Origin of the sequence: Mucilaginibacter sp. 3215 (genome assembly GCF_050433785.1) — a bacterium.
GTDB lineage: Bacteria > Bacteroidota > Bacteroidia > Sphingobacteriales > Sphingobacteriaceae > Mucilaginibacter.
On the sequence record NZ_JBNPWO010000016.1, the window covers coordinates 1 to 115343 of the forward strand.

Annotated in this window: 100 protein-coding genes (1 of these 100 running past the window's edge); 29 read left to right on the plus strand and 71 right to left on the minus strand. The window is 43.2% G+C overall.

What is annotated here, in order from left to right; genetic code table 11:
- Positions 1-370: 370 nt before the first annotated feature.
- From ABIC84_RS21280 to ABIC84_RS21335, 12 genes are all read right to left on the minus strand, one after another.
- Positions 371-2641, minus strand: a complete 2271-nt coding sequence (locus tag ABIC84_RS21280; protein WP_429264870.1) for a beta-N-acetylhexosaminidase — start codon at positions 2639-2641, stop codon at positions 371-373.
- A gap of 22 nt (positions 2642-2663) precedes the next feature.
- Positions 2664-3815 carry an acyltransferase family protein gene (locus tag ABIC84_RS21285; RefSeq protein ID WP_429264871.1) on the minus strand — a complete coding sequence of 384 codons (1152 nt, stop codon included), beginning with the start codon at positions 3813-3815 and terminating at the stop codon, positions 2664-2666.
- Positions 3816-3838: 23 nt separating this feature from the next.
- Complete coding sequence (locus ABIC84_RS21290) at positions 3839-6610, minus strand: family 78 glycoside hydrolase catalytic domain (RefSeq protein ID WP_429264872.1); 2772 nt, start codon at positions 6608-6610, stop codon at positions 3839-3841.
- A 177-nt stretch (positions 6611-6787) separates the two neighbouring features.
- Positions 6788-8281 (minus strand): RagB/SusD family nutrient uptake outer membrane protein, encoded by a 1494-nt coding sequence (locus tag ABIC84_RS21295; protein ID WP_429264873.1) that lies wholly within the window; start codon positions 8279-8281, stop codon positions 6788-6790.
- Between the two features lie 53 nt (positions 8282-8334).
- Entirely contained in the window at positions 8335-11685 is a 3351-nt protein-coding gene (locus tag ABIC84_RS21300) for a TonB-dependent receptor (protein ID WP_429264874.1), read from the minus strand.
- A gap of 269 nt (positions 11686-11954) precedes the next feature.
- On the minus strand, positions 11955-13115 hold the full coding sequence (locus ABIC84_RS21305; protein ID WP_429264875.1) for a FecR family protein: 1161 nt from the start codon (positions 13113-13115) through the stop codon (positions 11955-11957).
- Positions 13116-13317: 202 nt separating this feature from the next.
- Positions 13318-14370 (minus strand): NAD(P)-dependent alcohol dehydrogenase, encoded by a 1053-nt coding sequence (locus tag ABIC84_RS21310; RefSeq protein WP_429264876.1) that lies wholly within the window; start codon positions 14368-14370, stop codon positions 13318-13320.
- Between the two features lie 9 nt (positions 14371-14379).
- Positions 14380-14784: a cupin domain-containing protein gene (locus tag ABIC84_RS21315; RefSeq protein ID WP_429264877.1), complete on the minus strand. Its 405-nt coding sequence runs from the start codon at positions 14782-14784 to the stop codon at positions 14380-14382.
- A 19-nt stretch (positions 14785-14803) separates the two neighbouring features.
- Positions 14804-15379, minus strand: coding sequence for an NAD(P)H-binding protein (locus ABIC84_RS21320; RefSeq protein ID WP_429264878.1), 576 nt, complete (start codon positions 15377-15379; stop codon positions 14804-14806).
- Entirely contained in the window at positions 15376-15816 is a 441-nt protein-coding gene (locus ABIC84_RS21325; protein WP_175490057.1) for a nuclear transport factor 2 family protein, read from the minus strand. The genes ABIC84_RS21320 and ABIC84_RS21325 overlap by 4 nt, the downstream gene beginning before the upstream one ends.
- 1 nt (position 15817) lies before the next feature.
- On the minus strand, positions 15818-16663 hold the full coding sequence (locus ABIC84_RS21330) for an SDR family oxidoreductase (protein ID WP_429264879.1): 846 nt from the start codon (positions 16661-16663) through the stop codon (positions 15818-15820).
- A gap of 2 nt (positions 16664-16665) precedes the next feature.
- Positions 16666-17646: an aldo/keto reductase gene (locus ABIC84_RS21335; RefSeq protein ID WP_429264880.1), complete on the minus strand. Its 981-nt coding sequence runs from the start codon at positions 17644-17646 to the stop codon at positions 16666-16668.
- 166 nt (positions 17647-17812) lie between these two features.
- On the opposite strand from ABIC84_RS21335, the gene ABIC84_RS21340 reads away from it, so the two are divergent.
- On the plus strand, positions 17813-18706 hold the full coding sequence (locus ABIC84_RS21340) for a helix-turn-helix domain-containing protein (RefSeq protein ID WP_429264881.1): 894 nt from the start codon (positions 17813-17815) through the stop codon (positions 18704-18706).
- Positions 18707-18919: 213 nt separating this feature from the next.
- Here ABIC84_RS21340 and ABIC84_RS21345 read toward each other — a convergent pair whose 3' ends face one another.
- The 3 genes from ABIC84_RS21345 to ABIC84_RS21355 all read right to left on the minus strand — a co-directional run bounded on the left by ABIC84_RS21345 (position 18920) and on the right by ABIC84_RS21355 (position 21347).
- On the minus strand, positions 18920-19504 hold the full coding sequence (locus tag ABIC84_RS21345) for an RNA polymerase sigma-70 factor (RefSeq protein ID WP_426581297.1): 585 nt from the start codon (positions 19502-19504) through the stop codon (positions 18920-18922).
- Positions 19505-19779: 275 nt separating this feature from the next.
- Positions 19780-20403: an alpha/beta hydrolase gene (locus tag ABIC84_RS21350; protein ID WP_429264882.1), complete on the minus strand. Its 624-nt coding sequence runs from the start codon at positions 20401-20403 to the stop codon at positions 19780-19782.
- An 8-nt stretch (positions 20404-20411) separates the two neighbouring features.
- Positions 20412-21347 carry a ring-cleaving dioxygenase gene (locus tag ABIC84_RS21355; RefSeq protein WP_429264883.1) on the minus strand — a complete coding sequence of 312 codons (936 nt, stop codon included), beginning with the start codon at positions 21345-21347 and terminating at the stop codon, positions 20412-20414.
- Between the two features lie 181 nt (positions 21348-21528).
- Here ABIC84_RS21355 and ABIC84_RS21360 point away from each other — a divergent pair, with 181 nt between their 5' ends.
- The 6 genes from ABIC84_RS21360 (at position 21529) to ABIC84_RS21385 (ending at position 32903) form a co-directional block, all read left to right on the plus strand.
- A complete protein-coding gene (locus tag ABIC84_RS21360) occupies positions 21529-23826 on the plus strand; it encodes a glycoside hydrolase family 20 protein (protein ID WP_429264884.1) in 2298 nt (765 codons plus the stop codon).
- 242 nt (positions 23827-24068) lie between these two features.
- Positions 24069-25496, plus strand: a complete 1428-nt coding sequence (locus ABIC84_RS21365; protein ID WP_429264885.1) for a serine/threonine protein kinase — start codon at positions 24069-24071, stop codon at positions 25494-25496.
- Between the two features lie 18 nt (positions 25497-25514).
- Entirely contained in the window at positions 25515-26480 is a 966-nt protein-coding gene (locus ABIC84_RS21370) for a hypothetical protein (protein ID WP_090531839.1), read from the plus strand.
- 90 nt (positions 26481-26570) lie between these two features.
- Positions 26571-28004 carry a protein phosphatase 2C domain-containing protein gene (locus ABIC84_RS21375; RefSeq protein WP_429264886.1) on the plus strand — a complete coding sequence of 478 codons (1434 nt, stop codon included), beginning with the start codon at positions 26571-26573 and terminating at the stop codon, positions 28002-28004.
- Between the two features lie 3 nt (positions 28005-28007).
- Entirely contained in the window at positions 28008-32084 is a 4077-nt protein-coding gene (locus ABIC84_RS21380) for an FtsW/RodA/SpoVE family cell cycle protein (RefSeq protein WP_429264887.1), read from the plus strand.
- 24 nt (positions 32085-32108) lie between these two features.
- Entirely contained in the window at positions 32109-32903 is a 795-nt protein-coding gene (locus ABIC84_RS21385; RefSeq protein ID WP_112654774.1) for an FHA domain-containing protein, read from the plus strand.
- An 84-nt stretch (positions 32904-32987) separates the two neighbouring features.
- Here the strand turns inward: ABIC84_RS21385 and ABIC84_RS21390 are convergent, their stop codons facing one another.
- On the minus strand, positions 32988-33785 hold the full coding sequence (locus ABIC84_RS21390) for a DUF3050 domain-containing protein (protein WP_429264888.1): 798 nt from the start codon (positions 33783-33785) through the stop codon (positions 32988-32990).
- Positions 33786-34153: 368 nt separating this feature from the next.
- On the opposite strand from ABIC84_RS21390, the gene tnpA reads away from it, so the two are divergent.
- Positions 34154-34549, plus strand: a complete 396-nt coding sequence (tnpA, locus tag ABIC84_RS21395) for an IS200/IS605 family transposase (RefSeq protein ID WP_429264889.1) — start codon at positions 34154-34156, stop codon at positions 34547-34549.
- A 163-nt stretch (positions 34550-34712) separates the two neighbouring features.
- Here tnpA and ABIC84_RS21400 read toward each other — a convergent pair whose 3' ends face one another.
- The 5 genes from ABIC84_RS21400 to ABIC84_RS21420 form a co-directional block, all read right to left on the minus strand.
- Complete coding sequence (locus ABIC84_RS21400; RefSeq protein ID WP_429264890.1) at positions 34713-35444, minus strand: YqjF family protein; 732 nt, start codon at positions 35442-35444, stop codon at positions 34713-34715.
- A gap of 47 nt (positions 35445-35491) precedes the next feature.
- Positions 35492-36295, minus strand: a complete 804-nt coding sequence (locus tag ABIC84_RS21405; protein ID WP_091172486.1) for a M48 family metallopeptidase — start codon at positions 36293-36295, stop codon at positions 35492-35494.
- Between the two features lie 5 nt (positions 36296-36300).
- Positions 36301-36954 carry a glycerol-3-phosphate 1-O-acyltransferase PlsY gene (gene plsY, locus ABIC84_RS21410; RefSeq protein WP_090531854.1) on the minus strand — a complete coding sequence of 218 codons (654 nt, stop codon included), beginning with the start codon at positions 36952-36954 and terminating at the stop codon, positions 36301-36303.
- Positions 36955-37057: 103 nt separating this feature from the next.
- A complete protein-coding gene (gene nadC / locus ABIC84_RS21415) occupies positions 37058-37903 on the minus strand; it encodes a carboxylating nicotinate-nucleotide diphosphorylase (RefSeq protein ID WP_429264891.1) in 846 nt (281 codons plus the stop codon).
- 168 nt (positions 37904-38071) lie between these two features.
- Positions 38072-38467 (minus strand): DUF4783 domain-containing protein, encoded by a 396-nt coding sequence (locus ABIC84_RS21420; protein WP_429264892.1) that lies wholly within the window; start codon positions 38465-38467, stop codon positions 38072-38074.
- Positions 38468-38663: 196 nt separating this feature from the next.
- On the opposite strand from ABIC84_RS21420, the gene gpmI reads away from it, so the two are divergent.
- Entirely contained in the window at positions 38664-40187 is a 1524-nt protein-coding gene (gpmI, locus tag ABIC84_RS21425) for a 2,3-bisphosphoglycerate-independent phosphoglycerate mutase (protein WP_429264893.1), read from the plus strand.
- The gene (locus tag ABIC84_RS21430; RefSeq protein ID WP_426581326.1) at positions 40174-40740 is read left to right on the plus strand and encodes a hypothetical protein; all 567 of its coding nucleotides are present in this window, start codon (positions 40174-40176) and stop codon (positions 40738-40740) included. The genes gpmI and ABIC84_RS21430 overlap by 14 nt, the downstream gene beginning before the upstream one ends.
- Positions 40741-40760: 20 nt before the next feature.
- Here the strand turns inward: ABIC84_RS21430 and ABIC84_RS21435 are convergent, their stop codons facing one another.
- Entirely contained in the window at positions 40761-41411 is a 651-nt protein-coding gene (locus ABIC84_RS21435) for a tetratricopeptide repeat protein (protein WP_090531867.1), read from the minus strand.
- 368 nt (positions 41412-41779) lie between these two features.
- On the opposite strand from ABIC84_RS21435, the gene lon reads away from it, so the two are divergent.
- Positions 41780-44254, plus strand: coding sequence for an endopeptidase La (gene lon / locus ABIC84_RS21440; protein WP_429264894.1), 2475 nt, complete (start codon positions 41780-41782; stop codon positions 44252-44254).
- A 134-nt stretch (positions 44255-44388) separates the two neighbouring features.
- Here the strand turns inward: lon and ABIC84_RS21445 are convergent, their stop codons facing one another.
- The gene (locus ABIC84_RS21445; protein WP_429264895.1) at positions 44389-44820 is read right to left on the minus strand and encodes a DUF1801 domain-containing protein; all 432 of its coding nucleotides are present in this window, start codon (positions 44818-44820) and stop codon (positions 44389-44391) included.
- Between the two features lie 193 nt (positions 44821-45013).
- Between ABIC84_RS21445 and ABIC84_RS21450 the strand changes: the two genes are divergently transcribed.
- A complete protein-coding gene (locus tag ABIC84_RS21450; protein WP_429264896.1) occupies positions 45014-45973 on the plus strand; it encodes a lipid A deacylase LpxR family protein in 960 nt (319 codons plus the stop codon).
- A 127-nt stretch (positions 45974-46100) separates the two neighbouring features.
- Here the strand turns inward: ABIC84_RS21450 and arfB are convergent, their stop codons facing one another.
- Entirely contained in the window at positions 46101-46511 is a 411-nt protein-coding gene (arfB, locus tag ABIC84_RS21455) for an alternative ribosome rescue aminoacyl-tRNA hydrolase ArfB (protein ID WP_429264897.1), read from the minus strand.
- A 71-nt stretch (positions 46512-46582) separates the two neighbouring features.
- Here arfB and cmk point away from each other — a divergent pair, with 71 nt between their 5' ends.
- A complete protein-coding gene (gene cmk, locus ABIC84_RS21460) occupies positions 46583-47260 on the plus strand; it encodes a (d)CMP kinase (RefSeq protein ID WP_176622601.1) in 678 nt (225 codons plus the stop codon).
- Between the two features lie 103 nt (positions 47261-47363).
- Here cmk and ABIC84_RS21465 read toward each other — a convergent pair whose 3' ends face one another.
- Complete coding sequence (locus tag ABIC84_RS21465) at positions 47364-47837, minus strand: deoxycytidylate deaminase (protein WP_429264898.1); 474 nt, start codon at positions 47835-47837, stop codon at positions 47364-47366.
- A gap of 109 nt (positions 47838-47946) precedes the next feature.
- Positions 47947-49581, minus strand: a complete 1635-nt coding sequence (locus ABIC84_RS21470; protein WP_429264899.1) for an MFS transporter — start codon at positions 49579-49581, stop codon at positions 47947-47949.
- A gap of 168 nt (positions 49582-49749) precedes the next feature.
- Here ABIC84_RS21470 and ABIC84_RS21475 point away from each other — a divergent pair, with 168 nt between their 5' ends.
- The gene (locus tag ABIC84_RS21475; RefSeq protein ID WP_090531882.1) at positions 49750-50406 is read left to right on the plus strand and encodes a LysE family translocator; all 657 of its coding nucleotides are present in this window, start codon (positions 49750-49752) and stop codon (positions 50404-50406) included.
- A gap of 237 nt (positions 50407-50643) precedes the next feature.
- Here the strand turns inward: ABIC84_RS21475 and ABIC84_RS21480 are convergent, their stop codons facing one another.
- The 3 genes from ABIC84_RS21480 to ABIC84_RS21490 all read right to left on the minus strand — a co-directional run bounded on the left by ABIC84_RS21480 (position 50644) and on the right by ABIC84_RS21490 (position 55430).
- The gene (locus ABIC84_RS21480; protein WP_426581341.1) at positions 50644-52551 is read right to left on the minus strand and encodes an amidophosphoribosyltransferase; all 1908 of its coding nucleotides are present in this window, start codon (positions 52549-52551) and stop codon (positions 50644-50646) included.
- A gap of 173 nt (positions 52552-52724) precedes the next feature.
- A complete protein-coding gene (locus ABIC84_RS21485; RefSeq protein ID WP_429264900.1) occupies positions 52725-54704 on the minus strand; it encodes an amidohydrolase family protein in 1980 nt (659 codons plus the stop codon).
- A gap of 117 nt (positions 54705-54821) precedes the next feature.
- A complete protein-coding gene (locus tag ABIC84_RS21490; RefSeq protein WP_429264901.1) occupies positions 54822-55430 on the minus strand; it encodes an alpha-ketoglutarate-dependent dioxygenase AlkB family protein in 609 nt (202 codons plus the stop codon).
- Between the two features lie 314 nt (positions 55431-55744).
- Here ABIC84_RS21490 and ABIC84_RS21495 point away from each other — a divergent pair, with 314 nt between their 5' ends.
- Together ABIC84_RS21495 and ABIC84_RS21500 are read left to right on the plus strand one after the other, a co-directional pair.
- The gene (locus tag ABIC84_RS21495) at positions 55745-57754 is read left to right on the plus strand and encodes a KUP/HAK/KT family potassium transporter (RefSeq protein WP_426581345.1); all 2010 of its coding nucleotides are present in this window, start codon (positions 55745-55747) and stop codon (positions 57752-57754) included.
- 294 nt (positions 57755-58048) lie between these two features.
- Positions 58049-58573 carry a dihydrofolate reductase family protein gene (locus ABIC84_RS21500; protein WP_429264902.1) on the plus strand — a complete coding sequence of 175 codons (525 nt, stop codon included), beginning with the start codon at positions 58049-58051 and terminating at the stop codon, positions 58571-58573.
- A gap of 163 nt (positions 58574-58736) precedes the next feature.
- On the opposite strand, the gene ABIC84_RS21505 is transcribed toward ABIC84_RS21500, so the two are convergent.
- From ABIC84_RS21505 to ABIC84_RS21595, 19 genes are all read right to left on the minus strand, one after another.
- On the minus strand, positions 58737-60044 hold the full coding sequence (locus ABIC84_RS21505; protein WP_373614920.1) for an ammonium transporter: 1308 nt from the start codon (positions 60042-60044) through the stop codon (positions 58737-58739).
- A 95-nt stretch (positions 60045-60139) separates the two neighbouring features.
- The gene (locus ABIC84_RS21510; protein WP_429264903.1) at positions 60140-61633 is read right to left on the minus strand and encodes an NADH-quinone oxidoreductase subunit N; all 1494 of its coding nucleotides are present in this window, start codon (positions 61631-61633) and stop codon (positions 60140-60142) included.
- A 7-nt stretch (positions 61634-61640) separates the two neighbouring features.
- Complete coding sequence (locus ABIC84_RS21515) at positions 61641-63623, minus strand: mucoidy inhibitor MuiA family protein (RefSeq protein ID WP_429264904.1); 1983 nt, start codon at positions 63621-63623, stop codon at positions 61641-61643.
- Positions 63624-63630: 7 nt separating this feature from the next.
- A complete protein-coding gene (locus ABIC84_RS21520; RefSeq protein ID WP_426581354.1) occupies positions 63631-65235 on the minus strand; it encodes a complex I subunit 4 family protein in 1605 nt (534 codons plus the stop codon).
- A gap of 5 nt (positions 65236-65240) precedes the next feature.
- Complete coding sequence (gene nuoL / locus ABIC84_RS21525; protein ID WP_429264905.1) at positions 65241-67298, minus strand: NADH-quinone oxidoreductase subunit L; 2058 nt, start codon at positions 67296-67298, stop codon at positions 65241-65243.
- Positions 67299-67302: 4 nt separating this feature from the next.
- A complete protein-coding gene (locus tag ABIC84_RS21530; protein ID WP_429264906.1) occupies positions 67303-67953 on the minus strand; it encodes a hypothetical protein in 651 nt (216 codons plus the stop codon).
- A gap of 2 nt (positions 67954-67955) precedes the next feature.
- Positions 67956-68261: an NADH-quinone oxidoreductase subunit NuoK gene (nuoK, locus tag ABIC84_RS21535; protein WP_091222011.1), complete on the minus strand. Its 306-nt coding sequence runs from the start codon at positions 68259-68261 to the stop codon at positions 67956-67958.
- On the minus strand, positions 68258-68806 hold the full coding sequence (locus tag ABIC84_RS21540) for an NADH-quinone oxidoreductase subunit J family protein (protein ID WP_429264907.1): 549 nt from the start codon (positions 68804-68806) through the stop codon (positions 68258-68260). Before ABIC84_RS21540 ends, nuoK begins: the two co-directional genes overlap by 4 nt.
- Positions 68803-69393, minus strand: coding sequence for a 4Fe-4S binding protein (locus tag ABIC84_RS21545; RefSeq protein ID WP_429264908.1), 591 nt, complete (start codon positions 69391-69393; stop codon positions 68803-68805). Before ABIC84_RS21545 ends, ABIC84_RS21540 begins: the two co-directional genes overlap by 4 nt.
- Before the next feature lie 125 nt (positions 69394-69518).
- The gene (locus tag ABIC84_RS21550) at positions 69519-70589 is read right to left on the minus strand and encodes a complex I subunit 1/NuoH family protein (protein ID WP_429264909.1); all 1071 of its coding nucleotides are present in this window, start codon (positions 70587-70589) and stop codon (positions 69519-69521) included.
- A gap of 324 nt (positions 70590-70913) precedes the next feature.
- On the minus strand, positions 70914-71759 hold the full coding sequence (gene murI, locus ABIC84_RS21555) for a glutamate racemase (protein WP_090531914.1): 846 nt from the start codon (positions 71757-71759) through the stop codon (positions 70914-70916).
- A gap of 66 nt (positions 71760-71825) precedes the next feature.
- The gene (locus ABIC84_RS21560) at positions 71826-72338 is read right to left on the minus strand and encodes an OmpH family outer membrane protein (RefSeq protein WP_090531916.1); all 513 of its coding nucleotides are present in this window, start codon (positions 72336-72338) and stop codon (positions 71826-71828) included.
- Between the two features lie 225 nt (positions 72339-72563).
- A complete protein-coding gene (locus ABIC84_RS21565; protein WP_090531918.1) occupies positions 72564-73076 on the minus strand; it encodes an OmpH family outer membrane protein in 513 nt (170 codons plus the stop codon).
- Between the two features lie 48 nt (positions 73077-73124).
- The gene (locus tag ABIC84_RS21570) at positions 73125-73655 is read right to left on the minus strand and encodes an OmpH family outer membrane protein (protein WP_429264910.1); all 531 of its coding nucleotides are present in this window, start codon (positions 73653-73655) and stop codon (positions 73125-73127) included.
- A gap of 28 nt (positions 73656-73683) precedes the next feature.
- A complete protein-coding gene (gene bamA / locus ABIC84_RS21575; RefSeq protein ID WP_429264911.1) occupies positions 73684-76236 on the minus strand; it encodes an outer membrane protein assembly factor BamA in 2553 nt (850 codons plus the stop codon).
- Between the two features lie 63 nt (positions 76237-76299).
- Entirely contained in the window at positions 76300-77040 is a 741-nt protein-coding gene (locus tag ABIC84_RS21580) for an isoprenyl transferase (RefSeq protein WP_426581372.1), read from the minus strand.
- Positions 77041-77420: 380 nt separating this feature from the next.
- Positions 77421-77942 (minus strand): ExbD/TolR family protein, encoded by a 522-nt coding sequence (locus tag ABIC84_RS21585; protein ID WP_429264912.1) that lies wholly within the window; start codon positions 77940-77942, stop codon positions 77421-77423.
- A gap of 165 nt (positions 77943-78107) precedes the next feature.
- Positions 78108-78893 carry a DUF6089 family protein gene (locus tag ABIC84_RS21590; RefSeq protein WP_429264913.1) on the minus strand — a complete coding sequence of 262 codons (786 nt, stop codon included), beginning with the start codon at positions 78891-78893 and terminating at the stop codon, positions 78108-78110.
- A gap of 9 nt (positions 78894-78902) precedes the next feature.
- Positions 78903-79784 carry an NAD kinase gene (locus ABIC84_RS21595; RefSeq protein ID WP_354486567.1) on the minus strand — a complete coding sequence of 294 codons (882 nt, stop codon included), beginning with the start codon at positions 79782-79784 and terminating at the stop codon, positions 78903-78905.
- A 262-nt stretch (positions 79785-80046) separates the two neighbouring features.
- Between ABIC84_RS21595 and ABIC84_RS21600 the strand changes: the two genes are divergently transcribed.
- Positions 80047-80709 (plus strand): response regulator transcription factor, encoded by a 663-nt coding sequence (locus ABIC84_RS21600; RefSeq protein WP_426581378.1) that lies wholly within the window; start codon positions 80047-80049, stop codon positions 80707-80709.
- Between the two features lie 126 nt (positions 80710-80835).
- Here the strand turns inward: ABIC84_RS21600 and ABIC84_RS21605 are convergent, their stop codons facing one another.
- The 6 genes from ABIC84_RS21605 to ubiE all read right to left on the minus strand — a co-directional run bounded on the left by ABIC84_RS21605 (position 80836) and on the right by ubiE (position 85497).
- The gene (locus ABIC84_RS21605) at positions 80836-81498 is read right to left on the minus strand and encodes a CBS domain-containing protein (RefSeq protein ID WP_176622571.1); all 663 of its coding nucleotides are present in this window, start codon (positions 81496-81498) and stop codon (positions 80836-80838) included.
- Entirely contained in the window at positions 81499-82272 is a 774-nt protein-coding gene (locus tag ABIC84_RS21610; protein WP_091172581.1) for an alpha/beta fold hydrolase, read from the minus strand.
- Between the two features lie 217 nt (positions 82273-82489).
- Positions 82490-82939: a GatB/YqeY domain-containing protein gene (locus ABIC84_RS21615; protein ID WP_429264914.1), complete on the minus strand. Its 450-nt coding sequence runs from the start codon at positions 82937-82939 to the stop codon at positions 82490-82492.
- A gap of 161 nt (positions 82940-83100) precedes the next feature.
- A complete protein-coding gene (locus ABIC84_RS21620) occupies positions 83101-83859 on the minus strand; it encodes an SDR family oxidoreductase (RefSeq protein ID WP_429264915.1) in 759 nt (252 codons plus the stop codon).
- Between the two features lie 175 nt (positions 83860-84034).
- Positions 84035-84769 (minus strand): outer membrane beta-barrel protein, encoded by a 735-nt coding sequence (locus tag ABIC84_RS21625; protein WP_429264916.1) that lies wholly within the window; start codon positions 84767-84769, stop codon positions 84035-84037.
- Positions 84766-85497, minus strand: a complete 732-nt coding sequence (gene ubiE, locus ABIC84_RS21630) for a bifunctional demethylmenaquinone methyltransferase/2-methoxy-6-polyprenyl-1,4-benzoquinol methylase UbiE (RefSeq protein WP_429264917.1) — start codon at positions 85495-85497, stop codon at positions 84766-84768. The genes ABIC84_RS21625 and ubiE overlap by 4 nt, the downstream gene beginning before the upstream one ends.
- A gap of 358 nt (positions 85498-85855) precedes the next feature.
- Between ubiE and ABIC84_RS21635 the strand changes: the two genes are divergently transcribed.
- Both ABIC84_RS21635 and ABIC84_RS21640 read left to right on the plus strand, forming a co-directional pair.
- Positions 85856-87226, plus strand: coding sequence for a Gfo/Idh/MocA family protein (locus tag ABIC84_RS21635; RefSeq protein WP_429264918.1), 1371 nt, complete (start codon positions 85856-85858; stop codon positions 87224-87226).
- Between the two features lie 23 nt (positions 87227-87249).
- Complete coding sequence (locus tag ABIC84_RS21640; protein ID WP_429264919.1) at positions 87250-87987, plus strand: 3-keto-disaccharide hydrolase; 738 nt, start codon at positions 87250-87252, stop codon at positions 87985-87987.
- A gap of 223 nt (positions 87988-88210) precedes the next feature.
- On the opposite strand, the gene ABIC84_RS21645 is transcribed toward ABIC84_RS21640, so the two are convergent.
- Positions 88211-88699, minus strand: coding sequence for a VOC family protein (locus tag ABIC84_RS21645; RefSeq protein WP_429264920.1), 489 nt, complete (start codon positions 88697-88699; stop codon positions 88211-88213).
- Positions 88700-88847: 148 nt separating this feature from the next.
- Here ABIC84_RS21645 and yihA point away from each other — a divergent pair, with 148 nt between their 5' ends.
- From yihA to ABIC84_RS21685, 8 genes are all read left to right on the plus strand, one after another.
- Positions 88848-89492, plus strand: coding sequence for a ribosome biogenesis GTP-binding protein YihA/YsxC (gene yihA / locus ABIC84_RS21650; protein WP_429264921.1), 645 nt, complete (start codon positions 88848-88850; stop codon positions 89490-89492).
- Between the two features lie 130 nt (positions 89493-89622).
- Positions 89623-90048, plus strand: coding sequence for an endonuclease domain-containing protein (locus tag ABIC84_RS21655; protein ID WP_188832880.1), 426 nt, complete (start codon positions 89623-89625; stop codon positions 90046-90048).
- Positions 90045-90899, plus strand: coding sequence for a UbiA-like polyprenyltransferase (locus ABIC84_RS21660; protein ID WP_112654815.1), 855 nt, complete (start codon positions 90045-90047; stop codon positions 90897-90899). Before ABIC84_RS21655 ends, ABIC84_RS21660 begins: the two co-directional genes overlap by 4 nt.
- Positions 90887-91492 carry a Crp/Fnr family transcriptional regulator gene (locus ABIC84_RS21665; RefSeq protein ID WP_426581392.1) on the plus strand — a complete coding sequence of 202 codons (606 nt, stop codon included), beginning with the start codon at positions 90887-90889 and terminating at the stop codon, positions 91490-91492. The genes ABIC84_RS21660 and ABIC84_RS21665 overlap by 13 nt, the downstream gene beginning before the upstream one ends.
- Positions 91493-91650: 158 nt before the next feature.
- On the plus strand, positions 91651-92574 hold the full coding sequence (locus ABIC84_RS21670) for an NAD-dependent epimerase/dehydratase family protein (RefSeq protein ID WP_429264922.1): 924 nt from the start codon (positions 91651-91653) through the stop codon (positions 92572-92574).
- A gap of 80 nt (positions 92575-92654) precedes the next feature.
- The gene (locus tag ABIC84_RS21675; RefSeq protein ID WP_426581396.1) at positions 92655-93113 is read left to right on the plus strand and encodes a hypothetical protein; all 459 of its coding nucleotides are present in this window, start codon (positions 92655-92657) and stop codon (positions 93111-93113) included.
- Complete coding sequence (locus ABIC84_RS21680; protein ID WP_426581398.1) at positions 93095-93415, plus strand: hypothetical protein; 321 nt, start codon at positions 93095-93097, stop codon at positions 93413-93415. The genes ABIC84_RS21675 and ABIC84_RS21680 overlap by 19 nt, the downstream gene beginning before the upstream one ends.
- Positions 93416-93592: 177 nt before the next feature.
- Positions 93593-95296, plus strand: a complete 1704-nt coding sequence (locus tag ABIC84_RS21685) for a M3 family oligoendopeptidase (protein ID WP_426581400.1) — start codon at positions 93593-93595, stop codon at positions 95294-95296.
- Between the two features lie 80 nt (positions 95297-95376).
- Here the strand turns inward: ABIC84_RS21685 and ABIC84_RS21690 are convergent, their stop codons facing one another.
- The 12 genes from ABIC84_RS21690 to ABIC84_RS21745 form a co-directional block, all read right to left on the minus strand.
- A complete protein-coding gene (locus ABIC84_RS21690; protein WP_426581402.1) occupies positions 95377-96381 on the minus strand; it encodes a glycosyltransferase family 4 protein in 1005 nt (334 codons plus the stop codon).
- Entirely contained in the window at positions 96382-98658 is a 2277-nt protein-coding gene (locus ABIC84_RS21695) for a glycosyltransferase (RefSeq protein WP_426581404.1), read from the minus strand.
- Between the two features lie 449 nt (positions 98659-99107).
- Positions 99108-100301, minus strand: coding sequence for an aspartate aminotransferase family protein (locus ABIC84_RS21700; RefSeq protein ID WP_426581406.1), 1194 nt, complete (start codon positions 100299-100301; stop codon positions 99108-99110).
- A 348-nt stretch (positions 100302-100649) separates the two neighbouring features.
- Positions 100650-101156, minus strand: coding sequence for a hypothetical protein (locus ABIC84_RS21705; RefSeq protein ID WP_091172619.1), 507 nt, complete (start codon positions 101154-101156; stop codon positions 100650-100652).
- 17 nt (positions 101157-101173) lie between these two features.
- Entirely contained in the window at positions 101174-102226 is a 1053-nt protein-coding gene (locus tag ABIC84_RS21710) for a hypothetical protein (RefSeq protein WP_429264923.1), read from the minus strand.
- 51 nt (positions 102227-102277) lie between these two features.
- Positions 102278-102832, minus strand: a complete 555-nt coding sequence (locus ABIC84_RS21715; RefSeq protein ID WP_090531966.1) for an RNA polymerase sigma factor — start codon at positions 102830-102832, stop codon at positions 102278-102280.
- A 31-nt stretch (positions 102833-102863) separates the two neighbouring features.
- Entirely contained in the window at positions 102864-103829 is a 966-nt protein-coding gene (locus tag ABIC84_RS21720) for a transketolase family protein (RefSeq protein ID WP_090531969.1), read from the minus strand.
- A gap of 93 nt (positions 103830-103922) precedes the next feature.
- A complete protein-coding gene (locus ABIC84_RS21725) occupies positions 103923-104768 on the minus strand; it encodes a transketolase (RefSeq protein WP_090531971.1) in 846 nt (281 codons plus the stop codon).
- 52 nt (positions 104769-104820) lie between these two features.
- Entirely contained in the window at positions 104821-105282 is a 462-nt protein-coding gene (bcp, locus tag ABIC84_RS21730; protein WP_091221880.1) for a thioredoxin-dependent thiol peroxidase, read from the minus strand.
- A gap of 15 nt (positions 105283-105297) precedes the next feature.
- Entirely contained in the window at positions 105298-107019 is a 1722-nt protein-coding gene (locus ABIC84_RS21735; protein WP_429264924.1) for a M23 family metallopeptidase, read from the minus strand.
- A gap of 2 nt (positions 107020-107021) precedes the next feature.
- Positions 107022-107633 carry a fumarylacetoacetate hydrolase family protein gene (locus ABIC84_RS21740; protein ID WP_176622539.1) on the minus strand — a complete coding sequence of 204 codons (612 nt, stop codon included), beginning with the start codon at positions 107631-107633 and terminating at the stop codon, positions 107022-107024.
- A gap of 246 nt (positions 107634-107879) precedes the next feature.
- Complete coding sequence (locus ABIC84_RS21745; protein ID WP_426581414.1) at positions 107880-108335, minus strand: T9SS type A sorting domain-containing protein; 456 nt, start codon at positions 108333-108335, stop codon at positions 107880-107882.
- Positions 108336-108592: 257 nt separating this feature from the next.
- On the opposite strand from ABIC84_RS21745, the gene ABIC84_RS21750 reads away from it, so the two are divergent.
- Complete coding sequence (locus tag ABIC84_RS21750; protein WP_354486551.1) at positions 108593-110542, plus strand: KUP/HAK/KT family potassium transporter; 1950 nt, start codon at positions 108593-108595, stop codon at positions 110540-110542.
- A 186-nt stretch (positions 110543-110728) separates the two neighbouring features.
- On the opposite strand, the gene ABIC84_RS21755 is transcribed toward ABIC84_RS21750, so the two are convergent.
- The gene (locus ABIC84_RS21755) at positions 110729-111142 is read right to left on the minus strand and encodes a DUF5655 domain-containing protein (protein ID WP_429264925.1); all 414 of its coding nucleotides are present in this window, start codon (positions 111140-111142) and stop codon (positions 110729-110731) included.
- A gap of 5 nt (positions 111143-111147) precedes the next feature.
- A complete protein-coding gene (locus ABIC84_RS21760; RefSeq protein WP_429264926.1) occupies positions 111148-113082 on the minus strand; it encodes an amino acid permease in 1935 nt (644 codons plus the stop codon).
- Between the two features lie 80 nt (positions 113083-113162).
- On the opposite strand from ABIC84_RS21760, the gene ABIC84_RS21765 reads away from it, so the two are divergent.
- On the plus strand, positions 113163-113846 hold the full coding sequence (locus ABIC84_RS21765) for a phosphatase PAP2 family protein (RefSeq protein WP_426581420.1): 684 nt from the start codon (positions 113163-113165) through the stop codon (positions 113844-113846).
- Here ABIC84_RS21765 and ABIC84_RS21770 read toward each other — a convergent pair.
- Together ABIC84_RS21770 and ABIC84_RS21775 are read right to left on the minus strand one after the other, a co-directional pair.
- Positions 113843-114511 (minus strand): hypothetical protein, encoded by a 669-nt coding sequence (locus tag ABIC84_RS21770; protein WP_090531988.1) that lies wholly within the window; start codon positions 114509-114511, stop codon positions 113843-113845. The two genes, ABIC84_RS21765 and ABIC84_RS21770, sit on opposite strands and share 4 nt — an antisense overlap.
- 175 nt (positions 114512-114686) lie before the next feature.
- Positions 114687-115343: the 3' portion of a glycoside hydrolase family 130 protein gene (locus ABIC84_RS21775; RefSeq protein WP_129570995.1), read on the minus strand. The gene runs 807 nt beyond the window's last position; only the last 657 of its 1464 coding nucleotides appear in the window; the start codon falls outside the window, past its right edge — the gene reads right to left on this strand; the stop codon is at positions 114687-114689.

Genomic DNA, 115343 nt, shown 5'->3' on the forward strand with positions numbered 1-115343 from the left:
CTCATTGAACCTAAGAAACGGAAAAAAGCAGCCTTTGAGATTGTTTACGACATATTCAATCCCTTAGGTTAACGGATATGGTGACAACACCAACAACGGCATATTTTCATCATGTTCCCTTAGGGTCTCTCGCAGAGGACCCTAAGGTTCTTTGCGTTCTAAACATCTACCAGGATAAAGAGCATGTCATTGCGAGCGTAGCGCGGCAATCTCGTAGCCATGCATGTCCGCTCTGTATAACTAGGAGATTGCTTCGTCGTTCCTCCTCGCAGTGACATGGCTTTTTAAACCAATAATTTCAACTGATCTGCATCTTCCGTACACCTATGGTGTTGTCACCAACAACGGCATAGAAACCGATTTTATCCCCTCAATGCATCAAATAAAACTTAGGATAAAGCTTTTCCCCTCCGGCTACCTTCAATTCTATCAGGGTTTGGTTCTCATTAGCTTTATCGGCCATGTAATGTCCGCTTAAAGCATAGATGCCTTTTTTTAAATGCAATAAGGCTTTTTGCGGTTCAACGTAAGTATTCATCCCCATTTTAATTACCGGTACTTCATCCAAAAACAAAGCCGGGCTAACCTCAAAACCGGTAGTTAATTCATAATCCGCTTCCTTGTCTATTTTGATAAAACCTTTAATTTTAACCCAATTGATAAAACCTTCGGTTGCAATTTTAACCGGTACAATCAGGCTTGTTTCGCCGGTTTCCGTTGGCTTTTCATTTCCCAGCTTATCTATATCGCGTTCCCTCGTTTTAAAAACCTCGTAAGCCATACCGGGTTTGAGGTTAGCAACTTTTTCATGTGCAGGCTTGATATTCACCCGCCTGATGTTGGCCATTTGGCGAATGTGCTGATCATTCAATGTCCAGGTGGTGAAGGTTCTTAAACCGATGCTGTCTTTTAAGGGTACATTGATATTTACCGGGAAAGGTACAGCCACGCTATTGGCATCCGGCATTTTACCGTTTAACGCGTACCGAACTTTAGCTCCTTGCAGCGGGTAATTTAGCGTTAATTTAAACCTGCTTTTATTAGTGATGATATTATCAACCCCATCAATATCGGGTAAACGGGCATTAAAATTCCATAGCTTAAACAAACCGTACTGGTTTTTCATTTTCCAGCCAAAGCGCTCCAGGTTTTTTTCGTTCTTGGGGCTCCAGGTGAGTTCGGCTACGGCGAGGGCGCGGGGGTAAACCATGTATTGCAGGTGTTGTGCGTTGGGTACCTTTTCGTTCCAGATATTGCCCTGGGCACCTAAAATATATTCAGCTTCGGCATTGGTTAGTTCTTTCGACTGTGGCTCGTAATTATAAACTATTTGCCAGGTAACCGGTGGGTTCCAGCCTATTGGTTCCAGATCCTCATTGGCTTGCGGGGCATCAAAGTACATGTATGGCAGCGGCGTCATTACTACGTGATGATGCATCCTGGCGGCAGCTATGCCCCCGGCTTCACCCTGCCAGCTCATTACTGTCGCTGATTCGGCAAGACCGCCCTCCAAAATCTCATCCCAACCAACCAACTTCTTATTTTTTGACAGCAGGAACTTTTCTATCCGTTTAATAAAATAACTCTGTACTTCTTTTTCGCTTTTCAGGTGCTCACGTTTCATTAGAGCAACTGCTGTAGGGCTTTTGAGCCAATCGGCCATTTCGGCCTCATCACCGCCAATGTGAATGTATTGGTTCGGGAACAGCGCTATCACTTCTGTCAGCACATCTTCCATAAATTTGAAAGTATATTCACCCGGGTCAAGCATCCGCACACGGTGTTTAGCCCCTGTCGAATCCTGGCAGCCCAGTTGCGGGTAAGCAAAAATAGCAGCCTCGCTATGGCCCGGCATTTCAATTTCGGGCAGGATGGTCACAAATCTGTCCTGCGCATATTTAATCACATCCCTAATTTCATCCTTGGTATAAAACCCGTCGCGACCGTCATCTATCAGGTTGTCCAGCTTGCGGAATTCGCCCCGTTTAGCATAGTAGCTGATCCTGGCACCAACTTCGGTAAGGCGCGGATATTTATCAATCTGGATGCGCCAGCCTTCATCGTCGGTTAAGTGCCAATGAAACACATTCAGTTTGTAATGTGCCATTACATCGATGTATTTTTTCACTTCATCAACTGTAAAAAAATGGCGGCTTACATCCAAACTCAGACCACGCCAGCCAAAACGTGGCTGATCGGCTATGGTACAGGCGGCAACTTTTAGGGGCGCTGCTTTATCTGTCGGCAACAACTGAATTAATGATTGTACCCCGTAAAAAACACCAGCCCCGCTACCGCTGATACTTACCGATGCAGGATTCACATTCATGGTGTAGGCACTCTCAGCATTTGACCAAACATTGTTTAACCTGATGGCTGTTTTGGCAGGGATCTTTTCAAAAACTTTCACCATTGTTTGCAGGCCGTAGTTTTGATTAAGGTAATCCTGCAGGTATTTGCCTATTGGTTCTGTCTCTTTATTAACCCCGATCACGGCAGACTTACTTAAAATAAAACTGCCCTTCCCTGCCTTTAAACTTACCGGCTGCGGGATGATATGAAACTGTGCTTTTACCGTTATTGCCAATAAAAGCAGTGAGGTGAACAGTAAAATATATTTAAAAGATAGCGTTTTCTTCATTTCGGTAGATGATGAATAAAGATTATACCTTAATGGTAATATTCCTTTTGTAAAGGATCCAAACCGGGATAAAAATGATCAGCACAGTCAGGATAGCTCCGGCCAGTGAAGCGTTTTCGGGCGAGAGATATGGCACAAATAACTGATTATAAGTGAACGACCATAAATTGGTTTTACCTACCGGGATGGCAGCTATTAAAGCCGGGATAATATCGGCCAAAACATAGGCAGCAATGGCATTACGCCCGAACGCTAAAAATGGCGGCAGCAGGGCTTTATTCCCTTTGATATCGATAAACCAGTATGACAATGCAAGAATATTAATAGCCAGCCCGGCAGTAAGCAACACGAATGAGCTTGTCCACAATTGTTTGTTGATGGGAAAGAATGGATCCCAGATCAAAGCCAGTATGATCAATACGATGCCGGCTCCCATTATTTTAAGCAGATCAGCACTGGTTTTAAGTTTGCCCAGTTTGAGCCAGGTACCGGTAAATACACCTAACAAACAGGTAGCAACAGATGGGATTGTCCCAAGCAAACCTTCCGGGTCCCAGGTTTTGGATGAGCCCCAGAGGTGGTTTTCGGTAAATACCGATCTGTCAATCCAGGCGCCCAAATTGGTTGCCGGTTCAAGGTTAGGTGTACCGAAACCCGGTACAGGTACCAGCGTCATCAATAAATAATAACCAATTAAACAGCCTACAGCAATGATTACCTGTGTACGGATACCGGTTTTAACGTACAGCAAGGCAGTTATACCAAATACAAGCCCGATGCGCTGCAACACACCGGGAAAACGCAGATGCGCGAATTGAAAATCGTTGATCAGTGGTAAACAAACGCCAAGGGCTATGATAATCAGCGTACGGCGCAGGATGGATAACAGCAATTTGTTATGGTTGGCTATATCCGCTTTTTTACTTTCCATGGCATAAACGATAGATACGCCTACCATAAACAGGAAAAAGGGAAACACCAAATCGGTTGGGGTACAGCCGTTCCATTTGGAGTGTTCAAGCGGCCAGTAAATATGGCCCCAATCGCCGGGATCATTTACCAGGATCATGGCAGCTACGGTAAATCCCCTGAAAAAATCAAGCGACAAAAGTCTTGGGCGGCTTGTCTTTGTTGTGCCTGTATTTTCAAGCGCTTCCTGCTGATTGATTACCATAGTTGCTATGTATTACAGTACTATTAGCTATTTTTTTTATGGGTTTTTAAAATGTATTTGAACTGGTAAGTACCCGAGCCCACATCCATCTGCATATCGCCGCCGGCCGGTTTGATGTTAGCGATATCTTTATTGGTGTTAATGTCGATATTACTTTCTGTCACCGGACCATCAACCGCCGGTAGGGTGACCGTGGCAGTAGTATTCGGCGGCACAATTACATCAAGGGTAAAAATACCGTTATCAATACTCCAGGCCGATTTTACCTTTCCGTATAATGTTTCCAGTTCGGCATTGGCATTGGTCAATTTACCGCCGGGATGCGGGAAGATATTTATTTTATGAAAGCCAGGGCTACCCTCATCAGTGTTGATCCCTGCTATAACACGGTACATCCAATCGCCAATGGCGCCGTAAGCATAGTGGTTAAAGGAGTTCATTTCCGGATCTTCAAAAGTACCATTGGGTTTTATGCCATCCCAGCGCTCCCATATGGTAGTTGCCCCGTTTTTTACAGGATAAAGCCATGAAGGGTATGACTCTTTCATCAACAGATCATAGGCAATATCGGTGTGACCGAAACGACTTAACACATGGCAGATATACGGCGTGCCTAAAAAGCCTGTTGTAATGTGTTCATCATAATCTTCAATATTGTTTACCAGTCTTTTTGCCGCAGATTCGCGCAGGTTTTCGGGCAGCAGGTCGAAGTTAAGGGCAAGTACATATGATGTTTGCGTACCCGAGATCATACGTCCGTTAGGTGTAACATATTCTGCCTGAAAAGCCTTTTTGATATCAGCTAACAGCGCGGTATATTTTTTAACATCATCTTCCTTACCCAATATAGTAGCGGCATTAATAACCAGTTGAGTTGAATAAGCATAAAAAGCCTGCGCTATCAGGTTTTTATCGGTAAGGGCGGCGCCATCCTCATAGTCGGTACCGGCGTAAAACAGCCAGTCGCCAAAGTGGTTGCCGGTGTCCCAAAGGCCGTTTCGGGTATGCCGGGTAATATATCCCACCCAGGCGGTCATGCTTGGGTACTGGTTTTCCAATACCTTTTTATCGCCGTAAGCCAGGTAAATATTCCAGGGGACAATAGTTGCCACATCGCTCCATCCTGAGGCTGCCGCCGAAGCGCTATCCAGCATGTTAGGGATCACATAAGGCACCGCTCCGTTTTTATGCTGATCGGCCGAAAGATCTTTTAGCCATTTGGTAAAAAATCCGGCCACATCCATATTGAAGGTAGCGGTGCGGGAAAAGGCCTGGGCATCGCCCGTCCAGCCCATACGCTCATCGCGCTGGGGGCAGTCGGTAGGTACATCAATAAAATTACCCTTTTGCCCCCATTGAATATTATGCTGCAACTGGTTAATGAGCGGATTGGAGGTAGAGAACATACCCGTTTGCGCCATATCCGAGTACATGGCAAAAGCAGCCACATTGGTTGAATCCAACTGGCCATCATATCCTTCAACCTTCAGGTACCTAAACCCCTGGAAGGTAAAATGAGGTTCGAATGTTTCAATACTATCGCCCTTAAAAACATATACGTTCTCCTGCTTGGCTGTACGCAGGTTTTTTGTGTAAAAGTTCCCTTTCTGATCCAAAACCTCGGCATGGAACAGCTTTACCGTATCGCCTGCTTTTGCCTTTAATTTAAACTGCACCCAGCCAACCAGGTTTTGCCCAAAATCAACCACATGCTCGCCCGCAGGAGTGGTAAACACTTTAAGCGGCTTAAACATTTCGTGCTTGCGCACCGGCGGACCAAATGTAGCCACTAAATTTTCTTTAACGGTATCAATGGTGCGTACCGAATCCCAGTTTAAATCTTTGTAAGCAATGGTCGACCAGCCTTTCTTCTCCTTGCGGGCGTCATAAACTTCGCCATCAAAAAATGATGATGAACGGATTGGCCCATAGGCTACCTTCCAGGTTTTATCCGAATTAATGAGTATCCGTTTACCGTTAGTGTACACCACCTCTAACTGAAAAAGCAAACCAAGCTTGGTGCCATACACATTCTTTTTTCGATTATAGGTATAACCACGGTACCAGCCGTCGCCAAGGGTTACGCCAACAGCGTTATCGCCTTTTAACAGATCGGCAGTTACATCATAAACCTGGTACTGCAGGCGTTTGTTGTAACTCGTCCAGCCGGGGGCAAAGTAGTCACTGCTAATTCGTTTACCATTAAATTGCGCCTCATATAAACCGTGGGCAGTAATGTATAAATGCGCCGCACGCACCTTATGATCAAGCTTAAATGTTTTCCTGAACATGGGGCATGGGCCACCGATAGTGTCCGACAGGTAATTATTTTCTATCCATTTGGCACTCCAGTCGGCGGGTTTAAGCAGGCCCATTTTCCATGAGTTAACCATGCTCCATGGGGTAACCTGCTGCCTGTTGTTCCAAACGCGTACCTGCCAGTAAACTTTCTGACGTGAAACGAGCGCGGGGCCGCCATAGTAAACATGCAGCGATTCATTGGAGTTAACTTTTCCCGAGGTCCAGAGCAGGTCTTTACCTTTCAGTAAGGATACGGCGTTACTGCCTACCCTTATTTCATAGGCAATTTGCTGAATGTTGCGGTCCCGGGTTATTAGTTTCCAGCCAAGACGGGGAGCGGCATCGTCGACAGAGATGGGGTTTATTTTGTATTCACAAACCAGGTTATCAACCCGGAACGGCGGAGGAACCGGCGGCACTTTTTGTGCTTGTACAATTATTGGCAGAAAAGAAAAAAACAATATAATAACGCGTGTGCATACCTTTTTACACATACCTTTTTTGGGGTTTTAATAGTTCATGCTATTAAATATACTTTAACAGCAATATTGTTTTGATATGCACCTGAAATTTTTCATTGAGCCGGCCCACAAAAATGGGCGTTCATCGCAATATACACCTATAAACGTAATATAACCTGGTAAAAGTTTCACCCTGGCCGTGTAACATTATTAATGTTCGAGGTTTCCTTCATTTAAAGGATACTGGAACAGCAGGCGGATGTTGCTGTAAGCGGCCGGGTTAATTTGCCATGAACCATTTTTATAGGCCCTTTCACTGGCCGCGTGAGCTTTCATTACCTCTGCCGCTTTACCTGTACGTAAAAGATCAAACCAGCGGTGATTTTCAAAGGCAAGTTCAACCTGGCGTTCATGGGCTATCGCCGCGCGAAACCCTTCCTGGCTGGTAACATTTAAGTCGGCGTTAGCATTACCCATTGATTTAGGTTCAAGACCGGCGCGCTGCCTAACCAGGTTCAGGTATTTGAAAGCATCGCCCCCGGCTGCGAAACCTTGTTCGTTTAAGCATTCGGCCAGCATCAGGTAAACATCTGCATAACGATAAACCGGGAAGTTATTACCGGTAATGCCCTTAACATCCCCGATGCTCTGATACTTCTTGATGAAAGGCAGATCGATGCCGTACTCGTCTGATGTAAAATCAGTCAACGAAGCATCCCTCCTTTTATCACCTTCTTCATAGGCATTTACAAGGTCCTGGGTAGGGATGTTCCAGCCGTTTTGAGCATTGTTACCGATGTAAAAGCCGGTAACATCATTATCATAGTAATCCCATGGGATGAAAGTATCTATAAAATCAGACCCCAGGCCGTTAGGGCCTTCAATATACTGAATTTCAAAAATTGACTCGGGGCCATTTTCCTTAGCAATATCAAAATTATCCGCATAACTAGCGTTAAGGTTATAGGCCCCTGACGATATAACATTGCGTAACAGTGGTATGGCCAAGTCAAATTTCTTTTGGGTCATATAAACTTCGGCCAGCATGGTCTCGGCGGTACCTTTGGTAACCCTGCCTTTATTAGCGGTGGTTTGGTATTTTACAGGTAGTTTAGCTATCGCAGCCTGGGCGTCTGCAATAATCTGCGTATAAACAGCAGCTGCCGGTGACTTTGTAGACAAGTCATAAGCATCCCCTACCGATTTTGGCTCAACAAGCACCAGCGGTACATCACCAAACATACGTACCAGGTTAAAATAATTGAACGCCCGTAAAAATAACGCTTGCCCCCCTATGGTATCGGTAGTGGCGGCATCAAGCTTGGCAGCCGGCAGCCGATTGATGATAACGTTGCAGCGACCTATGCCGGTGAAACAGGAGCTAAAGTACGCCTGCACAATATCATTATTATTCAATTCGCGAAACTCATCCAACTCTTCCTTATTGTTGCCTGAACGGTCGTAAGGATCATATTCATATGAAGTATTATCAGACCGCATTTCGCCCATTGCCCAAAATGACCCGGTATATAAACCCTGAAGAGGGGCATAGGCACCATTAATAGCCTGAACAAACTGGGCTTTTGTTTTAAAAAAGTTGGCGCTGTTTTGAGTATCTGTAGGTTGCAGGTTAAGATAATCCTTTTTACAGCCGTAAAAACCAATAGCTGCGAGGCTAAGAAAAAGGTATATGTTTTTTTTCATGTCTTCTGATTCTTAATGTTGCTCAATTGTGTTTTCAAAAATCGCTGTATCTGCTAAAATGTTACGTTACAACCCAACGTGTAAATTGCCGAAACAGGATAGCCTGTAAAATTCACATTGGGTGATAACGAACGGTTACCCTGTTGCCCCTCAATGCCAACCTCAGGGCTGCCTCCTTTATAACCTGTAATCAGGATGGCATTTTGAGCGCTGAAGTATACCCTGAAGTTTTTGCTGAATTTTGTTTTGAAATTATAACCGAGATCAATATTCTTCACCATTAAATACGAGTTGCTCTCTACCCAATATGAGGGATAAAAATCGCGGGCAAGGCCTGTGTTTGAAGTTGTGGTAGGCAATATGCCGGCTCCCGGCTGCTCCGGTGATCTCCAACGGTTTATAACGCTTTGCTCAACGTTAAAAATACCATCCAAATTGGTTGTAAACTGTTTGTACATATCAAACACATGCCCCCCTACCGAGCCGGCCGAAATAATGTTCAGGTCAAATTGTTTGTAACTGAAGTGGTTGTTGAAACCAAATGTAAATTTAGGCCAGGGGCTGCCAATAGGTACCTGGTCTTTAGCATCAATAACACCGTCATTATTAACATCCTTATACCTGATATTGCCTACATTTTCACCCTCAAAATGCGGGTACTTATCAAGTTCGGCCTGGCTTTGGAATATACCCTCGAAAATATATCCGTAAAACTGCCCAAGCGGCAACCCTACCAGTGTAATACTGGTTGGGTTGTCATTCCGGGGCGCGTCATAGATTTGAGGTGTAGGGCCAAGACTTATAACTTTATTACGATTTAACGATATATTAAAATCTGTATTCCAGTTAAAAGCTTTGCTAACTATGTTTTTGGTGGTTACCGTAAACTCAAAACCGCGGTTACGCACATTGCCAACATTTGATAACGCGTATCCATAGCCCGAGGCTATCGGCACGGGTATATATTGCAGTAACCGTTCGGTAAAGCGGTTATAATACTCGGCAATTAAGTAAACCCGGCCTTTAAATAACGAAAGGTCCATGCCTATATCAAACTGTTTAGTTGTTTCCCAGCCAACTTCAGCATTACCGAGATCGGTAATTGACTTTCCCGGAGCAAGTGCTCCGCCAAAAGTATAATTGGTTTCGTCTACAGCGGCTATATAATCGTAGTTACCTACGCTGTTATTACCTGCGTGACCATAGCTGGCTGTGAATTTCAACTGATCGATCACATTCGTTTTTGGGAAGAATGATTCGTCAGAGATGCGCCAGCCGCCCGATACCGACGGGAAGGTTCCCCACCGGTGCCCCGGTGCAAACCTCGACGATCCGTCGCGGCGTATGGAGGCGCTTAATAAATACTTATCCTTATATGCATAGTTCACCCTACCAATCAATGATAATAGCCTCCATTCCGCGTCCCCGGCATCGGCTGTGATAATGGTGGCGGCCCTTACCGAACGGACTACATCGTCGGGGAAACCGGTACCATAGGTTAAGCGATAGTGGCTGGTTTCCTGCTGTATCGAATAGTCGCCCAAAACAGTTAATGTATGATTGCCCCACGTTTTTTTGTAGGTTACGGAGTTTTCGCTAAGCCAGTTGAAGGAATTAGACGAATTAAATGAGCCTATAGCTTTAACCTGGTTTCCGTCCTTATTGGGAATGCGGAAGCTTCCTAAAAACGACGGGCGGAAGTAATCGCCATTGCTATTCTGATAATCAATACCAAAAGTAGATTTTACATCTAAGCCTTTAATTATTTCCCAGTTAACGTATGTGTTAGCCAACGTACGGAATTGTGAATACTTATTAGTGGTATTAACCAGCTCACTTACCGGGTTGGCGTTAAGTGCCGTGCCTGCGATATTCCCGTTTCCCTCCGAACCTACCACATTGGTATATGAACCGTCGGGCTGTTTTACCGGCGTAAGCGGGCTTTCAAGATAGGCCTGGCTTAATGCAGCCTGGTCAAAATGCCCGTCTGTTTGTTGTAATTTACGCTGGCTGTAAGTTGGAGCGATGCTAAGGCCGGCCGTAACATTTTTAAACAGATCGGCATCCATATTGGCTTTTACCGAATATCTCCTGAATCCGGTGTTAAGCACCGTACCCTGCTGATCAAAATATCCCAATGAAAACAAAGAACGTACTTTATCGGTACCATTTGAAACAGTAACATCATAATTTTGCATAGGCGCGTTACGGGTAACTGCATCATACCAATCAGTACCTTTGCCAAGTGCTTTTGGGTTCCTGAACGCCTCAGGCACCTGATCCATGCTGAATGGCACCCCGTTCACTTTATCCAGGTCCTGTAAAGCTTCTATACGCCATTGCGCGTATTGCTCGGCGGTCATCATTTTCAATTTGCTTTTGGGCAATATGCTTTGGATCCCTGTTGAAGTATTTACCGTGACTGACGACTCGCCTTTTTTCGCCCTCCTGGTAGTGACCAAAATAACACCGTTTGACCCGCGCGAACCGTAAATAGCTGTAGAAGCAGCGTCTTTCAATACACTGATATTTTCAATGTCATCAGGATTAATAGTACTTAAAGGGTTTTGATATTGATCGAACCCCGGAGAAATGGGGAATCCATCAATTACATATAGCGGATCATCACCGGCACCCACTGAACCGGCACCGCGTATATTTACCGATACACCACCACCTGGAGTGCCGGTTACCTGGTTTACGGTTACGCCGGCAAGCTGGCCGGCCAGTTTCAGATCAAGACTCGCAGTTTTGATCTCTTTGATGTTGCCCATTTTTACCGAACCAACAGCGCCCGTTACGTCCTTACGCTCCTGGTTGCCATAACCTACAACAACTACCTCTTTTAATTCCTTGTTATCCTCACTCAAAACAACATTGATAGTTGTTCTTTTATTAACCGGTTCTTCTTTGGTTTGGAAACCTATGAATGTAAATACTAACACCACATTATCTTCGGCATTTAAGGTATACTTGCCGTCCACCCCGGTTATAGCACCAACGTTGGTGCCTTTTACTTTAACATTAACACCCGGTAAGGGCTGATTTTTATCATCTACCACAATACCGCTTATGGTTATGGGTACCTGGGCAGTGCTTACATCGGGCGTTTTCTTTTTATTTACGATGATATTTTTATCGTCAATAACATAGGTTAAAGGCTCATCCTTAAAGCATTGCTGCAACGCTTCCTGTAATGAAGCGTTAGTTAGTGAAAGATTAACCGGTTTGGTTTTTGAAATATCCTTATACCTGTAAAAGAAATAATAGCCGCTTTGCTTTTCAATTGCTTTAAAAGCTTTATCAAGCGCTATCCCCCTCGCATTCAGGGTTATGGATTGTGAAAAACTTTTAGCACTTAGCTGCAGGCAGCCGAGAGTTAGTAATAAGACGGTTAATCTCATCGTCAAAAACAGTTTTGAATGTGTACCAAAGGCACTAAATACTTTACCAGTAAAGTTTAAATGCATAACTTCGTGATGTTTGGGTTAAAAAAATCTGTTATTGAAAACTCAGGAAAGCTTGATCCAATTCATTATGCCGGAAGCGTTGCAGCGCTTCCGGCTTTTCTTTCATTTAGATAAGGAGAGCTTAGGTTGGAATATTTTGAGATTATATCGTCAGTGTTTCTTCATAGTTTGGGTTTAGCAGTTAAAAATCAGCTGCCGGTATTTTAAGGCGTAACAATTATTTTTTTGTTCTCAATCCTAAAACGCACGTGGCTTAATTCAAGGATGTGCAATACCTGCGATAGTTTTACATCCCTGCTGATCTTACCTACAAACTCATCATCAGGTATTTTACCTTCGTATATTACTTCGGTACCATACCACCTCGAAAGCTGCTTCATAATATCTTGTATGTTTGCCCGCTCAAAGTCAAAGAAGCCATTTTTCCAGGCCACCGCCTCGTCGGTATCAATATCAATAATTTTAATGTTTTTATCATTTATAATGCCCTGCTGACCGGGCTTTAATAAATTGCTCGTATTACCCTGTGTTAATTTCACCGATCCTTCAAGAAGGGTGGTTTTAACAGCGACCTCATCATTATAGGCCATAATATTAAAATGCGTACCCAATACAGCTACGTTAATATCTTTAACCTTTACATTGAAAGGCTTCGCTTTATTTTTGGCCACCTCAAAATATCCCTCGCCTGTAAGCTCTACATCACGTTCATTTCCGGTGAAGGCGGTAGGGAATTTTAAAGATGAGGCAGAGTTAAGCCAAACTTTTGAACCATCAGGAAGCACTACCCGGTACTGGCCGCCCCTGGGCGTACTAATGGTGTTATAGGCAACCGGGCCATTTTGTTGTCGGTCTTTATCAGCGGTGTAAACCACCTGCCCATCCTGCGTTTTATTAATGCTGATGTTACCCGATTGATTGAGCAAGCCGATCTTAGCCGAGTCCAGTATCAGTTTGGAGCCATTGGCAAGGGTTAAAACAGCCCTGTTATCGCCAGGCTCAACGTCATGTTTTACAACTGCTTTGTTTTGAGCCACCAGTTTTTGCTGTTCATGTTTAATACACCAATGATAAACAGCAGTACCCGATAGCAGCAATATGATAGCTGCCGCGGCCACATTTCTGAAAAAGTGCAGCTTGATAACCCTGGGCTGCGCGTTAAATGCCGGCTCGGCTATCGCCTGCCTGATATTATTTAACATGCGGTCTTCAAGTTCCTGCTTTACACCAAGCACTATTTCGTCCCATTCGTCGGTATCACCCTGAAAGCTTTCAAAAAAATTCAACAACTGTTCCTTGTCCGCGGCAGTTGCCTGCCCGGCCAGGTATTTATCTATCAGTTGTAAAAATTCTCCCTGTTGCACAAATGTGGTTTTGTTAGGGAGAGTAAAAAAGAGGGGGTATCCCCTACGCCGAAATGAAAAAAATTAAAATATTTGTGAGTTTCCTTTTTTAATGAGACAGTTTTTTCACATTTAGTGAGACAGTTTAACAACCGTTTTGAGGATATTATTCAATGAAAAAGCCACCGGACATCGGTGGCTTTTGGTAATTACGCTTTTTCGATCAATTTTGAAGCGATGCCATATCGATAACAAAGCGATATTTGACGTCACCTTTTTCCAGCCGTTCAAAAGCTTCGTTCACATATTGGATATCAATGATCTCTGATTCCGATACGATATTATGTTTAAAGCAAAAGTCCAGCATTTCCTGGGTTTCAGGAATGCCGCCAATGTTTGAACCGGCAAAGCTTCTGTTGCCTACGATCACACCAAAAGCTTGTACTTCCAGTGGTTCAGGAGGTAAACCAACCAATACAACAGCACCATCATGGCGCAGCAAATTCAGATAGGCGTTTACATCATGCTTTGCAGATACGGTGTCAATAATGAAATGCAACTTGCGTCCAAATTGAGCCATTTGTTCGGCATCTGATGATAACACCGCTTCATCTGCACCTAAACGTTTAGCATCTTCGACTTTGGATGGTGATGTGGTAAACACTGTAACATGCGCACCCATCGCTTTAGCTATTTTAATAGCTAAGTGACCTAAGCCGCCGATACCCAGTATACCAACCTTTTTGCCGGGAGCAGCACCCCAATGTTTTAAAGGGGAGTAAACGGTGATACCTGCGCAAAGCAGCGGTGCAGCTGAAGCAAGGTTTTGGAACTCCGGCATATGCAATACATACCGTTCATTACATACATAGGTTTTAGAAAAACCGCCAAAAGTATGTCCGCCTGATACTTTGTCTTCACTGTTGAAAGAGAAGGTTACGCCTTCTTCGCAGAACTGCTCGATGCCGTCATTGCAATATTCGCAATGCCCGCAACTGTCGACAATACAACCAACTGCTGCCAGTTCACCAACCCTGAAGTTTTTTACATGATCACCTACGGCTGTTACCCGGCCTACAATTTCGTGACCAGGAACGATAGGCCATTGCATTCCGCCAAAATCATTTTTGATCTGGTGAAGGTCGCTGTGGCAGATACCACAGTGCAAGATTTCCATCTCTACGTCGTGTGCTTGTAAAGCGCGGCGCTGAATGTCTATTTCATGCAGTGCTACATCGACTGCTTCTGTTCCATATGCTTTTACTGTTGTGCTCATTGATTGCTGTTAATTGTTTTGATTTGAATATTCGTTATCTGATACTGGCTCCATCCAGTTGACCATTCCTTTTTCCGTATTGATGTTAATGGCGACGTGGATCATCGGGGCATCGGGTGAAGCACCGTGCCAATGTCTGATGCCCGGCAAAACATTGATCGCGCCACCGGCTTCAACATGTTGTACTGGGCCTCCTTCTTCCTGGTAATAGCAAACGCCCTCTTTGACAAGCAGGATCTGGTTTGAGGGATGCGTATGCCAGTTGTTGCGGCAGCCTGCTTCAAAATAGACATCACTTACATTGCAGTTAGTCACCTCATCAGTAGCTACCAGCGTTTTAACATACGCTTTGCCGCTGAAGTATTCTGCAACGGCGGGTTTAAATCCTTGTTCAGTTAAATTCTCTTGGTTCATGGTAAATGTATTTTATTGATTAATTGGGCTTGCTGATACCCAGGTTTTCATTTTTGTGCAGTTCCGGATCTTTAATGATGGTAGCAATAAAAGCAGCAATACTTTTTCTGGAAATAGCGGTGCCGGTTTCCGGTTGCCCCTTCTTTGTTAGCACGTATTCGACCTCGTTGCCATTGGTAAACCAATCCGGTCTAAGAATGGTATAATCCAGTCCGGATGCTTCGATAATGTCCGCAAGTTTACGGTATGGCTTTAATATCGCCCGTAAAGGCGTATTGTAGATGCCAATAGAACTGATCGCGACGATCCGTTTAACCCCGGTTTCCTGCATAGCTTTAACAATGATTCCAGTCATGGTTTCCAGATCGCCCGCAAGGTTCACATAAACAAGATCATGGCCGATAATTGCGTTTTCAACATGGTTATAGTTGGCAGCGTCGCCTTCGATCACTTTGTGTTTGGCAGCTACATTTTGCTGTAATCGCTTTTTGTTTCGCACAAACAACGTCAGTTCCACCTCGGGCTGTTTTTCGAGGTCTTTTATTACGCATGGGGCAAGGCTTCCGCTCGCCCCGATAATGATCACCTTTTTCATTTGCTTTCGGGTATTACGCTGGCATGCAATGCCAGTAGCTTCCAAGCGCTTTTAGTTGTCGATCTGGTAAATACTTCAAGGTAAGCCAAGTGCAGTACAGTTTGCTTACCGCCAACAGTTACATCGAACAAGCCTTTACCAGTTACGGTGCCCGTGTTTTGTTCGATGACTACATCGCTTTCTTCGACGTTAATACTGTTATGCACAAAGTTACCACCCTTCAAACGTGCAAGATATGCTGCCTTAGACTGTATCACGCCCGCTGAACTGAGTACGACCAGCCGTTTATGCAATACGTTTTCAAGCGAGTCAAAATGACTTCCGACTTCCCATTGAAAGATCTGCGATGAAAGTGCTTTTAAAGCAGTTTCACGTTTGGACTGTGCAAATGCCGTAGTGCCGGTGAGCAGCAAAAGCGCTATTGAAATTGCTTTCATATCAGCTGTTTGAATTTGGCGCCAATTCTCCGTAGAAGTAAGAGGCCGTTGCACCACCATCGATCAAAAAGTCGGAACCGGTAATGAAAGCGCCTGCATTCGATAATAACAATTCGGCAACATTGGCAACTTCATCAGCTATACCGGGACGCCCTGCCGGGCTTTTCGCAAACATGTTTTTATAAAAATCACCTCTTGGACCGTTGATCTCATCAAGTGCAAGCGGTGTAATAATGATACCCGGTGAGATCGCATTAACGCGTGCATCCCGTTTGCCCCATTTTACAGCTTCTGCCATTACACGCTTACCATTAGCCCGTTTTGCCATTTGATAAGCATGCAGCGTATCTTTGATGTGTTCCGGTTTAAGCAGTTCCAATTGCAGCAACTCTTCTGTCGGTGTTATTGCCAGCAACCTGTCCTCGTCGGCTGTTAATGCCGGCATCCGGTACCCTGACTGGCTGGAGATCACCACGCCTGTACCGCCGGGTTTGATCACCTTGCCGAACTCTTCCAATAAAAGTGAAGTTCCGTAGAGGTCAACCTTCAGTATCTGTTCAATGGATGCCTGGCTCGGTGAAACACCTGCCGCATTGATGAGCATCGCAATTTCACCTTCCTGCTGAGCAGCTCTGATCAGTTCCTGAACAGATTCTCTTGATGAGATGTCCACTTTAAACGGTACTACGTCAAAACCGGCTTCCGTCAGTGTCTTGGATATCGCCTGCGCATTTTCTATTTTCCAGTCTGCTACGAACATTTTATTACCATAACCCATTCTACGGACGATGGCCATACCTAATTGACCGGCCCCGGTCAATACGATAACATTGTTTGAAGTTTTCATGATTAACGTCCCTGGTTATAAGCTAAATGTTGTGGATAACGTGCGCCGACAACCTCGATATGACCAAGTGCGGTTTGAATGTCCGCGAGATCCTGCTCGCTTAAGACTACCTTAGCAGCTGACATGTTCTCTTCTAATCTGTTGAGCTTGGTGGTGCCAGGTATCGGCACAATGTATGGCTTTTGCGCCAGCAGCCAGGCAATTGCTATCTGTGCATTGGTTACGCCTTTTTGTTTCGCGATCTCTGTTAAGGCATCTACGAGGCCCTGGTTCGCCTGGCGGTTTTCTTCCGAAAAGCGCGGCACCACATTGCGGAAATCCGTTTTATCGAAACTGGTCTTATCGTTAATGGCACCGGTTAAAAATCCCTTGCCGAGCGGGCTGAATGGCACAAAACCAATGTGCAATTCTTCCAATAACGGTAGTATTTCCTTCTCAGGTTCACGCCACCACAAGGAGTATTCACTTTGCAGTGCTGTTACCGGTTGAACGGCGTGTGCTTTACGGATGCTGGCTGCACCGGCTTCCGACATACCAAAGTGCTTTACTTTGCCTTCTGCGATCAGTTCTTTCACGGCACCTGCAACATCTTCCATCGGCACGTTAGGATCAACACGGTGCTGGTACAGCAGGTCGATCCGGTCGGTACGCAGACGCTTTAATGCGGCTTCCGTATGTGCGCGGATGTTTTCAGGGCGGCTGTCCAGGCCGTCACTTGTCTTACCGTTCTTAAAACCGAATTTGGTGGCGATCACTACTTCGTTGCGAAAAGGCTCCAATGCCTCGCCAACCACTTCTTCATTCAGGTAAGGCCCGTAGGCTTCAGCGGTATCAAAAAAGGTTACGCCAATTTCAAACGCGTGACGGATCAATTCGATTGCTTCTGTTTTTTCCGTAGCCGGGCCATATCCATAGCTTAGACCCATGCAGCCTAATCCAAGGGTTGAAACTTCCAGGTCTTTTCCTAATATTCTCTTGTCCATGTCTTAATAATTTTTGTTATTGTAGATGATGGCACAAAGGTCAGGCCTATTTTTTTGTCTTCACTTATACAGATCACGGTATTACCTACCAATTTCTCGGATATGGTGGCAGTAATGATTATTTGGTGGATGGAGTGCTTACATTTGTTTAGGATAAGGAATTGATATGGAAGAGATCATCCGGTTTGAGACCGTAAAGTCTTATAATGACTTCAATAATGAAGAGACGTTGCACCCATTGGTGAGCGTCATAGATTTTTCAAAGGCAACACCGCGCAAGCGCTATAAGATGTATTTCGGGCTATACGTCGTCATCTTAAAAGATGTGGATTGTGGTGACCTGACTTACGGTAGGGCAAATTACGATTACCAGGAGGGCACACTGGTATTTTTCTCTCCAGGACAAGTGGCTGGAGTACAAAAGGAAGAACTCTTCCAGCCAAGCGGCCATGCCTTGGTTTTTCACCCCGACTTTATTAAAGGCACATCTTTGGGAAAACATATACAGGATTATGGTTTTTTTAGTTACAAAGTAAACGAAGCACTTCACCTTTCAGAGCGTGAACGGAAGATTGTCCTGGATAGCTTCAGCAAGATCCGCTATGAATTAGAACATGCCATCGACAAGCACAGCAAAAAATTAGTGGTGAACACCATTGAACTCTTTCTTGATTATTGTGTCCGTTTCTATGACCGGCAATTTATAACCCGTGACGAAGCACACAGAGGTTTACTAGAAAGATTCGAGGCTTTTTTGAATGAATATTTGAGTTCGGATAAATTGCAAACCATCGGCCTGCCAACGGTTGCTTATTGTGCTGATGGACTCAATTTATCTGCAAACTATTTTGGGGAACTGATAAAAAAGGAAACAGGCAAATCTGCACATGAATATATTCAGGAAAAAGTGATTGATCTGGCGAAAGAAAAGATATTCGACCCCAACAAGCCCGTTAGCGAGATCGCCTATGAACTGGGTTTTAAATACCCGCAACATTTCACCCGACTATTCAAGAAACAAACCGGCAGCTCTCCTTTGGAGTACCGAAGCAATAATTAATAATTCGGCGTTCTGCACAGTTGGCTCATTAAAAGAGAGGCATCACAAAGCTTTCACCTAACTAAAAAAAATGAGACATTAAATGATGTAAACGTGAGGCATCATAAGATGTAAATGACAGCCAGAAAAAGAAAACGTTTTTACATTGCTATTTTCCCAATCGTCGATTGGGATATTACCAAATCAAGAAAGATCACCATAAAATAATTAGAATTATTTATCTAAAAAAAACATCAACGCTTCCAGGATAAAAGCCGAGCCTAACGAGCCGCGCAACTGGCGAAGCGCTTTGGTTAAATGATTTTCGACGGTTTTAGTAGAGATGTTTAGCTGCAGGGCTATTTCCTTATGACTAAGGCATTCTTCGCGGCTCAGCTTGTAAACTTCCCGGCATTTTTCGGGCAGGGTATCAATTACCTGGTTTATTTGCAATAGCAGTTCTTTATGCTCAATGGTGTTGTGGGTAGCAGGGGTGTGCAGGCGTTCTATCAGATCATCAAAAATCTCGCTTCTTACGGGCGTACCTGTGCGGATTTGCCTGTAAACCCCATAACGTACCGATGCATACAGATAGGCTTTAAGCGATATAGTAATCTCCACTTCGGCCCGGCAATCCCAAAGCTTAATAAACAGTTCCTGGATAATATCCTCGCATGCCTGCCTGTCTTTTAAGATATTATAAGCCGCTTTAAAAAGCGAAGCCCAGTACCTCCTGTAAATCATGGTAAGCGCCGCTTCATCATCAGCCTTTAATCGGCTAATGAGCTGCATATCGCTCATCACAATTTTGTCGGGCATAGTTTACTAATTAAGTTCGTCCGGGAAACAAAGGCTAAAATTACTTAAATATTAATTTAATATATTTAAAAAGTAAAAATAAGCTTATATGCTAATTATGAATAACTTAACCATCATTTCAAACTACCGGCTATTAATATAAAATAACCCAAAGGTTATCAAAAGCATAGGCATAACTTATTTATTATACAGGTTGATCAATGCTATCCGGCAAAAAAAAGAGAGCCGCCCCTCCGGGCAGCTCTCCACTCTTAAACACTCAACTTTGAAAACAATCAATTCTTCAGTATTTCGTTTGCCAACACAATTTCTTCATGGGAAATAGTATGTTGACGGCCTTTATATATTTTGAGGGTTACACCCGCAATTAATTCTTTTAATATTTCAACACTGTCATTAACCCTGCTAACCGGTACATGCGGGTCGGGGTCGCCGGTAGTAACCAGTACCGGGGTATTGTTAAAATCGCCTTTATAGTTTTCCTTAACCAATTCCTCTCCTATCAATCCGCCGGTGAAAGCGATAACCCCTCCGTACCTGCCGGCATTGCGGCCGGTATATTCAAGCGTTAAACATGCCCCCTGCGAAAAACCAAGAAAATAGATATTTTCCTGTGCTATTCCTTTTTGCCTGAGGTCCTCTACCAGTTCGTCAATTACTTCAAGGGCCGAATCAAGTGTCGGTTGGTTATTTTGCACCGGGGCCATAAAACTGTAGGGATACCAGCTATGTTGATTGGCCTGTGGCGCATAGATAGCGTAACCATCTAATTCAAGATGATCTTTAAGCGAGATCATGCTGCTTGCCGATGCGCCGCGGCCATGCAGCATAATAATGGCTTTTTTGGCCTGTTCGGCGGGAACTCCCGCCGAAACAACCTGTTTTGTGTGCCTGTACATCTGTTTGATTAAACTAATGATGGTAATGTTTTTTCCAACTCGCCGCGCAGGTTTTCATACTGCGCAGGTAATTTTAATCCTGTGCCCAATAATTCGGCTGGTTCATCAACCGCGAAGCCTGGGTTATCGGTTGCTATCTCAAACAAAACACCACCTGGTTCGCGGAAGTATAATGAGTAGAAATAGTTTCTGTCTATTTTGTCGGTGATATGCAAGCCAAGGTTTGCTATCTTTTCACGGTATTCCATCAATACTTTTTCGTTTGGTACGCGGAATGCTACGTGGTGAACAGAACCACCCGCTACATGACCGGCAACTTCTCCCGGAACTTCCACCAAATCAACTATAGCTGCATTTTCGACAGCATCGGTAATAAACCTGTAGCGGTTAACATGCTGTTCCAGTAAGCGATAGCCTAATACACCGGCTAATATTTTGGCAGTAGCCTCAATTTTATTCGATGTAATAGTAATGCTGTGAAAACCTTTGGTAGCATTGGCTGCGGTTACCTCGGCAGTTTCCCATGGTGTGCGAGTATCGGCTTTTTTGGGAACGATAAGCTCAAATTTCAAACCATCAGGATCAAGAAAAGTAAGGTACTGCTCGCCAAATTTTTCGGCCGGTTTGTTGTAGATCACATTGTTATCCTCAAACCTTTTTAACCAGAAATCCAAACTACCTTCAGGTACCGAATAACCAATTTCAGTCACCTGCCTTGCACCCCGGCGACCTGCTGTGATGCCTTCCCATGGGAAGAAAGTAAGGATGGAGCCGGGAGTACCGTTGCCATCGCCATAATATAAGTGATAAGTACCGGGATCATCAAAGTTTACGGTTTTTTTAACTAACCTTAAGCCCAATACACGGGTATAAAAATCATAGTTTTTTTTGGCATTGCCTGCAATTGCAGTGATGTGGTGAATGCCGTTTATAGTGTTTTCCATTGTTTTCCTTGTTTTAAATATTTTAATACTTGCTGTGTTATTATGATTCAAAATTACGGTCAAAATCGCCGGCGGCACTTGATGTAGGATAAGAAAAACGGGGCGGTGTTTTTTTATTATTAAACGATTTCATTATCCGCCTTTCGGCAAAAAAAGTATATTCGGTTTTACATTTACATTGATGATCAACCTGTTTACATTCCGCAAATTTCTCAGTTGTATTCCGTTATGCCTGCTTTTTGCAGCGGTAACCAACGCTCAGGTAAAGGAGGAAGGCATTATCCCTAAGCCGGTTATAATGGTAAAGACAAACGCAAACCAGGTTTTTACTTTTAATCAATCAACAGCAATAGGTACCACACCCAACATCGGCCGGGATAATCTTACATTTTTCAATACCTATTTTAAATCTGTTTCAGGTTTCAGCCTCCGGGCAAATCATAGGTTGAATGCTCCTGTTCAATTAAATATAGATGATAAATATGTTACCCGACCAGAGGGATATAAACTATCGGTTACTGCTAAACAGATAAAAATTAGCGGCCATGATGAAGCCGGTGTGTTTTATGGTTTGCAATCACTTATCCAGTTACTAAAAGTATCCGGCGGAAAAGTAACTGTGCAAAGCTGCACCATTATGGATTACCCCCGTTTTAAATACCGCGGAATGCATTTAGATGTAAGCCGTCATTTTTTCAAGCCCGAAGCTATCAAAAAATGGATAGACCTGCTGGCATTATACAAAATCAACACCTTCCACTGGCACTTAACTGATGACCAGGGCTGGCGCATCGAAATAAAAAAATATCCTTTACTGCAAAGCATTTCGGCTTACCGCGATGAAACCATCATTGGCCACAAAAAGGATAGTCCGCACAGGTTTGATGGTAAACGCTATGGCGGCTATTACACCCAGGATGAGGTTAAAGAAATTGTAGAATATGCCACCCAAAGGCACATTACCGTAATCCCGGAAATTGAAATGCCGGGCCATGCACTGGCGGCGCTGGCTGCTTACCCGCAATTGGGTTGTACCGGCGGCCCGTATAAAACCGCTACCTATTGGGGTATTTTTGATGATGTGTATTGCGCCGGCAATGACGAAACGTTTACCTTTTTACAAAATGTGATGGATGAGGTACTGCCGTTGTTCCCTTCAAAATATATTCACATCGGCGGTGATGAATGCCCTAAAACCAAATGGAAGGCCTGCCCCAAATGCCAGCAGCGCATTAAGGACGAACACCTGAAAGATGAGAAGGAACTGCAAAGTTATTTCATCGGCCGCATGGAGAAATACCTGAACAGTAAAGGCCGGCAGATCATAGGCTGGGACGAGATCCTGGAAGGCGGGCTTACCCCCGGTGCAACCGTAATGAGCTGGACTGGCGAAGAAGGTGGAATAGCCGCCGCCAAACAGCATCATGATGCCATCATGACGCCCGAAAAATATGTATACCTGGATTATTACCAGTCCCTTTACCAGGCCGAGCCATTAGCCGGCGGCGGTTACACGCCATTAAGCAAGGTCTATAATTACGAACCAATAACTAATGAATTAAGCGGCGAGGAAGCAAAATACATCAAAGGCGTACAAGCCAACGCCTGGAGCGAATACATGGCCAGCCCCGCACAGGCCGAGCGGCAATTGTTCCCGCGAATGCTGGCTTTGGCTGAAGTTGCCTGGAGTTCGAAGAAAAATAAAAGCTATCCGGATTTTTTGAAACGACTAAGGTACCAACAGCCTTTACTTGAAAAGCTAAATATAAACGCGGCTGATGTATTTGACGAGATCACCGATTCTGTAATCGAAACAGCTAATCATCAGGTAGCGTTAAATCTCCAAACAACTTTACCCGGCGCTAAAATATTTTATACAACAGATGGTACTGAGCCAGGCTTAAACAACAAAGGTTACACAGGTGCAATTACAATAGCATCATCAGGCATTATTAAAGCAGCTGTTTTTAACAACGGCAAACAGCAGGGCCGGACTTATGAAAAATTGTTTACTATTCATCAGGCCATTGGCAAAACTGTGGCGCTTAAAAACCAGCAGCAGGGAGGGTTTAATCCGGGTAATACCTTTGGTTTGGTAAACGGCATCTTCGGCAGCAAGCTTTATAATGACGGGCAATGGTATCGCTTCAGTGGCGATGATCTGGAAGCGGTAGTTGACCTTAGAAACGAGCAAAGCATATCAAAACTGGGTATCAACATCCTAAAATACCACTGGCAGAAAATGTGGGAGCCAACGCTGCTTACCTTTGAGGTATCAACAGATGGAAGCAATTATACCGAAGTTTACCGCCAGACAGATTTCCCGGATAACGGCATCAACGCTGTAAGGGCAAACATCAAAACACAGCAGGCAAGATATATCAGGGTAAAAGCAACCAACAAGGGCATTATTCCCCCTGGTGAGTATATTCCCGGGGCAAAGGCATGGTTAATGGTGGATGAGATAGTGATACAATAATGAACCTTGATTCGCTTGATTAAAGGATTTCCTGATGACCAGTTGCATAATTTAACCCTTTAATCAAATAAATCAGGGTTCAGATAACTATTTGCATCGCATAATCCTTTAATCAGGCAAATCATGGTTCAGATTTGCCGAACTTTTTTTTATATTTTTATACCAAACACTAATGCCTGCGTTATGTTGAGTAAAAAGTTTTTAATATTTGTCACGAATACTCATTCCCCAAGTATAACTCAATGAGCAAAGTATTTACTATTACCGAAGGTTTGGAAAACATGGGGGCTTTACGAACGGGCGGTCAGGGCTCTGTTTATAAAGGTCGCCGCTATGGGCCTATTATCACAGCGGTAAAGCTCCTGCCCACTCCTATTCACACCGAAAGCACCGACGATAAAAATTTTCGCAATTTCCAAAACGAGGTCGAAAAACTAAAAAAGGTAAACGAAGAGCCTAACCCAAATGTGGTTAAGATCCTTAATTCGGGCATTACCGAAAGTGGTTCGTTCCCGTTTATCGAAATGGAATATATTGATGGCCCCGATCTGGAAGACCTGCTGAAACCACCCCATGAGGCTATCTTCAGCATTAAAGAGATCATCAAACTGGCCGATCAACTGGCAAACGCGTTATCACACTGCCACAAAGTTTCGGTAAAGCATGGCGACATCAAAAGCAACAATGTAAAGTTCAACGTACATACCGGAAACTACGTGCTGCTTGACTTTGGTCTTTCGGCCATGTCTGATGATCAGCGCCGTACCAGTATCCGTCATGCGGGCGCTATCGAATTTATGGCACCCGAGCAAAATGAAGGCTTGATGTATTTCCAAACGGATGTGTACAGCTACGGTATCATCCTGTATGAATTGATTGGCGGGCAGGTGCCTTTCCCGCTAAAAGATAATGGCGAAACAGCACGCAACGCCGTGATGCTGGCCCACATGGAGTCGGAGATACCTGATGTAATGGAGCTGCGCCGCAAAAACCTGCCCGAAAGCTGGTCGGACGAGAAAAAGGAAATGCAGATGCAGGTTCCGGCCTGGTTGTTGCAGATTGTGGCTAAATGCCTGCAAAAAGACATCAATAACCGGTATGCCAACGGCATTGAACTGCAGGAAGCTTTAATGCAGGGCAGTATCGGCGCTATCAGTCCGACGCACCCGGATGAATCGTGGAACACCGAAGTTTTATTGAAGGAAAATGAACGCTTACAAGGGCTGGTGCTATATTACCAGGAAAACGAGAACAAGCAACCGGCACAGGTAGTTAGCAATGAGCCTGCTGATAGCAAAGCCGTGCGCATGTCAAAACCAATTTTTGTTTTGTTCATGATATTGCTTTGCGGTTTCACCGTTTTCTCTGCAGTGGTGATGGATAAGTTTGGCGGGCGTATCTATAATGGGGTTGTTAGCAGGCTGTTTAAGCCTTCAAAAAAGGCAACTGACTCGGCTGCAAGTAATAAAGTTATCCCACCCCAAAAAAAAGACTCTGTACAGCAGCCTAAGGCCAGTGATTACAAAGATGAGAGCAATATTCCACCGGAAGTTGATTCAACCGCCGATTCGATATTGCGTAACATACAACGGGCAAAACAACAAAAGGAAGATACCCAGTTTTATCGCGATAGTGTGAAAAAAGCGGATACCTCTAACTTAAACTTTTAATGATTTAGCAAATACAGAATGGAACCTAAATCAACATTTTGGAAACGGATAGGCCTTCAGGACTGGTTTTTACCAAACGGAAAACCAGTAAACGAGGAGGCTGTAAAAATAAAAGCGCTAACGCCCGATGACGTGTATTTATACATCATCGAAAAATTCAAGGAATCGATCAAGCAGCTTTCTTTTGCCGACAGGATAGTTTTTTACCACGAATTTATCATCAGCTTTAACGAAGAAGATTACCAGGATTTTGTAAATAACCGCTCTGGCCTGTTCGGCATTATCGTTAATGAATCTGTTAAAAAATTCTATGAACTGCTGCGCGAACACCAGGAAGTAGGCAAAAAGGTGGAACCTTCAAGCTCAAAATGGGTATTCAGGCTGGTATCGCACCCGGATTATAAACGCGGCGATAAGGGTTTTATAGGCAAACTGCTGCCCGGCACAAGCGCTAAAAAAGAAGAAAACCTGCGGGTTACTTTCATTCCGCGCCAAACGGGTGTTGCCCAAACGCTGGATATAAGCAATGAGGTTTTAAAAGGCTTTACTTATTACAGCGAAGGTTATTATGAATTGCCTTATGCTAATGACCTGCAGCACAATGAAAAGGACGTAGTTAAGCCCGGAACCAAGGTGCTGGCCCGGCTGGAAACCATTATGCCCGATAAGCAGTTTGTTGGCCGCAAGGTGGAGTACCTGATCAAGGATGATGATATTGTTGTATCTGGCAGTGATGAGGAAAGGGACGAACAGGCCGTGTTTAAAGTACCGTCTGAATGGGTTAACACCCCGCACCTGCGCATCAGGCTAAATAAAGCCGATGGTAAGTTTTACATGGCATCTTTTGGCGAGCGCACCCTGATCAACGAACTGGAAGTAGCCGGAAGCGATGTGAACTCGCCGCAATGGGTTGAGCTGCCATTCAACTCCAGGATCCTGCTCAATGGCATTGTAGGCATTAACATATTTAAACCCGAACCATAATGTCACAGGTATTATCAATAGGGCTGCTGGCAATATGTGTGCTGTTATTGGTAGCTCATTTTATCGACATAAAAAAATCCAGTTAAAACCATGGCAAATAATTTTTTCGGGATAACAGATACCGGTAGGCAAAGGCAAAACAACGAGGACGTTTTTATTGCCGAAAAATCTGGTGATGGTAATTTTATCATTGCCTGTGTGGTTGATGGGGTTGGCGGTTATGCAGGCGGCGAAATAGCTGCCGAAATTGCCCGCGCCACCATCCTGGAGCAATTGCAATATATAGCCGGCGATATTGTGCCGCTATTGGTAAATACGTTTACTATTGCCAACCAGCGGATCTACGACGAAAAAGTACAGAACAAAGATCTGGAAAACATGGCCTGTGTGCTTACCCTGGCCGTGGTTGATGTGATCAACAATAAATTTTATTACGCCCACGTTGGGGATACCCGCCTGTACCTGCTGCGCGATTATTCACTGATCAAGATCTCGAAAGATCACTCTTTTGTGGGCTTCCTGGAAGATTCGGGCCGGCTGACCGAGGAAGCGGCCATGGACCACCCCAAACGCAACGAGATCAACAAAGCGCTTGGTTTTGCCGGGCAAATAGGCCAGGACCCCGATTTTGTGGAGACTGGTAACTCGCCCTTTTTGCCGGGCGATATCCTGCTCATTTGCAGCGACGGCTTAACCGACCTGGTTGATAAAAGCAAAATCACCAATATCCTTACCAGCAGCGATAACCTGCCCGAAAAGGGAAAAAAACTGATTGATGCAGCCAATAACCGTGGTGGAAAAGATAATGTGACCGTTGTACTGGTACATAACGATAAGGAGCGCAAGCAACACAGCGCCACGAAACCAGCGGTGGCTGCTGTAAAAGCTGCCGAACAGCCGGAAGCAATTGCGCCAGCCCCGGTAAAAAGGCAGGAAGAGCCTGATCCTGTGGTGAAAACCAAAGGCAATGGCGGCACAGTAGCTGTACTTACCCTGCTTTGCTTTATTTTTTTGGGTGGATTTATCTGGCAGTTTAAAAAGAATGCCGATCAGGCTGCTATTCCTAAAAAAACAGATACGTTGGTAGCTCAGCATATTAAAAATGCGGTGGAGCTCAAGCTCCAGGATACTATCAATAAATTAAAAGGCCATACGCTGTTACTTTCGGCGGCTGATTTTCAACAGCCTATTGTGCTGAGCGATACGCTGCATATCAATAAGGATAGCCTGTATATTAAAACAAAGGGTGCCGTCGTATTTAAGAAAGATTCTACCTATTCGGGCCCGGCTATCGCGCTGGCTGCTAATTGTAAATATGTAGTGTTGGATAGCGTTGCTTTTGACGGCTTCCGCACAGCCATTATTACACACAACGATGCCCTGGTGCTAAAAAATGTGCAGTTTAATAACTGCTTAACGCCGGTCCAGGCATTGTACATGTTCCCTAATAAAAAATACATCTCGGGCAGGTTGTTTGGCAGCATGTTCAAAACTGATTCTGTTCCAACTAAAGCTACCCACTAATAAATGGCCCAGGAAAATCCCAAAGTACCCGGCAGGAGAATGGAACGGCTGTTCCTGTTGCTTACAGGCATATTGCTGGCCGTTTTATTTTTGAAGCTTTACAGCGTATTGCAACTTAAGTTCACTGATGTTGATAAGCGCCTGAAGGACGGTACCATCGTAAACCTTAACTCGCCCAATACTGCTCAAAACGTAAAGGCACTGCTAAAAAAGGGTTATTATTTCGATGATCCGAAGGATGTTGATTACATTGAATCGGTAATAGCATCGCGTAAAACAACCGGCGACCTGGTTGATAATACCGGCGAGCTTAACAAACGTAAATACTACGTAAATGCCGACGAGGCCTTTGAAAAAGGCGGTGAAACTTTCAAGAAACGCGTACTTACCTCCCGTACGCTTTTAGGTTATACCGGCGATGATTCCATCCGCTTTGAACAGGAATTGAAAAACCCTCCTGCTTTAGGCGCTCAAACCGATCTCAACCTTGGCGAATACAGCATTAAAGGTACAATAGCCCACAAAGGCGAACCAGTACCCGGTGTACTGGTAAAGCTCACCATGATTTTGCCCCGCGACAGCATTTTCAGCGATGAGGAGACCGGGGCTAAAACCTCTTATTCGGAAAATGCCTCATCATACAAAAAGCTGTATGTACTTAACGATCAGAAAAAGAAGGTACTACAGTCATTAACCGCCTTTGCCCGTACCGATGAACAGGGGCGGTTTGTATTTGCCAAATTGCCAACCGGCAAAGCATTTTCGGTATTGCCCATGCAGCCTGGCTTTGAGTTTGGCCGCTCGCAGGGCGTTGACGAACTGGACAAAGACGTAAGTTTTAAATTTAGCCAGGCACCCCATAGCATCAAGCTGCTCTCTACCCGCGACTTTAACATCCTTAAAAAAGAGGGTGCTTTTATCGTGCGCTACCAGGATGAGTTTAATATGTGGTACTGGATCATAGCTGGCAGTTTTTTTGCCGGTTTTATCATTGTACACCTGTTACTCAGCGCCCGGTACCCCGATGCCGATCAGATCATTTTACCCCTGATCATGATGCTTACCGGTATCTCGTTCCTTACGCTTTTAAGCCTGCAGGACCCACTGCGCGATAGGTTCCTAGCTAAAGATACACTTGTTTATTTGGGCATCGGTATAGGGGGGATCTGCATCATTCAGTTATTTAACCTTCGCCGTCTTAACCCCGACTCGGGCTTTTACCGGTTGCTTGTTTTTAAATGGAGCAGGAGCGCCGCCAACGGCTGGCCCTGGGCTATTGTTGCCATGGGCATCCTGTTTTCCACCATCTTGTTTGGTACCGGCCCCGAGGGTAGCGGTGTAAAAGTTAACCTGCTGGGTTTTCAGCCAAGCGAAATTGTAAAATACCTCATTGTTATTTTCCTTGCCGGATTTTTTGCCACCAACGAAAAATTCATCAGTCAATACGCCAGCTGGAGCAAGCGTTGGTCGTTCTTTTCTTTTGCACTTATCGCCACAATAATAACCCTGCTGCTGTTTTTGGTTTTAGGCGATCTGGGGCCGGCCATGGTGATCTGTTTTACATTCATTATCCTGTTCTCTTTTTCACGGGGCGATTTCCTGTATATGGCGGGCTTTGTGGTGCTATTTGTGCTCACTACCTGGTTTTTTGATAATATATGGCTTAGCGCCGGCATCACATTTTTTTCGCTTGGGAGCGTAGTATTTTTCAGGCGGAGGAGGTTGAGTGAATCGGCCATTATGGCGCTCGTGGTAATCACTGCTTTTTTAACCATCGATAAAATCCCGGGGCTCGATAAAATTATCCCCGGTCCGGTGGAACGCCTGGTTGAGCGTAAGGCCATTTGGCAGGACGCCTGGAATAATGAGGTTTACGGCGGCGACCAGGTAGCTAACGGACTTTGGGCCATGGCCAGTGGAGGGGTAAGCGGACAAGGTGTTGGGCAGGGTTTTGCTAAAACTATCCCCGAAGCACATACCGATATGATATTGCCATCCATTGGTGAAGAGTTTGGCTGGGCTGGCATGGCCGCGGTGTTCATCTTGTTTTTGTTGTACCTGCACCGTTCCATCATCATAGGCAGGCAAACGGGGATGCCCCTGCTGTTTTACCTAAGTGCAGGTATCGGGGTATGTACCTTTGTGCAGTTTTTGCTGATTGCGGGCGGCTCTATCGGGGCATTGCCATTATCCGGCGTTTCCCTTCCTTTTGAAAGTTACGGCGGCTCATCATTGGTAATAAATCTGCTGGCTGCGGGCTTCCTGCTGTCGGTTTCATCAGTAAGGGGCACAGCTGTGCAAATGGACTATATCACCAAACAGCAGGATAAAAACCTGGTACCAGCGTTGGCAGCCGCGCTTGCCGGGGTGGTATTATTGGTGGTGAATGTATCGCGCTACACAACAGATAATAAGCAATGGGTTGTAAAACCAGCTTTGGTTGCCGATAAAAGTGGTCTGCGGATGTTTAGTTATAACCCGCGTATCGCTATATTGATGAACAGGTTGCAGGCCGGTACTATATATGACCGTAACGGCCTTATCCTCGCTACCAGCAAACCCGAACTTATCGAAAAACAAAAGAACAAATTAAGCGCTTCGGGCATGCTGCATTATGACCTGGATTCGGCTATGCATAAGCGCCTGGACAGGTTTTATCCTTTTGAAGAACAAACGTTTTTTTGGACGGGCGATCAAAACACCGGGGTATTTAATGGCAGCACCAACGGTTATTTTGCCGAGTATGAGCATGCCGCCGAACTTCGCGGGTTTCATATGCCTATCACCAATTATAATGTGAAGGCATCACGTTACCAGGAAGACCGGTTCCTGCCCCGCGGAATGAAAGAAATGACCGTAGCTAAAAAAGACTACAGCGCTTTGGCCAACCTGCTGGTAAGTGATATCAACGGCCCTGAAGTAGAAGCTTTCAAAAACAAAAACCGCGATGTAAAGCTTACGATGGATGCCGATCTGCAAACCAGTATTCAGCAATCTATCGCTTCCGATACTTCGCTGTATGATAACAGGGTTTCGGTAGTTATCATGGAATCCAACACCGGCGATGTGCTTACATCGGCACAATATCCGCTGCCTCCTGTGCATAACTGGGACCAGCTGACTATGCCACTGGCCGATCAGAATAAACTGGCTACCTGGTTAACCACTACCGATCTGGGTTTTACCTATGCCAGTCAGCCTGGTTCAACGGCTAAAGTTTTAACGGCGATGTCGGCATTTAATAAATTAGGCATCGCTGCATCTGCAATACAATATCATGTAAGCACCCAGGAGCGGATCCGTACCAAGGGCATTGAACCGGATGAAACCGGGATGATCACCATGGAGCGCGCCATCGCCAAATCAAACAACGTGTATTTTATCAAACTGGCCAACCAGGAACACCTGGAAGAGTACATGGCAACGCTGTACCTTAAAACAGGGATGTTTTTGCACGGTGTAGGCGGTTACTATTATAATAAACCGGTATTGAATGCCACCCAGGAAGATAAATGGCGCGCCTTATGGCGTAAAACCGAATTTAATACCAAACCACGGTACGATCCTAACAATATCCATAAAACAAGAGCTAAAGGTATCTCGGGTATGGCCTGGGGGCAGGGCGAGCTGATTGCTACCCCCGCGGCGGTAGCAAGACTGGTATCGGGCGTGGCTAATGACGGTATGTTACTGCCCAACAGGTACGCGCTAAAAATTGCCGATTCAACTGTGGCTGTAAAAAGCGGTATCAAGCTGGCCGAAGATCCGCGTTATGCTGCTTTGTTAAAACAATATATGATTGAGCAAAGTGCGCCTAAAACGCCTATATTAGGCATCAAGGTAGCAGGTAAAACCGGTACGCCGGAACGTATTGTAAGGAACCAGAGCGTTAACGATGGCTGGTATGTTTTCTTTGCACCAAAAGAAAAAGGCAGCGGCTATATGGTGGTTTGTATCCGGATAGAATCAACCCGCGGATCATCAGACGCGGTACACCTGGCCGGCAATCATGTGATCCCTTTCCTGCTGAAAAAAGGTTATATAAAAAGCATGGAAACGGAAACCACTACCGAAGAATAGTGTTTAAGCAGAAAGGAAGAGCAAATGGCATTTAGTTTATTTAAAAGAAGCGGCGAAAAACAACCCTGGGATGTAAAAAGCCTACGTGAGGCTATATTACGTTTCATTAAAGAATCGCTACAAAAGATAGAAGGTGGAGAAGGTGGCCATATCAAAGAGCTGAAGCTTTTTATAGTTGCCGATGCCGAGGATAAGCCTATTTATGAAGGCGCGGTTTATGTACATGATAAAGCGCTTTTCAAAAACGAGGTTCAAAAAATAGCCGATGACTTTGACATCAATTTGCCCCCCGACTGGACGCTGGACGTTGAGTTCACGGAAGAACTCCCGGCGGAAGCAAAAAGGATCCCTGATCTGGACGCCGCCTTTATCATGAATACCCGCAAGCAGGTTGCACACAATGCAGCTTCCTTTACAGCCTATTTACGCATCCTGAGCGGTGAGGCCGAAAAAGAAGAATACCTGATCAAAGCTACTGACCCCAAACTCTACATCGGGAGGGATAAAAAGTCCGTTACCGAAAATGGATCGTTCAGGCTAAATCAATTTGTTTTTCCGGGAGAGAGCAGGGACGAAAGTAATAAATACATCAGCAGGCAGCATGCCCATATTGAATGGGACGGCGAAAGCGAGCGCTTCATGATCTTTGCTGATGAAGGCGGCGTGCCCCCGCGCAATAAAACCAAGATCCATATCGCGGCCGATGGCAAAATGATCAAACTCAATTCCACTCAAATTGGCCACCCCTTAAGCGAAGGCGACCAGGTAATATTGGGAGAATCGGCGGTGTTTTTATATACTACGATAGCAAACCGATAGAGCTAAGAAAAGGACGAGCGTCAGGAAGCGAAAGAAAAGCCCCTAACCATACGCTCTTGAAATGACTTTTCCATCGCTATATGGTTAAAGGGAACTTATTTCCTGTACTTTAATCGCTTCCGAAATCCCATCCCAAAGTGCAAGGCGTGCCCGTAATGCTTCTTTAACAGCAACAGTCGCGTCGGCCCATTTGCTGTCATCATCGCCGCAAAGTTCGGCGGTCATTTGATAGGCCAGTTGGGAATGATGGTCGCCGTCAACTTCTATATGGCGCTCAAGATAGTATAACAATATATCAACCTTACCCGGCAATTGTTGGCTCAGCTCTTTTACTATGCTCACAAACATATCCGGAATCAAATCTTCGCGGCCAAAGGTGAATACCGCAGCTTGCAGATGATCTTTATTTGTATCGATAACATCAAATGTGTGCTGCACAAAATTGCGGGCGGCAACAGGAATATTGGCAATGATCAGCGCTTCATCAATATGCTTACCGAAGTTTAATTCATTAAACAGATTGTTGATCCCGTCGGCCTGGCTGCCGGCTTGTTGCATAGCACGCAGGTAAAGCTCAAAATGGCTTGCACGGTTGCCTTGCTCATCGATATCGCTTTCTTCGCCCGCAACAATTTCATTGATGAGGTAGCGGGTATTGGCATTGTCTTTAGGCATCCAAGGGGTAACAGTGCAGGTAAGCTTTTGCTGCAAAGCTTTTAACAACGACATAAAATCCCACACAGCAAACACATGATGCTCCATAAAAACGGTAAGCTCATCAAGCGATGTAATATTTTTATAAAGCTCGTGACTGATAAGCTGATCGCGTAAAGGCTGGATCTCGTTTTTCAAATGCGCAATGCGGCTGCTGTAAATTGTCATAGATCAAAAATTGTATGGATGCCAAAAATAGCAAACAACATGGCTGCTAATGAAATGATTATTTTTTTTTGACGGGGTGGTGATGGGGGGGGATTATTTAATCATAGTTGCTTTAATAAAGGGTTAAAAGCACAGCTAACTCGAAACGGATCAGATTACTGCTACAAGCGATATCATTAACTTAAATTGAAGAAATTGACAGGCTGCCCCAGAGGGGCAAAAGGTTTGTAGAAAAATAATGTAAATTTGATTAGAGCACCAGAGGTGCTCAACTTAATCAACCTGATCACAACGTATGGCAAGTAATAACACTTATTCTCAGTTATATATTCACATCGTTTTCGCCGTAAAATATCGTATGGCATTAATTGAAGAATACCTGGGCTGAGCGGTTAAGAATGTACATAACTTCGATTATTCAAAACCAAGGGCACAAATTAATAGCTATTAATAACATGCCCGATCATCTACATTTATTTATCGGATTAAATCCTAACCAATCTATTTCCGAAATTGTGCGCATCATAAAAAGCGACTCATCCGAATGGATTAATAAACAAAAATTAGCCAATGGCGGATTTCAGTGGCAGGAAGGATATGGAGCTTTTAGTAATAGCAGGTCACAAATTGATAAAGTGGTAAACTACATAGCAAACCAGCAAGAGCATCATCGAAAAATTACATTTTTAGACGAATACAGGAAAATGCTAAATGATTTCAATATAGAATTTGACGAACAATATATCTTTAAATTGCCTCAATAATTAACTTATTGGCTTTGTTCAGCCCCTCTGGGGCTGTAAAAGGAAGGGCATTTATTTTTTCTACAAACCTTTTGCCCCTCTGGGGCAGATCGTCATGCTTAATAATTCACTTCCATAAGTTTACCATAAAGACTCGAAGCATCACTCCCTTTCACATAACTCTTTACTTCCCCACCACTATCTTCTCCCCCATTCGTACGTTGATATCCGACCCAAGCGCGTAAAAGGCCGAAACCGGCTCTTTTTCTAAAAACGGCTTAAATGCATCACCATAGAGTGCGGCAACATCAGCATCAAAAACATAGTCGCGCACCAAACCCGTTTGCCATGAAATATGCTCAACCTGGTACTCCATTGTTTTTATTTCGCTTAAACCGTTGTATCCCCAGTAGTGTTCTAAAATAAACTCTTCCGGGCTGCCGGGCTTAATATCCACCAGGGTGTCGCTTGCCGTAGCACCAAGCTTATTCCAGCGCCCGTTAAGTTTCCATTCGTATAAAAATCGGGTATGGTGATCTGTTGTCGCGGTTATAGAGCTTCGCATGGGCAAGGCGCGATAATGTTCCTTATAAAGATTGTTGGCAATGAGCGCAATCATGCTTTTAGGCACTATTTCGCTTATAAAAACAGCGCCGCGCTTCCATTCGGTACCATTAAAGTATCGCACGTAAAATCGCAGGTTAACTTCTTCAAAGTTTACATGCCAGGGCCATTTAATACCTAGTACCCGGGTATCCGAAAACATGAAACCAACCATACTTACCAGCGCTTTTCCTTCCCAAAGGTCAAGCACTGTACCTGCCGGCGTGTAAGGTTTTAATATTGCAGCATCAAGCTCGTAATTGAGCATTACGAGGTTTTTCCACTGGGCTTTTAAAAATTCGCTTTTAGCCATAAAAAGAAGAATCCCGCCTTTTTTACGGGCGGGATCCACTAAAATGATTAATATTTTTTATAATATTTCATGGCCTCGGGTATGAGGTTCTGGATATCGGCAATACGCGTAGCATCGGCAGGGTGAGTGCTTAAAAATTCAGGCGGTGCCCCACCTTTGTTTTGGGCTGCCATACGTTGCCAAAAGGCAATGGCATTGTGGGGGTCATAACCGGCCATAGCCATAAAAGTTAAACCTAAACGGTCCGCTTCTGATTCTTGTTTACGGGAATAGGCCAACAATTTCAGCTGGCTTCCAACACCATACAAAGTACTTATGGCGGTTTGTGTAGCCTGCGACTGCTGGCTTGTCGCCGCTCCTACCAGTTGTCCGCCCCCTTGTACCAACATCTCCTGCGAGATCCGTTCGGCCGAGTGGCGGGCAATGGCATGCCCAATTTCATGGCCCATAACTACAGCAAGATAGGCATCGGTATTGGCTACAGGTAATAACCCGCTGTAAACCGCAACTTTACCGCCAGGCATACACCAGGCGTTAACTTCACTGCTCTGGATCAGGTTAAACTCCCAATTAAAGCTATACTGATCGCCATAACCGTTTTCTTTGAGGTATTTTTCAATGGCTACAGCCAGTCTGTTACCAATGGTTTTAACACGTTGCGCATCGGCACCGCTGGCCACCACTTTAGTTTTAGGGTCGGAAAGCAGTTGCTTATAGCTTGCCGCGGCCGACTGGTTCACTTCGGCATCGCCAACAAGACTTAATTGTTTACGGCCGGTTAGCGGCACAGTTGAACAGGAAAAGACAGCCATGATGGCTATCAGGACTAATAAAGGTTTAAACTTTTTCATGGTGATTAGGCAGCTGTTGTTTTCTTCTTAAAAAAATTAACTTTCGATTCTTTGCCTCTTATTAAACGTTCAATGTTTTTTTGGTGGGTTACCAGCACAAGTACGCAAATACACATGCCATAAATTACTATAGATCGTATAGGTGTCGGAAAAACAAATGTAACGCCTATAGGGTAAGTAAAGGCAGCTGCAATTGAGCTAAGCGACACATATTTTGAGATCAGTAACACCGTTATAAAAACCACTATACATAATAAAGCAGCATGAAAATGTATAGCCAAAATCATTCCAAACAAAGTTGCTACGCCCTTGCCGCCCCTGAAACCTGCAAAAATAGGGAACAGGTGGCCCATAACTGCCGCAATGCCTAAGGCCAGTTCATAATTGGTGTATGCGGTTGAATTGATGGCACCTGTAGCAGATGCACCAATGAAATAAGCGAAGTTTGTTGCTGCCCAGCCTTTAAATATATCAAGCAGCATCACGGGTATGCCCGCCTTTTTACCAAGCACACGAAAAGTATTTGTAGCACCTGCATTACCGCTTCCGTACTCGCGTACATCCACATTGTAAAAAGCCATACCAATCCAAACAGCCGTAGGTATTGAGCCGCACAGATAAGCCATTATAAGTGCTGTAACAGAGTAAACGGTTATCATTCTCCTGCAATATTACAAAATTGAAGCGGTAAAAGCGTTTTAATCACAGCGCTTTTACCACTAAACTTTGTTTAACAATGTGTTATTTGATATTTTAATTACCCTATTTTACGGCTTTCAGACTAAGGTCAAGGCTTTTAACCGAATGAGTAAGCGCCCCGACAGAAATATAATCGACCCCGCAATCGGCATATTCACGTATATTATCAATGGTGATACCGCCCGAAGCTTCGGTAATATAACGACCTTGTATTATACCAACAGCCTGCCGCAGGTCATCAAAATTGAAATTATCAAGCAGTATGCGGTTAACCCGGCCGGTTTGTAAAACCTGCTCCAGTTCATCAAGGTTGCGCACCTCAATTTCAATGGCAAGTTTTTTTCCATTGTCGGTTAAATATTGGTTAGCGCTTTCAATAGCTTGCCTTATCCCGCCGGCATAGTCTACATGGTTATCCTTAATCAGGATCATATCATACAAACCAAACCTGTGGTTTACGCCTCCGCCTATGCGCACCGCCCATTTTTCGAGATAACGAAGCCCCGGGGTAGTTTTACGGGTATCTAAAACTTTAGTATTAGTCCCTTTCAGCAAATCAACTATCTGCCTGGTTTTTGTAGCAATTCCCGACATACGCTGCATACAATTTAGTACCAAACGCTCGGCGGTCAAAATACTGCGCGAATTGCCCTCAACCTCAAAAGCTATGTCGTTATATTTAACCGGGGTTCCGTCCTGCAAAAACACGTTAAGTTTAAGGTTTGGATCAACCACATGAAATATTTCGGTGGCCAGCTCAATACCGGCCAGTATTCCTTCATCCTTAACTAAAAGTTTTGCTTTGCCGGTAGCGTCGGCCGGGATGGTTGAAAGCGAGGTATGATCGCCATCGCCCACATCCTCACTTAAAGCATTATTTATAAACTGGTGTATGAGTTCTTTATCCAATTGTGTACTTTTTGAGTGTCAAAAGTAACAACAATTTTTAAATGGAGGGGTTTGATTACGGTAAAGATAATGGTTCATTGTTCATGGTTCATGGCAAATCTCTGACTATGAAAACGGTTCAGCTCCAAACAGGTGCTATGAACCATTAACTATGATCCATGAACTACGTCATTTCACCTTTTCATCCTCAATCTTCAGCTCAACAACGTTAGTACCTTTACCCGCGTCTTTAAGGGTGATGGCAACCCGAAATTCGCCCTTATCTGTATTCAAAATATAAACACCGAAATGATAATTACCCCCCGAATTTATTTTATGTAACAGCTTAATACCTTTAGGCTTATTCCTTGCGAAGAACTTATCCAGTATAACTGTAGCCTGGTTTTGCGAGTAAACATTCTCGTCTTCCATAATGGTGATCTCCACATTATTGGCAAATAGTTTGGAAAGCTCTTTAGTATTACCTGTTTTTAAAAGATTAGCCACGTTATCTATGGCATCTGCCGATGAGGCATATGGAAGCAGCAGCAAAAAAATAAACGACGGCAGGTATATTAATTTCATACAATAATAACGTACTAATGAGTGCTAAAGTTACAAAGAGCGGTTAAGTGTTTACTTGTTTTTTAATAAACTAAAAAGCTGTATTCATTAAAACTGTATAATAAACACTAACAGTATAATTTAAGTTTTATTTCAGGCTGCTAACCTAAATTAAAAAATTATATATAAAGTACCCCGTTGCCTTTATATTTGCATTGTGGAAAACAAAAAGAAACTCGCACTAATAATACTTGATGGCTGGGGTTATGGCCGCAACGATCAATCAAACGCTATACTGGCTGCCAATACTCCTTTTGTTGATGGCCTGCTTAAGCAATATCCAAATTCAAAACTTGAAGCCTCAGGAACAGCAGTAGGCTTACCTGCCGGGCAAATGGGCAATTCGGAAGTTGGTCACATGAACCTTGGTGCAGGCCGCGTGGTTTACCAGGAACTTGGCCGCATTCATAAGGCAGTTGATGACAATGAGCTGCCAACTATCCCCGTATTGAAAGATGCGTTTGAATACGCTAAACAAAACAATAAAGATGTACACTTTATCGGTTTAGTATCTGACGGTGGTGTACACTCGCACATCAGGCATGTGAAAGGCCTTTGCGACACCGCCAAACAGCTGGACGTTAACAATGTATATATCCATGCCTTTTTAGATGGCCGCGATACCGACCCTAAATCGGGTTTGGGATTTGTTACCGAACTTGAAGAGCATATAGCAGGTACCGGCGCTAAAATAGCCTCTGCCATCGGCCGTTACTATGCTATGGACCGTGATAACCGTTGGGAACGTGTTAAACTGGCTTATGACCTGATGGCAAACGGTATTGGCACGCCAACTCAAAACGTTACCGACCTCATCAAACACTCCTATCTTGAAGGTGTTACCGACGAATTTGTAAAACCGATAGTTGCTGTTGATGACGCAGGAAAACCTTTAGCCGTTATTAAAGATGGCGACGTAGTGATCTGCTTTAACTTCCGGACCGACAGGGGCCGCGAGATCAGTATCGCTCTAACTCAAAAGTCGTTCCCCGAATACAACATGCACCCGCTGGCTATCCGTTACATCACCATGACACCATATGATGAAACGTTTAAGAATGTTCAGGTTGTTTTCAATAAGGAAGATCTGACCAAAACCCTGGGCGAGATCCTGCAAAATGCAGGTAAATCACAGATCAGGATTGCCGAAACCGAAAAATACCCTCACGTAACCTTCTTCTTTTCGGGCGGCAGGGAAAAAGAGTTTGCCAACGAAAAAAGGTTATTAGTACCATCGCCAAAGGTTGCTACCTACGATTTACAGCCTGAGATGAGCGCCGCGGGTATCCGTGATACTATTATCCCTGAACTGGAAACCGGCTGGCCTGATTTTGTTTGCCTTAACTTTGCCAATACCGATATGGTTGGCCATACCGGTGTTTTTAGCGCGGTGGTTAAAGCAGCCGAAACTGCCGATAGCTGCACTAAAGCTGTTGTTGAAGCAGGTTTAGCCAATGGCTATTCGTTTATTATCCTGGCCGACCATGGTAATGCCGATTATATGATCAACGAAGACGGATCGCCAAACACAGCACATACCACCAACCTGGTACCATGTATTGTGATTGACAAGGATGTTAAAGAGGTAAAAGACGGAAAACTGGGCGATGTGGCGCCAACCATATTAAGTATATTAGGTGTTGCCATCCCTCCCGAAATGACTGGTAATGTATTGGTGTAATCCAAAAAACATAAGCAAAGCCGCCCTGATGGGCGGCTTTTTATTGTTAATAGCAAATTTATATTCCTGCCGGCCCGATAACAGGCAAAGCGGTGCCAAACTGGTTTACTTTGACCTGAAAGAGTTTTTCAGGGCCGATTCGGCACGGCTTACCAGGCTAAACCCTGCGGTAAACAAAACGGTTACCCACAATGGCGTTACCGAAACCAAAGTAGTACATATTGGCAACTGGAACCAGGAGCTTAATTTGTTTATCCAGTCGGACATTAACCGCCCGGCCTGGAAAAACAGTTATACGGTTAGCACAAGTGATAGCGCTATTGTTTATAAAGCCCGCACACCAGAGCTTAAAACCCGCCGCATCATCATCAAAAAAGCCGGCGATAAAGTGTCGTGGATCCTGATCTATAACCACACCAAAAACCTGCTGTACGAAACCAACGAAAAATTGAGTTATTTTCCTGATTCACTTTACCTGATCCAAAAAACGCAACACGTGAAATTGATGGGCCGGAACGATTACAAGGTGCAGGGAACCTTGCCTAAAAGGTAAAGAGAAAGTTTAACCGGATTTTAGTGCTGCTTCACTAAAGTATTAACCCCTGTAGTAGCCTGGATGAGTTTCTCTTTTGACTGATCGATCAGTGCGGAAATGTCCATGCGGCCCGGGTTATCTGCCAGCACCTTTTCCAGATCGGCAACTGATGCTTTTAACGAGTTTATTCCCCTTGCTTTGTCATAAAAACGAGATGTTGCCTGCAATTTAAACATACCGTAGTCACGGTAAGCTATGCCCCTGTTTTGGTAGTACTTGTTATCCCTGAGATCGCTGTTAATAGAGATGGCCTTTGTAAGATCCACAATAGCGCCCAACAGGTATAATTCCTTATCCGCCGCCGAAGCCTGGCTATCTCTCCCCAGGTAGCTTTTTGCCCTTGCCCTGTAATAATAAGCAGTAGCATCTGCCGGCTTTACGGCAATTACCTTGGTATATGCCAGTATCGATTTTTTGTAGTTATCGCTGTGGTAGTATGAGTAGCCCAGCATCCACATAGCATTTGCATTTGTTGAATCAGTTATGCACGCCTTTTCCAGGTGTGACACCGCCGAACGGAAATCGCCATCCATGAGTGCCTGCTGGCCGAGCCGTACATAAGCGTTTTGTGCTATAGCCGACTCGAGCGAAGACATGATCAGAAGGGGCAGGATAACTGATAACTTCATTAAACGGATTACTGGTAAAACAAAAATGGTATAATATTAACTATTAATACCCTAAATTATTATGCCATATTGTGGTTTTATATAAAATTTTTCACACGTACAAATAATTTATGCACAGCGATACTATGACTTTTTTTCATCTTTACCAATAAAATCTTATTTATTTACAATTCGTTTTACAAATCTGTAACAAACATATACCCAGTACGTTAAATCACCAGATTAATTGTTGTTATTTATTATCGTAACTTGGCACAGCTCTTGAACCATTGTTATGTGCGATTGATAATCGCAATTTAACCTGTAATTGAAGTGGATACTATCTTACAGGCTGACAACATGACGTTTTATTCTACTAAAATATAATAATGAATTTCGATCCGTTTGATTTTAAAAATGCTTTACCGGTTATAAACGAGGATTCAGAATTTTTCCCGCTAATGTCATCGGAAGATGAGGAAGAGATGAATAATGAGGAACTGCCCGATGTAATGCCAATTTTACCCTTGCGCAATACTGTACTTTTCCCGGGTGTTGTAATCCCAATTACAGTTGGCAGGGATAAATCAATAAAGCTAATCCGCGATGCCAATAAAGGCAGCCGCATGATTGGGGTGGTTTCGCAACAGGATGTGGGGATTGAAGACCCTACTTTTAACCAGCTTAACAAAGTTGGCACCATAGCACTCATTATAAAAATGCTGCAAATGCCCGATGGTAACACCACCGTTATCATCCAGGGCAAAAAACGTTTTTATTTAAAAGAAGAAGTACAGAGCGAACCTTATATAAAAGCCACAGTTGAACCCTTCCATGAGATAAAAACCAAGGAAGATAAAGAGTTTAAAGCCATGGTATCATCCATTAAGGATATGGCCATGAATATTATCCAGCTTTCGCCAAATATCCCGAGTGAAGCAGGGATCGCAATCCGCAATATCGAAAGCACATCGTTCCTGATCAACTTCATATCATCAAATATGAACGCTGATATGACCGCTAAGCAACACCTGCTTGAAATTGCCAACCTGCGCGAACGTGCTAACCTTGTGCTTGAGCATTTAACGCTCGACCTGCAAATGCTGGAATTAAAAAACCAGATCCAGACCAAAGTACGTGTTGACCTTGACAAACAGCAAAGGGATTATTTCCTTAACCAGCAGCTAAAAACTATACAGGAAGAGCTGGGCGGCAATACACCCGACCTGGAAATTGAAAGCCTGCGCCAGCGTGGTATCAAAAAGAAATGGGCAAAAGAAGTTAAAGATCATTTTAACAAAGAACTTGAAAAACTGAGCCGTACCAATCCTGCAGCAGCCGATTACTCGGTTCAGATCAATTACCTTGAACTGTTGCTTGATTTACCATGGAACGAGTTTACCAAAGATAACTTCGACCTTAAGCGTGCGCAAAGGATCCTTGATAAAGATCACTTTGGTTTGGATAAGGTAAAACAACGTATTATTGAATACCTGGCTGTGCTTAAGTTGAAGCATGACATGAAAGCGCCTATTCTTTGTTTGGTTGGCCCTCCGGGAGTTGGTAAAACATCGTTAGGTAAATCAATAGCCAAAGCTTTGGGCCGTAAATACGTGCGCATGGCATTGGGCGGAATCCGCGATGAAGCGGAGATCCGGGGCCACCGTAAAACATATATTGGTGCTATGCCGGGCCGCATTATCCAGTCGATAAAAAAGGCGGGCGCATCAAACCCGGTATTTATTTTGGATGAAATAGATAAAGTAGGCAACGATTTCAGGGGCGATCCTTCATCTGCCCTGCTTGAAGTACTTGACCCTGAGCAAAACGGCACTTTCTCTGATCATTATGTTGAAATGGACTACGACCTTTCAAACGTGATGTTTATTGCTACCGCCAACTCGCTGAGCACGATCCAGCCTGCCTTGTTAGACAGGATGGAGATCATTGAAGTGAACGGCTATACCATTGAAGAAAAAATTGAGATAGCCAAGCAACACCTTGTACCTAAACAACGCGAAGCACATGGCTTAAAAATAAAAGATGTAAGCCTTAAAGTAGATGTTATCGAAAAGGTGATAGTTGATTACACCCGCGAATCGGGGGTACGTTCACTGGAGAAAAAGATAGGTTCTGTTGTGCGCGGCGTGGCTAAGAACATAGCCATGGAAGAGCCTTACAACAGTGTTGTAAGTAAAAAAGATATCGAAAAGATACTGGGCGCACCCATTTTTGATAAAGACCTTTATGAAGGCAATGACGTAGCAGGCGTTGTAACAGGCCTGGCCTGGACTTCTGTAGGCGGCGACATCCTGTTTATTGAAGCCAGTTTAAGCCCCGGAAAAGGCCGCTTAACACTTACAGGCAGCCTTGGCGATGTAATGAAAGAATCGGTAACTATTGCCCTCGCTTACCTGCGCGCCCACGCTGCCGATTTTGACATCAACCCTAAACTGTTTGATCAGTGGGATGTGCATGTACACGTACCGGCAGGCGCTACCCCTAAAGATGGCCCGTCGGCGGGTGTTACCATGCTTACAGCACTGGTTTCGGCATTTACGCAGCGTAAAGTAAAGCCTAATTTGGCCATGACGGGCGAAATCACCCTCCGCGGTCGGGTTTTGCCTGTGGGTGGTATTAAAGAAAAGATCCTGGCCGCAAAACGTGCCAACATAAAAGAGATCATCCTGTGCAAATCAAACCAAAAAGATATTCTGGAAATTAAGGAAGATTACATCAAAGACCTTAACTTTCATTACGTTACCGATATGAGGGACGTGATAACCCTGGCCCTGCTTAATGAAAAGGTTAAAAATCCAATAAATCTTACCGTTAAAGAAGACGAAAAAACAGCCATTAATTAAAGCGGGGCTATTTCCCGGCATAAAACAAAAAAGTTTTACAGTTACACGCTGTAAAACTTTTTTGTTTAAGAAGTTCTTCATGACAAGGTATCAAAACATAATGCCCAACTTAAAATAGTGTTCGCGGCTTGAAGTTAATTTTCATTTGTAATCTCAACCCCATCCCTTATTGCCGCTTCAAGTATATCAATGTTTATATCTTTTAAATTATTGAACTTAATACAATACCCTGTCACGCTCGCTTTGCCTATCTCTTTTCCATATGTTTGGGGTAAATATTTTTTATCCTTAATACCCAGGATATAGATAGAAATCCCCGTAGTGTTGGCACTCATACCAACCTGAAAAAACTCCCTGGTTGTTCCGTTAGCGTATTTTATGGTATAAGATCCATATCCCACATTAGGGTTACTAACAACCCGGCCTTCGGCGTTTCTGCCATCCTCAAACCATAGCTTACATCCCGGTAATATTTGAAGTATGCGCCTATGCAATGTTTGCATATCACTACGTTTTGGTTCAGGTTGGCTGGTGATATACTCTTCGGTTTGTTGCTGTACATTCATATAAAATATGGGATTATGGGTTGTTTGCCTTGCCTTTTTAAATTTCGTTTTATTTTTAGTAATACCCTAATTCATTTCTTTCTCGTCAACCAAATTTCAAACTGCAACATTCCCTAAATTTATAACTGCTTTATTTGCATCGGGTTTTTTATATATTAGCGCACATATATACTATTATACTATATAAACCCCAATGCTTAATAAACTATTGTTAACACTGGTATGCCTGCTAAGCGCTACCTGTTTATTTGCACAAACCCGCGGCCATGAATTTGGTATTCAAACTGACAATGATTCATTCCTTGGTCAGGGATCTGACAGGTATTACACCAATGGTATTTTCTTTTATTACCGAAAAGCGCTTACAGTTAAACCAACCGAAAACGATCTTCAAAACAAAGTTTTAGGATTCGAGTTAGGGCAAAAAATGTTCAACCCCCAATCGGGCTATGTTCGCGGTCCCTTTGATATTGACAGGCCGTTTGCAGCATATACTTATATAGGTTCAACACTTAACTTACTGTACAAAAACGAAAGTAACCTGAAGCTTGGCGCCCAGATTGGCCTGGTAGGCCCGGCTGCGGGCGGCGAACCTGTGCAGAAGCTTATTCACAATACTTTCGGTTTTTACAAACTCAACGGCTGGCAATACCAGATCAAAAATGATGTGGAGCTCAATCTTTCGGCCGAGTACAATAAGCTGCTGGCCCGTGCCTCATGGATTGACCTGAGCTTTAGCTCATATGCCAACCTGGGTAACGGTTTTACCGGCGCTGGTGCAGGAGGCATGGTACGCCTGGGAAATTTCAACCAGCTGTTCAATTCCGTCAGTACCCAAAGTACGGTATCAACCGGCGGCGAGGAAAAATTACTGCACAAGCACGAGATCTTTTTTTACTACAAGCCTTTAGCCAATTTGGTTGGTTATGATGCAACCATCCAGGGCAGCCTGTTCCGCAAACATGACGACCCAAACAGCCTGGAAGTTGTTTCAGAAAAGAAACCGTTTATATTTAGCCAGCAGGTAGGTGTAGCTTTTACAACCAGCCGTTTCGCGTTTGATATAGCAGCTATATTCCACACTAAAGACACCAAAGAGATGATCCGCTCGCATCAATGGGGATCAATTACCGGGTTTTACAGGTTTAAGTAATGTTGTATTTGAGAATGTGTTGATTTGAAAATTTGAAGATTGTCCTGCCATTTTTTACAGGATCGGCAGCTCAATGTAAGCTTGTATGTGCGCTTTTCATTTTCAAATTGACACATTCTCAAATTAACTATTCCCCGAAATCATTTTTCCTATTCTCCTTCTTTACCGATTGCATTTTCTTACTGTCCAATCTTGCAGCTTTGGCGGCTTTACTTACTTTGGTGGGTTTGCGCACTTTGGGCTTTTGAAGGGCTTTTGTTAGCAGCGATGTTAACCTTTCAATTGCTTTTTCTTTATTGAGATACTGGCTTCGCTCTTCGTCGCATATTATCTGCACGTAACCATCTTTGTTAAGCCTGTTCTGCAGTTTTTCGGTTAGCAGCAGTTTTTCCTCATCATTAAACAAAGCGGACGAACCTATTGAAAATAACAGTTCAACCTTGCTCGAAACCTTATTTACGTTTTGCCCGCCCTTCCCTCCGCTTCTTGATGTTTTGTAACTCGTTTCCTTTTGAAGATCTGCTTTAGTAAAATTCATCTTCAAAAATAAGCCTTATTGAGTTACCGCTATCAGGCCATTTGCTAATAATTTGCTATTTTAGCAGCTCTATGAACAACAATATCGTAGTAGCCATTGATGGTTATTCTTCGTGCGGGAAAAGCACCCTGGCAAAAGCTTTAGCAAAAGAGCTTCATTTTATCTATGTTGATAGCGGCGCTATGTACCGTGCCGTAACCTTATACTTTTTAAGGCACAACATTGATCTTGAAAATCATGCCCAGATAGCGGACGCGTTGCATAATATCCATCTTAATTTTCATACGCAAAACCATAAAACCTTTATTACCTTAAATGAAGAGGACGTGTCTGAAGAGATCCGCCAGATGCACGTAGCTGATAAAGTAAGCTCGGTAGCTGCTATAAAAGAAGTGCGCGCAGCCATGGTAAGGCAACAGCAGCGTTTAGGCCGCTCCAAAAATATTATTATGGATGGCCGCGATATTGGTACAGTAGTATTCCCGGATGCCCAGGTGAAACTGTTCATGACTGCCGATCCAAAGATCCGTGCTGAACGCCGTTACAAAGAGTTATTACCAACCAACCCTAACATTACTTTAGAAGAAGTTTTTGATAACCTGGCACACCGCGACTACCAGGATACCACCCGCGAGGAAAGCCCCCTTACCCGCGCCGAAGATGCCATTATATTAGACAACACCGACCTGAGCCAGGACGAACAGCTTATGTTTGCCATAAGCCATATTGAGCCGTTTATTGCGGAGTAATGAACCATGATTTTTAGGATTTAAGGATTTCTTGATATTTAAAGCCTATCAAGAAATCCCTTAATCAAGTGAATCAGGATTCAGATATGTATCAGGAAATCCTTTAATCAAGTGAATCATGGTTCTGCTTAAACTTCTCCGCTTTCACCCCAAACCTGTTTAAAAAATCTACCCCCTCGTCGCTTGCTAAGCCTTTATACTCGGCATATGATTTATCATAATAAACCTGGGTGATCCCGGCCGAATAGATGAGCCTTGCGCAAGGCAAACATGGCGACAGCGTGGTATATAACGTAGCGCCTTCAAGTCGCGCCCCATTTTTTACCGCATAAAGTATCGCGTTTTCTTCGGCATGCAGGGCAAGTGAACAGCTGCCTTTTGAATCACGTGCACAACCTGTTTCGGGCCATTCCACATCACAATTATGTGTTCCAGCCGGCGGACCGTTATAGCCTATGGAAATAATCCGCGTATCACGCGTTAAAACCGCCCCCACATGCGCCTTAACACAATGCGACCGCTCGGCCAACTCAGTAGCCAGGTTCATGAAAATCTGATCGAAGCTGGGTTTTGCCATCGGTGATCGGAGGTTAGAGATTTGAGATTAGTTAAAATTATTATAAAAAGAAAGAGGTTGAAAATTAAAGGCCTAACCTCTAATCTCCAACCTCTAATCTCTAAAAAGATTAATGTCCGCCTTTAACTTCAACGTGGTCAAGGTCGATACCCTGATGACGGAGTTCGCGGCTAACTTTCCATGCAAAATAAGCAAGGTATGCGAAACCTATTACAGGTACGATGTACGAGAAGTGAATACCGCTCATACCCGGAACAACATTACCGGCACCATCGGCAATTTTACCTTGCAGCGGCGGGATGATAGAGCCCCCTAAGATCATCATGATCAAAAATGCCGAGCCCTGGCTGGTGTATTTACCCAAACCGGTAATAGCTAACGAGAAGATTGACGGCCACATGATTGAGCAACATAATCCACCGCTGATAAACGAGAAGGTAGCTACCTTGCCTGTAGTAAATAAACCTGCAAGCATAAACGCTACGCCCAGTAAACCAAGTACAGATAAGGTACGGGTTGGCTTTTGCTGACCGATGAAGAAAGCAACGATCAGGATGGCCACGCAAATTGCATAAGCGTACAGGTGGCTTACATTAGCACCCGAAAAAACATTTACCAGCAGCACTATGCCAAATGCGAGGAAAGGGATTAAAATATATAAAACGTATTTAACCGATTTTGAAAGATTAAACGCATCAATAGATCCCGCAAAACGCCCGATCATTAAGCTACCCCAGTATAATGAGATATATGGAGCAATGTCCGACTCAGCAAAAGAACCAAATTCCGGGGTCTTTAATAATGAACCCATATTACTTTGAATAGTAACCTCAGTACCTACGTAAGTAAATATAGCAAGCATACCCAATATTAACTGCGGGTATTGCATGGCGCCCCAGCCTTCTTTACTCTTTTTAGCGGCGAAAATGGTACCTATCAGTGTAAATACAATTATAGCTAACGAAGCATATACAAAATATTGGCTCGGTATGCCTATAGCCTTGCTGATAGGATCGGCTGCAAGTATCAAACAAAACGCTACAAACATCACCAGCAATGGTGTATTTGCTTTTGAGCTTGATTCGATCTTTTCATCGCTGGTAACCTTTGGCAGGTTCGAAAACCAAAAGAACAAAGCAACAGCAATGAACAAGCCAGCTAACAGGTAATAGAGATTATTGATTGATGATATTTTAACATCAGCAGCGGCAGTTTTTGCGGTTGCCGAACCAAATAATACCACACTTACTACTACCGGGCCTAATAAAGCGCCTATGTTGTTGATACTGCCTGCAAAGTTTAAACGATTTGAACCGGTTTCAGGGGGGCCTAATGCAACAACAAATGGGTTTGCAGCTGTTTGCTGTAACGAAAAACCAACAGCTATAATAAAGAATACAGCCAAAATGAAACCAAACGCGCCCGAAGCTACAGCAGGGATCATAGCCAATGCACCAACGGCCGAAACAACGAGGCCTAAAATGATACCATTTTTGTAACCTAACTTGTTCATAATATCAACTTTACTGGCTTGTGATGCAAAGTAAAGTATCAACGAACCGATGAAATATCCACCGTAAAATGTAAAGTCGATAAGTTGTGATTCGAACTGGGTAAGGTGAAAGTGCTCTTTACAGAAAGGTATGAAAATACCGTTGGAGGCGGCTAAAAAGCCCCAAAAGAAAAACACGGTAATCAGCGTATACAGGGCTGTACCGTAGTTCTTAGCATTGTTTTGTTCCATTTTAAAATAGGTTGTACAGATTTGATTTTTGAATTTCTAAACATAATTCAATTTTGGTAAAACTCTCTGGTCTTTTTTTAAATAAATTAAATCACAATTTTAACTTTCGTTGTTTATGAGATAAAATTGCATATTCGCAATGTTCAAAAAAGAACAAAGCTTAACTTAATGATAAAAGCCATTGTTTCGGGTATCGGGTTTGGATTAGTACTTACATTTATTACCGGCCCGGTTTTTTTTGCGCTCATTAAAACCAGTATCGAAAAAGGGTTTCATGCCGGTGTTTCGCTTGCCCTTGGCGTGGTTTGCAGCGATGTGGTTTTTGTAGGAGCAATCCTGTTTGGTTCGCAATATATCGATGTATCTGACCATACCAAAGTTATAGCAGGCGTTGTAGGCAGCGCTATATTATTCGCGCTCGGCCTATATTACATGTTCAAAAAAAGCGAGATCAATTATGAAAACAAAGTACCATCGGGCGCCGACCGCTTTGGTTATGTACTTAAAGGCTTCCTGATGTGCATATTTAATCCTACCCTCCTCTTCCACTGGACGGTAGTGATCGGCGCGGCCAGTACCACATTCCTGGTGGGCACCCCGCACAGATCCTTTCATATAGCCGTTATGTTCCTTACCATACTCATCATCCAGTTTGGTATGGATACCCTCAAAGCTTTTTATGCTAATAAACTCCGGGCACGTATTTCGGTTAAATTTATCCACCGTTTAAATGAGGTTGCTGGGATTGCGCTCATTATCGCCTCATTAGTGTTGATTGATAAACTGGTTACACATTTTGTATTTGCAGCGCCGGCGGGATCGTAGCCAAGCAATCTTTTCTACTGTAATTTCCTTTTTCCATATCGTCATTGCGAGGTACGAAGCAATCGCGAACTGCACAGAGACTCTTGTATAGCTGCTCTACTAATAGGGGATTGCTTCGTACCTCGCAATGACGCGTTTTAAATTCATTGGGCAAATGGCTAATTTTTTTAAAACAAAAAAGGCGATGAAAAACTCATCGCCTCGTATATCATTCCCCCTTTAGGGGGTTAGGGGGCATTACATATAAGCTCTTTGGTTTTTACCTTCCATCCAGTTAACAAAGGCGCGGTTAACAACCTTGTTACCACCCGGGGTTGGGTAATCACCACTGAAATACCAATCACCAAGGTTATCAGGGCAGGCAATATGCAGGTTATCTAAGGTTTGATAAATTACCTGTACCTCACAATTCACATTTTTAGGTGTGATGATCTGCGCAATACGGTCAGAGATCTGCTGATCGGTAAACATGGCATAAATCTCTTTCACATAATTTTCAACTTCTTCCTTCGGCAGTTTCTGGCTGTCTTTACATTTTTGATAAACATCCAGGATCACATCTTCCCTGCCCATCTCTTTTAACAAACTGATTGCTGCTTCAAATGCCACAAATTCACCCATACGTGACATGTCGATCCCATAACAATCGGGGTACCGGATCTGCGGAGCAGATGAAACCACAACAACTTTTTTAGGGCCAAGCCTGTCAAGAATCTTCAGGATACTTTGTTTCAGCGTAGTACCGCGAACAATGGAATCGTCCAATACAACTAACGTGTCGGTACCTTTTTTGATCAGTCCGTAAGTAGTATCGTATACGTGGGCCACCATTTCGCTGCGATCCGCGTCCTGCGTGATGAAAGTACGCAGTTTAACATCCTTAATGGCTATCTTTTCAACCCTTGGGGCTATCTGTAATATTTCGGTAAGCTTTTCTTCGGTAATGTCGCTTCCAAGCTCAAGCAGTTTTTCGTGCTGATATTTCTTTACATACTTATGCATACCTTCAACCATACCATAAAAGGCAACTTCGGCGGTGTTGGGTATGTAAGAGAATACCGTGTTTTTAATGTCATGATTAACAAAATCCAATATCTGAGGACAAAGCAGGCGACCTAATTGCTTACGCTCACGGTAAATGGCCGAGTCGCTGCCGCGCGAAAAGTAGATCCGCTCAAAAGAGCAGGCTTTCTTTTCTTTTGGCTCGCTGAACATATCCTCGGTTATTTTACCATTCTTTTTAACGATCAACGCATGGCCGGGGCGAATTTCCCTGATCTCCTCCATCGGCACGTTAAATGCCGTTTGAATAGCAGGGCGTTCAGATGCCGCAACAACGATCTCATCATTATAATAGTAAAATGCCGGACGGATCCCCACCGGATCACGCATTACAAAAGCATCACCGTGGCCAAGGATCCCGGCAATAGTATAGCCGCCATCCCAGTTCTTGGCCGATTTACGGAGGATCTTGGCAACATCCATATCATTAGCTATCAGCTTACTGATCTCCCTGTTATCATCTAATCCCTCGCGCTTGTACTGATCAAACAAGCCCTGGTTTTCAGTATCGATGAAGTGGCCTATTTTTTCGAGCACAGTAACCGTGTCGGCTTTTTCTTTTGGATGCTGGCCTAACGCATACAGCTGTTGCAGTAATTCATCAACATTGGTCATGTTAAAATTACCGGCAATAACCAGGTTACGGGTCATCCAGTTGTTTTGCCTTAAAAACGGGTGGCAGCTTTCAATGCTGTTTTTGCCATGGGTACCATAACGCAGGTGCCCTAACAAAACCTCGCCGGTAAAGCTAACGTGTTCTTTAAGCCATTCAGCATCGGCCATCTTTTCCGGGGTTTCTTTTTGAATTTCCGCAAATTTCTTTTGGATATATTCAAAAATATCGGCAACGGCATTTGAGGCCATTGAGCGGTGACGGCTGATGTATCTTTTGCCCGGTTCAATATCCAGTTTAATGGTAGCAACACCTGCGCCATCCTGGCCGCGGTTGTGTTGTTTTTCCATTAAGAGATAAAGTTTGTTCAGGCCGTACAGTGCAGTTCCGTACTTTTTCTGATAATAAGATAGTGGCTTTAGTAAGCGGATAAATGCCACACCGCATTCATGTTTAATCTGATCGCTCATGATTCGGAATGAGGCTGCAAAGGTATCATTTTAAAATGAAGTATCGGTAAAATCTATTGTCATAAATTAGTAGTTTATTGATTGCCAGGTTGATTTGGTGAATGGTTGATTCAGTGAGTAGTTATTACACTGATAACCAACCATTAACCTAATCAACCCAATAAACCACACACCTATTTCTTAAACCCAACCATCTGGTGCAGTTTAACCGGGTCATAGATCCGGCCTTCTTTTATTACTACCGATACCTTCCTGATGTCCCTGATATTACGCAACGGATCACCATCGATAATAACAAGGTCGGCTTGCTTTCCCACTTCAACCGAACCTGTTGTTTTATCAAGCCCCATCACCATTGCCGGTGTTATCGTTGCTGTTTTGATAGCCTGCGCCGGGGTAAGACCGGCTTCAACATATAATTCAAGTTCGCGGTCAAGACTATAGCCGGGGAACCCCATATCTGTGCCTGCAACAATAGTAACTCCGGCATCATGCAATACCTTAACGGTTTTCTTCATGCTTTCATACAAAGGTTTCAGCTTAGCGGCCTTTTCCGGTTCTTCGCCCATGTTTTTAAACAATGCCTGGAGTGGCAGCGGCAGGGTATAATAATTAGGCTCCAGTTTGGTTATATCATCCTTAACATTACGGAAGGCGAGTTCAAAAACACCTATCGTAGGATCTATCACCACATGATGGTCTTTTATAAATTTAACGGCTGCAATACTTACAGAATCATCGAAAATAACCGACCTGTCCTTATCCCGCTTCATGATGGCATACACATACTGCACGTGGTTCACCATATTCATCCCCGAATCAACCCCTTGCTGCAGGGTCATGCCCTGCGGGATATGGCCTGTTACGGTTAAACCCAACCGGTGTGCCTCATCACAAATAACTTTAACTATAGCCGGTTTAACCGAACTATAGATCTTGATCTGCTGAAAGCCATTTTCTTTATAACGGTCTACTGCCTTTATAGCATCTTCCTTAGTATCCGCCTGGATAATCCCCAATGCATAAGGCCCTTTGCCGTCAATAATGCCGGCTTTAATGATGTTCGGCCCCACACCTTTTCCGCCATCAATAGCGGCTTTTATAGCGTTGATGTAACCAAATTCGTTACCGCAATCGCGCACGGTAGTTACACCTGCTGCAAGATAGGCCGGCCCCCATTCGGCCTGTTCAAAGTGCGAGTGCATGTCCCACAAGCCGGGCAAAATGACTTTCCCTTTGGCGTCAATAAGCTTAGCCCCTGCCGGTATTTTAACCTCACCAACCTTACCTGTTTGCTTGATAATGCCATTTTCTATCAACACAACAGCATTAGGTATGCTTGTACCTTTATTTACGTCAACCAGGTTTCCGCCGGTAATAGCTATTATCTTATCTGCTTTACCTGTTGGTGCGGCCGCTTCCGCAAATAGCTCCATACCATAAGTAGCCGCCTTACTGATGAGCTGCGGTAACAGTTCTTCGTAAGGTACCCGCATCATTTCCAGTTTGTCACCCTCCGCGTCATTAGTTATCAGGCATATGAGTTTACCTTCATTATCAGTCCAAACCAGTTCGTTACCCCAAACCAGTCCGCTTATGGTGAGCCGGTTAAGCGTGAGCGGTTTACCGTTAAACTTAAGCTGATCAATACCTGCTTTTTTGATCTGTACCGCGCCAAATGGCAGTGTATGGATACTTGCAGGTTGTTTATGTTTATTCCAATATTGAATGAGCACCTGCTGCACAGTGCCCGGCGAATAGCCCGCTACCGGGAAGCTAAGCGGCAGTACTTTTTGTGTATATGATGAATCGTTAACCCTGATAGATGCTTCAGATCCGCGAATGGTCACCTGATCATCAATGGTCGAAAACCTTGAAGTATTGCCTTTTATAGTCAATTCCAGTGGATCGGCTACGGGGTTCACCTTCAACTCGGCAGTAAGCGGCACCGGCGAACCACGGTCAACGAACTTAAAATTGATATTATAATGAACAGCATCTTTATACTTGTGCACATAATAGGTTTCCTTACCAATGTGTTGCTCAAACTTATGCAGAAAAAAGGTACCGCTATCGGTTGGCAAATCGGTTTGCGCGTTGGCGTTTGTTATTAAGACCGAAAAGGCGGCAAATAATAATAAAGATATTTTCATAAGGTCAGTAATGTTAATGTAAGATAGCGGTTTGTTTGGGATGTTACAAAACAGTTTTTTGTGCAGGGACGCATAATTGCGCCTTCTGACCAACCACATCATCAAAGCAAAAAATCTTCACCCAATACTTCTAAACGTTATATTAATCCTTGCCCCCAGCATCCTGCTTGTTTTGGGTACCTGGTGAAGCCAGTGATGCTGCGTTTGCCCCTGCATGATGAGCAGATCGCCGTTGTTAAGTACGACAGATACTTTAGCATTCTTTTGCCGCTTATGCTTAAACTGGAAAACCCGCGAAGCGCCAAATGATACCGAAGCGATGACAGGGTTACCGCCAAGCTCGCTTTCATCATCACTATGCCAGCCCATACTATCGCTGCCGTCACGGTAATAATTAAGCAGCGCTGTATTAAACCGGTGACCGCACTGCTGCTCCGCCGCCTCCTTAATGCTATTAAGCAGCGGGCTAAACTTTACCGGCACATTTACGACACCTGAATATACATATACTTCATCGCGCTCTCCGTACCAGGCCGTAAGCCGGGGGAAGTTCACTTCCCTGCCATAGATTTTCATTTTATCCTGCTTCCATGGGGTTTCCTCAACCAGCCGCGTAAATACATCTTCCTTATAAAAATGGGGATAAAGCAATACCTCTCCATCAAAAGGTAATAAGTTTTTTGGTGCGCCAAACAGGTTCAGCTGGTCATTATTGAATAGGTCCATGTTCAAATATCTGTATTACATACCATAAAACACGATGGGCCACTCTGCTATCAGAATGATAAAACCTATCATTTTGATAGCTTTTCCTCATATTGAGAAAATCTTTCTCATTTTGATAAACTCCTATAACCCAAGCCTGTAAATAAAGCAAAAAACGTTGTGGCATGTTTATTGGCCATGCGGCCTCACAATACAAAATAAATTTACGATGGCATTGTTTATCGCTGCTACAGCAAAATTTACAAAACGGACAATAAGTTCCTTCATTGCAGCTGGTATCATCCCCTCTTTTCCCCTAACAATTTATACACTTCATGAATTCGCACGTTAAGCAACTCACTTTCGCGGGTATGATCGTTACCCTCGGTATTATTTTTGGCGATATCGGTACTTCTCCCCTTTATGTTTTTCAAACCCTGTTGGTTGAAGGCGGTAAGGTAAACCCCGCGCTGGTATTAGGCTCTATCTCCTGTATCTTCTGGACACTCACACTGCAAACCACATTCAAGTATATCGTTATTACGCTGCAGGCTGATAACAAAGGCGAGGGCGGTATTTTTTCATTATATGCACTGGTAAGGCGTTACGGTAAATGGCTGGCAATCCCAGCTATAATTGGCGCAGGTACTTTGCTTGCCGATGGTATCATTACCCCACCCATCTCTGTAACCTCGGCCATTGAGGGCCTAAATTTAGTACCGGCATTTTCAACCGTTATTGTTCCCGGCAATAACCTGATCCTCATTATTGTAATTAGCATCATTTTATTGCTGTTCTTTTTTCAGCAGTTTGGCACCAAGGTGGTCGGTTCCGCATTCGGGCCGGTTATGCTGCTGTGGTTTATTATGCTGGGTGTATTGGGCACTATACAAATAACACATTTCCCCTCTATCTTTAAAGCTCTTAACCCTTATTATGGCGCCCATTTACTGATGGACCACCCTAAAGGTTTCTGGTTGTTAGGCGCGGTATTTTTATGTACCACTGGTGCCGAAGCCCTATACTCCGACCTGGGCCATTGCGGCAGGCGCAATATCCAGGTAAGCTGGATCTTTGTGAAAACAACCCTGATATTAAACTACCTGGGGCAGGGCGCCTGGGTGCTGTCACAAGCACCGGGTAAAAACTTTACCGGCGTTAACCCTTTTTTCGAAATTGTTCCTCATTTCTTTCTGCTGCCCGCGATAGCTTTGGCAACACTGGCAACCATTATTGCCAGCCAGGCTTTGATCAGTGGTTCATTTACACTCATCAGTGAGGCGGTAAGCATGAATTTTTGGCCAAGGATCACCATCAAATACCCGTCAAATATCCGCGGGCAGATCTATATTCCAAGCATTAACTGGATATTGTGTATTGGTTGTATCCTGGTATCGCTCTATTTCCGCACCTCAAGCGCAATGACGGCTGCTTACGGCTTCAGCATCACCATTGCTATGCTTAGCACTACCATTTTAATGTATTACTTTATGCGCTATGTAAAGCACTGGCCTGTATGGCTGGTTACCATTATCCTGTGCTTATTTGTAACCGTCGAATTCTCCTTTTTTGTAGCTAACGCGGTTAAAATACTAAAACGTTTGTTTTTTGTGGGATTTGAAGTTGGTCTGATCTTTACGATGTACACCTGGTTTAAGGCCCGTAAAATCAATAACCGCTTCCTTCATTTTACCGATATCAAGGAGAAACTGCCTTTACTAAACGCGCTGAGCAATGATACTACCATAAACAAATACGCTACGCACCTGATCTATCTTACCAAAGCCAATAATGGCAAACAGATTGAAGAAAAGATCATCTACTCCATCATGAGCCGCCGTCCTAAACGTGCCGACACCTATTGGTTTGTGCACATTGAACGCACCGACGAGCCATACACTATGGAGTACAGTGTTGACCAAATTGAGCCGGGCAAAGTCATCCGCGTAGAATTCCGTTTGGGCTTCAGGATCCAGCCGCGGGTAAACGTATTGTTCCGTAAAGTAGTTGAAGATATGGTTGAACGTGGCGAGATTGATATCTCCAGCAATTATCCATCATTAAAACAACACAATATGGCTGCCGATTTCAGGTTTGTGATCATGGAGAAATTCCTGTCGTACAATAACGTGTTCAACGTATCGGAGAGCTTTATCCTCAACAGCTATTTTGCCATTAAAAAACTGGCCCAGTCAGAAGCTAAAGCTTTTGGACTTGATACCAGTGAAACACGCATTGAAAAGATCCCGCTGGTGGTAAAACCGGTTAATAATATCCACATAAAAAGGGTTGACCCGGTTACGCATAAAGCGGTTGAAGGTATGGGTAAGAAAGTTTTTGCGTAGGGCTAACCATTATGTATTAACGTCCCCCATATAACTACATGTGTTGCCCCTCTTTGCTCCGCAAAGAGGGGCTTTTTTTTTTCCTTTTTGGGTTTATTTGCAACCAGTGCTTATTGCGGCTATCGCCCATCGCGTATAAACGCTAATCCAGGTTAAGCTCTCGTTGCAAACCAACGCGGGACGAATACTTCTAAAATGTCGCAATCATAACGGTATAATGTCGTGATCATGCCTTATTCTACAGCCGCTGCGCCTGTAACTTTGTAATATCAATTTACCCTAAAACGGATCGGCATGAGAAAGTTAAAATTACAAATGAACCTTGCGCTCAACAATAAATGGGACAGCGGAATGTCTGATTTCAGTATCGATAATCTTAAGAATGTGGACTGTATTTTACATGGACGAAAAACAGCTGAAGGTTTTATTCCCTATTGGACAGCAATAGCAAACAACCCTAATGACGCTGAGTATAAGCTTGGAAGGCATTTCGCGGATATTCCAAATGCTGTTTTTTCAAACACCCTCAAAGTAAGCCCATGGGACAATACAACAATTATAAGCGGCGACATAAAGGAGGCGATAGAAACATTGAAAAAGAAAAATGGTAAAGACATCCTTGTTTATGGGGGAGATTCGTTTGTATCATCCTTAATTCAACATGATTTGGTTGATGAGTTTTATTTGCTTGTAAACCCTGCTGAGATTGGTAACGGACAACAAACCTTTAACCCTTTAAAAAATGACTTAGAGTTAAAGTTGATGAATTGTAAACCATTTGCCTGTGGTGCGGCTTTGCTTTATTATACCAGGGCGTAAAAAAAGACTCTCCCCTCCCCGCCCTTCTTAAGAGGAGATCTGAGAGTTTTTTTTCGTCACGCTTAAACCCGCGTTAATATTTTCAATTACCCCTTAAAACAAAAAACCCGGCCTTGCGGCCGGGAATTTCATTAGATTTATTGGATTGGTTGGAAATACGTGATTATAATTTTTCGCCGTGCTGGCTGATATCAAGACCTTGTTCTTCTTCTTCGGCCGATACCCTTAAAGGCGAGATCATGTCGGTGATTTTTAACAATAATAATGACCCAAAGAATGCGAATATCGATACGCACACCAATGCTACCAACTGTACGAGGAACAGGTGTGTCTCGCCAAAAAACAAGCCGTTGCCTGTTGTATTATTAGCATTTACATGCTGACTGGCAAATACGCCGGTTAACAACATCCCCACCATACCGCCAACGCCGTGACAAGGGAATACATCAAGCGTGTCATCAATAGAAGTACGGGTACGCCATTCCACAACCAGGTTACTCACCACAGCCGATATGATACCGATAGCCAGCGAGTGCGGCACCGATACAAAGCCGGCGGCAGGTGTAATAGCCACCAAACCAACAACAGCGCCAATACAGGTACCCATTGCAGATGGCTTGCGGCCAAGCAGCATATCAAAAAAGATCCAGGTAACACCGGCAGCAGCCGAAGCAGTTGTACTGGTAGCCAAAGCGGTAACCGCCAAAGCGTTTGCGCCAAAAGCCGAACCGGCATTGAAACCAAACCAACCAAACCACAACAAGCCCGTACCTATCATTACATAGGTAATCCGCGCAGGAGAATGATTAGCCTCATTACGGCGTTTTAAATATAAAGCCGATGCCAAAGCAGCCCATCCGGCCGACATGTGCACTACTGTGCCTCCTGCAAAGTCAAGCACACCAAATTTGGCTAATATGCCATCCGGGTGCCAGGTGCAATGCGCCAGCGGCGAGAATATGAAAATAGAAAACAGCACCAGGAAAATAATGTACGAGTTAAAACGGATACGTTCGGCAAATGCACCGGTGATAAGCGCCGGGGTAATAATGGCGAATTTTAACTGATACATAGCGAAAAGCAGTAACGGAATGGTTGGCGCGGCTTTCCAGGTGGCGTTACCTAACATGCCTTTCATCATGAAATAAGTTCCGGGGTTACCGATAAGGCCATAAAAGCTATCGCCGAAGGCTAAGCTAAATCCAAAGATGCCCCACATTACCGTAATGATCACCATACAAATGATGCTTTGCAGCATGGTGGAAATCACGTTCTTCTTATTAACCATTCCCCCGTAAAAAAACGCGAGACCGGGTGTCATGATCAAAACCAGCGCCGTCGACATCAGCATCCAGGCTATATCGCCCGTATTAAAATTGGGATGACCGGAATTCTTAAAATCGACCGACGGAAAAACGAAAGTAAGCGAAAGTATAATTAAGATCAGGAAAAAAGGGAAATACCTCTTCATGTATTCAGAAAAAATATGTTTTAAATCAGCACGAAAGGTATGATTTTTTCTAAAAACAAAAGAAACTAATTAACTTTTGTTGAAAAAAACATCAACTACAGATATTTCAGGATAGAATTGGGGAAAATGCCTAATAAAACAAGCAGAAAACTAACAACAGTAGCTAAAACCAGTAAATTATAAGATCTTTCACTGGCAACTTCAGCATTTTCTGTTCTTTTCAGAAATAAATACAAAGGAATTTTAAGGTAATAAAATAACGATACCACCGTGGTTATAGCGCCCGTTATCATCAGCGCCAACAGCCAGCTACTGTGTGTTTGCTCATAGACGCTGTAAGCCGCCGAAAACACAAACAGCTTACCCGTAAATCCCGCCGTCACCGGGATCCCCGTTAAAGAAATGAGGATAATTACAAAACAAACCGAAGCTACAGGGTATTTTAAGCCCAGCCCTTTGTAAGCTTCCACCTCTTCGGCATTCACAATATTGCTGAAGTACGATGCCAGTGCCAGCGCCCCGATATTAGCCAATGCATAAACGGCCAGGTAATAGGTTAATGATGATAGCCCCTGTAAATTAAACGTAACCACCGCCATTAAAGCAAAACCGGTATGGCCAATGCTTGAATAAGCCAGCATCCTTTTTACATTACTTTGCAAAACGGCTGCAAAATTTCCGGCTATCATGGTGATGATACCAATAGCTGATAAAACAATGCTAAAATCAATCCCCTTCCAGTCGGCCGAAAACAGGAACAAAGGCATCACATTTACCAGCAATGCAAAGGCTGCTATTTTAGGTACCGTTGACAGGTATGCGGTAACCGGCGTGGGCGCTCCCTGGTAAACATCGGGTACCCAAAAATGCATCGGCATAAATGATAACTTAAACCCGATGCCAATCAGCACCAGTACTAAAGCAAATGAAGCACTCACCGGGTTTACATTAGGCAACTGGGCTACAATACCCGGCAGATCCAGCGAGCCGCTGAAGCCGTACAGTAACGAGATCCCGTATAGCATAACAGCCGATGATGCCGCGCCGAAAAGCACGTACTTTAAACCAGCTTCGGTACTCAAAGCAGTTTCAGACCGGTAAGCCACCATCAGGTATGACGCTATGGATACCATCTCGATGGCAAGATAAACCGAGAGCAGGTTAATGGCCATAGCCATTAAATGCAGACCTAAGATAGATGCTATGGAAATGGTATACAGGTCTGATAACCCTTTTGGATGCGCCTTCAGCTTGTCATCCCAGGTAAAATTTAACAGGAGAATGAATGAAAGCACATCGATAATGATCTTGAAAAATACCGCCGACCTGCGCAGCAGTAACATACTGCCGAAAATAACATGATCGCCGTCAAGGATTAGGGCTACCTGCTGCAGGTCTTTAAACAACACCAGCAGCAAGCCGGCGCAGGCTACTATTTTACAAAGCTTTACAGATCTGCGCCCAAATATCAGGTCGGTTATCAGCACTACCAAAAACAGCCCGGTTAAATAAATTTCGGGCATAAAATAGGGGATGCTGCCAAAAACATTGGTTAACTGAACTGATATATGGGGAAGCAGATCGTGCATTATATTTTTATTGTACTATTACTGATTGATTTTTGGGGTATTTAACCTGATATTTTAGTTTCACCTTCTTTTCATCGAGCGAATTTAACATGAAATTCCATGAAACCCTACCTGTTGTTGCATCAGGTTTTGCGCCAGATGTTTCCTGCGCCTCTACTTCGATATCTTTATTTTGCGAAACAGGTACCTGGTCTTCAACCAATAAATTAACCGACTGGCTTTTCCTGTTTTTTACGTCGATAAGCCAGTTACGGGTTTCCTTTTGGTTTGAACCTGATGACTGGCGCATGGCCAAACCTTTCTCCAGCGTACGGGTAACAACAATATTTTTATCGGTACCTAACGATAGGTTCAGTGTATCGGTAGTAGCATCGGTATTAATCAGCGACTTGCCAATGTATGTTCCTTCAAAAAACAGGTTGGCCTCGCCCGAAAGAAAACTGTATTTATTCCAGTTGGTAAGCTGCGCGGTAAGGAATACATCGGTACTCAATTTTGGCGCCACGTAATATTGATAAGTAGCATCAATATTATATTGGCTAATTTCAACCGCATACTGTTTGCCATCACTTGGTACCGTATAAGGGTTAGCGATGTTAAACTCAATATTGGTTTGGTTCTCTTCTTTTTTTACTTCGATAGGAACCGTGTTAATTATATTTTTATCTTGTATTCTCGCAACAGCACCGGTCAAATCCTTTTTATGTTCAACTTCACCATAACCAATTACAACAACTTCATTCAATTGGTTTGAAACCGACTTTAGCGACACATTGATCATTGGCGCATTGGCCTGCCTTTCTAATGTTTCATATCCAATAAAACTATAAGTAAGCACAGCATTGGCGTTAGGTATCTGGATGCTGTAATTTCCACCGGCATCACTTACGGCCCCTATTGATGTACCTTTTACCCTGATGCTTACACCAGGGACGGAGCTGTTATCATCCCTGCTCACTATTCTACCCATTACTTTAGTTATTGGAACACCAGTACCTGAATAGTACATACCGAAGTTAAGATAGGTAGGCGTAAGTTCGGGCTTCGCCCCATTTACGCTTGGGTTACCGGTTGATAAGGTAAGCTTAGCGCTTTTCCAGTCCTCACCCGTTTTTTGCGACACGTTGGCTTTGTAAACGATAGTTATTGGACTGTTCACATTTTTAGCACGGATATCGTAGGTAGGGAACCAGCTGGCGTTTCGCACCAGATAACTTAAAGTAAAATTTGCCTGCAAGGCTACTTTTGCCGATACGGTGACCAAAACATTACTGGTTGTTTTAACACCTGCTTTATTAATCTCTGCAATTTGTTTATTATAATCTTCCAGCTCGTCGTTAAACAAATCTATCTGATCATTTACGGCTTGCTGATTCTTTTTGATCTCGTTTAAGCGAGCTGTCTGAAAGTCGAGTGTCTGTTTCAGTCTGATCGGATCCAGCGCAACATTAGTACCGTTGCTCACCGGGTTTTTAGCCAGTGTATTAGCTTCTTCCTGGTAAATAGAGAGCATGTTATTTTGCAAGGCTATTTTGTTTCTTACCAGTTTTACCTTCGCCTCAATAGCCTGTATGTTTTTTTGCCTGATGTCATTATCGGCAAAATCAAGTTCGTGATTAACCGAAAGAATGGTAAAATCGCCGCCTGCATTTACCTGGATACTCTGCACATCAATTCCAGGCGACAAGTTTTCAAACACCAGCGTTGATGTGCCTGGACTGATATTGACTAACGCTGTACGACTTACCTGCGCCCCGTTCAAAAACACGGTTACTTTCTGAACTTTGGAGGCTACCTTCTGGCCTTCATCGGCCCTTGTTGCTGCAGCGATAAAAAGCAATGCTGCTGCGATAGATAATTTTTTAAACATAATTCCTTCGGTTAAATACATACCATCTGTTATTTTGCTTATGCCCGGGTTGCCGGGGGCAGCGTAAATAAAAGATGCAGGTGTATGCACTTTTCCATAAATGAATTTATGTTGAAACACTATTTTTTTATTTAGCCTGTAAAAACTGTATCAATGCCAATACCGAATCATTGATTTTTCCAAACACCAACGACGGCATCAAACCTAAAGCCAATGCTGCAGCGGCAAGTGGTATCAGCGCCAGCTTTTCGCGGATGCTTACATCGGTAAGTGCTATTTTCCAAACCTCGCCACCTTTAAGTGATACTTTTCCGAAGAACATGCGCTGCAGCGTCCACAGGAAATAAGCCGCTCCCAACAGGATCCCTACCGAACCGCAAACAGCCATCCAGTATGGCAGCAAACCGTTAACCGTTGGCGATTTAAATGTACCCGCCAGTGTAAATGCTTCGGCCACAAATGCCGAAAAGCCCGGCAGCCCCAGTGAGGCAAAGAAAGCCACCATAACAAAGGCTGTATATTGAGGCATCTGAGTGCCCAACCCGCGGAAATGATAAATATCCCTGTCGTGCACGCGGTTATAAACCACGCCCACCAAAAAGAACAGCATTGATGATAAAAAGCCATGGCTTACCATCTGCATTACCGCGCCGCTTACACCTTCGGCAGTTTGCGAGGCAATGCCCAGCAGCACAAAACCCATGTGCGATACGGAAGAGTATGCGATCATCCTTTTCAGATCGCGCTGGGCCAGCGCATTGCAGGCGCCATATAATATCGAAACAACCCCAATCAACCCAAGCCAGAAAGCGCCGGAAGAAGCTATCTCCGGGAAAATTCCCAGACAGATGCGGATGATGCCGTAACCGCCTATTTTAAGAAGCACACCGGCAAGAATGATAGATACCGGTGTAGGCGCTTCAACGTGCGCATCGGGCAACCAGGTATGTAAAGGCACAACCGGTACTTTGATGGCAAATGCAATAAACAATACCACAAAACCAACCGTACGCGCAGGCATCCCCAATATAGTTTGATGTGCCGCCACTGAAAATACCGAACCTTGGGTATAATTGGCAGGGTTCATCATCTGGATAATATTGAAAGTATGGCTACCTGTAGCCGGGTCATTTACTGATAGGTATAAACCTACCATCACCAGTAACATAAATACTGAACCAAACAGGGTATACAAGAAAAACTTGATGGCCGCATACTCCCGGCGTACACCGCCCCACATTCCGATCAGGAAATAGAGCGGCAGTAACATGAGCTCATAAAACAGGTAAAACAGGAAGAAATCCAAAGCGCAGAATACACCCATCACGGCCATATCCAACAGTAAAAACAAAAGGAAGAAACCTTTGAGATTGCTCTTGATTTCCCAGGAGGCCAGCGTAGCAACCACCATCACCAGTGCCGACATTACCAATAGGGTTACCGAAATGCCATCTATCCCTACAAAATAATCTATCTGCATTTTGCCCATGCTGCCCAGGTTAAGGGCAATCCATGGCAGTTTCTGTACAAACTGAAACTGGTCTTCATGGTTAATACCTGCCGTTGCCGCACCTGTTTTAAAGTTAAGGTAGATCGCGATGCTGATACCCAGCTGCAAAAGCGTAGCCAGCAGGGTAATATATTTAAAACTCCCCCGAACCGACGATGGCAGCAATACGATCACCAACGCAAACAGTACAGGTATAAATATGAGTAGGGTTAGTAGGTTCATTAAATTCAGATCAGTATTTTTAAAATAAAGAGTACCAACACAATGAGCAGCATACTATACAGGTAATACTGCACCTTGCCGTTTTGAAACTTACGTGCAAAATTGCCAATACTTTGCACTAATGCAGCCATTAAATGCAAAAATCCGTCGACAATATATTTATCGCACCAGGCGGTAAGGTCTGCCACCTTCCTGCTCAGCCTTTCAATTAAATGGATCAGCCCGTCAATGATATTCCTATCAAACCAAAAACAGGTTTTGCCCAGGCCAAGTACTGGTTTTACAATCACTTTCTTATAGATCTTATCCAAATACCACTGGTTATAGGATAAGCGGTAAAAGAAGCCTGTTTGCGGAAACGAAAACGTATTTTGTTTTACGTAGATGGCATAAGCGGCATACATTACAAATACACTCAATATATTTACCCCAATCGGGATAATGGTGTGGTAGATGTTTTCGCGGGCCATAAATTCGGCAGGCTTTAAGCTTTCAAATAGCCAGGCCTTTTCATAAAAGAATGGATTAAGCGAAAATAAGGGGAACAAACTGCAAACCGCCAGTAATATCAAAGGCACACGATACTGCCAGCCACCATCGCTGATGTGTAGTTTAATTTCAGGGTGATGTTTCAACAGACGAAACTCTCCGAAAAACACCTTCACTATCAGCCTTGATACATAGAAAGCGGTAAGCCAGCTGGTAAATAAAGCGCCGGCAGGGATCAGTTTAAGCCATGCACTTCTACCCTCGCTCCATTCAAAAGCCTGGATCAGGATGCCATCTTTTGAAAGATAGCCCGAAGTAAGCGGAATACCTATAAGCGCCAGTGAACCAACAATTGCCACAATAAAAGTTAATGGCAGCTTTTTACGCAAGCCACCCATGTACTGAATATTTTGCGGGTCGATATCCAGGTTATTTTCCTCCCTGATATGCTGCATTTCGTGAATCACAACCCCAGCCACCAAAAACAGTAAACATTTAAAGAAGGCGTGCGTAGCCAAATGGAATAGCGAAGAGCCATAAGCCCCAACCCCCATCGCAAGGATCATATAACCCAATTGCGATATGGTTGAGTAAGCAAGCACCCGTTTTAAATCGTTTTGCGTAAGCGCAATAGTGGCGGCCATGAAAGCGGTAAAGCAACCTATTATAGCAAGAACCGTTAACTCCGTATCGGTAAACAAAGGATAAACCCTGCCCAGCAAAAATACACCGGCAGCCACCATAGTAGCCGCGTGGATCAGTGCCGAAACCGAAGTCGGCCCTTCCATGGCATCAGGTAGCCAGGTATGCAACGGGAATTGTGCCGATTTGGCCGCAACAGCCATAAATACACCAATGCAGGCCACGTATTGCCATACAGCAGGAATCTGCCCTGAGGCAGAGATCCACAAACCATCATGAATAGCCGATTTAAATACCAGGTTATCATTAATGAAAAGCGTAGCAATATCGAACGTATGGAACTGGGCAAATAGGATAATGATAGCACTTAGCAAACCGATATCGCCGATGCGGTTCATGATAAAGGCTTTTTTATTGGCCTGTACGGCTTTATCCTTAGTGAACCAGAAACCGATAAGCAGGTATGATGAAAAACCTACCAACTCCCAGAAAGCATAGAACAGCACCAGGCTATCTACAATCACCAAACCAAGCATACTGAAACAAAAGAAGCTGAGGTAAGTAAAGTATCGACTGTATCTATTGTCGTGCTTCATGTAAGCAATGGAATAGATGTGAACAGGCAAGGCAATCAGCGATACCAGCAGCAACATCAGCGCTGACAGATTATTAAGCAGGATGCCTGCAAAGACTTTGGTGTTGCCAATGGTAAACCATAGTTTTTGGGTGTGCAGCGGTTGTTGGTTCCACACCCTTGCAAACACAATGGCTGATAATACGCAACCCACCAAAATGGCCAGTGTTGAAATCCAGCCCGCCGCTTTACTTTTTACCGGCAGGCAAAAGTTGATCAAAGCAGCAAACAAAGGCAATGCCATAGCTGCAATGGTGTAGCTGATGATGGTATCGGTATATTGTAATGCGGTGTTCAATTATCTATTTTGCTTTTATTTCTACTGAGGGCGGTATAGAATCATGCTCCATTACATAATATAAACTAAACTCATTGTAAGTCGCCTTCTGTGAAAGAATAGTGTATAATTGTTCGATTCGTACAGACGTCATTGATTTATATTCACGCCCATTTATTATGTATATTAACGAACTATCATCATTATGATGTTTTTCAAGATACGATTCATATTCCTTTGAAAGCGCGGCGATTTTCTGTTTATATTGTTTTACAGCATAGTCCCGGGTCGTAACAATTATTAGTTTGAAGCTCGTCGGGGCGTTAATTATTGAGTCAGTTTTTTGTTTTATAAATTCAACACTATGAACATCTTTCAATTTCAAACCCCTGAAATTCCTATCCGATTGCTTTCCGTCAACTACATATTTATAACTACTATCTCGAAAGTGGCTAAACTGCTCATTACGTAACAAAGTATCACTCGGATTTATGAATGTAAGCGATGTGCTATCCAGATCCCCTTTAAGCAATATCCCGCCAAATATCATAGATCGGGAAAGTAAAGTAGTATTGATCTGTTTTCTTAATGTACTTACAAAGGTGTCAGCAGCTTGAGCACATGCAATGACCGGAATTAAAGCGACCAGAAAGAAAATAAACAAAAGTTTTCTCATATTTAATCCCTCAAATTTTTAATCTCATCCGGGTCAATGGTTTTATACCTCCGGTAAACATTCAGGATGATAGCCAATGCCACGGCCGTTGTAGCCGCCGCCAGCACAATGGCAAACAGCGCGAATACCTGGCCGCCGTTATTTAGCTTATCATATTTACCAAAGGCTACCAGGTTTAAAATGGCAGCGTTCAGCATCAGCTCAATACCTATTAATACCTGTATGGAGTTGCGTTTGGATACGATCATGTACATGCCCGTACAAAACAGCAAGGCACCTACCAGTAAAAAATCGGTTAACGTGATCATGCCCTGCCCTCCTTACGTGATAAATGTGCCGCACCTACCAAAGCCATCAGCAATAACACAGAGATGGCCTCAAAAGGCAATAGGTAAGTGGTCATGAGGTTAACGCCTATATTATCAATGGTTGATGATGTTGGCGTTATTTCATTTTGCTGCGTGATAGATTGCTTTACCCAGGGCAGTTTATCTGCATCGGCTTTGAGGATAATGTTTACAATCACCGCTAAAAACAATACAGCCAGTATAACTGCCGGTACCTTAGCCATATTAATGAATTTACCTTTGCGTTGCTCTATCACATTTAGCGTTTCGCGCCCAGAAAGCATAAACGCAAAAAGGATTAATACCAAAATGCCTCCCACATAAATTACCACTTGCGTTACGGCAACAAAGTCGGCAAGGGCAATTACATACAAGCCAGCTAATGCAAACAAGGTCACAAAAAATATAAAAATACTCCTGACCAGGTTTTTACTTAAAGCAGCATATAGCGCCGAGCCAATGGCAATAAAACTCATTCCATAAAACAACACACGGATCAAGGTCATGCCCCGCCCTCCTTTTGTTTCATGGCGGCTAATTTGGCAGCCTGCTTTTCGGCTTGTTGCTTATCAAAAAGTGCACGCTTTTCCCCGGCATCTTCGGGCGTCATATCCGAAAACTGGTAAACCAGATCGCTTAGCTGAAAAACGGTTTTATCATACTGGTTGGTCATGGTGATGCACTCGGTTGGGCACACAATAGTACACAAACCGCAATACATACACTTGGCCATATCAATATCAAACTTGGCAGCATATAAACGCTTGGTTGTACCGTCGGATGTTTGGCCGATAGCTTCCGTAGCCTTGATCGATTCAATATCAATACAATTAACCGGGCAAACCTTGGCGCACAGATCGCACACTATACAATCGTCCATTTCCACATCCAGCTGATACCGGCCTACTTCCGGCACCGGCAGCTGCTGCTTAGGATACTGTATGGTATTTGTACCATGCTCCAGCTGTTTAAAGTAATTACTGGCGCTCACGGTTACAATCTCCCTTTTGCCGTTACCCGCAAAAAGATGACGTATGGTAAGGCTTAAACCTTTCCATGCCGTTGTAAACGCTTTTATTACTTTCTGAACCATGATTTTTAGGATTTTAGGATTACCAGGATATTGCCTTTCTCTCCGTTAAATCCGTTATTTTATATTTTAATAAATTCTATATTTCAACTTTTCCAAATCCGAAATCGAACATCCGAAATCAAAAATCACATTAACCACAACCTCCACACGCCCGATATCAGCATACAAGCGAAAGCCGCCGGGGTCAATACCTTCCAGCAAAGGTTCATGAGCTGGTCAACCCGCAAGCGGGGTAATGTCCACCTGATCCACATCTGAACACCCACCAGGCCCAATGTTTTTATTACCACCCATAATATCCCCCAGGCTACCCCGGTTGTCCAGGTTGCCAGTTTAACGCCGCCTATGTTAGGCAATGGCGTATTCCAGGCACCTAAAAACAATATTACTGCTATCATGGATACCAGGAACATCATCGAGTACTCAGCCAAAAACACGAGCGCAAAGCGGATGCCCGTAAACTCGGTATGAAAACCGGCAACCAATTCAGACTCTGCCTCCGGAATATCAAAAGGCGCACGGTTACTTTCGGCCAGTGAAGCTATAAAATAGATCACAAACGCGATCAATAAATGTGGCGCACGGAATACATTCCAGCTAAACAAACCGCCTATTTGAGATACATCCCAAAAACCAGCGAATTTTATCTTTTCAGTAGCCAGGATGCCCTGCTGAGCTGAGATCACCTGCAAATCCAAGGTTTGTGCTATCATTACCACAGATATAATAGCAAAGCCTGCGGGAATCTCGTAAGAAATGATCTGCGCTGCCGAACGCATAGCTCCCAATATCGAGTATTTATTATTCGATCCCCAACCTGCCATTAGGATCCCCAATGTTTCTATAGAGATAATGGCGAAAATATAGTAAAGACCAATATTTGTTTTTGAAGGGATAAGTCCGGGAGCCCAGGGTAATGCTGCAAAGCCAAGATAAACGGCTATGAATATCACCGCCGGAGCCAGCATAAACAACCATTTGTCTGCTGCTGCCGGGATAATCAGTTCTTTCTGGAGCATCTTTAAAATATCCGCCAGCGTTTGTAGTGTACCATATTTTCCCGTTTCCGTAGGGCCAAGCCTGTCTTGTATAAACGCTGATATTTTACGCTCGGCATATACACCGAATAAAGCGAAAAAGGCCGAAAAACTGAACAACCCGATTGCTGCAATAAAATATGTAAAATAATAGTTCAACAGGAATATTTGCTTAAGGGTGCAAACTTACTAAATGTTGAGTTATTTAGAATGATTAAATTATATATTAAGTTGATAGGGTTTATTGGTGATTGAGTTTAGTGAATGGTTGATTGAGTTGATTAGGTGGTTGTTTAATTTCGTTTTTTAGCGCAAGTCTTGTGTGATGGGATTAGCGTGGATGACTTGTGCCTTCTACGTAACATGCAGGGTTTCGTCGCGACGTCATTGCGAGGTACGAAGCAATCCCCAAAATAGAGAGCCGATATGTAGAGCCTCTGTAAAGTTCGCGATTGCTTCGTACCTCGCAATGACGTGTGGGAATCAACACTTCACCAAATCATTTGCCGATATAAACGTTGATTTTACCGGGGCCGAGAAGAATAGCGAGGCATGATGGTCAAAATCGGCAGTATCATCGGTAGTGGTATAAAACTTATTTTCGCCGTTCCGGCTAAGCTTTTGCTCAATTTCTGGGTGGCGGTTTAAATAACTAACAAGGCTTTTAGCCACGATATCGCCCTGCCCTATAACATTAATGCGTTCGGGCAAATGTGCTTTTATTTTGTCCTGGATAATAGGATAATGTGTACAGGCCAACAAAATGGTATCGATGTTGGGCGATTGTGCCATGATTTGATCCAGGTACAGCTGCACAAAAAAATCCGCGCCGGGTTTATCGTATTCCCCATTTTCAATCAACGGCACCCAAAGCGGACAGGCCTGCTGGTAAACTTTTATGTCGGGGAAAAAATTCTGGATCTCGAGCAGGTATGAGCCAGATTGTACGGTGCCCTTTGTGCCAAGCACCCCAATCTCTTTGGTTTTGGTATAATCGCCAATAACCTCGGCCGTAGGGCGGATGACGCCCAATACCCTTTTCGACGGATCATCTATCTGTTTAAGGTCCTGCTGCTGGATGGTACGTAATGCCTTGGCCGATGCCGTATTACACGCCAGGATCACTAAGGGGCATCCCTGGTCAAACATCCACTGCACACATTCCCAGGTATACTGGTGTATGGTGCTGAATGAGCGGTTACCATAGGGAGCACGGGCATTATCGCCCATATAAATATAATCATAGCCGGGCAGTTGTTCAATGATAGAACGGAACACTGTTAGCCCGCCATAACCCGAATCAAAAATACCAATTGGTTGATTTGACATATACAAACATAAAAAAAGCGCCCCGTAATTACGGGGCGCTTTTGTATAATTTACTTAAAGGTGATTTTATTTTAAACCTAATTTCAATTTCACGGCAGCCATCAGGTCGTCGCCTGCAGGAGATACGATCATGCTAACCTGTGATGAATCCAATACATAAGCGTAACCTTTTTCTTTAGCTACCGCTTGTACAGCCTGGCTAACTTTATCAATAATGGGTTTGCCTAATTCTTGTTTTTTAGCATCAACTTGTTGCTGAGCATTGTTTTGGTAATCGTTCATGCGTTTCTGAATATCCTGCAATTCAGAAGTTTTTGCCGAACGGGCAGCATCTGTCAAAGTTGAACCGTTTTTTTCCAGATCGGCACCCTTGGTTTGTAACTCATTGTTCATAGTAGTTAACTGATCAATGAATGTTTTTTGATAGGCCTGTAATGTTGTAGAAACAGTTTTAGTTTCAGGCATCTGGTCAATAACCTGGCTAAAATTAACATAACCTATTTTTGTTTGCGCTTTAGCGAAACTACCCACGAACAACATACCTGCTGCAACTAAGGCGACTTTAAATAGTTTTTTCATTTTGTTTTGTGTCCTGTGTTTAATAATGGATAATAATTATCTGTTTGTTTTTGTAACGTGTATCAACAAATTACTCATGAACTAACGCCGGGAGAGCTTACAATGAACAGGAACATTTGACGCTACCCCTTACCCCGGCTAAAATAGCAATGTGTAATTTAAATGGCAAACATAAAAAAAGCGTCCCGTTTAATCAGGGCGCTTTTTGTATGTCTTTTGTATTTCTTATTTCAAGCCTAATTTTAATTTCACAGCTGCCATCAGGTCATCAGCATCAGGTGATACCAATAAGGTGATCTGTGATGAATCTAATACATAAGCATAGCCTTTTTCTTTAGCTACAGCCTGTACTGCCTGGGTAGCCTTATCAATAAGCGGTTTACCTAATTCCTGCCTTTTAGCATCAACCTGTTGTTGGGCATTGTTTTGGTAATCATTCATACGTTTTTGAATATCGGTAAGCTCGTTTTCTTTAGCGGTACGTACAGCATCGGTCATGCTTGCCCTTTTTGACTGGTAGTCCTGGCCTTTTGTCTGGTACTCATTATTCATTGTAGTAAGCTGATCAATAAATGTTTTTTGATAAGCCTGTATCGAAGCAGTTACAGTTTTAGTTTCGGGCATCATATCAATCAGCTGATTGAAGTTGATGTGGCCGATCTTAGTCTGAGCATTTGCAAAGCTGCCCGCAAATAACAAACCTACTGCAACTAAGGCAACTTTAAATAGTTTTTTCATTTTCCTTTTTCTGTGTTTAAATAATAGTTCGATTTATTTTTATTCAAATTATTTAGCAAATACCCCGGGTTTTAGTCCTAATCTGGTTATAACATCCGCGCTTTTATCATATCGCGGATTAGCATATAACATAATAACCTCGCTGTTTTTATCAAAAATCATATCCAGGTTATCGCCTTCGGCAATTGCTTGTACAGCTTTAGACACTCTATCCTGAATTGGTTTAATCAGCGCTGTGCTTCTTTGCGAAAGCTCACCATCCGGACCAAACTTCTGGCGTTGAAAATCTTTCGCGGCCTTTTCTTTATCAACAATTTCGGCCTCACGGCGTTTTTTCATATCAGGGGTCATCAGTACCTGATCGGCCTGATAAGCTTTATACAGGCGGTCGATTTCCTGAAAACGGCCATCAACTTCTTTTTGCCACTGATCAGATAATGCAGCTAATTGCTTTTGTGATGAAGCATATTCAGGCATGTGCTTTAATATATACTCCGAATCAACATAAGCAAAACGTTGCGCATGAGCGCCTGCAAAAGCAGTTAACGTTAAAAAGGCTAATAAAATTATCTTCTTCATATATTCGTTCATATATTCGGTACGCAAATTAATTAAATCCGCCGGATAAACTCTGAGAAATTGTAAAATGGAACTGGCCTTTATTGGCATCCGGTTGTCCCGGTATTTTGTCAAAGCCATAACCATAATCTAACCCCAGTAAGCCAAATATAGGCAAAAATATCCTTGCGCCTACACCTACCGAACGTCTTACGTTAAACGGATTAAACTGGCTAAACTGGTTCCAGGCGTTGCCACCTTCGGCAAAAGCTAACAAGAAGATAGTGGCCGATTGACTTGCAATAACCGGGTGGCGAAGCTCCAGCGTATATTTATTGTAGATCGCGCTACCTGTATTATTATTTTGAGTTTCGTTTGAGCCTTCAGGCACTATCGAGAAGTTTTGGTAACCGCGTAAACCGATGATCTCGCTACCCTGTAAAAACTGGTAGCTCTGCATACCGTCGCCACCTAATTTAAAGCGTTCAAACGGTGATGGGCCAACCTGGTGATTGTACTGGCCAAGGAAACCAAACCTAACCTGCGACATCAATACAAACTTACCTACCAGTTTTGAAAACCATTGCGCATCATATTTAAATTTATAATACTCAACAAAATGGTAACGTTCTTCCGGCGTAGCTATCTTATAGTTTATATTGTTAAACAACGAGTATGGCGGCGTAGCCTGGATAGTAAATTTAATATTTGAACCCTGTGTGGGGAAGATAGGCGCGTCAACAGAGTTACGGGTAAGCTCCTGGGTTATCTTGATGTTATACGAGGTACCGTTAGTGAACAGGTAATTACTATAATTGTCAAGATTGTAATGGTCAAGGTTAAGTGAATAGTTTAACTGGAAATAGTTATCAGGCCATTTTAAACGTTTACCCAATGTAACCCCAATACCATTAATACGCAACTTATTATAGTAAGGACTTGATTTTGGATAGTACTGACCAGTTGAGCTTCCCTGCGTATAAGCAGACAATGCAAAGTAAATTGGTTTTTTTCCACCTAACCATGGCTCGGAGAATGTGAACGAGAAGTTTTGATAGGTACGGCCGCTCGACTGCCCCCTTAAGCTCAGTTTCTGACCATCGCCTTTTGGCAGCGGCTTGTAAGCTTTAAGATGGAAGATATTACGGATAGAGAAGTTATTAAAGGTTAAACCCAATGTACCTACCAACTGGCCGCCACCAAAACCACCCGAAAGCTCGATCTGGTCTGAAGGTTTTTCAACTACGTTGTAAACCAAGTCAACAGTACCATCCTGCGGATTGATGTTGGTTGGTTTAGGTTCGGTTTTTTGCTCGTCAAAGTTGCCCAACTGGCCAATTTCACGCGCACTGCGAATTAGTAACTCTTTGTTGAATTTTTGACCGGGCTTAGTCTGGATCTCACGCATTACCACTTTATCGTTGGTAACGTCGTTACCTTTTAACATAACGCGGTTAATAGTATACTGAGGGCCTTCATAAATCCTCACATCAACATCTACAGTATCGTTATAAACCCTTGTTTGTACCGGATCGGCATTAAAGGTTAGATAACCGTCATTAAGATATAACGACGAAATATCATCATTGCCCGGAGTTGGGCCGCTTAAACGTTTGTTCAGCTCGTCTTCGCTAAACACATCGCCTTTTTTAACATGAAGGATCCTGTTTAACAGGTCGGTATTATATTTGGCATTGCCCGAAAACCTAACATTGCCAAAGTAATATTTAGGGCCTTCGTATACCTTAAGTTTTACATTTACGGTTTCATCGTCATGCTTCCACACAGAATCACTCAGGATCTCGGCATCACGATATCCCCTGGCCTGCATTTTTTCAACCAGGTTTTGTTTATCTTCTTCGTATTTATCCTGTTTAAATTTCTTTGAACCAAACAGGTTATACCATTTACGTTTACGGGTTTTACTTAAAAAACCACGCAGGGTTCCGGTGCTAAATGCCTTGTTGCCTTCAAAAATAACATCGTTTATTTTAACCTTGGTCTTTTTATCGATGGCAACATCCAGTATAACGCTGTTAACATCACCCTGGTCTTTACGCTGGGTAATGGTAACGGTAGTGTTTAAGAAACCTTTTTCGTTAAAATGCTTTTTAATAATAGCTGTTGTTGTGCTGATTAGGTTTTCATTTACGATCTTGCCTACACGGTCGTTCAATTTTTTCTGAACATCCTCAATCTCACCTTTACGAATACCTGTTAAGTGCATACGTGATAAACGCGGACGCTCCAATACGGCAATCTCCAGGTAAATCGTATCCATATTAATTTTGGTAATGTTCAATTGAACATCATCAAATAAACCCTGTTGATATAAGGTTTTAATTACCTCGGCATTACGCTCGCCCGGCAGGTTGATACGATCGCCTTTGGTTAATTTGGATAGCTGGATCAGGATGTCTTTATCAAGATATTTTGCGCCACTAACAGAAATACCACCAATAATATAATCTTTAGGATTAAGATAACTTAAACTATCAGCCGGTATCGATTTTGTAAGTGTAGGCCTCGGCCCATTGGATATCTGGGCGAAAGCCGTAGTAGCCAAAACCGAGAAAAGAATAGCAAAAAGAAATTTATACATTCGAATATTTTAGTGGGCTAAAAATAATTTATACAGTTGTTAAAATTTGTTAAAAGTAAAAATTTAGTTCACCTGCTCACTTGTTAGGCCAAAACGGCGCTCGCGTTTCTGGAAATCGATCACTGCTTCATACAGGTCTTCTTTCCTGAAATCGGGCCATAATTTGGTTGTAAAATACAACTCGGCGTAAGCAATTTGCCATAATAAATAATTACTTATACGATATTCACCGCTGGTTCTGATCAGCAGCTCGGGGTTCGGCATATCGCCTGTAAAAAGGTTTTGTTCAAAAACCTCTTCATTAATATCTTCCGCATTCAACTCGCCGTTTTTTACCTTTATGGCTATATTCTTTGCGGCTCGTACAATTTCGCGGCGCGAGCTATAGCTTAAAGCCAGCGTAAGCACAACACCGGTATTGCCTGCTGTTGTTTCAATAGCATTATTAAGTTCGCGAAGGCATTTTTCGGGCAGTGTGTCCAGATCGCCGATGGCATTTAGCCTGATGTTGTTTTTCATAAAGCCGGGAACCTCTTTATGAATAGTGGTTACCATTAACTCCATAATAGCCATAACCTCCAGCTTGGGGCGGTTCCAGTTTTCGGACGAAAATGTATATAAGGTGATATATTTAATACCTAATTTATCGGCCCCCTCAACAACATCCCTAACGGATGTTACACCGTTGTGATGGCCAAATATCCTTAATTTGCCTTTCCCTTTTGCCCAGCGCCCATTGCCATCCATAATAATAGCTACGTGCTTCGGTAGTCTCGACAAATCAATCTGATCCAAATAATCCATATTACTCCTTATCAAAAGCCACCCTGTACAAACACACTTGTGTAAAATTTTTCATCAATACTATGGTCTGCGATATTCGGTTGTTAGACTAATCAATTATTAATTACCTGCATCCGCCGTTTTGCCACGCAAATTGACGGATTTTTCAGGGTACAAAGGTAAAACTTACTTTGTATTTTTTTAGTATCCCTCGCTAAAAGAAAATGTTATTGCGAATAATATATTAAAACTGCCTAAACAGCTACCAAAACCATGATTTTTCATAATATTTGGTTTAAAGCTCAAAAAAATAAAAAGCCGGCAGCCATTATCTGCCTGATAATGAAAGCTGCCGGCCTCAAAAAACCGCCTTTAAATTTGCTTACAATTGCGTTACACTTTTATATTCCTTTTTGTTTGAGCGCGTCAACATCGGCGGACATAATGTCAACTATAGCGTATTGCTGAATGCCGGTAATAGTCAGCTCATCAAGTGTACTCACCAAATTACTGTATTGCGATTTATCGCTGGGTTTTACCAATACTATCATGCTTTTGCCCGATCCGTCGTGTACTTTTTTATTGGTTTCGATGATGGCCCTACGAATGCCATTGGCTGAAAAATCGGTTACCGAAGGTGCGATGATCGGGTTTTTAAGCTCGCCCAGAAAATACATGACCTTATTATTTTTGCCCAAAACAACAGTCAGTGTTCGGCTTGCCGGAACCGGCATTCCGTCGCCACCCTCATCTGGCATAGCCAAATCCATAGCTTTTGGTTTAGCCAGTGTAGTGGTCATGATAAAAAAGGTAATAAGCAGGAATGCCAGGTCGACCATTGCAGTAAGATCAACGCGGGCGTTTATTTTTTTGCGTTTGTGTTTTCCGCCGCCATTTTGGGAAGATGAGTTTAATTCGGCCATGACTTTAAAGATTTTAGGTTAATAATTAATTGCAATATTAAATTAGTAAATTTAATAAAAAAACAAAATTAAATATTGAATTATGAATTTAAAACGAATTAAATATTGAATTATTATCTAAAGAGACCCAATAAATCCACAACATTTATTGCGGGCCTGATGTAATTAGTAGTAACAGTTTGCCGTTACGAAAGTAAATGAGATAGTAAAGTTGAGGAAGAAGTAGGTATCATGCGATTTAAAGTCGCCGCGCTGAGAACCAACAGTACCGATATAATTACCGTTTTTTTCGCCCGAACGATCAGAAAGAGCAGCCGCAAACCCGGTCATTTTACTTTTATCGGCATATACACCGCTTACATCATCCAGGTAATCTGTAAATGCATAGCGGTAACCCATATCGGCCATAACTGTAAACTTACCGGATAAATTATACTTGATACCTAAACCATAGGGGATTACGACGGTGTTATTGCCATAGGGCTTAGCCTGGCCTTCGGTTTTTAGCTGCCTTAAGCCAACCTCGTGCCCGTTAAAATCCTGTGCACGCGGTGCGTAAGATGTAACACCAATACCCGTAAATATATAAGGTGTGTATTTGTTTCGACCGGCATCGGGGATATAGTTCATAAAGTTAAACTCGCCGATAAGACTTACCTCCCGCAATTGATCTTTAAAATTGAGGTTACGATCACGAAACTGCTGATAGCCGGACCGATTGTCATAAGCTGATATATTACCAACGCCGATATTCAGTTTAGCCGAAAAATAACCATCAAAATTTCTTTTACCAAAGATACCTGCCGAAACGCCGCTTACTTTAACAGGGTTATTGGGGTTAAGATCACCTATGTACCCCGCACCGCCTATCGATCCGCCTATTTCCCAGGTTTGGGCCTGCAGTTGATAAGTTAAAAACAAGAATATGGCAAAAAGTAAAAATTTAGGCATTAATCAAATTTAGTAATTACGGGCATCAAGGCCCCAAAGCAGTTTATTCCTTAACGTAGTTAAATAGCTTTCATTACTAAGGCGAATTAAATTTAACTGAAAACTGGCTTTTTGAACATGAAACTTAACTGTTTGATCTAAAACTTCCGTCCGCGAATCGCAGGAGATGATATAATTAGCACTGCGGCTTTCCACCTCAAAACAAAGCTTGCTGGTATCAGGGATTACTATAGGCCGCACGTTAAGGTTATGGGGCGATACCGGGGTTACTACTATGCTATTTGACTGCGGAAAAATAATAGGCCCTCCGCAGCTTAATGAATAAGCTGTTGAGCCGGTTGATGTTGAGATGATAATACCATCACCCCAATATGAATTTAAAAACTCATCATTTAAAAACACATGGGTTATGATCATGGCGGCATCATCGCGCTTATGGATGGTTACATCATTAAGGGCAAAATTATTGCTGCCAAAAACATTAGGATCCGAGTCGACGGTAAGCAATTCGCGGCAATCGCAGGTAAACTGCCTGTTCACCACCGCATGAATGGCTGCCGTAATATCACTTTTATTAACACTGGCCAAAAATCCCAGGCGGCCAAAGTTAATACCAATAACGGGGATCCCCGAATCGCGAATCAAAGTAACTGTATCAAGCAGGGTACCATCGCCTCCAAGCGTTATAAAAATATCAATAAAGCCTTTTAAGGTTTCGGCGGGGCGCAACACTTTATATTGCACTGTGGTTAATTTATCCTGCAAATATTCGTGGAGTTGCTGGTGTACATAAATATCAACACCATGCTGTGCAAGATTATCAAAAACCTGCTGTATAAAAGGTAAAACAGATGGCTCATTAAACGGCCTGCCGTAAACTGCTATTTTCATTTTTTAAAAAAGCGAATATCGAACTTTGAAAGTACATTAATGCAGCAAGGCATAAATAATTAATACCAGCATAAACTAACCACTACCATCCATCCATCATTACACATTGTTCTTATAATGGCAAATTGTGCACTATTGTTTGCTTATATTTCCTAATAAAGCCATTTTAAGTGCTTTAACAGATAAATAACTTCAAAGTAAAATAATTAAGTTTAACTATTTTGGCCTACCTTACCAATATTAAACAACGGTTATTTTATTGATGGATAAAACTTTTACCCAAAAACTATCGGATATACAGTCAATAGCTGATTACCTTCCTTCCGCATTAATAATTCATGAGGTTGAAACGCTGCAGATAGTATATATGAACAGTGTAGGCCTCGATGTACTGGGTACCACGCTCGGCGAACTGCAGGCCATGGGCCCTGAAACATATCACCTGAAATATTTTAACACTGAAGACAGCGACGAGTACGTACCTAAAATTTTGCACCTGATAAAAAGCAAAACACAGGAGCAGGTATCCTACTTTCAGCAGGTACGTGTACCTGATAACCCCGAGTGGCAGTTGTTTGTGAGCAATACCAAAGTTTTTGCACGCAATGACGCAGGCGATGCTACATACATGTTGACTATAGCCAGCAGGCTTGATCCTTTGCATCATATCACTACCAAGGTAAACAGGCTTATGAATGAGATCGCTTTTTTACGCCATAATAACCTGTTATTTTTAACACTTACCCGGCGCGAAAAAGAAATTCTGAAATATATTGCCATGGGTATGAGTTCGGCAGAGATCAGCGCGAAGCTATTCATTGCCCCGGCTACGGCCGAAACGCACCGTAAAAACATCAAAAACAAACTGCACCTGAAAAATAATTATGATGCTGTGATGTTTGCGCAGGCTTATAATTTGGTTTAAATTATAAGTCGTAAGTCGGTAGTCGTAAGTTTTAAGTCTCAATATTTGGTAAAATAATCCATGATGTCGACTTGAGACTTTAGGCTCAGGACTTAAAATTTCTGCCTTAGGGCTTCGGACTAAATACTACAAATTAAGGTAATTCATGAGCGAATCATACCTGTCGCGGGTGGTATCGTTGATATCGGTATGATTAAAGGTAGCTTTGATATCATACTCATACCGAAGGAAGCTGGCAGTTATGGCCGAAATATCCAGCTTGTTGACCTTAAGGGTAACTTCCATCCGGGTTGAATCGGGAAAGGACTGAACATAGGAGCTCAGGATCTGCGCATTGTCTGATTCAACTATCTGCGCCATGTGCGCAAGCGAATTATTTTTATTGTTGATCTCCAGTACAATAATGCCTCCCGGTTGGGATACTGAAGTTATTTTTGCGAAATATTCTGTAATGGCGTTAATAGATATCAACCCAAGATAATTGCTTTTAGCGTCAAGCACCGGTACAATGGTAAGCTGCTGCTCATAAAACAGCCGGATAACATCATAAATATGCTGATCTTCCAGCACGTAGGGATTAACCAACGAAAGGGCGAGCGCACCTATGGACGTTTGATAATCACTTTCGGCTATCAGGTCATCCTCGGCAAGCAAACCTAAAAACTGCTCTTCATTTACAATAGGCAAATGCCTGAGGCGAAACTCAATCATACGGTCAAGCACTTTCTGAATGGTATCAGAAGTGTGTACCGGCGGTATCGAGTCAGCTATCAGGTCAAGTGCTATCATCTATGCATTTACTTTGGTTTCTAATTTAGCTAAAAACTGTTTAAGTAACGTATTAAATTCTTCAGGGTGCTCCATCATAGGGGCATGTCCGCATTTATCAATCCAATGAAGTTCTGAATCGGGCAGCAGCTCATGAAATTCAACAGCTACCTCGGGCGGGGTGATCTTGTCATTTCGTCCCCATATCAAAGATACCGGGATAGTGATCTTATGCAGATCTTTTTTCATATTATGCCTGATGGCAGATTTTGCCATGGCCAGCAAGCGGATCACCTTATGCCTGTCGTTAATGGTCTGAAAAACATCAAGCACCAACTCATCGGTGGCTATAGCCGGATCGTAAAATGTAAATTGCACTTTCTCGCGCACAAAATCAATACTCTCCCTGCGGGGAAAAGAGCCGCCGAAAGCATTTTCATATAAGCCCGAGCTACCGGTTAAAACAAGGGCCTTTATATTTTCGGGATGCGTGGTTAAATAAACCAGCGCCACATGCCCGCCAAGCGAGTTACCCAATAAGGTAATATTGCTGAGCTTTTTAAACTTTATAAACTTATGTACAAATTTCGATAAACTTTTTACCCCGGTACTAATCAGCGGCATGTCATAAACAGGCAGCATAGGGATGATAACCCTGTATTTTGATTTAAACTCATTAATAACACCATCCCAATTGCTCAGTGCCCCCATTAAACCATGCAGCAGTAACAGCACCTCTCCTTCGCCCTCATCGATGTAACTAAAACCGTGTTCCTCTTTAAGCACGAACTCCATATAAAATATTAAAAATTAATTTTTCAAACTTATCTTATACCAAAATCGCTTTCAGTACAAATTCCTGTTATTCCGCTGTAAAATTAGTTTATTACGAACGACATTTAGCAAGTATAGTAATTATTTACCAATGTAGTAATGTTAAGCTTTTATTAAATAAGATTAACATTAACACAACATTACGTAAAAAGCGCTGTACTAATTAAATGGTAAAAGCTTAACCCAATAACTGTTTAACCACCTCTGATATTGTTTTACCGTCAGCCTTGCCCGCAAGCTCTTTACTGGCCATACCCATTACGCGGCCCATATCTTTTACGGATGTAGCGCCTATCCTGCCAATAAGCTCTTCAAGGTAGCCTTCAATTTCAAACTTGCTCATTTGCTGCGGAAGGTATTCTTCAATAACCAGCATTTCGGCTATTTCCACCTGGTACAGGTCGTCGCGGTTTTGCTCCTTATAAATATCGGCCGATTCCTTACGTTGTTTTACCAGCTTTTGCAATACTTTAACTTCAGCTTCCTCGGTTAGTTCATCGGCAGCACCTTTTTCGGTTTTAGCCAAAAGCAATGCCGATTTGATGGCACGCAACCCCTGTAAACGATCTGCCTGCTTGGCAAGCATGGCCAGTTTAATGTCCTGGTCTATTTGTGTAATTAATGACATATGTTTTATGTTAGTTCGGAAGTCCGATGTCGGAAAGTCCGGAAGTTTTTCTTTTTAGTCCGGAAATCCGATGTCCGAAAGTCCGAAGGATTTGTTTGGTTAATAAAGCAGCCTTGTCTTACTTTCGGACTTTACTGACTTTCCGACTTCAGACTTCCCCTCTACCCCCTAAATATCGTACCTGCGTTGGCTTGCGCTGTAGGCATGATCACGAGTTCGTTAATATTAACATGTGCCGGTCGTGATGCAATGAACCAGATGGTTTCGGCCACATCTTCGGCCACCAATGGTTTAAAACCATCATAAACTTTTTTGGCCCTTTCCTTATCACCCTTAAAGCGCACCTCCGAAAACTCGGTTTCCACAGCCCCCGGATGTATCGCCGTTACCTTAATGCCATGAGGTAAAAGGTCGATCCGCATACCTTTATTTAAAGCATCAACTGCATGTTTGGTAGCGCAATATACATTTCCATTGGCATAAACTTCCTTACCGGCAATCGAACCAAGATTTATAATGTGTCCCTTACCATTTTCTATCATCCAGTTTGATACCACCCGGCTTACATACAGCAGGCCCTTAATATTGGTATCAATCATGGTTTCCCAATCATCAATGCTGCCTTTTTGAATAGGATCAAGCCCCTGGCTTAAACCGGCGTTATTAACCAGTACCGTTACATTCTTCCATTCGGCCGGCAAAGCTTCCAGGTTGTTAATGGTATCTTCGCGGTTACGCACATCAAATGACGAAACCGCAACTTCTACGTTATACTTATCATTCAGGTGTTTGGCCAGTTTCTCCAACCTATCTAACCGGCGACCGGTTAAAACCAGGTCATAGCCTTCACGGGCAAAAACGTGTGCACATGCCTCGCCAATGCCGGCGGTAGCTCCTGTAATTAAGGCAATCTTACTCATAGATATTGATAACTATAAACAGCGAAATTATGTTTTTTACTTTAAAATATTGTCGGTTGGGAGTAAGGATGTTTTTTGAAAGGGAGGATTTTACTCACCCCAATATCGGGTTGAAAACGCAAGTCTATTTTACGCTCTCATTATAAATGAGCGCGAGATTTAGGAAAATTACATTCTACTCAAAAATCAAACTAAACATAATGGTACGTAAGCCCAACCTGCTGAGGGGCGCCGAATAAGGGTTATACTCGCGCATCAGTACGTTGCCTAATGAATTGGAGATCTTAATCTCGGGCGAAAGCTTAAAAAATTCAAAATAAATATCACAACCCACGCCCGCCTCATATGAGGCAAAGCCACCTACGTTTTTAACCAGCTTCTCTGAAAGGTCAAGATTGGCATCCGCGTTTTTCTTAGAGCCTATGGCCTGGGTATATTTCAGGCCGCCTACAACATAAGCCCTGAAATCGCCCAGCCTATCTGATTTTAATTTCAATTGCAGGGGAATGTCAACCGAAGTGGTTTGTATTTTTTTATCCACATCTTCCGAGGGATCGACATAAGAATAATGCAAAACCCTGTCGGCAAAAATTAATGAAGGTGTGGTGCGTACCTCAAGGTGCTCAGTGATCCTGTACCGGGTCAAAAAACCTACTCCGAAAGCCGGTGAACTTTTTGAGCTGATGCTGTTAAGCGGCCCTTTAACCTGCACACCGTTCTCATCTAAAAACGCGTTGCGAAAATTGGGTTGATTGACGATCTTAAAATCGGTGCTTACATACGTGAAACTGAAGCCAAAGCTCAGATCCTGCTGATCGGCACCGCCACCCCATGCAGGTACATGCTGAGCAAACAATAAATTGCTGCTAAAAATAAGTACAACTACAAGCAGGTAACGGTTTATAATCATTTAATACCGGTGTATATTGAACAGATACCAAACGTTAAAGGCCGGCATTTGGTATTCTTAAAGCCTACTTTATCCATCAAACCCACAAAAGCCTGCCCATCAGGAAAAGCAGCTACCGACTCGGGCAAATAGCTGTACGCCCTTGCATCTTTGCTAAACAATTTACCAATACCCGGGGTAATATAGCTGAAGTAAAAATTATACAATTGCTTTACCGGGAATACTTTAGGCTTTGAAAACTCAAGCACCACCACTTTACCTCCAGGCTTTAGCACCCGAAATATATCAGCAAGCCCTTTTTCCAGGTTTTCAAAATTACGTACACCGTAGGCAACCGTAACAGCGTCAAACTCCGCACCCTCAAATGGCAGTTTTTCCGAATCGCCCAGTTTTACAGCAAACTTATCGTTCAAACCCCGTTTCGCTATTTTTTGCTCCGCGATGTCAAGCATTCCCCTGGAGATATCTACACCAATAATTTTTTCAGGCTTCAGGATAGATAAAGCCTCAAAAGCAAAATCGCCTGTACCTGTAGCAACATCCAGTATCAGTTTTGGTTTATCCTTTTTTAATTCGTTGATGGCCTTTTTACGCCAGATGATATCAATACCAAGCGACATGAAATGGTTCAGGAAATCATAGGTTTTTGATATATTGTTGAACATATCTGCCACCTGTTCTTTTTTGGTAGCCTGCTCGTCATGGTACGGTGTTATGGTTTTGCTCATCGCGGCAAAGATAATGATTGTATACCGAATGCATTAACACTAACAAGGGTGAAAAACGAATACTGAAACAGGGCTGACAAGTTAACTTATCCCGACTTCGCTACGCTCGCCACCCCTCTCTGCTTCGCAAAGAGGGGATTTTAATTTATATATTTTCTTACCCTCTTTATCCGAAGGATAGAGGAGGGTGGCCCAACGCAGCACAGGCCAAATGGACCACCTATGCGTTACGCTGTAACTAAACCGATTTTATATTACTGCAATTAGGTAAATGTTAAGTCAATTCATTATTTTTAAAAACCAATTTCAGCCGGCACACTCCGGCAAATCACATTTAAAAATTTGTTTCCTTATCCTTATGAAAGACGAACAAGAATCCTCGCGCCGCAGTTTTATTAAAAAACTAACCACTGCAACCGCGGCCGTAGCTGCCGGATCGGGCCTTTTAGCCAGCCAAAGCCAGGCCAAAACTTTTTCTATCCAGAAACGCCTTGTAGGCAACAGCCCTAACGACCAGGTAAACATCGCCCTGATTGGCGCCGGTGGTATGGGCACCCAGGATACCATCACCGCCCTGCAGGTGCCCGGTGTTAAACTGGTAGCTGTATGCGATTTGTATGACGGTCGCTTAAAAGATGCCAAAACCCGCTGGGGAGCCGACATTTTTACTACCCGGGTTTACAAAGAGATCCTGAACCGTAAAGACATTGACGCGGTGATCATTGCCACGCCTGATCACTGGCACCAGCAAATTTCTGTTGATGCCATGCGCGCCGGTAAACATGTGTATTGCGAAAAACCAATGGTGCATGCCATTACCGAAGGCCCGGCGGTGATCAAAGCGCAAAAAGAAACAGGAATGATATTCCAGGTAGGCAGCCAGGGGGTATCATCATTAGGCAATGAAAAAGCACATGAGCTATTAAAAAGCGGAGCTATTGGTGAATTAAACTACGCCGAAGGTTTCTGGGCCCGTCGCGCGCCGCTTGAGGTTTGGCAATACCCTATCCCTGAAGATGCCTCGCCTCAAACTGTTGATTGGGAAACTTATATCAGCAATACTAAAAAGCGTCCGTTTGATGAAAAACGCTTTTTCCGCTGGAGAAACTATACCGATTATGGTACAGGCATGGCGGGCGATCTGTTTGTTCACCTTTTTTCAAGCCTTCATTTTATAACCGATTCAGTTGGCCCTAATAAAATTTATGCATCCGGCGGCTTACGTTTCTGGAATGATGGCCGCGAAGTACCTGATGTACTTTTAGGCACTTTTGATTACGGCAAAACGCAGGCTCATCCAGCCTTTAATCTTTCCTTACGCTGCAACTTCGTGGATGGCACCAGCGGTACAACTTACCTTAAACTGGTAGGCAGCGAAGGTTCAATGGATATAACATGGGATAAAGTGACGCTTAAACGCAATAAAGTGATGGATTCTGATGATCCCTTCTATCTTGATAAACTCAAAAAAGCAGGTAGCGGTTATGCCGAACGCAAAAAAATGCTACCGCCCGAAGAGATCACGTATGATGCCGAAAAAGGATACAAAGGTGGGCCGTATGATCATATGGTTAACTTTTTTACCGCTATCCGCAAAAAAGGCAAGGTAACCGAAGACGCTACTTTTGGCTATCGCGCGGCAGCCCCTGCCCTGTTATGTAACGATAGCTATTATAACAATACGCCCATGTTCTGGGATCCGGAAAAAATGCAGGTTGTCAAAAAATAACAGATCACAGCAAATACCTTATTATGAAACAACAGTTTAAAAAATTGGGTTTGGCACTGGCTGCCGCAGGCTTAGTTTGCGTACAAACGTCAGGGATTCCGGTTCATAACGCTAAACTTCCTAAACAGGCAACTCCTGCAAAAGGTACCTGGATAAATTTATTTGATGGCAAAACACTAAAAGGCTGGCATGGCTTTAATAAAAAAGGTCCGGTAAAAAACTGGACTATTATTGATGGCGCCCTGGTTTGTCTTGGTGCAGCGCAGGGCGATACCGGCGGTGATATAGTAACCGATAAAGCTTACACCAATTTTGAGCTTTCATGGGAGTGGAAGATAGAAAAAGGCAGTAACAGCGGTGTAATATACCATGTGGTTGAAGATCCGAAATACCATGCCCCCTATGAAACCGGCCCCGAATACCAGATCATTGACGATGCAGGCTGGCCCGAAAAACTGGAAGACTGGCAAAAAACTGGCTGTGATTATGCCATGTACCTGCCAAACGCTTCAAAAAAAGTAGCACCGGTTGGCACCTGGAACACCAGTAAAATTATTTTCAACAACGGCCATGTTGAACACTGGCTCAACGGCAAAAAGATTTTAGCTTTTGAAGCCTGGACCAGCGACTGGAAAAGGAAAAAAGCCGAAGGTAAATGGAAAGATTATCCCGACTACGGCAACGCCAAAACCGGCTTAATTGCGCTGCAGGACCACGGACATAAAGCTTATTTCAGGAGCATTAAAATAAAGGAATTATAATATTTATAATTTTTTGCTTCGTACCTTCGCGCAACAGTTTTATCTTTATCAAAAAACTCATTGGGGGTACGAAGCAATCCTTAACAGCAGGCAACCATGCAATATCGCCGGCAGAGGACTGCTTCGCCGTTCCGCCTCCCAATGACCGGGAAAGATTGATTATCTTTTGATCCCCCGTTGAATATATAACCCACAATGAGTTTTTTTGTTTACTTTTTATCTGTTAATTAGCCAGTTGCAGTAAATTTTCTATATCCAGCCTGCGGGTAAACATGGTCAAATTCCCGTCCTCATCTACAGGCCATTGCTCTTTTGGGCGGTCCCAATAAAGCTCAACCCCGTTTTGGTCGGGATCGTTAAGATAGATGGCTTCAGATACACCATGATCAGATGCTCCTGTAATATTATAACGGGCATCAATCAGCCTTTTAAGTATAATGGCCAGGTCCTTTCTTTCGGGATATAAAATTGCTGTGTGATATAATCCTGGTGCGTATTCCGGGGCAGGCGAAGCACCTTTGCTGTGCCAGGTATTTAATCCTATATGATGGTGATAGCCGCCGGCCGATATAAAGGCGGCCTGATCGCCGTACATCACCATTTTTTCAAAGCCTAACAAACCACAGTAAAAATCAAGAGATTTTTGCAGATCACTTACCTTTAAATGTACGTGACCAATGCGGGTTTGGGCGGGTATTTTATAATCGTTCATATAATTACATGTTTAAACATCAAATTTAATTATTATTGCGCTACTTTTTGTTTTTCTATTGTAAAACAAGCTTATAAACAAGCAATAGCTATTTACTCCATACTATTACCACAATGAACGCATTAAGTAAAAATACTACCTTTGCAGAATGATCGTAAAATCGGCCGAATTTATTTGCAGCAACAGCCAGGTAAGCAAGTTACCTCCACCCGTTAAAGCGGAGTACGCTTTCATCGGGCGCTCAAATGTGGGCAAATCATCTCTTATCAATACATTAACCGGTAAAAAAGGCCTTGCTAAAACATCGCAAACTCCCGGCAAAACGCAGCTGATCAATCATTTCCTGATCAACGAGATCTGGTACATTGTTGATTTACCCGGTTATGGCTATGCCCGCGCATCAAAAACGGAAAAAGCCAAATGGGATAAGTTCATCCATACTTACCTGGACAAGCGCGAAAGCTTGCAATGCGTAATGGTGCTGATTGACAGTCGCCTCGAGCCGCAAAAGATCGACCTCGAATTTTGCAACTGGCTTGGTGAAAAGGGCCTTTCATTTGTGCTGGTATTCACCAAGGCCGATAAACAATCAAGCATTAAAACCGATCAAACTATTGCCAAATTCAAAAAAGCCTTATTGGCTACATTTGATGAAATGCCACAGTTTTTTATCACATCGTCTGAAACGCAGCAAGGCCGTGAAGAGATCCTTGAATTTATTGATGTAGTAAATCAAAATTTTGAAGTGCCACAGTTTTTTGGTTCCCCTCTTGAGAGGGGGCGCGAAGAATAGCGTGATGGCAGGGGTGTGTTAACAAGCGACAAGCAATACGTCTGCTAAGCATACGACGCAACACACCCCTACACCCCTCTCAAGAGGGGAATCGCACAGGGCCTTTTAATTATTTTTAATATTGAGCAATATGCCCCGCACAATCATTCCATACAATCCCCGGTTAAAAGAGCTGGCCCGGAAATTAAGGAATGACAGTACAATTGGCGAAATACTACTCTGGAAAGAGTTAAAAGGCAAACAAGGTTATGGATATGATTTCCATCGCCAAAAGCCTCTGTTAAATTATATTGTAGATTTCTATTGTTTCGAACTAAATTTGATAATAGAGATCGATGGTCAATATCATAACCACGAAGAGACATATAAACTGGATTTGATACGTGAGCAAGAACTCGAAAAATACGATTTAACAATTATCCGTTTTACTGAACTGGAAGTAAGAAAAGACATGTTCAACGTTTTAAGAACAATTGAGCAACATATAGAGAAATTTAAAAACAACGAAGTAGATCACACCTCTTACCCCTCTCAAGAGGAGAGCCGAATATCATGAAAAAATATTTATCTTTAGTAACCTTCGCCCACACCATCTTCGCGATGCCGTTTGCATTTATCGGCTTCTTTTTGGCGGTAACTACTACGCAATATCATTTCGACTGGCTTAAGCTGGTTTTGATGGTACTTTGCATGGTATTCGCCCGTAACTCGGCGATGGCCTTTAACCGCTACCTTGACAGGGATATAGACATTCAGAATCCGCGCACCAAACAACGTGATATCCCGGCCGGCCGGATCAGTCCAAAAGCTGCTTTAACCTTTGTTATTATCAACTGCCTGCTGTTTATTACAGCTACCTGGTTCATTAACAGGCTTTGTTTCTTTTTATCGCCGGTAGCTTTATTTGTGGTGATGGGTTACAGCGCAACCAAACGTTTTACCGCGCTCTGCCATTTGGTATTGGGATTGGGTTTATCGCTTGCCCCTATCGGCGCTTATTTAGTGGTTACCGGTCAGTTTGCCCTTACACCTATATTCTTTTCACTATCCGTGCTTTGTTGGGTAAGCGGCTTTGATATCATTTACGCCCTGCAGGATGAAGATTTTGACCGAAGCCAAAACCTGCACTCTATCCCGGCGTACTTAGGTAAGGTGAACGCCTTAAGACTCTCTACCTTTTTACATGTGCTTTCGGCTGTTTTCATCATGATGCCGGCATTTGAAACTCAAGTAGGCTTCCTGTACTACATTGGTATCGCGTTCTTTTGCGCCATGCTTGTTTACCAACACCTGCTTGTAAAACCAAATGACCTGAGCCGCGTTAACTTTGCTTTTATGACTACCAATGGCATTGCCAGCGTAGTATTTGCTGTATTGTTTTTGCTCGACAGGATATGGATCCACTAACAGCGCTTAATAAGTTTAGGGAATATTTTGAAAGATATGTTCCGCTTACTGATGAAGAGTGGCAGGCCTTATCGCGATACCTAACGGTTGATACCTTAAAAAAGAAAAGGTTTTATGTAGAGGCCGGTAAAGTATGCGATCATATCGGCCTGGTGGTAAAAGGATCCGTGCGCTATTACCACGTTAAAGACGGCGAGGAAATAACAGGATATTTCAGCTTTGAAGATGAAATGCTGAGCTCATACAAAAGCTTCCTCACCCGTACCCCGGCAGCAAATTATATCCAGGCGCTTGAAGATTCGGTGATTGTGAATTTAAGCCACAATAATCTGAAACAAGCTTGCATGAATGAGCTGCTCGGTTTTAAGATGGAGCGTTTTGGGAGATTAACAGCCGAACACTATCTCATCTGTTACGAAGAACGCATCACCTCCTTCATCACCCAATCGCCCGAAGAACGTTATGCCGATCTTTTACAAACAGGTGGCGAAGCCTTGTACCGCATCCCCCAGCATTATATTGCCAATTATTTAGGAATTACCCCGGTTTCGCTCTCGCGGATCAGAAGAAGGATCATGAAGATAAGCGCCTGACCTCACCCCGACCCTCTCCAAGGGAGAGGGAGTAAAGGCATAAATTTAAAAGTCCTCTCCTTTGGAGAGGATTTAGGAGAGGTCAATTCCTTATCTTTTGTTAACGTTTTGATTTACAAAGGCAGCTTACTTTTGTAATACACAAAACGAAAAAGATCATGCATACTATATTAGGAGCCGGCGGTCCGGTAGCGAACGCCCTTACCAAAGAATTAATCAACCATAACGAAACCATCCGTTTGGTTAGCCGCAAACCGGTTACCGCTACTAACGATAAAGTAACCTGGCAAAAAGCCGATTTGCTTAACTACGATGAAGTACTGTCGGCAGCAAAAGGATCTACGGTAATTTATCTCGTTGCCGGCCTGGTTTATGATAAAGACATCTGGCGGACGCAATGGCCGGTGATCATGCAAAATGTGATCAATGTTACCAAAGCCACCGGTGCCCGTTTAATATTTTTTGATAACGTTTACATGTACGGACTGGTTAACGGCTCCATGACCGAAGATACCCCATATAAACCCAGCAGCGTTAAAGGCGAAATAAGAGCGGGCATCGCCGAAATGCTCATGAATGAAGTTAAAGCCGGCAATATCAACGCAACCATAGCCCGCGCACCTGATTTTTATGGCGCCCCGGTCAACAGCTTTATTGATATGATGGTGCTGAGCAATTACGCCAAAAAACAAAACGCGCAATGGATAGGCAATCCGGATTGTAAACACAATTTTATTTATGTGCCCGATGCAGGTAAAGCTATGTTCATGCTTGGTCAAAATCCCAAGAGCGGCAATCAGATCTGGCACCTCCCTGCTCCGCCGGCCATAACCGGTAAACAGTTTTTGGATATTGCCGCCAAGATTTATAAAGTTGAACCAAAATATACGCGCGTTAATAAAGTAATGCTGTGGCTGTTCGGCCTGTTTAAAAAAGTGGTAATGGGTACTGTAGAAATGTATTATCAGTATGACCACGATTATATTTTCGACAGCAGCAAATTTGAGAAAGCGTTCAACTTTAAACCAACAAGCTACGAGGATGCGATAACTGAGATATCGAAAACGCTTCATAAGAGTTAAATAGTATTAATGGTATCAATTCATACTATACTCTGAGATTTATCAAATAAAAACATATCTTGGTAACTCAATTGTCATGAATGAACAACCCAACCGAAATAAGAAAATTAGCTTATCAACGTTTAAAAGAAGCTGAAATATTATATAATAACACAATGTGTGACGGCGCGTTCTATCTTGCAGGCTATAGTGTAGAATTAATGTTAAAGGCAAAAATTTGTGATAGGCTTGGGATCCCGAATTTGTTTGATGAAACCAATTCTAACACGAACTCAATAAGAGGAATCGGAGATATCAGAAAGACACTTAAAACACATAATCTTTTCACATTATTGATATTTAGTGGTTTAAAAGTTAAATTTGATAATGACAAAGCAAACAACAAAGATTTAGCAAAAGCAAATTCTTTGTTGTTTAATGCATGGGATGAAAATGCGCGCTACAAGCCATGTGGACACATGTTGAATAAGGATGTAGAAAAATTAATAAATTTGCTTTCCGGAGCTAATGGAATACTATCATGGATAGAACAGAATTAAAAGAATTATTAAAGCCATTTGAAACTAAGTGCGCTGAAAAGGGAAAATCACTACAAGGAATTTGCGTTGAAGACGCATTTCCAGGAGATAGTTCTACATCTTTTATCGTTCAGGTAAAGGCACCATGGGTAGACGACATGTATTGCTCAGAGGCAATAGACTTTTTATTTGATACACTTTGGGAAACAACAAATGAGGAAATCAGAAAAAAGGTTTTTTCCATTCAAGTTATAGATAGTAGAGACGAACTGCATTGTTCATCAGAGCCGGTATCTAACGATAAAATTACTATCGTTAAGTAACTTTTTATAACAATTGGGAAATCCGAAAGTTGAAATAGCTTTCGGATTTTTCTTTATAATGTAACCAAATTTCATATTGAAGTGCAGACTTCGAATTAATTTACAGATCTATTATTTGCACTTCTCCAACCATAATCTGCACATTTGCACATACGCATATCTGCACATCTAAAAATCATGATCCACAAAAAAACGAGAACATATATCCCGGCTTCCCTTGATATTAAATGGGAAACCCTTGAACCTTTTTATAAAGAATTATTAGATCGTCCAATCCACTCAGTTGAAGAACTGGAGAAATGGCTACACGATAAAAGTGAGCTGGAAGCTGCATTAGAGGAAGATTTCGCCTGGCGCTATATCCGCATGACCTGCGATACCACCAGCGAAGACCTGCTTCAAAAGTTCCAGTACTTTGCTACCGAAATTGAGCCCAAAATTGCTCCATACAGTAACGAACTGAACAAAAAGCTGGTTGCCAGCGCGTTTGTTGATAAACTGGATGGCAAAAAATATTTTATTTTTTTACGGGCCGTAAAAAAAGCATTGGAACTTTTCCGCGAGGAAAATATCCCGGTACAAACCGAGATCCAGGTGGAACAGCAAAAGTATCAGTCAATCACCGGTGCCATGTCTGTTCATATTGATGATAAGGAATTTACTTTAGAACAAGCTTCTGTATTTTTAAAAGGCACCGACCGTGCTAAACGCCAGGAAGTTTGGGAAAAGATCACCACTCGCCGTTTACAGGATAAAGACAAACTCGATGAACTTTTCGATCATTTGCGCAAGCTTCGTCACACCGTAGCAACAAACGCCAATTTTGAAAACTTCCGCGATTATATGTTCCAGGCTTTGGGCCGTTTCGATTATACCCCGCAGGATTGTTATGCTTTTCATGCAGCTATCGAAACCGAAATAGTGCCTATTCTAAGAACCCAGACCGAAAAGCGCCGCGAGGCTTTGCACTTACCTGCCCTTAAGCCATGGGATATGGATGTGGATATCTCAGGCAAACCAGCCCTTAAACCATTTCAGAATGGCGAAGACCTGATCGAAAAATCTATCCAGTGCTTCAGCAACATCAATCGTTATTTAGGCGAACGTTTGGAGATCATGAAAGATAACGGCCTGTTTGATGTGGAAAGCCGTAAAGGCAAAGCCCCGGGTGGTTACAACTATCCGTTGGCCGAAACCGGCGCGCCTTTCATCTTCATGAATTCGGCCAATACCTTCCGCGATTTAACTACTATGGTACATGAAGGCGGTCATGCGGTACACACTTTCCTTACTGCCGATCTGGAACTGAATGATTTTAAACATTGCCCATCCGAAGTTGCCGAATTAGCCTCCATGTCGATGGAGCTGATCTCGATGGATAACTGGAATGTGTATTTTGATAACGAGGAAGATCTTAAACGCGCCAAACGTGATCAGTTGGTTGATGTTTTGAAAACCCTGCCTTGGGTAGCCGTTGTCGATCAGTTTCAGCATTGGATCTATACCAACCCCGACCATACCGATGCCGACCGTACAACCGCCTGGATCGAGATCTTTGAACCATTCGGCGCGGGTTTTGCCGATTGGAGCGAGCATCGCGAAGCATTAGCAAATCTTTGGCAAAAACAGTTGCACATTTTCGAGGTACCATTTTACTATATCGAATACGGCATGGCGCAATTAGGAGCTATAGCTGTATGGAAAAACTACAAAGAAAATCCTGAAAAGGGTTTGCAACAATATTTAGAAGCCCTTAAACTCGGTTATACTAAAACTATTAAAGAGATTTACGAAACCGCAGGGATCAAGTTTGACTTTAGCGCGGCCTATGTAAAAGAATTAGCTGAGTTTGTTAAATCAGAGTTGGATAAATTGAATTAAGATAAATTCTTCATAAAACAACAAAAGCGCCAGTGGCGCTTTTGTTGTTTTATACCTGTCTGCCGCGGCAGTTTTTGCTTTTAATCCAATACCCTATTATACAACTCCCAATAATCATTCACCATTTTATCGCTCGAAAACTGCGAATTTGCCCAGTCATAACAATCAGCCCTGCTAATCTGACGGAGCCAGCCAACTGCTTCGGCGGCTTCATCAACCTTATTAACCAAAAAGCCGGTCTGTGCGTTTTTGATTAATTCTGGCATCGAGCCCCGGTTAAAAGCTATGACCGGCGTACCGCATAGCATTGCTTCAGCCACACTCAGGCCAAAAGGCTCATCAAAGCTGATGGGATGCAACAGTGCATAAGCTCTGCCTAAAAGCTCCCGGCGCTTATCAGGCCCGGCATGGCCTATATACTCCACATTGGCACAAAGCAATGGCTCTATCTTTTCCTTAAAGTAGTTGGTATCCTGAACTATACCGGCTATCAGTAATTTCCGTTTACTTTTTTTGGCGATATCGATAGCTTCGGCAGTTCCTTTATCGGGATGGATACGACCGAAGTACAACAGGTAATCATCCGGCTGTTCATAAAACTGAAAATCACGGGTATCGAGGCCATTATATACCGTGGCTAAATAATCAAGCTCAGGACTACGGTCGGCATTGCTGATAGAAACATAATGCCCCCGGCTATTATATTTTTTATAAACCGGGATGATCTTTGATGATGAAAACCCGTGAATGGTAGTGAGTAACGGCGTTTTAATCAGACCCGAATAGGTAAGCGGCAAAAAGTCAAAGTTATTATGAATAATGTCGAACTGACCGGCCTTTTCCATCAGGTTACTGATATGCAGGCATTCCAGCACCTTGGCATCCTGTGTTCTGTCTTCCTCGTAACCTGTATCGCAAATGGCATCAAGTTTACCTGCGGTTATCGAATCGCCCGTAGCGAAGAGTGTTACCTCCGCTCCCATTTTGATGATCCCTTCGGCTATATTTGATGCTATTTGCTCCCAGGGCCCGTAGTGCCTGGGCGGCGTGCGCCAGGCAACAGGGGCTAATACAGCTACCTTCATTTAACAGATCTGCATTTTTTGGCCGTATTTATTGTATTCGTATTCCAGCTCAAAGGCTTTCAACACCGTAAGGTGCGATATCAGATAAGCCAGTGTACTTTCAGCTCCCTGGTTACGGTTAATGCCGCCAGGCAGCAAACCATCGCAGCAGCCTTTGGTTTCATGGTCATACAGCGGTGCCCGCAAAGTATTTTCGCCCAGGAACCACTTATAGCTCAGGAACATTTTTTCAATGTATTGCGGTATCCTGAATATCTGGTATGCCTGGAAATGCATCAGCACCATAGCCATTGTTTCAATAGCCTGCTGATCAAATGTAGGGAATGTGCCGCCACGGTAATACCAGCCATCATTACCTACAGGACTTAAATACCCGTTTGATAATGTAAGCTGATCAAGGAAAGCCATAGTTGCCAAAGCTATTTTCCTGGCTTCCTCATTACCGGTAATCTCGCATGAGTGCAATAGGGCCAGCGGAAGGATGGCGTTATCGTAAGTCATCTTTTCCTCAAACCATTGCCAATCATCAGCCTGGGTGTTGTTATAGGCATCAATTAATGGCTGGGTAAGGTTGGCCAATATTTTAACCATACCCTCGTCTGTAGGGTAAACCTGCAGGTAAAGACTGATACCAATTATAGTATTGGCCACACCCCTTAAATGTTTCAGCGCTGAAAAATGCGGCACCGATTTATGGAAGATCTCCAGGGCGAATTCACGGTATGAATTGCTGGCCGCACAGCCAATTAAATGACCAAGGGCCCAAATGGTACGCCCAAATGAATCTTCCGAGCCAACCTCGTCCAGGTAGCGTCTGTCAAAACTCAGGAAGTTGCGGAAATTACCATCATCAGTTTGCATATAGTGGATATAGCTGAGGTAAATGGGTAGCAGTTCAAATGCTTCCTTGCTTCCGTTACGCTGATAAGCCATTAGTGCCATAATAAGCGCACGGGCGTTATCATCCAAACAATACCCTTCTTTTAAATTCGGGATCCCGTACTTGGCATGTTGTACAATCCCGGTATCATCGGTTAACCTCAATACGTGGGTTAAGCTGAATTTCGGCAGGATCTCCGGGTCAACGATGCTGTTACGCAGAATTTTATCGCTGAAATCAAAACGTACCAGTGATTCCCGGGCCACTTTAATAAATTCGGCGCCTATAACCGGCCAGCGTAAATGTAAACCATATTGGTACGCATTTTTCTTCAGCTCGTTCAGCACACGGTCCTGGTCAAGTAATTCGATGACAATATCGGCCAGTGCTTCCGAATTTTTAAAGTCAAATAACCTGCCGCGTTTATCGGCCAGCAATTCTGTAGCATGCCAGTATGGAGTTGAAACCACAGCCGCACCCGCACCAACCGCGTATGATAGCGTACCGCTGGTGATCTGGGCTTCGTTTAAATATGGTGTTACGTAAATCTCGCAGGCAGTTAAGTAGTTTACCAATTCCTCTTCGGACACAAATTTGGCAATAAACGCCAGGTTCTTCGAAACCCCTAACTGTGCCGCAAGCGATTTCAAATGATCACGATATTCCTCGCCCGAACTTTTGATAACTCCGGGATGTGTATTACCCAATACAACGTACATCACATCAGGATGCTTCGCTACTATTTTAGGCAATGCTTTTATCACGGTTTCCAAACCTTTGTTACGGCTCAGCAAACCAAAGGTTAACATCACCCTTTTGTTTTTAAAAGACGATAAGCTTTTAACCGGGTTTTCGGCAGGGGCTTCTACATCAGGTACGCCATGCTCTATAATCTGGATCTTATCGGCAGGGATCTCATAAATATTGGTCAGGAAATCTACAGCACGTTTGCTCATCACCACAACCTTTGATGATTGCTCGGCAATTTCGCGAATAATGATGCGCTGCACATAGCTCGGGTCTTTCAATACTGTATGCAAAATAGAGATCAATGGCTTTTCGAGACGATTGATCAGCGGTAAAATATAAATGCCGCTTTCGCCGCCGTAAATGCCAAACTCATGCTCCATAATACATACATCGGCATTACTGGTGTTGATATAATTGGCCGCACGGATATAATCTTTCTGGTGATTTTGACGAATGATATATTTAACTTCCTCCGGATATTCATATTCCTGCAGGTTTTCCGAATCATTAAGTGCCACAACAAAGCCATTTTGTGCTAAGATGTGCCTTTCAGGGAAATTTGAACTGATGGCACGCATCAAATTATTATTAAATGTTGCAAGACCGCATTCGCGGGGGGGGTAGGTTGATATATATGCTATTTTCATATGTAGATTGTGTATAGATGCTTTGATAGTTCGTTTTACAACATTTAATTAATTGTAAAAGCAGGGTGACCTTAAAAAGATGCATCAGTGACCTTATTTATTGCCTTTAGGACACTGAAAGCATTGTTTTTATAGGCATTGCTATAAATACACAAACCATACCAATTTAACTCAAACTATAATCCTTATGAATTATGAAGGGGTTGTAACAGGCAATTTACAAGGAAGAATAGCACAGAATTGACTTAGCCAAACATCGTTGTGCTTGTCGGCTTTCTTTGATTCGCAAATGGGCTGAAGAAAACTTCTTTTCATTTAGTATAGAGCAGTAATGAGATTTCGCGTTAACGCGAAAGAGAAATCATATACACAATCGAGGCTGGATTTGCATGGTTTCTTAACTGTCCGCAGAAGATTCCTCCTCATTTCACGAGGAGGAATGTTATATTTTATTTATTAGTGTAGAAATCAATCGCTTCTATAATTACATCACAAGCTTTCCTGATCTCGTCGTGGGTAATGATCAAAGGAGGCGCCAAACGCATGGAGTTGCTGCAATGTAAAAACCAGTCGGTTATTACACCGTTTTCGATACAACGGTCAATTATGTTTTTATTGAGCTCGAAGTTTTCCAGTTCGATAGCCATCATGAGGCCTTTGCCGCGTACCTGTTGTATAGCCGGGTGTACAAGCAAATCCCGAAACAAAGCTTCCTTTTCGGCTACGCCGGATACCAGGTTGTTATCCAGCAGAAACTCCAGTGCCGCTAAACCTGCCGCGCAGCATACAGGGTGCCCGCCAAAGGTAGTGATATGACCAAGGATCGGGTTTTCCTTTAACGCGTCCATGATCTGGTTTGATGAAATGAACGCCCCTATCGGCATCCCGCCGCCTAAAGCTTTTGCCAGTAACAGGATATCTGGTACGATATCAAAATGCTCAAACGCGAAAAGCTTTCCTGTTCGTCCAAACGCCGCCTGGATCTCATCCAGGATCAACAGCGTACCGGTTTCGGTACAACGGGCACGTAAAGCCTGCATATATGCAAGATCCGGCACACGGATGCCGGCCTCACCCTGGATGGTTTCGATAATCACGCAGGCGGTTTCTTCAGTTATCAGCACAAGATCTTCCGGGTTATTAAAACGGATGAAATTTACGCCCGGTAATAAAGGACGATAAGCCTGTTTAAACTCCTCATTGCCCATAACACTCAATGCGCCATGTGTGCTGCCATGATATGAGTTAAGACAAGCCACAACCTGCTGCCTGCCCGTAAAACGCTTGGCAAGCTTTAATGCCCCCTCCACGGCCTCAGCACCCGAGTTGGTAAAATATACTGACTGAAGGGTCGCCGGTAATACCGAAACAAGCTTTTCGGCAAAGCGCACCTGCGGGGTTTGTACATATTCGCCGTAAACCATCAGGTGCATGTATTTATCAACCTGCTGTTTAATAGCCTCAATAACATAGGGGTTGCTGTGGCCTAAGCTACTTACACCGATGCCTGAGATCAGATCGATATAGGGTTTGCCCTCCGCATTGTACATATAAATACCTTCGGCACGCTCAAATTCAAGCAATAAAGGAAAATTAGTGGTTTGCGCGTTATTGGCTAAAAAAAGCTGGCGAAGAGTAGGCATGTTGTTAAGTTCTAAGTCTTAAGTACAAAGTTTTAAGTCAATTATCCAATGCAGGTTTTAAGAGAAGACGTCATTGCGAGATACGAAGCAATCGCGAACTATACAGAGCGGCTCTGCTTATAGGGGATTGCTTCGTACCTCGCAATGACGAGTAGTAGAACCCAGACTTACGAAGTTTTAAAAACTTCGTAAGTCTTAGGTCCGCAATGATGACCTACTTAGATTTACCGACAAAGATAAACTAAAACAGATGGACGAAAATCCATCTGCAAATGTTATTTGACATACTTTAGACTTTTAAGACAGCGAGAGAACTAATCTCTAAACTCCAACCTCTGATCTCTCTTCCTAATTCCCCGCTCTCTCGCTGCGTTCGCTGAGTTGTTTGATGAGCTCATCGTTAAATTCCTGTTCGCTTTTGTACAGGACACTCACCTTTTCGGGCGGAAGGATCTTGGCAAAGGAATCGCGGTAGCGTTTACGGATCCCAACCAGCTGGCTTTCGTAATAGATTTCCTTATCTATTTGCTCGGTGCCGTTGGTTGATGAAGTGGAGTTATTTAAACGCTTCAGAATGCGTACAGCAGTAAGCTCCTGCTGGTACTGATTATAAAGCGGCCAAAATTTGTTAGCCTCTTCATCAGTAAGATCAAGCTGGCGGCTGATATACCTGTTACGGGCAGCCTCAAGTCTTTTACCCATAGCGCCCTTTTTGTTGCCATTAGGGCGTACCGGATTAAGTTGGGGCCTTGAGGGTGTTTGAGCCGGAACAAAGCGGTTAACCTGTCCCACAGCTTCATAGCCTATTGCCATAACAAATAACACAATACAAATATGCCTGATCAATTTACTCATTAAATTTTTTCCTCTGTTTAATTATCTATATAATCCGACAGATCTTCGTCTGCATTACTTGTGTTGCTTTTTTGGTTTGCATCTATAAGTGTACGGGTATCGCTCGCGTCCATGTGTAACTGAAGATAGCTTTTTATTTCATCAACCGGTACCGATGATACCTGCTCATGCAAGTAAGAATGGTTATGATCCGGCGCCTGGATATCTCCCCTGAAAATAACACCCACGCCTAATATTAAAGCAAAGCAGGCCGCTGTAGCATACCTGATGGTTGGCGACAACCAAAGCCTTCTCACCATTCCTTTTTTCTGTACAGGTTTAGTTTTAGTTTTGTTAATGCTTACAACATTATCAAACTCCTGCTCCTCTTCAACGTCTGCATTAACTGTTTTATCCAGGATATGCTGGTTAAGCTGATCAAAGTAATCTATCGGTACAATAAAACCTTCGTGCCCGGCATTCACTGCTTCCTCAACTGCTATGCGGCTTTGAATATTGGCACTTAGCTCCTCAAAATAATTTTCAGGAACAGTAAACCCTTCTTCATTGCCCATGGCTTCTTCAACCGCTATACGGCTTTGGATGTTGCTGCTCAGTTCATCAAAGTAATTTTCGGGTACAGAGAAGCCTTCATCAGCCAGGTTCATGGCCTCCTCCACCGCTATACGGCCTTGGATATTGCTGCTTAACTCGTCAAAATAGTTTTCGGGCACCGTGAAGCCCTCTCCCGCATTCATGGCTTCATCAACCACAATCCGGCTTTGAATATTGCTGCTCAGCTCATCAAAATAATTTTCGGGAACGGTAAATCCCGAATCACCGGCGCTTAAAGCACGCTCAATATTTATACGGCTCCGGATGTTGCTGCTTAGCTCGTCAAAGTAGTTTTCGGGTATGGTATACCCTGCAGATGGATAATTTTTTAATCCCTCAAGCCTTATACGTGTTGTAATGTGCTGCGCTAACTCATGGAAATAGCCTTCAGGCACTGTGAACGGGTTAGTTTTGCTAACCTGTTTCAGCGCGATGAAATCATCCAGCCATTCCCTATTGTCCATATCGCTTTTCATACACAACTATAGATTGGTATAGTGCTAAAAGGTTTAACGTAAATTAAAAAATTAATCCCTGCCAAGCAAATGAGCTTCTATCTTCTTGACCGCCAAGTGAAACGAAGCCTTTAAAGCCCCCACACTGGTACCCAAAACCTGCGACATTTCTTCATACTTCATGTCTTCATAATATTTCATATTGAAAACAAGCCGTTGTTTTTCGGGCAGGGTAAGCAGTGCCTCCTGCAGCTTCCGCTGCGCCGCATCGCCGTTAAAGTAGGTTGAGTCGGCCAGCGTATCGGCCAGCTCATAAGCAACATCATCCAACGAAACATTATTTTTTTGTTTTTTCTTATTCAAAAAAGTAATGCATTCGTTGGATGCTATCCTGTACATCCAGGTGTACAGTTGTGCGTCGTTTCTGAAACCGGCCAGGTTTTTCCAAACCTTTACAAAAACATCCTGAACCAGATCATCAGCATCGTCATGATCAACAACCATGCGCCTGATGTGCCAGTATATTTTTTGCTGGTATTTTTTCAACAACAGGTTAAATGCCTCATTCCGGGTTTTTTCGTCCTGAAACTTGCTTAATATCTCTGAATCTTCAACCTGTACCGACATTTTAAGAATTTTATTAATGTTAAAGGTTTAATTAACCTTTTTTGTTTTTTCTTTCTATCACCTTTTTCACCGCCGCCACAATATGATCTGCATCCAGGCCGTATTTGGTCATCAGCTGTTCAGGTGTACCGCTTTCGCCAAAGCTGTCATTTACAGCTACGTACTCCTGTGGTGATGGATTGTGCACTGCAAGCACCTGGGCAACGCTATCGCCTAAGCCACCCAAACGGTTATGCTCTTCGGCAGTAACTACACAGCCTGTTTTGGCAACCGATTTCAAAATAGCCTCTTCATCCAACGGTTTAATGGTGTGGATGTTGATGATCTCGGCATCGATACCCTGTTCAGCTAAAATTTCGCCTGCAAGGATAGCCTGCCATACCAGGTGACCTGTAGCAAAGATACTTACATCAGCGCCTTCGTTCACCATCCATGCTTTACCAATTTCAAATTTTTGATCGGGATCGGTAAAGATCGGAACAACAGGGCGGCCGAAACGTAAGTAAACCGGGCCGTCATATTCAGCAATAGCAACAGTAGCGGCTTTGGTTTGGTTGTAATCGCAAGTGTTGATAACAGTCATGCCTGGTAACATTTTCATCAGGCCGATATCTTCCAAAATCTGGTGGGTAGCACCGTCTTCACCCAAAGTTAAACCGGCATGTGAAGCGCAAATTTTAACGTTTTTGTTTGAATAAGCTACCGACTGGCGGATCTGATCATAAACCCTGCCTGTTGAAAAGTTGGCGAAAGTACCTGTAAAAGGGATTTTACCACCGATGGTCATGCCGGCAGCAATACCGATCATGTTAGCTTCAGCAATACCTACCTGTACAAAACGCTCAGGGAATGCTTTAATAAAATCGTTCATTTTTAACGAACCGATAAGGTCGGCGCAAAGTGCAACAACCTGGTCATTTTTCTGGCCTGCTTCCAGCAACCCGGCGCCAAAGCCCGAGCGGGTATCTTTTTTATCTGTGTAAGTGTATTTTTTCATTGTTCAAACTCCCTCCGCAATCGGGAAGGATTGGAATTAAATCGTGATAATTAAACTGATGTTTTGACTCTCCCCCTTCAGGGGGCCGGGGGGCTAATAATCGCCCAGTGTTTCCTCTAACTGATCTAACGCCAGTTTAAGCTGCTCATCATTTGGCGCAACACCGTGCCATTTGTGGCTGCCCACCATAAAGTCAACACCGTACCCCATTTCGGTATGCATCAGGATCATGATCGGTTTACCCTGACCTGTGCGGCTTTTTGCTTCTTCAAGCACTCTAACCACATCGGCCATATCGTTACCTTTCATATCCAATACATCCCAGCCAAAAGCTTCCCATTTAGCGCGAAGATCGCCTAATGAAAGTACCTGTTTGGTTGGACCATCAATTTGCTGACCGTTAACATCGATAGTTGAGATCAGGTTATCAACATGATTGTGCGGGGCAAACATAGCAGCTTCCCAAATCTGGCCTTCCTGGATCTCGCCATCGCCATGTAGGGTAAACACCAATGATTTATCACCATTTAATTTTTTTGCCAATGCAGCGCCGATAGCTACTGATAAACCCTGGCCCAATGAACCCGAAGCAATACGGATACCCGGAAGGTGCTCATGTGTGGTTGGGTGACCTTGTAAACGCGCGTTCAGTTTACGGAAAGTTGCAAGTTCGGCTTTATCAAAATAACCGGCATGTGCCAATGTGCTGTAAAACACGGGGGAAATATGGCCGTTTGACAGGAAGAAAATATCTTCGCCAACTGCATCCATATTAAATTTAGGATCGTGGTTCATTACCGAAAAATACAATGCGGTAAAGAAATCGGTACAGCCCAATGAGCCGCCCGGGTGGCCTGATTGACAGCCATGTACCATGCGTACAATGTCGCGCCTGATTTGTGACGCGGTCTTTTCTAATGTTTGTAAGTCTGCTTTCATTAATGGAATTTAGGAACTGCTAAAGTAGCTATTTTGATTGTGTTTTTAACACTTATTTTACAAGATCGAGCACCTGTTGTGACGAGGCCTTAGTATCAACCTTACTGATCACATGCGTAATAACCCCTTCTGCATCAATTATAAATGTGGTACGGGCTGTACCCATATATTTTTTGCCGTACATGTTTTTTTCAACCCATACGCCGTAAGCTTCAACAATTTTAAGTTCATTATCGGCTATCAGGGTAAATGGCAGGCTGTATTTGGTTTCAAATTTTTTGTGCGATTTTTCATCGTCGGTACTTACACCTATCACCTCAAAACCTTTGCTTAAAAGCGATTGATAGTTATCCCTGAAATCGCATGATTCGGCAGTACAGCCGGGGGTATCATCTTTAGGATAAAAGTAAAGGATCACATTTTTGCCTTTATAATCGGCAAGGGATACTTCTTTGCCGTTTTGATCTTTAGCGGTAAAAGCAGGAGCTTTATCGCCTTCTTTTAATGTTGTCATGGCTTATTTAGGTACTTATCTGGAAAAATCGGCGGAAAATTCCGAAAAATTATTCTTGTTATCAACTAAAGTCAACTTAAACACGTGTTTACCGGGTGCAATATCGCTATTAAAGGTGTAACTTAATATTTTAGTTTTATAATCATGCTCCATTAGCACCCATTTACCATCAATTGTGCCTGTATAGTTCTTAATTCCTGATAAATTATCGCTCATTCTGAAATTAATATTGCGGGCGGCCTTCATATTGCTCCCGTTTTTGATATTGAGCGGGCGAATAACCGGGGCTACCGTATCTACCTTGATATAATAGTCGCCAAAGGCACTCACCTGCGATATCACATAGCCATCTTTAAAGTAACCGCCCTGACAGCCGCCCCAAGAACTTACAATAACCGCCTTATCAGTGTACTTACCCAGGTCAGCATCGGGCTTAATCCAGATCTCATAGCTATCATGAATGGGTGTTAGCCTGTTATGAATATGGTGCATAGCCGAATAAGCCCCCACGGGTTTGGCTGATGCTGAATATTGGAAATCAAGGTCATCATAAAGGTTACCTGGCATAATGACCACTTTCACTTTGTCGTTGCTAAACTCGCTCCGCTTGTCATAGTAAAACATAGTACCGGTAGGTTTTACAGGCTGTGGGTTTGTAAACTGAGATGATTTAACCTTCAGGTTAAGCGTTGCTATATTGCCAGCCACATCCTTTACAACATACTCCACATCATGCGTCGCGTTATCATCAAATGTAACGATGCCGTTATTTACCGATTGCGGATACAATGAAATCCGGCTGCCGGGCAAAATGAAACATTTCTGCATCCACCTGCGGGATGATTCAAATACAGGGTAATCTATATAGGCATTAATAGCATGGGTTTGATCGAACGCGAAACGTTCAACAGCAAAGGTATATACGGTTTTGCCATCCAGTTTTAGCTCTATTGAATAAACACCGTTATGATTAAGCGACGTGCTGTTCATATCGCTGGTATTAATCCCGAATCCGATGTTACCGCTTAGTTCCAGCGTTTGTGGTTTAAGGAGATGATAATTACCTGCTGAGCCCGTAACGCCTAAAAACTCCCTGGGTGTTTTTTCGCTGAAAGGTTTTCCGTTAAGATGATAAATGCCGATGGAGGTAATTGTAGGCGGCACTTTATCCGGAATAGTTAAACCAAACAGCTGCGCATTGATAGTTTCCTCTGTTTTGCTGTCCCTGATCTCAAAGTGCACATGCGGCCCCGCCGATGCACCGGCATTCCCTGAAATGGCTACCACTTCATCCTTTTTTACCGGCACTTGTGTTGGTGTAAGTTTAAAATCGGCTTCGTAGGTTTGGTGCTCGTACTGGTATTTCTTTACCAGGTCAATAACCGCCGGACTAAAACTTTGCAGGTGACCATAAACCGTAGTATACCCATTGGGATGGGTGATGTAAATAGCCCTCCCAAACCCACCAAACTGTACACGTACCCTTGATATGTAACCTTCGGCAGCAGCATGTACAGGGTAGCCGGTACGCTGGTTGGTTTTAAAATCGAGCCCCGAGTGGAAATGCGCGGGCCTCAATTCACCAAATGAACCGGCTGTAGTGGGCGGCGTAAGATCAAGCGGATACCTGAAATAGTTTTGCGGGTATTGCCTGCTTTGTATAATATCACTCTGTGCAAACGTGTTTGAATAAAGCGCTAAACACATCGCACCTGTAACCAATAGTTTTTTAATCATGCTTATTTAACGTAAAAATCGAGCATTTTCTCATTTTCAAGGTATCCCTCAAGCCTGTCGCCGATTTTTACTTTTGATACACCCGGAGGGGTGCCGGTAAATATTAGGTCGCCCTTTTTTAGGGTGATGTATTTTGAAACAAAGGCGATGATGCTCTCAAACGAGAAAAGCAGATCGCGGGTGTTGCCCTGCTGGCGGGTTTCGCCGTTAATATCCAGCTTAAAGTTGATATCATAAACAGATTCAAACTTTGTTTTAGGCACAAAAGTGCTGATGGGCGCCGAGCCATCAAAGGCTTTAGCCAGTTCCCAGGGAAGGCCTTTTTCTTTATGGCGTGCCTGAACATCACGGGCGGTAAAGTCAATACCTAAGCCAATTTCTTCGTAGTAATTAGCGGCAAATTTTTCGCTGATGTGCTTGCCCTCTTTGCTGATCTTCAAAACCAATTCAATTTCATGGTGAACATCTTCCGAAAAATCGGGATGGTAAAAAGGCTTGTTCTCTTTTAATAAGGCCGTATCGGGCTTCATGAAGATAACCGGCGTGGTAGGTACCGGGTTATTGAGTTCTTTGGCGTGTTCGGCGTAGTTGCGGCCAATGGCAATGATTTTCATAAATGAACGCTATAATCGCCAAAGCTAAAAAAATTGATGGGTTTGGGGGAAGGTTTTGGAGGTGTATTAACAATTTGACGTTTTTTGCGCTATTACTTCTACATTAAAAATCATGTCATTGCGAGGAGCGGCATAGGTAAAGTGCGCTTGGGGCGACGAAGAAATCTCGTAGCTATACAGATCGGATATGCATTGACGACGAGATTGCCGCGCTGCGCTCGCAATGATATAATCTTTAGCTATTTGTTAATTAATAACCGAAATCCTTTTGATAACAGATTCAGTACCGGCTACAACGCGCACAAAATAAAAGCCGCGGACCAGTTTATTGCTGATGGGATAATTCAAATTATGATCGCCGGATTCAACCCTTTGCGAAAACAGGGTAGAAATATCGTTGCCCAGCACATCCATTATTTTAATGGTTACGTTGGTGTTGCGCGATATGGAATATTTAAGGTTGATCTGGTCAGTTACCGGGTTAGGGTATAATTGCACATCAGTTAGTAGTTTATCATCCGGTCGGGATACATTCAGTTTTACACTTGAAGTAACAGCGGGCTTCAAAGGGGGAAGCGAAAGGTGCAAACCATTCTTTAAATAAGACGTTTTGGCGGCTTTGGTTTTACCCCTAAGGTACACGGTATCAGTCTTTAGCGATTGCCCATCGGCAACAAAGGCGAAGTTCACGAAAATTGCCATCGCAATTATCATGACCCATGTGTAGGTATGAACATAAGAATATGTAAAATTTCGCCTCATTATTTAGTATGATTCTACAAAAGTATAAATAATGCCCTCATCCCATTAAATATTAATGTTTTTGTAAAACTTTTTAACAAATTTTAACAAAATGCACAGCCTTATTGTATAATAGACACATAATTTCCTTATACGTTTAATCATTGTAATGGTTTAACCAAAAAAATTAATATTTTTGCCATCTCTAAATCATAAAAGTGTCAAATCATAAAGATCTGCATAAACTGTCGGCCGCGGGCTTTCTAATCAGTTTAGGAATAATTTACGGTGATATTGGTACCTCCCCATTATACGTATTCAAGGCTATAGTTGGCCAGCGTCAAATTTCAGAAACATTAATTCTTGGTGGTGTTTCGCTCATTTTTTGGACATTGACCCTACAAACCACTTTAAAGTATGTGGTGATAACCCTAAGGGCCGATAACAAGGGTGAGGGCGGTATTTTCTCGCTGTTTTCATTAGTACGGCGTAAAGCAAAATGGCTTATTATACCGGCGGTTGTAGGGGGCTGCGCCCTTTTGGCCGATGGCATTATTACCCCGCCAATTACCATATCATCGGCTATTGAAGGTTTGCAAACCTATTACCCTAACTTGCCTACTGTATATGTGGTAATGGCCATTATTACCGCTTTATTTATCATACAGCAATTCGGCACATCACTGGTAGGTAAGGCATTCGGGCCTATCATGTTCGTCTGGTTTACGATGATGGGTTTTTTAGGTGTTACCTATATTGTGCATGATCCATGGGTTATCCGCTCGTTAAACCCATACTATGCCATTAAATTGCTTACGTCGAGTTCAAGCGATGGTGCCTTCATTATATTGGGGGCCGTGTTTCTGTGTACCACTGGCGCCGAAGCTTTATATTCCGACCTTGGCCACTGCGGTAAAGCCAATATCCGCGTAAGCTGGGTGTATGTAAAAATTTGTCTTATCCTAAACTATTTAGGTCAGGCAGTTTGGTTGCTACAACGTAACGGTCACGTTATGGACCTTAACGCTCAAAACCCTTTCTATCAAATCATGCCAACATGGTTCCTGATCTATGGTATCGGTATAGCTACTGTGGCGGCTATCATTGCCAGCCAGGCGCTGATATCAGGTTCGTTTACGCTCATTGCCGAGGCTGTAAGACTTAATCTTTGGCCAAAAGTTAGGATCAACTACCCATCCGAGCAAAAAGGACAGCTATATGTACCCAGCGTTAACTGGCTGCTTTGGGCCGGTTGTTTAGGTGTGGTGCTGATATTCAAACACTCGGATAAAATGGAGGCTGCTTACGGCTTAAGTATTACCGTAGCCATGCTTATGACCACCATACTGGTATCCAAATTCCTGAAACGCAAAAAAGTACCCAACTATATCATCAATACGTTTTTGGCGGTTTACCTGCTTATTGAAGGAACCTTCCTCACCGGTAACCTGCATAAGTTTTTAGATGGCGGTTGGTTTACACTGTCGATAGGGTTTGTGCTGTTTACCGTAATGTGGACCTGGCATACCGCCCGCAAAATCAGGAACCGCTATGTTAAGTTTGTTGAAATTGAAGACTATTTTGATATCATTAAAGAATTAAGCTCTGATGAAACCGTACCTAAATACGCCTCTCAATTGGTGTACTTAACCAGTGCCAACTTCAATTCAGAAATTGAATCAAAAATTGTTTATTCCATACTTCAAAAGCAGCCTAAACGTGCCGATGTCTACTGGCTGGTACACGTTGACGTAGTGGACGAGCCTTACAAACGCGAATACGAAGTTGACCATTTAGTGCCAAACAAACTCATCCGGATTGACTTTAAGCTCGGTTTCCGCGTTGAACAGCAAATAAACCTGCTATTCAGGAAAGTGGTGGAAGACCTGGTTAAAAAAGGCGAGGTTGATATTACCAGTACCTACAAGTCACTGAACAGGCATAAAATTGTGGGCGATTTCCGTTTTGTGGTGATCGAAAAGATCTTCTCACGCTCACACAACCTGTCTTTCATCGAAAGATTTATAATGGATTACTACAAGCAGCTTAAAAAAGTGAGCTTATCCGAAGAGCGCGGTTTTGGACTCGACCTGAGTTTTGTAACAGTAGAGAAAGTACCGCTGGTACTTGCCATACCTGAGGCCATTGAAATCCACCGGGTTAATTAATTGCAATCCTTTTTAATATTGAAAGCCTTCCGGAAACGGGAGGCTTTTCTTTTTGCATTCTGCCGCTCAATCTGCCGCGGGCTTTCAGCCCGTGGTATACTATAGTTTGAGCTTTCAGCTCAAGTGTGTAAGCTGAAAGCTTACATTATGCCGCCCACAGGCTGAAAACCTGCGGTAGTTATATAGTCACATACTTTTCTCCCAGGCTATACGCATATACTTTCGCACCTCGTCAGTAATATCTTCCTTAAAATACATCCTGAAGTAGTGATTATACTGATCGGTGCCGGGCACTTGTTTTATTTTACTGAAGCACAGGTTATCGTCATAAACCTGTTTAAAGGGAAATACCACATCAATAAAGTTTTTACCTAATTGGGTTACGTAAGCAAAGTTTACCCTTGCTCCCAATGCTATCATGCTTTTGGTAGGATAAACTTTAATTTCGGCAATTTGCAGGTACTCATCAATCAAATGATCAAACAGCGCTATAGTATGGGGCGTTTTGCCGCTTAGCGCTTCCGATAGTTCCCTGTCGCGGCATGAATGCACCTGGTTGACAGCGGTAAATTCACGTTCGCATAAAGGGCAGGTCCACATGATATTTATGCTGTTTTAGCTTCCTTGCCCAACACGCTGTTTTTATAGCTGTAAGTGGCATAAATTACCAGACCTATCACCAGCCATATCAAAAACCTGAGCCAGTTGGTATAGCCAAGCTCGGTCATGAGGTAAAAGCAGCTCATTAGCCCCAAAACGGGGATGAGCGAGAAGTTTTTAATAAAGCTGTAAACCGCTATAATAATGATCAGGATAAAGAAAAGATAGTTAGGGAAATTATACAGGAAGCCGTCAAAACCTAAATAATATTTCTTAGCATCGCTGATATCCTTCGTTTGCCTTAGCGCGGTATTGAATTTATCCTCCTCTATATCCTTAAAATATTTTTTAGCCGAGTCCGGCTGGGCAGTCACATTAGCGTTATAAAGCTGATTGGTAGTTTTAAGCAGGCTCAGCTTGTCATTGTTATCCATGTTATCAATGATATCGCTACGGTCTTTTAGCTTCTTAAACTGCATCATTTCAACCTGCGCGGCCGGTTTAAACCATGCAACCGAACCCAAAATCACCAGTGTGATAATTGGTATAATAAATTTACCATTCACATACGGTAAATGGAATTTGCCTTTAACGGCCTCTTCACGCGGTAGCAGCAGCACACCGCCGCAAACCAGTACAAATGCAAACAGGGTGCCTATACTAGTCAAATCGGTCACCTCGGTAAGGTTCATGAACAGGGCCGGTATAGCCACCACAAAACCGGTTACTACAGTGGCAAAAGCAGGTGTTTGATATTTTGGATGGATACGTGAAAATGCTTTAGGCAATAAACCATCGCGGCTCATGCTCATCCAGATCCTGGGCTGGCCTAACTGGAATATCAGCAATACACTGGCTGTAGCAACAACTGCACTAATGGAGATCACATAGCTAATCTTATTCAAGCCCACCTTTGCAAAAACAAATGCCAGTGGGTCGCCAACCTGCAGGTCTTTATAGCTCACCATTCCCGTAAGCACCAGGGCTATCAGGATATACAATACTGTACAAATCACCAGCGAATAGATCATGCCACGGGGCAGGTCGCGCTGGGGCCTTTCACATTCTTCGGCTGTGGTTGAGATAGCGTCAAAGCCGATATAAGCAAAAAACACCCCTGATACGCCTTTCATAACACCACTGAAACCGTTAGGCATAAATGGGTGCCAGTTGGCAGGTGTTACATAAAAAAAGCCTACCACTATAACCGCTATAACAATCACTATCTTTAAAACCACCATAGCATTGGTGGCCTTTTTTGTTTCGCGGATGCCCACATAAACCAGGTAGGTGATGATGATAACAATTAAAAGGGCCGGTAAATTGGCTATGAGTTTAAAATTACCAATACCCGGAGCCTCACTCCAGGCCAGTGCTTCTGCTTTTACTTTATCACTGATATCAACCAGGTTTGCACCTACTGCCTGAACCTGCTCATGCCCGCGCAGGGCCGAAACATAGTCCATAGTCAGAAACTTGGGCATATGGATATGAAAGCCTTCCAGCAGGTTTACAAAGTATTCGCTCCAGGAAATGGCTACTGCGATGTTGCCAATGGCATATTCCATTAACAGGTCCCAGCCAATGATCCATGCTATCAATTCACCAAAAGAGGCATAAGCGTAGGTATACGCACTGCCCGCAACCGGGATGCGCGAGGCAAACTCGGCATAACAAAGAGCCGAAAAGCCGCAGGTAACAGCGGTTAAAATAAACAGGATGGAAACCGCAGGGCCGCCGTGGAAAGAGGCTTCGCCAATTGTCGAAAATATACCTGCCCCCACAACGGCGGCTATCCCCATGAGGGTGAGGTCTTTTACGTTAAGTTCTTTTTTGAGTTGGGATGACGTTGTACCGGGATGCTCACTATCACTAAAACCACATTCAACATCATTTAAAATTTTTGCTACCGACTTTTTACGAAAGATACTTTTCGACATGTAGTTTAATTAATAAGTGCTAACCAATCTCAAAATTAATCATTTTTTTGCATTGAATAAGTATATGCTTACTTTGCAACATGAAGATAGGTATAAAAGACGTGTTGCACAGGATCCGCCCTTTTTTTATCCTTTACCTTATCGTTTTAGCCACCTGCCTGACTATCAAACTGCTATTTACCCGTGAAGCTATTTTTTTTACGGTTAATGGTTGGCACCAACCCTGGCTTGATACCATTGAGCCTTATGTTACAGATATCGGCGACGGCACCACAGCCGTAATAGTATCACTTGCTATGCTTTTATTCAGCTACCGCAGCTGGCTGTTAATGGCCTCCAGCTATGCCATAACATCCATCGCGGCACAAATCCTTAAATACATTTATATCGCTCCCCGGCCAAAGCTATACTTTGCAAGCCAGTGGAGCAGGGTGCATACCGTAGAAGGTGTTTATATATTGGAGAAATACAGTTTTCCGTCCGGACATACGGTGAGTGCTTTTTCTGCCGCGCTGGTCATAACATACCTCTGTAAAAACAAAGGCTGGGGAATCCCAGCCTTGTTTGTTGCCATAATGGTTGGCTATTCAAGAATTTATTTAACCGAGCACTTTTATGAAGACGTGCTTGCCGGCTCGGCTATTGGCGTGTTTGTTACTATATTTTGGTTAACATGGCTTGATGGTAAGCAGTTCATCAATTCGGCCAAATGGAACAGGGGCCTGCTCGATCACGTATTCAAAAAAACCCCTGTCGCTAATTAAACTCCAGCTTCCAGCTGACTGTTTTTACGTTTGATCACGGTTAATACAATGATCAGTATTATAACCGCTCCACCTCCATAAATGCCAATCTTTGCAGGTGCAGACATGCCTTTTGCGTCAGACAAATACTGATCGCGGCGATCTAAAGTAGGCGCTATTTTGATAGAACCCGAAAATTGTTTCAGTTCGGCCTTTGCCAGATCAAGTCTTTGCTCCGGATAGTTATATTCAAAAGTATAGGTTACGTCCTGGGTATATAACAGGATAAAATTTCTTAACTCCGGAGATTCACCAGTTGAGCCGCTGTTATCAATCCTGAGGGTGAATACCTTTCCTTCCAGTTTACCGATAGTGGTATCACGCGGATACATTACACTGCCATTAACAGATTGTTTTTGAATACCTTTGATGTAGGTTTTAAATACATCTTTCAAGTCGCTCTCCTTGTTTAAAGGTTTTGTATTAGCGTTTGGCACGCGTAAAACAAGAATATTACCTAATGATGCACTACCCTGGTATATCTGCTGGCCTAATGTATCCTTTTTAGTAAAGCCTTCGGGTAATGAAACCGTGACAAGGCTATCTATCTTTACAGGTTTAAGTGCCTGGCTAAAACCTGTAAGCGAAAACAGTATTATGCTTAAGCTTAAAATTATCTTTTTCATATTTATTTAACTTGAAAAAGAAGAATAAGTTTTAACTAATAATACATTATGAGATTTACATGAAAGTTAAATGACTTGTAATCAACAATATAAATATGAGCTAAAAGCAGCAAGCTCAAGGCTGAAAGCTTTTCAAACACAAAGCTTTTCGCTTTCAGCCTTCGGCTTTGCGCGCTTAAATAAAGGCTTTAAGCTTTTTCAAAAGCTCATCCAGGCATACTTCTGCAAAGGCAGTTGATGAGTCTGAAACACCGTATGGAATAATGAGTTTATTGTTGTGTACAATGACCCCGCATGAATAAAGCACGTTAGGTACATAACCTTCCCGCTCATCACTGTTGGGGATCAGCAAAGGCTCGCGCAGGCGGCCAATTTCAACCGTTGGGTCATCCAGTTTAAGCAGGCTTGCACCCAGCACATAACGGCGCATGGGACCAACGCCATGGGTTATCATGATCCATCCATCGGGTGTTTCAATGGGCGAGCCGCAATTACCTATCTGCACAAACTCCCAGCTAAATTTAGGCTGTTGCAGCATTACCGGCTTTTCCCAGATATTGATCTTATCCGAATACATGATATAGTTATTGCAGCCGTCTATCCGCGATATCATCACATACTTGCCGTTCACCTTGCGCGGAAACAAGGCCAGGTTTTTATTCTGTGCGCCCGCACCGTACAAAGGCATGATCTTAAAATTATAAAAATCAGTTGTTTGCAGCAGTTTGGGCATAATCAGCGAGCCATCATAAGCTGTATAGGTAGCGTAATATAGTTTGCTGCCGTCATCGTTGGTAAACTGTACAAAACGGGCATCCTCAATACCCTTACG

Bases quoted from the DNA above. Each gene is read 5' to 3' on its own strand.
- ABIC84_RS21625 (WP_429264916.1), bottom strand. From the start codon at position 84,769: ATGATTATAAACCGTTACCTGCTTGTAGTTGTACTTATTTTTAGCAGC.
- arfB (WP_429264897.1), bottom strand. From the start codon at position 46,511: ATGAATTTTACTAAAGCAGATCTTCAAAAGGAAACGAGTTACAAAACA.
- ABIC84_RS21600 (WP_426581378.1), top strand. From the start codon at position 80,047: ATGGATAAAACTTTTACCCAAAAACTATCGGATATACAGTCAATAGCT.
- yihA (WP_429264921.1), top strand. From the start codon at position 88,848: ATGATCGTAAAATCGGCCGAATTTATTTGCAGCAACAGCCAGGTAAGC.
- ABIC84_RS21405 (WP_091172486.1), bottom strand. From the start codon at position 36,295: ATGAAAAAGTTTAAACCTTTATTAGTCCTGATAGCCATCATGGCTGTC.
- ABIC84_RS21590 (WP_429264913.1), bottom strand. From the start codon at position 78,893: ATGCCTAAATTTTTACTTTTTGCCATATTCTTGTTTTTAACTTATCAA.
- ABIC84_RS21310 (WP_429264876.1), bottom strand. From the start codon at position 14,370: ATGAGCACAACAGTAAAAGCATATGGAACAGAAGCAGTCGATGTAGCA.
- ABIC84_RS21680 (WP_426581398.1), top strand. From the start codon at position 93,095: ATGGATAGAACAGAATTAAAAGAATTATTAAAGCCATTTGAAACTAAG.
- ABIC84_RS21620 (WP_429264915.1), bottom strand. From the start codon at position 83,859: ATGAGTAAGATTGCCTTAATTACAGGAGCTACCGCCGGCATTGGCGAG.
- ABIC84_RS21320 (WP_429264878.1), bottom strand. From the start codon at position 15,379: ATGAAAAAGGTGATCATTATCGGGGCGAGCGGAAGCCTTGCCCCATGC.
- ABIC84_RS21640 (WP_429264919.1), top strand. From the start codon at position 87,250: ATGAAACAACAGTTTAAAAAATTGGGTTTGGCACTGGCTGCCGCAGGC.
- ABIC84_RS21490 (WP_429264901.1), bottom strand. From the start codon at position 55,430: ATGGACCTATTCAATAATGACCAGCTGAACCTGTTTGGCGCACCAAAA.
- ABIC84_RS21610 (WP_091172581.1), bottom strand. From the start codon at position 82,272: ATGGAGTTCGTGCTTAAAGAGGAACACGGTTTTAGTTACATCGATGAG.
- ABIC84_RS21755 (WP_429264925.1), bottom strand. From the start codon at position 111,142: ATGTGGACCTGCCCTTTATGCGAACGTGAATTTACCGCTGTCAACCAG.
- ABIC84_RS21720 (WP_090531969.1), bottom strand. From the start codon at position 103,829: ATGAAAAAATACACTTACACAGATAAAAAAGATACCCGCTCGGGCTTT.
- ABIC84_RS21690 (WP_426581402.1), bottom strand. From the start codon at position 96,381: ATGAAGGTAGCTGTATTAGCCCCTGTTGCCTGGCGCACGCCGCCCAGG.
- ABIC84_RS21315 (WP_429264877.1), bottom strand. From the start codon at position 14,784: ATGAACCAAGAGAATTTAACTGAACAAGGATTTAAACCCGCCGTTGCA.
- ABIC84_RS21485 (WP_429264900.1), bottom strand. From the start codon at position 54,704: ATGAAAATATCTTTATTATTATTTGCCGCCTTTTCGGTCTTAATAACA.
- nuoK (WP_091222011.1), bottom strand. From the start codon at position 68,261: ATGATCACGTTAACCGATTTTTTACTGGTAGGTGCCTTGCTGTTTTGT.
- ABIC84_RS21560 (WP_090531916.1), bottom strand. From the start codon at position 72,338: ATGAAAAAACTATTTAAAGTCGCCTTAGTTGCAGCAGGTATGTTGTTC.
- ABIC84_RS21675 (WP_426581396.1), top strand. From the start codon at position 92,655: ATGAACAACCCAACCGAAATAAGAAAATTAGCTTATCAACGTTTAAAA.
- ubiE (WP_429264917.1), bottom strand. From the start codon at position 85,497: ATGAGCAAAACCATAACACCGTACCATGACGAGCAGGCTACCAAAAAA.
- ABIC84_RS21300 (WP_429264874.1), bottom strand. From the start codon at position 11,685: ATGAGATTAACCGTCTTATTACTAACTCTCGGCTGCCTGCAGCTAAGT.
- ABIC84_RS21350 (WP_429264882.1), bottom strand. From the start codon at position 20,403: ATGTACAGGCACACAAAACAGGTTGTTTCGGCGGGAGTTCCCGCCGAA.
- ABIC84_RS21475 (WP_090531882.1), top strand. From the start codon at position 49,750: ATGATAAAAGCCATTGTTTCGGGTATCGGGTTTGGATTAGTACTTACA.
- bcp (WP_091221880.1), bottom strand. From the start codon at position 105,282: ATGACAACATTAAAAGAAGGCGATAAAGCTCCTGCTTTTACCGCTAAA.
- ABIC84_RS21570 (WP_429264910.1), bottom strand. From the start codon at position 73,655: ATGAAGAAGATAATTTTATTAGCCTTTTTAACGTTAACTGCTTTTGCA.
- ABIC84_RS21390 (WP_429264888.1), bottom strand. From the start codon at position 33,785: ATGACAATTTACAGCAGCCGCATTGCGCATTTGAAAAACGAGATCCAG.
- ABIC84_RS21765 (WP_426581420.1), top strand. From the start codon at position 113,163: ATGAAGATAGGTATAAAAGACGTGTTGCACAGGATCCGCCCTTTTTTT.
- ABIC84_RS21710 (WP_429264923.1), bottom strand. From the start codon at position 102,226: ATGAAAAGCGATATGGACAATAGGGAATGGCTGGATGATTTCATCGCG.
- ABIC84_RS21580 (WP_426581372.1), bottom strand. From the start codon at position 77,040: ATGGATTATTTGGATCAGATTGATTTGTCGAGACTACCGAAGCACGTA.
- ABIC84_RS21520 (WP_426581354.1), bottom strand. From the start codon at position 65,235: ATGAACCTACTAACCCTACTCATATTTATACCTGTACTGTTTGCGTTG.
- ABIC84_RS21380 (WP_429264887.1), top strand. From the start codon at position 28,008: ATGGCCCAGGAAAATCCCAAAGTACCCGGCAGGAGAATGGAACGGCTG.
- ABIC84_RS21430 (WP_426581326.1), top strand. From the start codon at position 40,174: ATGTATTGGTGTAATCCAAAAAACATAAGCAAAGCCGCCCTGATGGGC.
- ABIC84_RS21295 (WP_429264873.1), bottom strand. From the start codon at position 8,281: ATGAAAAAAAACATATACCTTTTTCTTAGCCTCGCAGCTATTGGTTTT.
- ABIC84_RS21450 (WP_429264896.1), top strand. From the start codon at position 45,014: ATGCTTAATAAACTATTGTTAACACTGGTATGCCTGCTAAGCGCTACC.
- ABIC84_RS21375 (WP_429264886.1), top strand. From the start codon at position 26,571: ATGGCAAATAATTTTTTCGGGATAACAGATACCGGTAGGCAAAGGCAA.
- ABIC84_RS21325 (WP_175490057.1), bottom strand. From the start codon at position 15,816: ATGAAAGCAATTTCAATAGCGCTTTTGCTGCTCACCGGCACTACGGCA.
- ABIC84_RS21670 (WP_429264922.1), top strand. From the start codon at position 91,651: ATGCATACTATATTAGGAGCCGGCGGTCCGGTAGCGAACGCCCTTACC.
- ABIC84_RS21740 (WP_176622539.1), bottom strand. From the start codon at position 107,633: ATGAAAATCATTGCCATTGGCCGCAACTACGCCGAACACGCCAAAGAA.
- ABIC84_RS21280 (WP_429264870.1), bottom strand. From the start codon at position 2,641: ATGAAGAAAACGCTATCTTTTAAATATATTTTACTGTTCACCTCACTG.
- ABIC84_RS21565 (WP_090531918.1), bottom strand. From the start codon at position 73,076: ATGAAAAAACTATTTAAAGTTGCCTTAGTTGCAGTAGGTTTGTTATTT.
- ABIC84_RS21760 (WP_429264926.1), bottom strand. From the start codon at position 113,082: ATGTCGAAAAGTATCTTTCGTAAAAAGTCGGTAGCAAAAATTTTAAAT.
- ABIC84_RS21400 (WP_429264890.1), bottom strand. From the start codon at position 35,444: ATGGCTAAAAGCGAATTTTTAAAAGCCCAGTGGAAAAACCTCGTAATG.
- ABIC84_RS21465 (WP_429264898.1), bottom strand. From the start codon at position 47,837: ATGGCAAAACCCAGCTTCGATCAGATTTTCATGAACCTGGCTACTGAG.
- ABIC84_RS21595 (WP_354486567.1), bottom strand. From the start codon at position 79,784: ATGAAAATAGCAGTTTACGGCAGGCCGTTTAATGAGCCATCTGTTTTA.
- ABIC84_RS21665 (WP_426581392.1), top strand. From the start codon at position 90,887: ATGGATCCACTAACAGCGCTTAATAAGTTTAGGGAATATTTTGAAAGA.
- ABIC84_RS21435 (WP_090531867.1), bottom strand. From the start codon at position 41,411: ATGAAGTTATCAGTTATCCTGCCCCTTCTGATCATGTCTTCGCTCGAG.
- ABIC84_RS21445 (WP_429264895.1), bottom strand. From the start codon at position 44,820: ATGAATGTACAGCAACAAACCGAAGAGTATATCACCAGCCAACCTGAA.
- cmk (WP_176622601.1), top strand. From the start codon at position 46,583: ATGAACAACAATATCGTAGTAGCCATTGATGGTTATTCTTCGTGCGGG.
- ABIC84_RS21495 (WP_426581345.1), top strand. From the start codon at position 55,745: ATGAATTCGCACGTTAAGCAACTCACTTTCGCGGGTATGATCGTTACC.
- ABIC84_RS21505 (WP_373614920.1), bottom strand. From the start codon at position 60,044: ATGAAGAGGTATTTCCCTTTTTTCCTGATCTTAATTATACTTTCGCTT.
- ABIC84_RS21705 (WP_091172619.1), bottom strand. From the start codon at position 101,156: ATGAGTAAATTGATCAGGCATATTTGTATTGTGTTATTTGTTATGGCA.
- ABIC84_RS21360 (WP_429264884.1), top strand. From the start codon at position 21,529: ATGATCAACCTGTTTACATTCCGCAAATTTCTCAGTTGTATTCCGTTA.
- ABIC84_RS21285 (WP_429264871.1), bottom strand. From the start codon at position 3,815: ATGGTAATCAATCAGCAGGAAGCGCTTGAAAATACAGGCACAACAAAG.
- ABIC84_RS21500 (WP_429264902.1), top strand. From the start codon at position 58,049: ATGAGAAAGTTAAAATTACAAATGAACCTTGCGCTCAACAATAAATGG.
- ABIC84_RS21335 (WP_429264880.1), bottom strand. From the start codon at position 17,646: ATGGACAAGAGAATATTAGGAAAAGACCTGGAAGTTTCAACCCTTGGA.
- ABIC84_RS21420 (WP_429264892.1), bottom strand. From the start codon at position 38,467: ATGAAATTAATATACCTGCCGTCGTTTATTTTTTTGCTGCTGCTTCCA.
- ABIC84_RS21660 (WP_112654815.1), top strand. From the start codon at position 90,045: ATGAAAAAATATTTATCTTTAGTAACCTTCGCCCACACCATCTTCGCG.
- ABIC84_RS21370 (WP_090531839.1), top strand. From the start codon at position 25,515: ATGGAACCTAAATCAACATTTTGGAAACGGATAGGCCTTCAGGACTGG.
- ABIC84_RS21345 (WP_426581297.1), bottom strand. From the start codon at position 19,504: ATGCCCGACAAAATTGTGATGAGCGATATGCAGCTCATTAGCCGATTA.
- bamA (WP_429264911.1), bottom strand. From the start codon at position 76,236: ATGTATAAATTTCTTTTTGCTATTCTTTTCTCGGTTTTGGCTACTACG.
- ABIC84_RS21365 (WP_429264885.1), top strand. From the start codon at position 24,069: ATGAGCAAAGTATTTACTATTACCGAAGGTTTGGAAAACATGGGGGCT.
- ABIC84_RS21615 (WP_429264914.1), bottom strand. From the start codon at position 82,939: ATGTCATTAATTACACAAATAGACCAGGACATTAAACTGGCCATGCTT.
- ABIC84_RS21510 (WP_429264903.1), bottom strand. From the start codon at position 61,633: ATGCACGATCTGCTTCCCCATATATCAGTTCAGTTAACCAATGTTTTT.
- ABIC84_RS21585 (WP_429264912.1), bottom strand. From the start codon at position 77,942: ATGGCCGAATTAAACTCATCTTCCCAAAATGGCGGCGGAAAACACAAA.
- ABIC84_RS21605 (WP_176622571.1), bottom strand. From the start codon at position 81,498: ATGATAGCACTTGACCTGATAGCTGACTCGATACCGCCGGTACACACT.
- ABIC84_RS21645 (WP_429264920.1), bottom strand. From the start codon at position 88,699: ATGAACGATTATAAAATACCCGCCCAAACCCGCATTGGTCACGTACAT.
- ABIC84_RS21745 (WP_426581414.1), bottom strand. From the start codon at position 108,335: ATGGCAATTTTCGTGAACTTCGCCTTTGTTGCCGATGGGCAATCGCTA.
- ABIC84_RS21545 (WP_429264908.1), bottom strand. From the start codon at position 69,393: ATGGTTCAGAAAGTAATAAAAGCGTTTACAACGGCATGGAAAGGTTTA.
- ABIC84_RS21385 (WP_112654774.1), top strand. From the start codon at position 32,109: ATGGCATTTAGTTTATTTAAAAGAAGCGGCGAAAAACAACCCTGGGAT.
- ABIC84_RS21715 (WP_090531966.1), bottom strand. From the start codon at position 102,832: ATGTCGGTACAGGTTGAAGATTCAGAGATATTAAGCAAGTTTCAGGAC.
- ABIC84_RS21770 (WP_090531988.1), bottom strand. From the start codon at position 114,511: ATGAAAAAGATAATTTTAAGCTTAAGCATAATACTGTTTTCGCTTACA.
- ABIC84_RS21695 (WP_426581404.1), bottom strand. From the start codon at position 98,658: ATGAAAATAGCATATATATCAACCTACCCCCCCCGCGAATGCGGTCTT.
- ABIC84_RS21340 (WP_429264881.1), top strand. From the start codon at position 17,813: ATGGAAGAGATCATCCGGTTTGAGACCGTAAAGTCTTATAATGACTTC.
- ABIC84_RS21355 (WP_429264883.1), bottom strand. From the start codon at position 21,347: ATGGAAAACACTATAAACGGCATTCACCACATCACTGCAATTGCAGGC.
- ABIC84_RS21480 (WP_426581341.1), bottom strand. From the start codon at position 52,551: ATGAGCGATCAGATTAAACATGAATGCGGTGTGGCATTTATCCGCTTA.
- ABIC84_RS21725 (WP_090531971.1), bottom strand. From the start codon at position 104,768: ATGAAAGCAGACTTACAAACATTAGAAAAGACCGCGTCACAAATCAGG.
- ABIC84_RS21655 (WP_188832880.1), top strand. From the start codon at position 89,623: ATGCCCCGCACAATCATTCCATACAATCCCCGGTTAAAAGAGCTGGCC.
- ABIC84_RS21700 (WP_426581406.1), bottom strand. From the start codon at position 100,301: ATGCCTACTCTTCGCCAGCTTTTTTTAGCCAATAACGCGCAAACCACT.
- ABIC84_RS21735 (WP_429264924.1), bottom strand. From the start codon at position 107,019: ATGATTAAAAAACTATTGGTTACAGGTGCGATGTGTTTAGCGCTTTAT.
- murI (WP_090531914.1), bottom strand. From the start codon at position 71,759: ATGTCAAATCAACCAATTGGTATTTTTGATTCGGGTTATGGCGGGCTA.
- ABIC84_RS21685 (WP_426581400.1), top strand. From the start codon at position 93,593: ATGATCCACAAAAAAACGAGAACATATATCCCGGCTTCCCTTGATATT.
- ABIC84_RS21635 (WP_429264918.1), top strand. From the start codon at position 85,856: ATGAAAGACGAACAAGAATCCTCGCGCCGCAGTTTTATTAAAAAACTA.
- ABIC84_RS21470 (WP_429264899.1), bottom strand. From the start codon at position 49,581: ATGGAACAAAACAATGCTAAGAACTACGGTACAGCCCTGTATACGCTG.
- ABIC84_RS21290 (WP_429264872.1), bottom strand. From the start codon at position 6,610: ATGTGTAAAAAGGTATGCACACGCGTTATTATATTGTTTTTTTCTTTT.
- ABIC84_RS21540 (WP_429264907.1), bottom strand. From the start codon at position 68,806: ATGACCTTGATCCGTGTGTTGTTTTATGGAATGAGTTTTATTGCCATT.
- lon (WP_429264894.1), top strand. From the start codon at position 41,780: ATGAATTTCGATCCGTTTGATTTTAAAAATGCTTTACCGGTTATAAAC.
- ABIC84_RS21330 (WP_429264879.1), bottom strand. From the start codon at position 16,663: ATGAAAACTTCAAACAATGTTATCGTATTGACCGGGGCCGGTCAATTA.
- plsY (WP_090531854.1), bottom strand. From the start codon at position 36,954: ATGATAACCGTTTACTCTGTTACAGCACTTATAATGGCTTATCTGTGC.
- ABIC84_RS21530 (WP_429264906.1), bottom strand. From the start codon at position 67,953: ATGAGAAAACTTTTGTTTATTTTCTTTCTGGTCGCTTTAATTCCGGTC.